The organism is Streptomyces sp. NRRL F-5650, from assembly GCF_000721365.1.
In the GTDB taxonomy this organism is placed as follows: Bacteria; Actinomycetota; Actinomycetes; order Streptomycetales; family Streptomycetaceae; genus Streptomyces; species Streptomyces ardesiacus.
On sequence record NZ_JOGV01000029.1, the window covers coordinates 1 to 94,408 of the forward strand.

Annotated in this window: 72 protein-coding genes, 1 other RNA gene, 3 pseudogenes and 1 riboswitch; of the genes and pseudogenes, 39 read left to right on the forward strand and 37 right to left on the reverse strand. The window is 72.6% G+C overall.

Annotated elements, in window-relative coordinates; all coding sequences use genetic code 11:
* Window positions 1-398, forward strand: a 398-nt coding sequence (locus IG88_RS0123350) for a hypothetical protein (RefSeq protein ID WP_031044480.1), incomplete at its 5' end; no start/stop codon positions are given.
* A 10-nt stretch (window positions 399-408) separates the two neighbouring features.
* On the opposite strand, the gene IG88_RS0123355 is transcribed toward IG88_RS0123350, so the two are convergent.
* Window positions 409-816, reverse strand: coding sequence for a DUF1992 domain-containing protein (locus IG88_RS0123355; RefSeq protein ID WP_031044481.1), 408 nt, complete (start codon window positions 814-816; stop codon window positions 409-411).
* Between the two features lie 81 nt (window positions 817-897).
* On the opposite strand from IG88_RS0123355, the gene IG88_RS0123360 reads away from it, so the two are divergent.
* A complete protein-coding gene (locus tag IG88_RS0123360) occupies window positions 898-1,290 on the forward strand; it encodes an FHA domain-containing protein (RefSeq protein ID WP_031044484.1) in 393 nt (130 codons plus the stop codon).
* A gap of 63 nt (window positions 1,291-1,353) precedes the next feature.
* Here the strand turns inward: IG88_RS0123360 and IG88_RS0123365 are convergent, their stop codons facing one another.
* Window positions 1,354-2,025, reverse strand: a complete 672-nt coding sequence (locus IG88_RS0123365; protein WP_031044497.1) for an O-methyltransferase — start codon at window positions 2,023-2,025, stop codon at window positions 1,354-1,356.
* Window positions 2,026-2,141: 116 nt separating this feature from the next.
* Window positions 2,142-3,548 carry a glycine betaine/L-proline transporter ProP gene (gene proP, locus IG88_RS0123370; protein WP_031044500.1) on the reverse strand — a complete coding sequence of 469 codons (1,407 nt, stop codon included), beginning with the start codon at window positions 3,546-3,548 and terminating at the stop codon, window positions 2,142-2,144.
* A gap of 424 nt (window positions 3,549-3,972) precedes the next feature.
* Between proP and IG88_RS0123375 the strand changes: the two genes are divergently transcribed.
* Entirely contained in the window at window positions 3,973-6,189 is a 2,217-nt protein-coding gene (locus tag IG88_RS0123375) for a bifunctional glycosyltransferase 87/phosphatase PAP2 family protein (RefSeq protein WP_031044502.1), read from the forward strand.
* On the opposite strand, the gene IG88_RS0123380 is transcribed toward IG88_RS0123375, so the two are convergent.
* The 3 genes from IG88_RS0123380 to IG88_RS0123390 form a co-directional block, all read right to left on the reverse strand.
* Complete coding sequence (locus IG88_RS0123380; protein WP_031044505.1) at window positions 6,143-7,798, reverse strand: glycosyltransferase family 87 protein; 1,656 nt, start codon at window positions 7,796-7,798, stop codon at window positions 6,143-6,145. The two genes, IG88_RS0123375 and IG88_RS0123380, sit on opposite strands and share 47 nt — an antisense overlap.
* A gap of 98 nt (window positions 7,799-7,896) precedes the next feature.
* Window positions 7,897-8,160: a DUF397 domain-containing protein gene (locus tag IG88_RS38910; RefSeq protein ID WP_158854007.1), complete on the reverse strand. Its 264-nt coding sequence runs from the start codon at window positions 8,158-8,160 to the stop codon at window positions 7,897-7,899.
* The gene (locus IG88_RS0123390) at window positions 8,135-8,983 is read right to left on the reverse strand and encodes a helix-turn-helix domain-containing protein (RefSeq protein WP_031044511.1); all 849 of its coding nucleotides are present in this window, start codon (window positions 8,981-8,983) and stop codon (window positions 8,135-8,137) included. Before IG88_RS0123390 ends, IG88_RS38910 begins: the two co-directional genes overlap by 26 nt.
* Before the next feature lie 93 nt (window positions 8,984-9,076).
* On the opposite strand from IG88_RS0123390, the gene IG88_RS0123395 reads away from it, so the two are divergent.
* The gene (locus IG88_RS0123395; RefSeq protein ID WP_031044513.1) at window positions 9,077-9,511 is read left to right on the forward strand and encodes an ATP-binding protein; all 435 of its coding nucleotides are present in this window, start codon (window positions 9,077-9,079) and stop codon (window positions 9,509-9,511) included.
* Here the strand turns inward: IG88_RS0123395 and IG88_RS0123400 are convergent.
* Window positions 9,508-10,098 (reverse strand): cysteine hydrolase family protein, encoded by a 591-nt coding sequence (locus tag IG88_RS0123400; RefSeq protein WP_031044516.1) that lies wholly within the window; start codon window positions 10,096-10,098, stop codon window positions 9,508-9,510. The genes IG88_RS0123395 and IG88_RS0123400 overlap by 4 nt on opposite strands.
* Window positions 10,099-10,270: 172 nt before the next feature.
* Here IG88_RS0123400 and IG88_RS0123405 point away from each other — a divergent pair, with 172 nt between their 5' ends.
* A complete protein-coding gene (locus tag IG88_RS0123405) occupies window positions 10,271-11,311 on the forward strand; it encodes a GlxA family transcriptional regulator (protein WP_051852027.1) in 1,041 nt (346 codons plus the stop codon).
* A gap of 23 nt (window positions 11,312-11,334) precedes the next feature.
* Here the strand turns inward: IG88_RS0123405 and IG88_RS0123410 are convergent, their stop codons facing one another.
* The 7 genes from IG88_RS0123410 to IG88_RS0123440 all read right to left on the reverse strand — a co-directional run bounded on the left by IG88_RS0123410 (window position 11,335) and on the right by IG88_RS0123440 (window position 19,081).
* Window positions 11,335-11,799 (reverse strand): transglycosylase SLT domain-containing protein, encoded by a 465-nt coding sequence (locus IG88_RS0123410; protein WP_107452279.1) that lies wholly within the window; start codon window positions 11,797-11,799, stop codon window positions 11,335-11,337.
* 192 nt (window positions 11,800-11,991) lie between these two features.
* Window positions 11,992-12,852: an ECF transporter S component gene (locus IG88_RS0123415; protein ID WP_031044524.1), complete on the reverse strand. Its 861-nt coding sequence runs from the start codon at window positions 12,850-12,852 to the stop codon at window positions 11,992-11,994.
* Window positions 12,849-14,546, reverse strand: coding sequence for an ABC transporter ATP-binding protein (locus IG88_RS0123420; protein ID WP_031044526.1), 1,698 nt, complete (start codon window positions 14,544-14,546; stop codon window positions 12,849-12,851). Before IG88_RS0123420 ends, IG88_RS0123415 begins: the two co-directional genes overlap by 4 nt.
* Window positions 14,543-15,703 (reverse strand): energy-coupling factor transporter transmembrane component T, encoded by a 1,161-nt coding sequence (locus IG88_RS0123425; RefSeq protein ID WP_031044529.1) that lies wholly within the window; start codon window positions 15,701-15,703, stop codon window positions 14,543-14,545. Before IG88_RS0123425 ends, IG88_RS0123420 begins: the two co-directional genes overlap by 4 nt.
* Before the next feature lie 112 nt (window positions 15,704-15,815).
* Window positions 15,816-16,472, reverse strand: coding sequence for an SCO2322 family protein (locus tag IG88_RS0123430; RefSeq protein ID WP_031044531.1), 657 nt, complete (start codon window positions 16,470-16,472; stop codon window positions 15,816-15,818).
* Complete coding sequence (locus IG88_RS0123435) at window positions 16,469-17,725, reverse strand: prenyltransferase/squalene oxidase repeat-containing protein (RefSeq protein ID WP_031044532.1); 1,257 nt, start codon at window positions 17,723-17,725, stop codon at window positions 16,469-16,471. Before IG88_RS0123435 ends, IG88_RS0123430 begins: the two co-directional genes overlap by 4 nt.
* A 128-nt stretch (window positions 17,726-17,853) precedes the next feature.
* Window positions 17,854-17,945, reverse strand: a riboswitch (cobalamin riboswitch).
* Window positions 17,946-18,418: 473 nt separating this feature from the next.
* The gene (locus tag IG88_RS0123440; RefSeq protein WP_031044535.1) at window positions 18,419-19,081 is read right to left on the reverse strand and encodes a TetR family transcriptional regulator; all 663 of its coding nucleotides are present in this window, start codon (window positions 19,079-19,081) and stop codon (window positions 18,419-18,421) included.
* Window positions 19,082-19,325: 244 nt separating this feature from the next.
* Between IG88_RS0123440 and IG88_RS0123445 the strand changes: the two genes are divergently transcribed.
* The 3 genes from IG88_RS0123445 to IG88_RS0123455 are packed head-to-tail and all read left to right on the forward strand — an operon-like array spanning window position 19,326 to window position 22,530.
* Window positions 19,326-20,717 carry a glycosyltransferase family 4 protein gene (locus IG88_RS0123445; protein ID WP_031044538.1) on the forward strand — a complete coding sequence of 464 codons (1,392 nt, stop codon included), beginning with the start codon at window positions 19,326-19,328 and terminating at the stop codon, window positions 20,715-20,717.
* The gene (locus IG88_RS0123450; protein ID WP_031044541.1) at window positions 20,711-21,445 is read left to right on the forward strand and encodes a class I SAM-dependent methyltransferase; all 735 of its coding nucleotides are present in this window, start codon (window positions 20,711-20,713) and stop codon (window positions 21,443-21,445) included. Before IG88_RS0123445 ends, IG88_RS0123450 begins: the two co-directional genes overlap by 7 nt.
* A complete protein-coding gene (locus tag IG88_RS0123455) occupies window positions 21,442-22,530 on the forward strand; it encodes a prenyltransferase (RefSeq protein WP_031044544.1) in 1,089 nt (362 codons plus the stop codon). Before IG88_RS0123450 ends, IG88_RS0123455 begins: the two co-directional genes overlap by 4 nt.
* Before the next feature lie 35 nt (window positions 22,531-22,565).
* On the opposite strand, the gene IG88_RS0123460 is transcribed toward IG88_RS0123455, so the two are convergent.
* From IG88_RS0123460 to IG88_RS0123480, 5 genes are all read right to left on the reverse strand, one after another.
* Window positions 22,566-22,853, reverse strand: a complete 288-nt coding sequence (locus tag IG88_RS0123460) for a hypothetical protein (RefSeq protein ID WP_031044547.1) — start codon at window positions 22,851-22,853, stop codon at window positions 22,566-22,568.
* Between the two features lie 107 nt (window positions 22,854-22,960).
* Window positions 22,961-23,803 carry a DUF5336 domain-containing protein gene (locus tag IG88_RS0123465; RefSeq protein ID WP_031044549.1) on the reverse strand — a complete coding sequence of 281 codons (843 nt, stop codon included), beginning with the start codon at window positions 23,801-23,803 and terminating at the stop codon, window positions 22,961-22,963.
* Between the two features lie 157 nt (window positions 23,804-23,960).
* Window positions 23,961-24,950, reverse strand: coding sequence for an N-acetylmuramoyl-L-alanine amidase (locus IG88_RS0123470; RefSeq protein ID WP_031044551.1), 990 nt, complete (start codon window positions 24,948-24,950; stop codon window positions 23,961-23,963).
* 10 nt (window positions 24,951-24,960) lie between these two features.
* The gene (locus IG88_RS0123475) at window positions 24,961-25,647 is read right to left on the reverse strand and encodes a class I SAM-dependent methyltransferase (RefSeq protein WP_031044553.1); all 687 of its coding nucleotides are present in this window, start codon (window positions 25,645-25,647) and stop codon (window positions 24,961-24,963) included.
* 99 nt (window positions 25,648-25,746) lie between these two features.
* The gene (locus tag IG88_RS0123480) at window positions 25,747-27,504 is read right to left on the reverse strand and encodes an MFS transporter (RefSeq protein ID WP_031044555.1); all 1,758 of its coding nucleotides are present in this window, start codon (window positions 27,502-27,504) and stop codon (window positions 25,747-25,749) included.
* Window positions 27,505-27,752: 248 nt separating this feature from the next.
* On the opposite strand from IG88_RS0123480, the gene IG88_RS0123485 reads away from it, so the two are divergent.
* Window positions 27,753-29,201: an MFS transporter gene (locus tag IG88_RS0123485; RefSeq protein ID WP_031044556.1), complete on the forward strand. Its 1,449-nt coding sequence runs from the start codon at window positions 27,753-27,755 to the stop codon at window positions 29,199-29,201.
* Window positions 29,202-29,476: 275 nt separating this feature from the next.
* Here the strand turns inward: IG88_RS0123485 and IG88_RS0123490 are convergent, their stop codons facing one another.
* The 4 genes from IG88_RS0123490 to IG88_RS0123505 are packed head-to-tail and all read right to left on the reverse strand — an operon-like array spanning window position 29,477 to window position 33,035.
* A complete protein-coding gene (locus IG88_RS0123490; protein WP_031044558.1) occupies window positions 29,477-30,112 on the reverse strand; it encodes a response regulator transcription factor in 636 nt (211 codons plus the stop codon).
* Window positions 30,113-30,130: 18 nt separating this feature from the next.
* A complete protein-coding gene (locus IG88_RS0123495; RefSeq protein WP_031044561.1) occupies window positions 30,131-31,351 on the reverse strand; it encodes a sensor histidine kinase in 1,221 nt (406 codons plus the stop codon).
* A 38-nt stretch (window positions 31,352-31,389) separates the two neighbouring features.
* A complete protein-coding gene (locus tag IG88_RS0123500; protein ID WP_031044564.1) occupies window positions 31,390-32,106 on the reverse strand; it encodes an ABC transporter permease in 717 nt (238 codons plus the stop codon).
* Window positions 32,103-33,035 carry an ABC transporter ATP-binding protein gene (locus tag IG88_RS0123505; protein WP_031044567.1) on the reverse strand — a complete coding sequence of 311 codons (933 nt, stop codon included), beginning with the start codon at window positions 33,033-33,035 and terminating at the stop codon, window positions 32,103-32,105. The genes IG88_RS0123500 and IG88_RS0123505 overlap by 4 nt, the downstream gene beginning before the upstream one ends.
* A gap of 180 nt (window positions 33,036-33,215) precedes the next feature.
* On the opposite strand from IG88_RS0123505, the gene IG88_RS0123510 reads away from it, so the two are divergent.
* Window positions 33,216-34,100: a MaoC/PaaZ C-terminal domain-containing protein gene (locus tag IG88_RS0123510; protein WP_031044571.1), complete on the forward strand. Its 885-nt coding sequence runs from the start codon at window positions 33,216-33,218 to the stop codon at window positions 34,098-34,100.
* 125 nt (window positions 34,101-34,225) lie between these two features.
* On the opposite strand, the gene IG88_RS42770 is transcribed toward IG88_RS0123510, so the two are convergent.
* Both IG88_RS42770 and IG88_RS0123520 read right to left on the reverse strand, forming a co-directional pair.
* Window positions 34,226-34,393, reverse strand: a complete 168-nt coding sequence (locus IG88_RS42770; RefSeq protein WP_037836491.1) for a hypothetical protein — start codon at window positions 34,391-34,393, stop codon at window positions 34,226-34,228.
* Between the two features lie 97 nt (window positions 34,394-34,490).
* Entirely contained in the window at window positions 34,491-35,783 is a 1,293-nt protein-coding gene (locus tag IG88_RS0123520; protein ID WP_031044573.1) for a hypothetical protein, read from the reverse strand.
* A gap of 234 nt (window positions 35,784-36,017) precedes the next feature.
* Between IG88_RS0123520 and IG88_RS0123525 the strand changes: the two genes are divergently transcribed.
* Genes IG88_RS0123525 through IG88_RS0123535 form a run of 3 tightly spaced genes read left to right on the forward strand, consistent with a single transcriptional unit; the run spans window position 36,018 to window position 39,108 of the window.
* Window positions 36,018-36,875, forward strand: a complete 858-nt coding sequence (locus IG88_RS0123525) for a Nif3-like dinuclear metal center hexameric protein (protein WP_031044576.1) — start codon at window positions 36,018-36,020, stop codon at window positions 36,873-36,875.
* Window positions 36,872-37,615 (forward strand): zinc ribbon domain-containing protein, encoded by a 744-nt coding sequence (locus IG88_RS38920; protein WP_037836493.1) that lies wholly within the window; start codon window positions 36,872-36,874, stop codon window positions 37,613-37,615. Before IG88_RS0123525 ends, IG88_RS38920 begins: the two co-directional genes overlap by 4 nt.
* 11 nt (window positions 37,616-37,626) lie before the next feature.
* A complete protein-coding gene (locus tag IG88_RS0123535; protein WP_031044582.1) occupies window positions 37,627-39,108 on the forward strand; it encodes a bifunctional RNase H/acid phosphatase in 1,482 nt (493 codons plus the stop codon).
* On the opposite strand, the gene eda is transcribed toward IG88_RS0123535, so the two are convergent.
* Together eda and yaaA are read right to left on the reverse strand one after the other, a co-directional pair.
* Entirely contained in the window at window positions 39,083-39,742 is a 660-nt protein-coding gene (gene eda, locus IG88_RS0123540; RefSeq protein WP_031044586.1) for a bifunctional 4-hydroxy-2-oxoglutarate aldolase/2-dehydro-3-deoxy-phosphogluconate aldolase, read from the reverse strand. The two genes, IG88_RS0123535 and eda, sit on opposite strands and share 26 nt — an antisense overlap.
* Window positions 39,743-39,812: 70 nt before the next feature.
* The gene (yaaA, locus tag IG88_RS0123545; RefSeq protein ID WP_031044588.1) at window positions 39,813-40,595 is read right to left on the reverse strand and encodes a peroxide stress protein YaaA; all 783 of its coding nucleotides are present in this window, start codon (window positions 40,593-40,595) and stop codon (window positions 39,813-39,815) included.
* A 232-nt stretch (window positions 40,596-40,827) separates the two neighbouring features.
* On the opposite strand from yaaA, the gene IG88_RS0123550 reads away from it, so the two are divergent.
* The 6 genes and pseudogenes from IG88_RS0123550 (at window position 40,828) to IG88_RS0123575 (ending at window position 53,216) form a co-directional block, all read left to right on the forward strand.
* Window positions 40,828-41,664, forward strand: coding sequence for an AraC family transcriptional regulator (locus IG88_RS0123550; protein WP_031044590.1), 837 nt, complete (start codon window positions 40,828-40,830; stop codon window positions 41,662-41,664).
* Between the two features lie 82 nt (window positions 41,665-41,746).
* Window positions 41,747-42,511, forward strand: a pseudogene (locus tag IG88_RS45315) (DMT family transporter); the annotation flags it as partial.
* A 70-nt stretch (window positions 42,512-42,581) separates the two neighbouring features.
* An RNA gene (rnpB, locus tag IG88_RS40300) (RNase P RNA component class A) lies at window positions 42,582-42,983 on the forward strand.
* A 345-nt stretch (window positions 42,984-43,328) separates the two neighbouring features.
* Window positions 43,329-44,546 (forward strand): serine/threonine-protein kinase, encoded by a 1,218-nt coding sequence (locus IG88_RS0123560; protein WP_234332254.1) that lies wholly within the window; start codon window positions 43,329-43,331, stop codon window positions 44,544-44,546.
* 285 nt (window positions 44,547-44,831) lie between these two features.
* Entirely contained in the window at window positions 44,832-47,753 is a 2,922-nt protein-coding gene (locus tag IG88_RS0123570) for an SNF2-related protein (protein WP_031044607.1), read from the forward strand.
* Between the two features lie 51 nt (window positions 47,754-47,804).
* On the forward strand, window positions 47,805-53,216 hold the full coding sequence (locus IG88_RS0123575; RefSeq protein ID WP_031044609.1) for a hypothetical protein: 5,412 nt from the start codon (window positions 47,805-47,807) through the stop codon (window positions 53,214-53,216).
* A gap of 64 nt (window positions 53,217-53,280) precedes the next feature.
* Here IG88_RS0123575 and IG88_RS0123580 read toward each other — a convergent pair whose 3' ends face one another.
* Together IG88_RS0123580 and IG88_RS0123585 are read right to left on the reverse strand one after the other, a co-directional pair.
* On the reverse strand, window positions 53,281-53,487 hold the full coding sequence (locus IG88_RS0123580; RefSeq protein ID WP_031044612.1) for a DUF397 domain-containing protein: 207 nt from the start codon (window positions 53,485-53,487) through the stop codon (window positions 53,281-53,283).
* A complete protein-coding gene (locus IG88_RS0123585; RefSeq protein ID WP_031044614.1) occupies window positions 53,484-54,311 on the reverse strand; it encodes a helix-turn-helix domain-containing protein in 828 nt (275 codons plus the stop codon). Before IG88_RS0123585 ends, IG88_RS0123580 begins: the two co-directional genes overlap by 4 nt.
* A gap of 199 nt (window positions 54,312-54,510) precedes the next feature.
* On the opposite strand from IG88_RS0123585, the gene IG88_RS0123590 reads away from it, so the two are divergent.
* The 5 genes from IG88_RS0123590 to IG88_RS0123610 all read left to right on the forward strand — a co-directional run bounded on the left by IG88_RS0123590 (window position 54,511) and on the right by IG88_RS0123610 (window position 59,616).
* Entirely contained in the window at window positions 54,511-54,987 is a 477-nt protein-coding gene (locus IG88_RS0123590) for an ATP-binding protein (protein ID WP_031044617.1), read from the forward strand.
* A 6-nt stretch (window positions 54,988-54,993) separates the two neighbouring features.
* Window positions 54,994-56,214, forward strand: coding sequence for a hypothetical protein (locus tag IG88_RS0123595; protein WP_031044622.1), 1,221 nt, complete (start codon window positions 54,994-54,996; stop codon window positions 56,212-56,214).
* Window positions 56,215-56,275: 61 nt separating this feature from the next.
* Window positions 56,276-57,526 (forward strand): DUF262 domain-containing protein, encoded by a 1,251-nt coding sequence (locus IG88_RS0123600; protein ID WP_031044626.1) that lies wholly within the window; start codon window positions 56,276-56,278, stop codon window positions 57,524-57,526.
* 18 nt (window positions 57,527-57,544) lie between these two features.
* Complete coding sequence (locus IG88_RS0123605) at window positions 57,545-58,654, forward strand: AAA family ATPase (RefSeq protein ID WP_031044629.1); 1,110 nt, start codon at window positions 57,545-57,547, stop codon at window positions 58,652-58,654.
* Window positions 58,655-58,683: 29 nt separating this feature from the next.
* Window positions 58,684-59,616, forward strand: a complete 933-nt coding sequence (locus IG88_RS0123610; protein WP_031044631.1) for a hypothetical protein — start codon at window positions 58,684-58,686, stop codon at window positions 59,614-59,616.
* A gap of 4 nt (window positions 59,617-59,620) precedes the next feature.
* Here IG88_RS0123610 and IG88_RS38930 read toward each other — a convergent pair whose 3' ends face one another.
* Window positions 59,621-61,171 carry a sigma-70 family RNA polymerase sigma factor gene (locus IG88_RS38930; protein ID WP_078861580.1) on the reverse strand — a complete coding sequence of 517 codons (1,551 nt, stop codon included), beginning with the start codon at window positions 61,169-61,171 and terminating at the stop codon, window positions 59,621-59,623.
* A 182-nt stretch (window positions 61,172-61,353) separates the two neighbouring features.
* Here IG88_RS38930 and IG88_RS0123620 point away from each other — a divergent pair, with 182 nt between their 5' ends.
* The 8 genes from IG88_RS0123620 (at window position 61,354) to IG88_RS0123650 (ending at window position 79,192) form a co-directional block, all read left to right on the forward strand.
* Complete coding sequence (locus IG88_RS0123620) at window positions 61,354-64,485, forward strand: helicase-related protein (RefSeq protein ID WP_031044637.1); 3,132 nt, start codon at window positions 61,354-61,356, stop codon at window positions 64,483-64,485.
* Window positions 64,482-66,335 (forward strand): DUF1998 domain-containing protein, encoded by a 1,854-nt coding sequence (gene drmB / locus IG88_RS0123625; protein WP_031044640.1) that lies wholly within the window; start codon window positions 64,482-64,484, stop codon window positions 66,333-66,335. The genes IG88_RS0123620 and drmB overlap by 4 nt, the downstream gene beginning before the upstream one ends.
* Window positions 66,332-67,408 (forward strand): AAA family ATPase, encoded by a 1,077-nt coding sequence (locus IG88_RS0123630; RefSeq protein WP_031044642.1) that lies wholly within the window; start codon window positions 66,332-66,334, stop codon window positions 67,406-67,408. The genes drmB and IG88_RS0123630 overlap by 4 nt, the downstream gene beginning before the upstream one ends.
* Window positions 67,409-67,468: 60 nt before the next feature.
* A complete protein-coding gene (locus IG88_RS0123635; RefSeq protein ID WP_031044643.1) occupies window positions 67,469-74,131 on the forward strand; it encodes a DEAD/DEAH box helicase in 6,663 nt (2,220 codons plus the stop codon).
* A complete protein-coding gene (locus IG88_RS0123640) occupies window positions 74,128-76,386 on the forward strand; it encodes a UvrD-helicase domain-containing protein (protein ID WP_031044645.1) in 2,259 nt (752 codons plus the stop codon). Before IG88_RS0123635 ends, IG88_RS0123640 begins: the two co-directional genes overlap by 4 nt.
* Before the next feature lie 363 nt (window positions 76,387-76,749).
* Window positions 76,750-77,082, forward strand: coding sequence for a BatC protein (locus IG88_RS41545; RefSeq protein ID WP_078861581.1), 333 nt, complete (start codon window positions 76,750-76,752; stop codon window positions 77,080-77,082).
* On the forward strand, window positions 77,079-78,284 hold the full coding sequence (locus tag IG88_RS0123645) for a cupin domain-containing protein (protein ID WP_031044648.1): 1,206 nt from the start codon (window positions 77,079-77,081) through the stop codon (window positions 78,282-78,284). The genes IG88_RS41545 and IG88_RS0123645 overlap by 4 nt, the downstream gene beginning before the upstream one ends.
* The gene (locus IG88_RS0123650; RefSeq protein ID WP_031044650.1) at window positions 78,284-79,192 is read left to right on the forward strand and encodes a sucrase ferredoxin; all 909 of its coding nucleotides are present in this window, start codon (window positions 78,284-78,286) and stop codon (window positions 79,190-79,192) included. Before IG88_RS0123645 ends, IG88_RS0123650 begins: the two co-directional genes overlap by 1 nt.
* 37 nt (window positions 79,193-79,229) lie before the next feature.
* Here the strand turns inward: IG88_RS0123650 and IG88_RS0123655 are convergent, their stop codons facing one another.
* Window positions 79,230-79,751, reverse strand: a complete 522-nt coding sequence (locus tag IG88_RS0123655; protein WP_031044654.1) for a DUF488 family protein — start codon at window positions 79,749-79,751, stop codon at window positions 79,230-79,232.
* 250 nt (window positions 79,752-80,001) lie between these two features.
* Complete coding sequence (locus tag IG88_RS44390; RefSeq protein ID WP_031044656.1) at window positions 80,002-81,036, reverse strand: hypothetical protein; 1,035 nt, start codon at window positions 81,034-81,036, stop codon at window positions 80,002-80,004.
* A gap of 205 nt (window positions 81,037-81,241) precedes the next feature.
* Between IG88_RS44390 and IG88_RS40295 the strand changes: the two genes are divergently transcribed.
* Window positions 81,242-82,945 (forward strand): serine/threonine-protein kinase, encoded by a 1,704-nt coding sequence (locus IG88_RS40295; protein ID WP_051852024.1) that lies wholly within the window; start codon window positions 81,242-81,244, stop codon window positions 82,943-82,945.
* A 186-nt stretch (window positions 82,946-83,131) separates the two neighbouring features.
* On the opposite strand, the gene IG88_RS0123670 is transcribed toward IG88_RS40295, so the two are convergent.
* Complete coding sequence (locus IG88_RS0123670) at window positions 83,132-84,181, reverse strand: LLM class flavin-dependent oxidoreductase (RefSeq protein ID WP_031044662.1); 1,050 nt, start codon at window positions 84,179-84,181, stop codon at window positions 83,132-83,134.
* 320 nt (window positions 84,182-84,501) lie between these two features.
* Here IG88_RS0123670 and IG88_RS45155 point away from each other — a divergent pair.
* Together IG88_RS45155 and IG88_RS0123685 are read left to right on the forward strand one after the other, a co-directional pair.
* Window positions 84,502-85,344: pseudogene (locus IG88_RS45155) on the forward strand (glycoside hydrolase family 11 protein); the annotation flags it as partial.
* Window positions 85,345-85,396: 52 nt separating this feature from the next.
* On the forward strand, window positions 85,397-86,167 hold the full coding sequence (locus tag IG88_RS0123685; RefSeq protein ID WP_234332256.1) for a polysaccharide deacetylase family protein: 771 nt from the start codon (window positions 85,397-85,399) through the stop codon (window positions 86,165-86,167).
* Between the two features lie 3 nt (window positions 86,168-86,170).
* Here the strand turns inward: IG88_RS0123685 and IG88_RS44400 are convergent.
* Window positions 86,171-86,476: pseudogene (locus tag IG88_RS44400) on the reverse strand (MazG-like family protein); the annotation flags it as partial.
* A gap of 39 nt (window positions 86,477-86,515) precedes the next feature.
* A complete protein-coding gene (locus IG88_RS0123695; RefSeq protein WP_031044670.1) occupies window positions 86,516-87,058 on the reverse strand; it encodes a DoxX family protein in 543 nt (180 codons plus the stop codon).
* Between the two features lie 189 nt (window positions 87,059-87,247).
* Here IG88_RS0123695 and IG88_RS0123700 point away from each other — a divergent pair, with 189 nt between their 5' ends.
* Window positions 87,248-87,574 (forward strand): nuclear transport factor 2 family protein, encoded by a 327-nt coding sequence (locus tag IG88_RS0123700; RefSeq protein WP_031044673.1) that lies wholly within the window; start codon window positions 87,248-87,250, stop codon window positions 87,572-87,574.
* A gap of 224 nt (window positions 87,575-87,798) precedes the next feature.
* Here IG88_RS0123700 and IG88_RS0123705 read toward each other — a convergent pair whose 3' ends face one another.
* Complete coding sequence (locus IG88_RS0123705) at window positions 87,799-88,590, reverse strand: SDR family oxidoreductase (RefSeq protein ID WP_031044677.1); 792 nt, start codon at window positions 88,588-88,590, stop codon at window positions 87,799-87,801.
* A 132-nt stretch (window positions 88,591-88,722) separates the two neighbouring features.
* Here IG88_RS0123705 and IG88_RS0123710 point away from each other — a divergent pair, with 132 nt between their 5' ends.
* A complete protein-coding gene (locus tag IG88_RS0123710; protein WP_031044680.1) occupies window positions 88,723-90,384 on the forward strand; it encodes an alkaline phosphatase D family protein in 1,662 nt (553 codons plus the stop codon).
* Here IG88_RS0123710 and IG88_RS0123715 read toward each other — a convergent pair.
* Complete coding sequence (locus IG88_RS0123715) at window positions 90,371-91,429, reverse strand: Gfo/Idh/MocA family protein (protein WP_031044682.1); 1,059 nt, start codon at window positions 91,427-91,429, stop codon at window positions 90,371-90,373. The genes IG88_RS0123710 and IG88_RS0123715 overlap by 14 nt on opposite strands.
* Before the next feature lie 166 nt (window positions 91,430-91,595).
* Here IG88_RS0123715 and IG88_RS0123720 point away from each other — a divergent pair, with 166 nt between their 5' ends.
* Together IG88_RS0123720 and IG88_RS0123725 are read left to right on the forward strand one after the other, a co-directional pair.
* On the forward strand, window positions 91,596-92,936 hold the full coding sequence (locus IG88_RS0123720; RefSeq protein ID WP_031044686.1) for a multidrug effflux MFS transporter: 1,341 nt from the start codon (window positions 91,596-91,598) through the stop codon (window positions 92,934-92,936).
* A 77-nt stretch (window positions 92,937-93,013) separates the two neighbouring features.
* Window positions 93,014-94,060, forward strand: coding sequence for a serine hydrolase domain-containing protein (locus tag IG88_RS0123725; protein WP_031044688.1), 1,047 nt, complete (start codon window positions 93,014-93,016; stop codon window positions 94,058-94,060).
* Window positions 94,061-94,408 lie beyond the last annotated feature (348 nt).

Here is a 94,408-nt window from a genome sequence, read left to right on the forward strand (position 1 = left end):
CCGCCGACCCGGGCGGTGCCCCCGCCGCCCCCGGCACCGCGGCCGGTGCCCCGGCCGGGCGCCGTACCGGCGGCGGAGGCGCCCAGGCGTCCGCCCCGGGGGCGAAGGACGGCGCCGCCACCCCCGTGTCGTACCGGCCGCTTCTTCCGCCCGGTGAGGGCGCGCGGCTCGGTGAGGGGCTGCGTCAGGCGGTGGCCGGGTTCGTCGACGCGCCTCGGGGTTCCGTCGAGGAGGCCGACCGGGTGCTGGAGGAACTCGGCACCCGCCTCACGGAGGCCCTGGCGCACCGCAGGCGGTCCCTGCTCGGGTCCTGGCAGCAGGCCGGCACGGACACCGAGCAACTCCGCCTGGCCCTGCGGGACTACCGCGAACTGGCGGACCGGCTGATGCGCCTGTGAACGACGGGCGTCAGCGCTCCGCCCGGCCCTCCCGCCACTGCCGTACGACCTCTTCGACGTCGTAGGGCTTCAGACCCAGCGGGGGGCCGGGCGGCGGCTTGAACATGACCTCGCGGATCTTGGCGTTGATCTCCTCGACGATGCGCCGGACCACCCGCTCCGACGGAGCCTTCGCCGCCGCCTCCAGGGCGTCCTCCGCCTCCTTGCGCAGGGCCAGCGTGGGCGGCAGCACGGAGACGCCCTCGCGGGCCATCTTCCGCTTGACCCACCACAGTTCGTCGTAGGTGCTGTCCATCTCGGCCGGCAGGGGCTTGCCCGCGCCGGGCAGCTCGGCGAACTCCCCGCGTGCGTCCGCGTCTCGAATCTGTTTGTCGACCCAGGACTCGAAGTCGACGCCGGGTGGCTTCCGCTCGGTCATGACCCCATTGTGCCGGACACCACACCACGGGTCGATCTATCATGCGGCGGCGACGAACCGACGGACCCCGAAGGAGCGCACGTGCTCGAACTCACCATGGCCGCCGTCACCGCGGCGGACGCGGGTGCCACGGCCGGCCTGCAGATGGCCGACGCGCCCAGCGAGCCCGACGCGGTGCTGCGCGTGGGCAGGGACAGGTCCGTGTGCCGGCTGGCGACGCCGGACGACTGGCTGTTCGTCTCCCGCGTCCACCTGGAGTTCCGCTGCGGAGCCGACGGCACCTGGCACCTGAGCTGGCTGCGCGGCTCGCAGCCGGACCCCTCCAGCGAGGTCCGGCTGACCATCGGCGAACACCTGCAGTCCCTGCCCTACGGCGGCACCGTGCCGCTGCCCAGGGGCGGCAGCGGCGAGGTCGTGGTCCAGGACCGTGCCGAGCCGCGCAGCGTCAACGTCGGCTTCTACCACGAGGTGTAGCCACGCCCCCGCCCCCGCCCCCGCCCCCGCCCCCGCGACGGGCGGTACGGGCGGCACTGCCGTTCAGGCCAGCACGCGGGCCAGCGCGAAGCCGTCGTATCCCTTGGCGCCGACCGTCTGGAGCGCGGTGCCGCTGAGCCGGGGGTGGCTGCCGATCAGTTCGACGGCGGCGCGGGTGCCGCGCACGTCGTCGGCGGTCGCCCCGGCGTCCGCCACCCGGCCGCCGCGGACCACGTTGTCCACGACGATCAGGCTGCCGGTGCTGGTGAGCCGCAGCGCCCACTCGAGGTAGTGCGGGTTGTTGCCCTTGTCCGCGTCGATGAAGACCAGGTCGAAGGGCGGCGGGTTCTCGTCGGCGAGCTTGGGCAGTGACTCCAGGGCCGGGCCCACCCGCACGTCGACGAGGGCGTCGAGCCCGGCGCGGGCGATGTTGCGGGTGGCGACCTCCGCGTGCCGGGCGCTGTACTCCAGGGTGACCAGGCGGCCGTCGGAGGGCAGGGCGCGGGCCAGCCAGATGGTGCTGTAGCCGCCGAGGGTGCCGATCTCCAGGACGGCGCGGGCGCCCTGCACCTGGGCGAGGAGCTGGAGGAACTTGCCCTGGGTGGCGGTGACGCTCACCGGGGGCAGCCCCGCGGCGTCGCTCTCCCTGCGGGCGGCCGCCAGGGCGTCGTCCTCCGTTGCGAGGTGGGCGGTGAAGTAGGTGTCGACGTCGTCCCAGAGCTGCGACTCGCTCATACCGGTGTGCACCCCGTGTCTCTCCGGTCCTGCTCGGCCGTTCCAAGCAGGTGCGCCAACGATCACTGACGAACGATGACGAATATAGACACGGGGTGCGGGCGCCGCAGGCGGTTTCAGGAGGGTGTGCCGGCTCCCGCCTCCACCGCGGGCGCCGAGCCCGGCAGCGGCCGGCCGGCGGACTCCGTCATGAACCACACCGCCACGCCGCCGACCACGGCCGCGGCCATCATGTAGTACGCGGGCATCATCATGTCGCCCGTCGCCCCGATCAGCGCCGTCACCACCAGCGGCGTCGTCCCGCCGAACAGGGACACCGAGACGTTGAAGCCGATCGACAGCGAGCCGTAGCGCACCCGCGTCGGGAACAGCGCCGGCAGCGCCGACGGCATCGACGCCGTGAAGCAGACCAGCAGCAGGCCCAGCGCGCCCATGCCCAGCGCGATCGCGAGCAGGCTGCCCTGGCGGATCAGCAGCAGCGCCGGGACGGACAGCAGCAGGAAGCCCGCGCAGCCCGCCGCGATCACCGGCCGCCGCCCGACCCGGTCGGTCAGCGCGCCGGCGAACGGCTGGACGACCATCATCAGCGCCATCACGCCCAGCACCACGAGCAGCCCGTGCGTCTCGTCGTACTTCAGCTCGCTGGTCAGGTAGCTCGGCATGTACGACAGCAGCATGTAGTCGGTGACGTTGAAGACCAGCACCAGGCCGACGCAGAGCAGCAGCGCCCGCCACTGCCCGGTGACCATCTCCTTCAGCGGCACCTTCGGGCGGTTCGTCTCCGCCTTCTCCAGCTCCGCCGCGAACGCCGGGGTCTCCTCCAGGCGCATCCGCAGGTACAGGCCGACGATGCCCATCGGGCCCGCGATCAGGAACGGGACGCGCCAGCCCCAGGACGTCAGGTCGCCGTCGGACAGCAGCGCCGTCATCAGCGTCACCAGACCGGCACCGCCGATGTACCCGGCGAGCGTGCCGAACTCCAGCCAGCTCCCGAGGAACCCGCGGCGCCGGTCCGGCGCGTACTCGGCGATGAAGGTGGACGCGCCCGCGTACTCGCCGCCGGTCGAGAACCCCTGCACCAGCCGTGCCGCCAGCAGCAGCACCGGCGCCCAGACGCCGATCGTCGCGTACGACGGGATCAGGCCGATGGCGAACGTGCCCGCCGCCATCAGGATCATCGTCAGGGCGAGCACCTTCTGCCGCCCCACCCGGTCCCCGAGCGGGCCGAAGACCATGCCGCCCAGCGGCCGCACCAGGAACGCCGCCGCGAAGGCGCCGAACGTGGAGAGCAACTGCGCGGTCGGGTTGCCCGACGGGAAGAAGACCTTGCCCAGCGTCACGGCGATGTAGCTGTAGACGCCGAAGTCGAACCACTCCATCGCGTTGCCCAGCGCCGCCGCCTTGACGGCACGCCGGACCAGCGCGGGATCGGTGGCGGTGGCGGCGGTGGACGCGCCGGAGGCGCGCGGGACGGAGGCGGAGGTCGTACGGGACCGGGGAACGGCGACGGGGACGGCCGACAAAACTACGCTCGCCTGCTTTCGACGGGGACAGGGACGGGGGCGCGGGAAACGCCACGACCCGTACGGCGGCGCTGTCGCCGGGCCGGAAAAGGCCCGCGGCACTCGGCCACGGGCAGAAAAGCGACCATAGGCGCTGATGCGCCGTTTACGCCCGGTATGCTTTTCGTTGCACTGTGCACCAAAATGGCGTACACGCAGGGGACATGCGCGCGCCGCGTGCCGTTCCCCGGCCCGCGCGCTGTGATCCTTCTCGCTTGCCGGACCGGAAAGCGGGCGGCTGTCAGGCAGAGCGGGGGCCGCCCGCGTCCTCCCCCGGGGGCGGTGCGAGCCTCATAGGGTTCGCAGGGACGACACACCGCGTGCACCAGCGCGGCACGTACGGTACGTACGGACGGGTACGAGCGGGGCGGGAGGCCGACGAGGCGTGGCGAATGCGGAGCACAGTGGGCGACCGGCGGATTCCTTCGGAGCCGCGGCCGTCGACGTGAGCAGAGCACGATGGCGCGTCGCACGTCTCGGTCTGTGGCTGATCGCCGCCGTCCTGGCCGTACGGCAGGTGGCCGCGGTCCTCGGCACCCCGCGCGGGGAGCGCCTCACCGACCTGGAGACCTGGGTCGGCGAGCACGGCGTCCTGCACGTGGAGGGGTCGCTCTACGACTCCACGCAGTTCACCGGCACCCCGTTCGTCGGCCTCGTCCTCAAACCCTTCACCCGCGCCGCCGAGCAGGCCCTCGGCTGGGGCTGGACCTTCGGCTCGCTGCTGCTGGTCGTCGCCCTCGGCCTGGTCGCCGCCCGCGCCCTGCCCCAGCCCGTCGGACGCCGTACGTCGCTGCTGGCGGCGCCGGTCGCCATCAGCCTGCTGATGCTCTCGCTGCCGGTGCGCAACGCGTTCTGGCTCGGCCAGACCAGCATCATCCCGGTCCTCCTGGTCCTGCTCGGCTGCTTCGCCGTGCGCGGGGCCCGGGGCGACCGCGTGGGCGGCGTGCTGATCGGCGTCGCCGCCGCCTTCCAGCCGACCGTCCTGCTCTTCGTCCCCCTGCTGTGGTTCACCGACCGCAGGCGGGCCGCCGTGTCGACGGGCGTCACCTTCGCCGCCTGCACCGCGATCGCCTGGGTGGCGATGGCCCAGGACTCGTACACCTACTGGGTGCACCACATGGCCGGCGTCGGCCTGGGGGGCGCGGCCGACGACCTCGCCAACCAGTCGCTGCACGGCGTCCTGCTCCGCCTCGGCGTCAACGGCCCCCTGGAGATCGCCCTCTTCCTGCTGCTCGGCGCCGCCGTCGCCGTCCTCGCCCTGCGCCGCGCCGTGCGCTACGCCCGCGACGGGCAACTGCTGCTCGCCGTCGCCGTCACCGGCTGCGCGGCCGTGGTCGTCTCCCCGGCCACCTGGCAGCACCAACTGCTGTGGCTGCTGCCCGCGGTCGTCGGCCGGGTCGGCAAGCGGGCCTCCGACCGGTACGTGTGGCCGGTCGCCGTCGTCCTGGTGATGACGCTGCCCGCGAAGATGATGCTGCCGAACATGGCGGCGCTCTACCCGCTGCGGGACAACGTCGTGCTGCTCGCCGCGCTGGCCGCCGCCGTCGCCGTGCCCTTCCTGCCGCGCACGTCGCCGTACTACGACACCCCGGTCCCCACCGCCTACGCGCCGCCGGTGCCCGCCCGCTTCAAGCACGTGCCGCTGCTGCCGTTCCTGCGCCGGGTCCTGACCCGCCCCAACCTCCTCCTGGAGCTGCTCCTCATCCGGGTCACCTACGCCGCCTACTCGCAGGTCCGCCTCGCGGCGACCGGCGGCAGCAACTCGGCGGGCCGGGCGCGTGCCGAGGAGCACGGGTGGCAGATCCTCGACGTCGAGCGCTTCCTGCACCTCGACATCGAGCACACGATCAACCACGCGGTGGTCGGGATCGGCTGGCTGCGGGACTTCTTCGACTTCTACTACACGTCGTTCCACTTCGTCGTCCCGCTGGCCGTCCTCGGCGTCCTGTACTGGCGCCGCCCGGTCGACTACCGCTGGGCCCGCGCCTCCCTGGGCTTCGCCACGCTGCTGGCCCTGGTCGGCTTCTGGCTCTACCCGCTGGCCCCACCGCGGCTGATGCCGGGGCTCGGGATCATCGACACGGTGCACGGCGTGCAGGACTTCTCCAAGCCGGACTACGGCACGCTGACCCACCTCACCAACCAGTACGCGGCGATGCCGTCGCTGCACTTCGGGTGGTCGCTGTGGTGCGGGGTGGTGATCGCGGTGATCGCGCCCCGGGTGTGGATGAAGGCGCTGGGCCTGCTCCACCCGCTGTTCACCGTCTCCGCGATCGTGGCGACCGGCAACCACTGGGTGCTGGACGCCGTGGGCGGCGCGGCGGTGGTCGCGGCGGGCTTCGGGCTGGCGTACGCGTTCCAGGGGCCGCGGGCGAGGACCGTCGCGGCGGTGCCTGCGGCCCGGACGGCGGAGGAACGGGTGGCGGTCGCGGAGGCGGCCGGGGCACCGGCGGAGGCGACCGGGGCATCTGCGGAGGCGGCCAAGGAGCCCGCGGCGGCCAAGGAGCCCGCGGCGGCCAAGGAGCCCGCGGCGGCCGGGGAGTCCGCGTCCGGCGTCAGCAGTGACCCCCCGACCCCGGCGAAGGACCGTAGCGCGAGCTGAGCCGGTACTCGCCCGGCGCGTCCACCGTCAGCCGGGTGAACTCGCCCTCCCGCGCGAGGCACCCGCCGTCGCTGCGCAGCCACGGCGACCAGGCGATGCGCACGGTCACCGCGCCGGGCCGCGCCACCCGCAGCACCAGCTCGGCGGGGCCGGTGGACACGACGGTGCCGGGCGGGGAGACGAGCGGCACGGCCTCCCGCACCCGGTAGACCTGCCAGTGCGCGTCCCGCCAGACGGGCTCCAGCCACTCGGGCCGCAGCTCCGGGTTCCGCACCAGTTCCGCCTCGGCCCGCGCCGGGCCGTCCGGCCTCCCGAGCGGCGCGACGACGAAGCCCACCGCCCACCGGTCCAGCCACTGCCGGTAGGCGGCCGCGGAGAAGGTGCCGTCGTAGAAGAGGCGCCCGCGTTCCACGTCGAGCTGCCGGTTCCAGCCGCGGGCCAGGTTGACGTGCGGGGCGAGGAGGGTGGCCTCGCGGTGGTTGCGGGCCGGCACCACCTCCACCCGCGTCCGGTCGGCGCCGAGCCCCTTCAGCGCGTTGACGACCCCGTCCGTCCCGGCGGCCCAGGCGGGCACGACGGTGGACACCTTCAGGTCGTCGACGGTCTTCTTCCCCACCCACCCGGACGAGTAGACGACCGCCACGGCCAGCAGCCCCGACACCAGCCGCCGGGACCGCGCCGCGGTGAGCGCGGGAGGGGCGGAGAGCAGCGCGGCCAGCAGCACGGCGGGCGCGAACAGCTCCGCGAACCGCTCGACGTTCGTGCCGACCGGCGAGGCGATCAGGTACGTCAGCACGGTCCCGAGCGCGTAGACGGCCCCGCTCCACCGGGCCACCCGCCAGGTGCGCGGGGCCAGCACGGTGACGGCGAGGCCGAGTACGACCGGCGGCCAGATGCGGTCGGCCGGCATGGGCTGCTCCCCGGTGAAGGGGAAGAACAGCGTCGTCAGCCCGACGACGGCGGCCGGGGGTATGAGCAGCACGAGAGCGCGTCCCCAGTCCCGTACGAGCAGGAACCCGGCCCCGACCACGGCGAGGAACAGCCCGGCCACCGGGGAGGCCAGGGTGGCGAGCGCCGCGTACCCGCCCGCGAGCCACAGCCGCCGCTCGCGCACCAGCGGCACGCAGGCGGCCAGCGCGAACGCGACGCCGAGCGCGAAGGTGGTCCGGCCCGAGGCGACGTCGCACCAGAGCGCGAGGGAGGCGAGCAGCGCGGGCCACACCGGGCGGCGCACCCCGCCCCGCACCATCAGCACGGCGGCCAGCCAGGAGGCGGCGAGACCGGAGACGACCGTGACGGTGCGCACGCCGAGCGCCGCCATCAAGTACGGGGATATGACGCTGTAGTTGGCGGTGTGCATCCCGCCGTACCAGAACAGCCCGTACGCCGAACCCCCGTGCCGCGACGCGAAGTCCGCCCACGCCTCCTGCGCGGCCAGGTCCCCGCCACCCGTGGCGAGGAACGCCCACCACACCGCGTACAGCGGGACGGTGGGCAGCGTCGCGAGCAGCGGCACGCGGTACCGACGCCCGAAGGCGCGCAGCGCGTCGCCCGGACGTCCGGACCGAGGCGGTGCGGACCGGGGGACGGTGAGTTCGGCAGGGGCCACGGGGCGGGGTTTCCGTTCGGCGTCGTCGGGGTGCCCGGTCTGGACACACGTGCGAAGACGATAAATCGAACAGAAACGTTGACCCGGGCCGGGTCCGACTACTCGGCGCCGGCCGCCCAGCCGAGGAAGGCGGTGAAGGCGGCGGGGGCGAGGGTGAGGACCGGTCCCGCCGGAGTCTTGGAGTCGCGGACGGCGACGGTGGCGTGACGGGTCACTTCGGCGACCTCCACGCAGTTGCCGCCCTGGTCGCTGCTGTACGACGACTTGCGCCAGGCAAGGCGACCGAGCGGCGCGCACTCCACGCATTCGCCGCCCTGGTCGCTGCTGTAGCTGGACTTACGCCACTGGACAGTCGTCGGCATTGCCCTGCTCGCCATAGCGTTCCTCCATCACCCGGCGGATCAGCGCCGCCGAGTCCTTGAGGGAGAGCGCGGCGGCTCGAAGATGATCGTAACGGAGTGAACAGTCCTTGACGCTCTCCGGGTTGGCGGTCGGATGGCCGCTGCCGTACCTCTCCGTGTAGAGGATGGCCGGGTCGCTCGCGAATCGGAAGATGCTGAATGAGCCTGTAAGTCCGGGGTGTGCTCCCGCCGAGAACGGGAGGACCTGAACGTTGATCCGGGGATTGTCCTCGAAGGACAACAGGTGGGCCAGTTGGCCGCGCATCGTTTCTCGGCCGCCGATCTCCTGGAGCAGTGCCGCTTCGCTGACGATCGACCAGAAGACCGGTGGGGTCTGCTTCTCGAAGATGCGCTGGCGAGCGAGCCGCACGGCGGTCCGGTCGTCAAGATCGGTCGGGTCGAACGTGCCCAGCACGGCCCGGACGTAGGCGTCGGTCTGGAGCAGTCCGTGGACCATGTGCGTCTGGAACGCACAGATCTCGATCGCACGTGTCTCCAACTCGGCCATCTGTTGGAACCAGGCCGGAAGCTGGGCGCGCATCACCAGCGTGATCAACCGGGACAGCAACCCGCCCGTCCCCAGCGCCGCGTCGACCCGTTCGCTGAACTCCGGCGTCGGCAGTTTCCGGGCCGTCTCGATCTGGCCGACCAGCGAGCCGGTGTAGTTGACGATGTCGCCGAGCTGCCGTTGGGTCAGCCCGGCGGCCTCCCGGTGACGGCGCAGCTCGAAACCGTAGTAGTCGAGCGGCGAGGCGCCCGGGTCAAGGGTGTTGATGTGGGTCACGCACAGCCCCCTTCGCGCACAACTCGGTCCACTGGAGCACCGGTTGTATCCGTTCTGTAGCCCACGGTAGTCGTCCGACGTCAGGCTCGTGCCGTGAACGAATACTTTCCCTCGGTCCTCGTGGGCCACCCCGTGGCGGAGCGGTACCGGATGAGCTTCACGGCCGGTGCCCACTCGGCCCGGCACGTCCGCCGCATCGTCCGCTCGTACCTGCGCGAGTGGGACCTGGCCGAACTGACCGACGCGGTGGAACTCGGCGTCACCGAGCTGCTGGCCAACGTCGTACGCCATGTCCCGGACCGGCACTGCACGTTGCTGTTGCGGCGGCAGGCGGACGGGGTCCGCGTGGAGGTGGCCGACGGGAGCCCCCGGCAGCCCGTACCGTCGGCGTGGGTGAGCGACGACGCGGAGGGCGGCCGGGGGCTGGTGCTGCTGGAGGCGGTGGCCGACGAGTGGGGCGTGGGTCCGGGGCCCGGGGGCGGCAAGACCGTGTGGTTCGAGTGCGGGGTCGGCCGCGCACCGGCCTAGGTCAGGGACTCCTGCGTCGGAACGACGACCCCGTACATGTCGGCGACGGTGGCGAGGGCGCCGTAGTGCACCTGGCGGGCGTCGAGTTCGGTGCCCGCGACCGGCAGGGCGCGGGTGGCGCAGGCGTCGGCGACGACCGTGGGGCGGTTGCCGCGCAGGAAGGCGCCCTGGGCGGTGAAGGCCACGCACATGTGCGTCATGAAGCCGATGACGACGAGGTCCTTGTGGCCGGCCGCGTCGACGTGCTCACCGAGGTCGGTGCCGTGGAAGGAGTCCGGCGCCTTCTTGGTGACGACGGGCTCGCCCTCGACCGGCGCGACGCTGGGGTGGATCTGCCCGATCTCGGCCCCGAGGTCGTACGGGGAGCCCTCGCCGCCGTCGTGGACCACGTGGACGACCTTGGCGCCCTCCCGGCGGGCGCGGGCCAGCAGCCGGGCGCCCGCGTCGAGCGCGGCCTGCCAGCCGTCGAGTTCCATGACGCCGGTCGTGTAGGTGTTCTGGTAGTCGACGAGGACCAGCGTGGAGTCGGCGAGCTGGGCGGGGGTGTCGTCGAGTCCGCTGAGGCGGCGCAGGGTGGTTCTGGGCACGGTGGCTCCTTGAAGCGGGGTGGGGGTGACGGTCGTTGGCCTGCTCCCACGACGCTAGGGCCCGCCCGGTGATGTCGGCAATGTCGTCTAACCTGCAGATACCGACATGGCCGTGGAGCCGTGGAGCCGTGGAGGCGTGGAGCCATGTGGCCGTGTGACCGTGGGAGGCGCCGTGAACTCCGTCGGACGACTGATCGTCGTCGTGCTCTTCGAGGGCGTCGACCTGCTGGACGTCACCGGGCCGCCGGAGGTGTTCTCCCTCGCGCGGCGCGAGACGGAGGACGCGGCGGGCTACAAGGTGCTGCTCGCCGCCGCGACCAGCGGCCCGGTCACCACCGCCGCCGGTGTCCGGGTCCTGCCCGACACGACCTTCGACGACCTGTCCGGGCGGCGCATCGACACCCTGATCGTGCCCGGCGCGGTAGAGGTGGACGGCCGGCGCCGGGTCCGGGCGCGCACCGACCCCGCGGTGGTGGCCTCGGTGAGGCGGCTCGCGGAACGCACCCGGCGCGTCACGTCCGTCTGCGTCGGGGCGCACGTCCTGGCCGCCGCCGGGCTGCTCGACGGCCGGCGCGCCACCACGCACTGGTCGACCGCGCGGCAGCTCGCCGACGAGCATCCGGCGGTCGAGGTCGACGCCGACCCGATCTTCGTCCGCGACGGCGACGTGTGGACCGGCGCGGGCATCAGCTCGTGCCTCGACCTCTCCCTGGCCCTCGTCGCCGACGACCTGGGGGAGGAGGTGGCGCTACGGGTGGCCCGGCAGCTCGTGATGTACCTGAAGCGGCCGGGCGGGCAGAGCCAGTTCAGCGTCCCGCTGGAACAGGTGTCGGCGACCCGGCGCGTCGAGGACCTCCGCCACCACGTCCTGCGCAACATCGCCGCCCCGCTGACCGTCGCCGACCTCGCGGCCCACGCCCACGTCAGCGACCGGCAGCTCACCCGCATCTTCAAGACCGAGCTGGGCACGACCCCGTACGCGTATGTCGAGTCGGCGCGCGTGGAAGTGGCCCGCCAGCAGCTCGAGTCTACCGACGCGACCCTGGAGCGCGTCGCCTCCGCCTGCGGTTTCCGCACCGTCGACACCCTGGTCAGGGCCTTCCGCCGCAGACTGGACACCACTCCGACCGAATACCGCCGCCGATTCCGCACGACGGCGAGCACGCGCGAAGACGGCCGCCCGGGGGACCAGGGGCGACCGTCTTCGGTGTGAGGGGGGGGAGCGGGGCGGGGGTGTCAGTACCAGCCGTTGGTCTGCCAGAAGCTCCAGGCGTCGCAGGCGCTGCCGTAGCGGTCCTTCATGTAGTCCAGGCCCCACTTGATCTGGGTGGCCGGGTTGGTCTTCCAGTCCGCGCCCGCCGAGGCCATCTTCGAGCCCGGCAGGGCCTGGACCAGGCCGTAGGCGCCGCTGGAGGCGTTGGTGGCGTTGACGTTCCAGTCGCTCTCGTGGTCGACGATCTTCGAGAAGCACTGGAACTCGGCCGAGTCACCGATCATCTTCTTCGCGGTCGCCTGCGCCGAGGAGGCCGGCGTCGCGGCCTGGGCGGGCCCGGCGGCGATCAGCGAGCCGCAGGCGGCCGCGGCCAGGGCGGCACCCGCGAGGGCCTTCTTCGGGGTGGCGGCGGTACGGAGGAGGGAAGCGGCGGTCAACGGAGGGCCTTTCTTCGGGGACAGGGGCGTCGGCGCACACCGGCCCGGCATGCGTCGGCGCCGCTGCCCGGGAGGGCGTCGGCGCCTGGCGACCGGTTCAGAGAAACAGGCGGGCCGGTCGTCCGCAATCGTCCCTATTGCTAGGCGTGGTCGTAGACCGTGCGGTGGTGCCGCCGCGCGGAGGCCGTACGGCCGGTCCGCCGGCCGCCTTGGGCTACGACCCCGCTTCGTAGGTGAAGCGGCTCACGTGGGGCGGCTCACCTCGTCGGGCTTCCCGAACGTGACCGGCGTCTCGAAGGCCGCCCTGCGGGTCGCGCGGCGCAGCGCCTTCAGGACCGGGGTGCCGAGGGCGAGGGTCAGGACCACCGTCATCGCGGCGCGGCCCCCGTCCCAGCCCAGCGACGTGGCCAGGCAGTAGGAGAGGAAGCGGGCCAGGTTGTCCGGGACCGGCGCGTCCGGGTCGAAGGCGATGTTCGAGGCGAGGGTGTTCATGAACGTCCAGCCCGCGAGGTTCATCACCGTGCCGTAGGCGAAGGCCGCCAGGAAGCCGTACGCCGCCAGCATCAGCAGTTCCGCCCGGCCGCGCAGGCGGTCGGGGCCCGGCAGCAGGCCCGCCCCCATCGTGAACCAGCCCATCGCCAGCATCTGGAACGGCATCCACGGCCCCACCCCGCCCGTGAGCAGCGCGGACGCGAACATCGTGATCGAGCCGAGCACGAAGCCGAAGCCCGGGCCGAGGACGCGGCCGCTGAGGACCATGAGGAAGAACATCGGCTCCAGGCCCGCCGTCCCCGCGCCGATGGGACGCAGCGCCGCCCCCGCCGCCGCCAGCACGCCGAGCATCGCCACGGCCTTCGGACCGAGGCCGGACTCCGAGATCGTCGCCGCCACCACCGCCACCAGCAGCACCAGCACGCCCGCGAACAGCCACGGCGCGTCCTGCGCGTGGGCGTTCAGCGACGCGTCCGGCGGGGCGAGGAAGGGCCAGCCGAAGCCCGCCACGCCCACCGCACTGACCAGGAGCAGGGCCGCCACCGAACGGGGGCCCAGGCGGACCGCGCGGGCCTGGCGGTCGCGGGGGGCGGTGACACGGGGGCCCGTCACGACAGGGCCTCCCGCACCTGCGCCACCGTGAGCCACTTCCTCGGCGCCAGCACCTTCGCCACCTGCGGGGCGTAGGAGGGGGAGGCGACCACCACGTCCGCCGCGGGGCCGTCGGCGATCACCTCGCCCTCGGCGAGCAGGACCACCCGGTGGGCCAGCTCCGCGGCCAGTTCCACGTCGTGCGTGGCCAGTACGATCGCGTGGCCCTCGGCGGCCAGGCCGCGCAGGACGCCGGTCAGCCGGGCCTTGGCCGCGTAGTCCAGCCCGCGCGTCGGCTCGTCCAGGAGGAGGAGGGGAGGGCGGGCGGTCAGGACGACGGAGAGGGCGAGGGTGAGGCGCTGGCCCTCGGAGAGGTCGCGGGGGTGGGTGTCGTCGGTGACACCCGGGAGCAGTTCGGTGAGGAGGGCGCGGCAGGTGCCGGGCGCCGCCTGAGCGTCCCGGTCGGCCGCCGCGCACTCGGCGGCGACCGTGTCGGCGTACAGCAGGTCGCGCGGCTCCTGCGGGACCAGGCCGACCCGGCGTACGAGGTCCCGGGGGGCCGTGCGGTGCGGTACGGCGTCCCCGGCGCGGACCGTACCGGCGGACGGTTCGACGAGGCCCACGAGCGCCGAGAGCAGGGTGGACTTCCCGGCGCCGTTGCGGCCCATCAGGGCGACCGTCTCGCCGGGGGAGACGGTCAGGTCGACGTGGCGCAGGGCCTGGACCCGGTCGCGGCGCACGGCGAGGGAGCGGACCTCGGCGGCGTAGGGGGCGGGGGTCGCGGGCGTCGGCCTCGGGGGTGCTGCGCGGCGGCGCCAGCGGCGACCCGGAGCGGGCCGGAGGGCGGGGGGCTCCGGGAGCACGGCCGCCGTCGGCGGGGTGTGGTCCGGGATCTCGCGGCCTGCCAGCCGGTCGCGCAGCCCGGACGCGCGGCGGCGGGCGTCCCGGACCGTCAGCGGCAGCGGGGACCAGCCCGCCAGCCTGCCCAGGCCCACCACCGGCGGGTACACCGGGGACACCGCCATCACCTCCGCCGGGGCGCCGATCAGCGGTGCCTCGCCGGGGGCCGGGAGCAGGACGACCTGGTCGGCGTACTGGACGACCCGCTCCAGGCGGTGCTCGGCCATCAGGACCGTCGTACCGAGGTCGTGGACCAGGCGCTGGAGGACGGCCAGGACCTCCTCGGCGGCGGCGGGGTCCAGGGCCGAGGTCGGCTCGTCCAGGACCAGGACGTCGGGGTGCGGGGTGAGGACCGAGCCGATGGCGACCCGCTGCTGCTGGCCGCCGGAGAGCGTGGCGATGGGGCGGGAGCGCAGGTCGGCCAGGCCCAGCAGGTCCAGGGTCTCCTCGACGCGGCGGCGCATCACGTCGGGGGCCAGGCCCAACGACTCCATGCCGTAGGCGAGTTCGTCCTCGACCGTGTCCGTCACGAAGTGGGAGAGCGGGTCCTGGCCGACCGTGCCGACCACGTCGGCGAGTTCGCGCGGTTTGTGGGTGCGGGTGTCCCGGCCGGCCACGGTGACCCGGCCGCTCAGCGTGCCGCCGGTGAAGTGCGGGACGAGGCCGCCCACCGCGCCGAGCACGGTGGACTTGCCGACGCCGGAGGGACCGGCGAGCAGGACGAGTTCGCCCTCCGGGACCTCGAAGTCCACGCCGCGGACGGTGGGTTCGGCCGCGCCGTCGTAGGTGACCGACACGTCCTCGAAGCGGATCACGACGGCTCCTTCGCGGGTACGGGGTCGGGGGCGGGGGTGACGAACGCCGGGAGCAGGCCGACGAGTACGGCCGCCGCCGGCCAGAGGGGGAGGGCCGGCGCGACCAGGGGGACCACGCCCGGGTGCAGTGCCGCCGGGTCGCGGGCGGCGGCGAGGAACAGCAGCGCGGCGACCGCCACGCCGGAGGCGGTGACCAGCCAGGCGCGGGCGTCCCAGCGGTCGGGGCGGTAGCGGGTGCGCACCGTCCGCCGTCCGCCCAGCCACAGGCCCGCGACGGCGGCGGCGACACCGGCCAGGAGGACGGGAACGCCGTACGTGCCGCCCGCGGCGGTCAGCAGCCCGTACGTCCCCGCGCAGACGCCGAGCAGACCGCCGAGGGTGAGGGCGGCGGTGGTACGGCGGACCGGGGCCGGTACGTCGGCGGTGCGGCCGTAGCCGCGGGCGTCCATCGCGGCGGCGAGGGCGACGGAGCGTTCCAGGGCGCCCTCCAGCACGGGGAGCCCGACCTGGAGCAGGCCGCGCAGGCCCCGGTCCGGGCGGCCGCGCAGGCGGCGGGCGGCGCGCAGGCGCTGTACGTCGGCGATGAGGTTCGGCGCGAAGGTGAGGGCGACGACGACGGCGACGCCCATCTCGTACAGGGCGCCGGGCAGGGACTTGAGGAGGCGGGAGGGGTTGGCGAGGGCGTTCGCGGCACCGACGCAGATCAGGAGGGTGGCCAGCTTCATCGCGTCGTACAGCGCGAAGGCGAGGCCCTCCGCGGTGACCCGGCCGCCGAGGCGGATGCCCTGCGCCCAGTCGGGGAGGGGGACTTCGGGGAGGGTGAGGAGGGTGTGGGTGCCGGGGACGGGGGAGCCGAGGAGGGTGGTGAACAGGAGGCGGACGAGGAGGACGGCGAGGGCGAGCTTGACGAAGGCGCCGTAGGAACGGGACCAGGGGGCGTGGGGGCGGCGGGTGATGACGACGTAGGCGGAGACCGTGACGAGGAGGGCGAGGAGGAGGGGGTTGGTGGTGCGGGTGGCGGCGGTGCCGAGGGCCAGCGCCCAGAGCCACCAGGCGCCGGGGTGGAGGGATGCGGTGTGCCGGTGGCGGGCGGGGGCGGGGGCGCTTGCCGGCGCTGACAGGGCGCCTCCCCCGGAGGGGGCATCCCCAGCGCCCACCCTCCCCCACGCTCGGCTTCGCCCGCGCGGGGGGACCCCCGTCGCCCCGGCGGTACGACTGCCCGCAGGGACGGCGGCTTCAGCGGCTCGGCTGGGCGTGGTGGGTGCAGGGTCAGCGGGTTGCATTCCTGCGCCGCCTTGCCTGCCAGGTGGCCGCGCCGGCCAGGGCCGCCACGACGGCGATGCCCGCGTAGAGGCCGACCGACGGGCCGTCGTCGCCCTCGTCCTCCGTGGCCTTCGAGGCGGCCGAGGCGCCGGAGTCCTCCTTCTGCGACACCTGCTCCCCGCAGCCCGACTTCGGGTAGCCCGCGATCGCGCACAGCAGGGCGTTGGTGTCGTAGCGCAGGGGGCCCGCGGCGGCGGCCAGGGCGTCGGCCGTCGTCGCGTCGGGGGAGACCCGGGCGCAGGCCGTGCGCGGGGCCGGCGGGGTCTCGCCGGACGGGGCGTCGGGGGCCGTACCGAAGTCGAGGACCAGCGCCACCCGCTTGCTGCCGTCCTTGGCCGGCGTCTTCGCGCAGATCGACGCGAAGTCCGCGGTGCCGCGGGGCTGGGCGGCGTCGCCCGAGTCCTCGCTCACCGCGAAGCGGAAGCCCTGCACGTCGCCGTCGGAGGGGCGGGCCGTGGACGGACCCTGCGTGGCGTAGACCCACGTGGCGCCGTCGCGGTCCCAGAAGGACCAGTAGCGGTATCCGGCGGCCTGCGCCTGGCCGGCCGTACCGACCAGCAGGAAGGCGGCCAGGAGGAGCAGGGCGACGCGGCGGGCGGTCACGGCTGCTGCTTCCTGCCGCGGCCGCTGAGCAGGAAGCCGATGCCGATGCCGAAGACCAGGCAGACACCGACGAACCACCAGACGCCGAACGACGAGCCGTCGTCCTTCTTCTGGTCCTCGTCACTCGCGGTCGCCGTGTCCTTCGCCGTCGCGCCCTGCGGAGCGGGGCCCGTCGCGTTCAGCTTCGCCACCAGGTCCGTGCCGCCGAAGTCGCGCGGGTCGGTGCCCGTGGCGTGGGCGGCGAGGACGAGCTGGGCGTAGGCGGCCGGACCGCTCTGCGAAGCCCACGTCGCGGCGTTCTTCTTCAGCCAGGCCAGCGGCTCGGCGGCCTTGTCCGCGCCGCCCTGCGCGGCCAGGGCGACGACTGCGTCCGCGGTGTTGCCGTAGTCGGGCTGGTCGGCGGAGCCGCCGAGCGCGGAGACGAGGTGGCCGTCCTCGGCGAGCGCGTCGGCGAGGTAGGCGGCGCCGTTGGCGGCGGCCTGCTCGCGGGTCGGCCCGTCCGCGTCGGCGCAGGTGGCCGTCTTGGACTTCGCGCCGGACCCGGCCTCGGCCACCAGGCCCTTGCCGAGCGCGGCGAGGACACCGGCGGCGGTCGCGTCCGCGTTGGGGAGCAGCTTGCCGTCCTTGTCGGGCTGGAAGGCGAAGGCGCCCGCGCCCTTGTCCTTCGCGCAGGGCAGGGCGAAGGACAGCAGGGCGTCGTAGGGGGACTTGCCGTCCTTGACGACCTTCCCGGGGTCCGTCTCCGTGGCGGTCAGGGCGCCGATGACGACGGAGGTGGAGTTGGCGTCGCTGGGGGTGCCGGGGGTGTAGGCCCAGCCGCCGTCCTCGTTCTGCACGGACTTCAGCCAGCCGAGGGCCTTCTCGACGACGTCGCCGTGCCCGCCGACGGCCCACAGGGCCTGGACGGCCGCGGCCGTGCTGTTGGTGTCGACCTGGGTCTTGGCGTCGCAGGCCGCGGCCGGGTCGGCGCGGAAGGGGGCGAAGGCGCCGTTCGCGCACTGCTGGTCCGTGAGCCACTTCACGGCCTTCGACGACGGCACCACGCCCGCCGTGTCCTGCGCGAGCAGCGCGAGGGACTGGCGCCAGACACCGTCGTACCGGGGATCGGCGGTCCCGTACAGCCCGGACGGCGTGGACGGGGAGGAGGCGGGAGCGGACGGCGACGGATCGGCGGCGACCGCGGGTGCGGCCGCGGCGCCGATCACGGCTGTGGCGGCCAGAGCCGCGGCGCTGCCGCGAAGGCGGACGTTCATGATCGGCGGGTGCCTTTCCCTGTGCGGGGCCCGGCAGCACGGGGCACCCCCGGCGGCTCGGCCCCGTATGCCTCGACGGTGCCGTGCACCGGCGGGCGCCGGGCACGTGAGCCGGTCACATCCGCGCGGGGCAGTCCGGCTCACCGACCGGGAAGCCTCGGGCGGGCTCGGCGGGCGGCTCACGGTTGCGGGTCAGCGCCGGAATTGCACCGGCTTCCCCCCGTACGGGTGATGACGACCCCGCCACTTTACCCGCCCGCCGGACCGGGGCCGAGGGCCGGCCGACCCGGGCGCGGGCTCTCGGGCGGGTGCGGGCTTTCGGCCGGGCGCCGTCTGCTTCCGGGCGTGGGCTTTCTGCCGGGCGCCGTCTGCTCCCGGGCGTGGGCTTTCAGCCGGGTGCGGGCTCTCGGCCGGGTGCGGGCTCTCGGTCGGGCGCGGGCTCTCGGTCGGGCGTGGGCCCTTAGCCGGGCGCGGGCTTTCAGCCGGGCGCCGTCTGCTCCCGGGCGTGGGCTTCCGGCGGGGTGCGGGCTTTCGGGCGGGTGCGGGCCCTTAGCCGGGTGCGGGCTCTTGGCCGGGTGCGGGCTCTTGGCCGGGCGTGGGCTTTCGGGCGGGCGTGGGCTCTTGGCCGGGCGTGGGCCCTTAGCCGGGCGTGGGCTCTTGGCCGGGCGTGGGCTTTCGGGCGGGCGTGGGCTTTCAGCCGGGCGCCGTCTGTTCCCGGGCGCCGGTCTCCGTCAGGTCGATCAGCCGGCAGACCGTCTCGATGTCCACCCGCACCTGGGCGAGGGAGGTACGGCCGGCGAGCCAGGTGATGAGGGCCGAGAGCCAGGTGTGCTCGACGACACGGACCGCGGAGAGCTGCTCCGGGGTCGGGTTGTCCAGGCCGCCCATCGCGTCCAGGATGATCGCCGTGGTCTGCCGGGAGACCTGGTCGACCTCCGGGGAGACGCTGCGGTCGGCGAAGGTCAGGGCGCGCGCCATCGCCTCGGCCAGCCGCGGTTCGCGCTGCAGCGCGCCGAAGGCCCGCATCAGGGTCTCGGCCACCCGGTCCGCCGCCGTCTCGCCGGTGGGCGGGCTCTTGCGCAGGGTGCGGTGCAGGCGCTCCAACTGGTCGTGCATCGTGGCGACGAGCAGGTGCACCTTGGAGGGGAAGTAGCGGTACAGCGTGCCGAGCGCGACCTGCGAGGACTCCGCGACCTCCCGCATCTGCACCGCCTCGAAGCCGCCCCGGCAGGCCAGTTGGGCGGTCGCGTGCAGGATGCGGCCCCGGCGCTCCCGCTGCCGCTCGGTCAGGGGCGGGGCGGCGGCGCGGTGCGCCGCGGCCGCCGGCTCCGCCGCCGGTACGTCCGCCTCGGTCACCTTCTCCCCCTGTTCCGCTTGCGCTGACTCCGCTGACTCCGCTGTCTCGCTGTCTCCGCCGTGGTCGCCATGTCCGCCGTGCCCGCGCCGTGACCCGTCGTGGCGCGAATCACCTGATCCACTCGTCACAGCCCGGCTACCTGCCGGTAGATTCGGGGGCCTCCGACGATCAAGTCTGAAACTTGTTCTAGATTATCGTCCCGACGTAGTGTCGCCGGACAGTGCAGTGAGAAGGGGGACCGGAGTGACCGCCGAGGCCAGTCAGACGGGTCCCCGTCCGGAACCCGCAGCCGACGGCTTGCCACCGCTGCGCATCGCACTGCTCACCTACAAGGGGAACCCGTTCTGCGGCGGCCAGGGCGTCTACGTCCGCCACCTCTCCCGCGAACTGGCCCGCCTCGGCCACCGCGTCGAGGTCGTCGGCGCCCAGCCCTACCCCGTGCTCGACGTCCTCGACGGCCGCGAGGACCGGCTGTCCCTCACCGAGCTGCCCAGCCTCGACCTCTACCGCCAGCCCGACCCCTTCCGCACTCCGAAGCGCGACGAGTACCGCGACTGGATCGACGCGCTGGAGGTCGGCACCATGTGGACCGGCGGCTTCCCCGAGCCGCTCACCTTCTCGCTGCGTGCCCGGCGCCATCTGCGCGCCCGCCGCGGGGAGTTCGACGTCGTGCACGACAACCAGACGCTCGGGTACGGGCTGCTGGGTGATGTGGGCGCGCCGCTCGTCACCACCATCCACCACCCCATCACCGTCGACCGGCAGTTGGAGCTGGACGCCGCCGACAGCCGCAAACGCCGCTACTCGGTGCGCCGTTGGTACGCCTTCACCCGGATGCAGAAGCGCGTCGCCCGCCGCCTGCCCTGCGTGCTCACCGTCTCCGGCACCTCCCGCCAGGAGATCGTCGACCACCTCGGCGTCCGGGACGACCGCATCCACGTCGTCCACATCGGCGCCGACACCGACCTGTTCTCGCCCGACCCGTCGGTGCCGAAGGTGCCGGGCCGGATCGTGACGACGTCCAGCGCGGACGTGCCGCTCAAGGGCCTGGTCTTCCTCGTCGAGGCGCTCGCCAAGGCACGCACCGAGCACCCCCGGGCCCACCTCGTCGTCGTCGGCAAGCGGCCCGCCGAGGGGCCCGTCGCCCAGGCGATCGAGCGGTACGGGCTCGAAGGCGCCGTCGAGTTCGTCAAGGGCATCTCCGACGCCGAACTGGTCGACCTCGTGCGGTCGGCCGAGGTCGCGTGCGTGCCCTCGCTGTACGAGGGGTTCTCGCTGCCCGCCGCCGAGGCCATGGCCACCGGCACCGCCCTGCTCGCCACCACCGGCGGAGCCGTCCCGGAGGTCGCCGGACCCGACGGGGAGACCTGCCTCGCCGTGCCGCCGGGCGACGCCGGCGCACTGGCCGCCGGACTCGACCGGCTGCTCGGCGACCGCGACCTGCGGGCCCGCCTCGGCGCCGCCGGACGCGAACGCGTGCTGCGCCACTTCACCTGGGCCCGCGCCGCCGAGGGCACCGTCGCCCGCTACCGCGAGGCCATCGGTCCCGCCCCCACCGGCGCCCCGAGGATCGTGCCCGCGACCCCGACCACCCGTGACACCGGCGTCTACCCCGAAAGCAGGGCCACGTGCTGACCGTCGACTTCTCCCGGTTCCCGCTCGCCCCGGGCGACCGCGTCCTGGACCTCGGCTGCGGCGCCGGCCGGCACGCGTTCGAGTGCTACCGGCGCGGGGCCCGGGTCGTCGCCCTGGACCAGAACGCCGAGGAGATCCGCGAGGTCGCCAAGTGGTTCGCGGCGATGGAGGAGGCAGGGGAGGCCCCGGCCGGCGCCACCGCCACCGCCATGGAGGGCGACGCGCTCGCCCTGCCCTTCCCGGACGAGTCCTTCGACGTCGTCATCATCTCCGAGGTGATGGAGCACATCCACGACGACAAGGGCGTCCTCGCCGAGATGGTCCGCGTCCTCAGGCCCGGCGGGCGCATCGCGATCACGGTGCCGCGCTACGGCCCCGAGAAGGTCTGCTGGACCCTCTCCGACGCCTACCACGAGGTCGAGGGCGGCCACATCCGCATCTACAAGGCCGACCAGCTCCTCGCCCGCATCCGCGAGGCCGGCCTCAAGCCGTACGGCACCCACCACGCGCACGCGCTGCACTCGCCGTACTGGTGGCTCAAGTGCGCGTTCGGCGTCGACAACGACAAGGCGCTGCCGGTGCGCGCGTACCACAAGCTGCTGGTGTGGGACATCATGAAGAAGCCGCTGGCGACCCGGGTCGCCGAGCAGGCCCTGAACCCGCTGATCGGCAAGAGCTTCGTGGCCTACGCCACCAAGCCGCACCTGCCGGCCGTGGACGCCGCGTGACCACCTCGCACACGCCCCGCACCCCCCGTACCGAACACCTCGTCCTGCCGGGCGTCCTCACCGACGCCGAGGCCGCCGCGACCGTCCGCGGCATCCTCGCCGTACAGCGCGAGGACGGGGCGATCCCCTGGTTCCGCGGGCACCACCTCGACCCGTGGGACCACGTCGAGGCCGCCATGGCCCTGGACACCGCCGACGAACACGAGGCCGCCGGGCGGGCCTACGCGTGGCTGGCCCGGCACCAGAACCCGGACGGCTCCTGGTACGCCGCCTACGCCGACGGCGACCACGCCGACGTCACCGACCGCGGCCGGGAGACCAACTTCGTCGCCTACGTCGCCGTCGGCGTCTGGCACCACTACCTCGCCACCGGCGACGACACGTTCCTGGAGCGGATGTGGCCCGTCGTCCACGCGGCGGTCGAGTTCGTGCTCGCCCTCCAGCAGCCCGGCGGGCAGATCGGCTGGCGCCGGGACGCCGACGGCACGGACACCAAGGACGCGCTGCTCACCGGCAGTTCCTCCGTCCACCACGCGCTGCGCTGCGCGCTGGCCATCGCCGAGCTGCGCGAAGAGCCGCAGCCCGACTGGGAGTTGGCGGCGGGCGCGCTGCGGCACGCCATCCGCCGCCACCCGGAACGGTTCCTGGACAAGAGCCGCTACTCGATGGACTGGTACTACCCCGTCCTCGGCGGCGCGCTCACCGGCACCGAGGCCAGGAGCCGCCTCAAGGAGAGCTGGGACCGGTTCGTCGTCCCCGGCCTCGGGGTGCGCTGCGTCGTGCCCAACCCGTGGGTGACCGGCGGCGAGTCCGCCGAACTCGCGCTCGCCCTGTGGGCGGTGGGCGAGTCCGACCACGCCCTGGAGATCCTCCAGTCCATCCAGCACCTGCGGGACGCGGACAGCGGCCTGTACTGGACGGGCTACGTCTTCGAGGACGACGCGGTCTGGCCCCGCGAGCTGACCACCTGGACGGCCGGCTCGCTGCTCCTCGCCGTCGCCGCGCTCGGCGGCCACGAGGCCACCTGCCAGGTCTTCGCGGGCGACCGGCTGCCCAGGGGACTGGACCCGGACTGCTGCGTCTGAGCGGCGGACCGGACGGCCGGTGACGGCCGAGACGGTCAGTGACGGCCGAGACGGTTGGCGACGGCGTGGCCGACGAAGAGGTACACCAGGGCGGCCAGGCCGTATCCGGCGACGACGCGGGCCCATGCCTCGTCGAACGTGAACAGGTCGCGCGACCAGCCCGCCAGCCAGTCGGCCGCGTCATGGACGAACCGCACCAGGTCGTTGGCCCGGTTGGCGTCCAACAGGTACATCAGGATCCACAGGCCGAGAATGAAGGCCATGACGTCCGCGACGATCGCGACGGCCCTGCCTGCGGAGTTGGAACCGCGGTATCTGGACATGCCTTCCGTATGGCCGCGCAGGCGCGGAGGAAACCTGCGCGGACGGCCCCCCGTCCGCAACTCATCGCGGACGAGGGGCCGTTGAGGGGCCTGCGCGGTGCGCGGAATCAGCCGCGCTGGATGCCCGAGGTGTCCTGGAGGACGCCGCGGCGGCCGTCCTGCGTCTGGGCGACCAGGTTGGCGCCGCGCTGCTCGACCGCCAGGTACCAGGTGCCCGGCGCCAGTTCGGCGATCGGCGTGGGCGAGCCGTCCTCCGCGAACAGCGGACGCGGCACCGGCACGGCGAACCAGAACGGAGAGAAGTCACCGGCCGGCTGCGCCTGCGCCTGCTGCGGGGCCTGCGGCTGACCGGGCTGCGGCTGTCCCGGCTGCGGCTGGCCGCCGAAGGACTGACCGGGCTGTCCCGGCTGGCCGCCGTACGGCTGCTGCTGGGCGCCCGGGTAGCCGTAACCGCCCTGGGGCTGGCCGCCGTAGGGCTGCGGCGCGGCCGGACGGGCGGCCGGGACCAGGGAGCCCTTGAGGGCGGGGAGCAGCGGGGTGGCGAGGGCCGCGGCGGCCATGACCAGGGTGGCGATCAGGGCGAGGATCAGGCCCGTGCCGGCGCCCAGGCCGGGCACGCCCCCCATGTTGTCGAAGGGCCCCGACGGGTCGAAGATGTTGCCGAGCGCGCACCAGGCGGCGAAGACCGTGAAGGCGGTGCCGAACTGGCCGAGGTCGAGACCGGCCACCTTCAGGGGCTGCGGCAGCGCCCGGCTCACGACGACGAGCGCCGCGCCGATGAGGCCCGCCAGGACGACACCGAGCACGACCGGCCCACTGCCCCACAGGCTGGGGATTTTGGCGCTGTCCGCACCGTCGATCGAGTAGATGTCGAGGAACGACGCGATGAACAGCAACACCGCTGCTCCGATCACCACGCCGTCGCCTCGAGTGAGGGAGCGGATATTCACTTCAGGTCCTTCGTAGGTCGTCTCGTCGTCGGTAGAGGCGTCGCTGTCACGATGGCGCCGAAAGGTTCCGTGTGAAGCGCGGGGGTGGCCCCTCATCGTACGGACGACACTATCGTCCACGCCCCGGGGCTGTCCGCAGGGACCGGGACGCCACCCGTCACCCGCGCAGGAAACTCACGATTCCCTCAGACATCCCCTCCGCCGCCTTCTGCCGCCAACTGCCGCTGGTCAGCAGTGCCGCGTCCTTGGCGTCCCGCATGTTGCCGCACTCGATGAACACCTTGGGAACCGTTGACAGATTGAGACCGCCCAGGTCCGTACGCGTGACCAGACCGGTGCCGTCGCCGAGGTAGTTGGACGGCGCGGTGCCCGTGACGCGCACGAAACCGCCCGCGACGCGCTCGCCCAGTTCGGCGGAGGGCGCCACGATGGCGCGGGTGTCGGCGGTGCCCTCGTGCACCCGGCCCGGCATGATCACGTGGAAGCCGCGGTTGCCCGCCCCCGATCCGTCGGCGTGGATCGAGATCGCCGCGTCCGCGTGCGCCTCGTTGCCGATCCGGGCCCGCTCGTCCACGCACGGCCCGAAGGAACGGTCGCCGTCCTGCGTCAGCTTGACGGTCGCGCCCTGCTCCTGGAGGAGGGTGCGCAGCCGGTGGGCCACGTCGAGGGTGAACTTCGCCTCGGGCCAGCCCGCGTCGGTGGCCGTGCCCGTCGTGTCGCACTCCTTGCGGTGCGTGCCGACGTCGACCTTGCGGTTGATCTCGGACGCGTGCTGGAAGTTGGCGGGGTTGTGGCCGGGGTCGATGACGACGACCTTCCCCTTGAGGGGACCGGAGGCGGCCGGCCGGGAGGCGGACGGCTGCCGCGAGGCGGGGGCGGGGGAGGAGCCCGTGGGCTTCCCGGCGCCGCCCTCGCCCGGGGACGCCGGAGCACCGGAGGCGGGAGGCGGGGAGGACGGCGCCGCCGACGTCCCCGGGGCGCCCGCGCGGTCGCCGCCGCCCCCGTCGTCCGGGCCACCGACCGCCGCGTACACCCCCCACCCGAGCAGCGCCCCGGGCACGAGCGCGGCGACCGCCACGGTCAGCGTGCGGCGCAGCGGGGACCGGCGGGGCCGGGGAGGTTCGAAGTCCGGGCCTGTGTACGACACGTCAGCGACTCTAACCGCGCCCTCGGACGTCCGTGTCCCTTCGGCGCAGGACGCGCAGCGAGTCCGTCGCCGAGACCTCGGTGAACGCGCCGGACGCCAGCGCCCTGAGGTAGACGCGGTAGGGGGCCTGGCCGGTGAACTCGTCGGCCGGGTCCGGGAAGACGTCGTGGATGACCAGCAGGCCGCCTTCGGCCACGTGCGGGGCCCAGCCCTCGTAGTCGGCGTTGGCGTGCTCGTCGGTGTGGCCGCCGTCGACGAAGACGAGGCCGAGGGGCGTGTTCCAGAGGGCGGCGACCTGGGGGGAGCGGCCGACGAGGGCGACCACGTGCTCCTCCAGCCCGGCGCGGTGCAGGGTGCGGCGGAAGGCGGGCAGGGTGTCCATCACGCCCAGTTCCGGGTCGACCGTCTCCGGGTCGTGGTAGTCCCAGCCCGGCTGCTGCTCCTCGCTGCCCCGGTGGTGGTCGACGGTCAGCGCGGTCACCCCGGCCCGGCGGGCCGCGTCGGCGAGCAGCACGGTGGAGCGCCCGCAGTACGTGCCGACCTCCAGCAGCGGCAGCCCGAGCCCGCCCGCCTCCACCGCGGCGGCGTACAGCGCGCGGCCCTCGTGCGCGGGCATGAACCCCTTCGCGGCCTCGAAGGCGGCCAGGACGTCGGGGGAGGGGGAGGGGGAGGGAGCGGAGGCGGGGGCCGCGGTCATGGGGGCCTTTCGGTGGTCGTGCGGGGGGAGTGCCGGCGCCCCATGCTGCCGTACCCCCCGCCGCGCACCGCGACAGGGGGTACGGGCCGGGCGGGGGCGTCAGGCCGGGACCGTCTCGCCCGGCAGCGACAGGTCCAGGTCGACCGGGCGGTCGCCGCCGTGGGTCGCCGCGTGGGCGAGCGGGGCGTGGCCCGCGGCCCGGGCGGCCAGGACGTACGGGCCCCGGGCCGGCACGGCGAGGGCGTAGCCGCCGTCGCCCCCGGACAGGGTCGCGCCCGCCTGCCGTCCGTGCCGGTCGATCAGCGTCACCTTGGCGCGGGCGACGGGCGTGCCGTCGGCGGCCAGCACCCGGCCGCGGAAGCCGTGCGGCGGCCGACCGGCCCCGGCGAGCGCCTGCTCGGCGCGGGCCAGGTTGGCGTCCTCCTCGCTGCTCGCGCGCAGTTGCGAGACCCCGGCCGGGCTGCGGCGGGGGAGGAAGAAGGCCAGCACCAGGCCGACGGCGACGGCGGCGGCCGCGATCAGGAAGGAGACGCGGAAGCCGTGCATCGTCGGCACGGCGACGCCGCCCGCGTCGGTCGAGGTGTTGGCGAGGACCATGCCGATGACGGCGCTCGACACCGACGTGCCGATGGACCGCATCAGGGTGTTGAGGCCATTGGCCGCGCCGGTCTCCGAGGCCGGGACCGCCCCGATGATCAGCGCGGGCAGGGAGGAGTAGGCGAGGCCGATGCCCGCGCCGATCAGCACCGACGTGACGACGGTCTGCCAGGCGGCGCTCATCAGCCCGAGGCCGCCGGCGTAGCCGGCCCCGATGACCACCAGGCCGATGATCAGGGTGGTGCGGGGGCCGTAGCGGGCGGAGAGCCGGGCGTAGACCGGCGCCGTGAACATCATCGTCAGACCCAGCGGGGCCACGCACAGGCCCGCGACGACCATCGACCGGCCGAGTCCGTATCCGGTCTCGGCGGGCAGTTGGAGGAGCTGCGGCAGGACGAGGGAGATGACGAAGAAGGAGACGCCGACCATGATCGAGGCGAGGTTGGTGAGCAGGACCTCGCGGCGGGCCGTGGTGCGCAGGTCGACCAGCGGGGCCGCGACGCGCAGTTCCATCAGGCCCCACAGGAGCAGCACCACGACGGCGGCGGCGAACAGGCCGAGCGTGGTCGGCGACGACCAGCCCCAGTCGCTGCCCTTGCTGATCGGCAGGAGGAAGAGGATCAGACCGGCGGACAGGCCCAGCGCGCCCGGCAGGTCGAAGGAGCCCTTGGCGCGCAGCGGGGACTCCGGCACGACCAGCAGGGTCAGCACGATGGAGAGGGCGCCGAGGCCGGCCGCGCCGAAGTAGAGGACGTGCCAGTCGGTGTGCTGGGCGACCAGGGCCGCGGCGGGCAGCGCCAGTCCGCCGCCGACGCCGATCGAGGAACTCATCAGCGCCATCGCCGAGGCGAGCCGCTCGCGGGGCAGCATGTCGCGCATCAGGCCGATGCCGAGGGGTATCGCGCCCATCGCGAAGCCCTGGAGCGTACGGCCGACGATCATCGGGACCAGGGCGTCGGTGAGCGCGCTGAGCAGCGCGCCGAAGACCATCACCGACAGGCTGGCGATCAGCATGCGGCGCTTGCCGAACAGGTCGCCGAGCCGGCCCATGATCGGGGTGGCCACGGCTCCGGACAGGAGCGTGGAGGTCAGGACCCAGGTGGCGTTGCTGGGTGAGGTGTCCAGGAGTCGGGGCAGGTCCTTGATGACGGGGACCAGCAGGGTCTGCATCACCGCGACGACGATGCCCGCGAACGCGAGTACCGGGACGGTGGCCCCGCTCGCTTGCCGCACGGGCTCGTCGGTCGTCGTGTGGGACATGGGGTGGGGCCTCCAGGCCGGGAGTCGGTGGATGCGTGGATCGTGGGTGCGTGCAGGCTGAACCTCGTGCGCCGGGGCAACTATTCCGTTGCTTCGAGTCCCTAACTAATTCTTGACCTTCTCTTGGCACCCCGCCCATACGCGGTTCACCGGACGGCCGCCTACGTCCCGGGTCCTAGGACGGTCGGTGGGCGGGCGGGACCAAAAACCGATGCAAGGGGCGCACCCGGCTTGAGACCATGACACCCATGCTCGAAGCCACCGGCTCCACCTCCCCCTCCGCGCCCGCCGACGCCCGCCGCATATCCCCGCGCCGCACGCCGCCGACCTGGCTGGTCGTGGCGCTCGCCTGCGCCGGACAGTTCCTCGTCGTGCTCGACGTGTCCGTCGTCAACGTCGCCCTGCCGTCGATGCGCACCGACCTCGGGCTGAGCGCCCAGGGCCTCCAGTGGGTCGTCAACGCCTACGCCATCGCCTTCGCCGGGTTCATGCTGCTCGGCGGGCGGGCCGGCGACCTGTACGGGCGCAAGCGGATGTTCCTCGTCGGGCTCGGACTCTTCACACTGGCCTCGCTGGGCGGCGGACTCGCCCAGGAGGGCTGGCAGTTGCTGGCCGCGCGGGCCGCGCAGGGTCTCGGCGCGGCCGTGCTCGCCCCCTCGACGCTGACGCTCCTGACCGCCGCGGTGCCGGAGGGTGCGGCCCGGGCCCGCGCGATCGCGACCTGGACCGCCGTGGGCGCGGGCGGCGGTGCCGCGGGCGGTCTGGTGGGCGGCGCCCTGGTGGACGGGCTGTCCTGGCGCTGGGTACTGCTGATCAACGTCCCGGTGGGCGCGGTCGTGCTGGCCGGCGCCGTGCTGTGGCTGACCGAGAGCCGGGGCGGTCCGCGCCGCCGCCTCGACCTGCCGGGCGCCCTGCTGGTGACCGCCGGACTCGCCGCGCTGGCCTACGGCATCTCGCAGACCGAGTCCGAGGGGTGGGCGGCGACGGCGACCCTGGTGCCGCTGGTCGCCGGTCTCGCGCTGCTCGGCCTCTTCCTCCTCGTCGAGGCGCGCACCGCCTCGCCGCTGATGCCGCTCGCCCTGCTGCGGCTGCGGTCGGTGGCGTCGGCGAACGTGGCGATGCTGGTGTCCGGCTCGTCGATGTTCTCGATGTGGTTCTTCATGACCCTGTACGCGCAGAACGTCCTGGGCTACTCCCCGTTGGAGGCCGGCGTCGCCCTGGTGCCCAGCTCCCTCGCGGTCGTCCTCGGCTCCAAGGCGGCCCCGCGGTTCCTGCCGGTGCTCGGCGCCCGGAACGTGGCGGTGCTCGGCACGCTCGTCGCGGCGGTCGGCTTCGGCTGGCAGTCGACGATGACCGCGGACGGCGGCTACCTCACCGCCATCATGATCCCCGGCGTGCTGATGATGCTGGGCGCGGGCATCGCGGCGACCCCGCTGGCCTCACTGGCCATCTCCGGCGCCGCTCCCGGGGACGCCGGCCTGGTCTCCGGGCTCATCAACACCTCGCGGACGATGGGCGGTTCGCTGGGACTCGCGGTGATGTCGACGCTCGCCGCGTCGCGCTCCGGCGGCGAGGACGCGGGGCCGGCGGCACTGACGGACGGCTACGCGCTGGTGTTCCGCACGGCGGCGGGGGTGCTGGTGGCCGCGGCGGTACTGATGTGGGCGTGGCTGCCGAAGGCGCGCGGGAGGGACTGAGCGCGCGGGGGGTCCACCCCGAGGGCGCGCCTCACGGGGCCACGCCGCCGCGTGCGGTGGGCGGTTGCGTCGCGAGGTGCAAGCAGGGCCGCCGGTCTGCGGTTGCATCGGGGGGCGATGCGGGTGTGGCTTCGCTGCGGGGTGTGGCCCGGGTGTGGCTTCGCGGTGGGGCGTGGTTCGGGTGGGGCGTCGCCTGAGGGCGTGTGCTGCCCCGGCGGTCCGCGTACGGGGCGTCAGCTCGGTGCCCCGCCCAGCCCCGCCCAGCCCAGGGCCCGTCAGACCCACCCCCGCTGTCGGGCCGCGCGCAGTGCCTCCGTGCGGTTGCGGGTGCCGGTCTTGCCGATCGCGGCGGACAGGTAGTTCCGGACCGTCGACTCGGACAGATGCAGCGTCCCGGCGATGTCCGCGACCGTCGCACCGTCCGCCGAGGCCCGCAGCACGTCGCACTCCCGCCCGGTGAGCGGGCTGGGCCCCGCACTGAGCGCCGCCGCGGCGAGCGCCGGGTCGACGACCGTCTCACCGGCCAGCACCCGGCGGATCGCCCCGGCCAGCTCCTCCACCGGGCCGTCCTTCACCAGGAAACCGGCGGCGCCCGCCTCCATGGCCCGCCGGAGGTACCCCGGGCGGCCGAACGTGGTCAGGATCAGCACCCGGCAGCCGGGCACCCGCTCGCGCAGTTCGGCGGCGGCGTCCAGGCCGCTCAGGCCCGGCAGTTCGATGTCGAGCAGGGCGACGTCGGGCCGGTGCGCGAGCGCGGCGGCGACGATCTCGTCCCCGGCCCCCACCTGCGCCACCACCTCGATGTCCGCCTCCATCCCGAGCAGCAGCGCGAGCGCGCCCCGCATCATGCCCTGGTCCTCTGCGAGCAGGACGCGGACGGGGTGAGTGCGGGGCGGCGTCTGGTCGGTCACGGGGCAAGGGTAGGGGGCCTACGCCGGTGCGCCCACCGGCCGTTCCTCCTCCCGCACCGGCAGCTCCGCCGTCACCGAGAAGCCGCCCCGCGGCTCCGCCCCCGCGGTGAGCGAACCGCCCGCCGTGGCGAGACGTTCCGTCAGGCCGGTCAGGCCCGTGCCCGGACCCCGGGTAGGACCTGCCACGCCCGTGCCGTCGTCCGTGACCGTCAGCCGGACCCGGTCCGCACCGCCGAGGACCGCGATCTCGCAGCGGCTCGCCCCGCTGTGCCGTACGACGTTGGTGACCGCCTCCCGCACCACCCACCCCAGCAGCGCCTCGGTCTGCGGCGGCAGCGGCGGGCCCGAGCGGCGGACCACCGCCTCCACGTCGGCCGCGTCCAGTGCCGACCGGGCCCGGTCCAACTCGGTGCCCAGGCTGCCCTCCCGGTAGCCGGTGACCGCCTCGCGGACCTCGGTCAGCGCCTGGCGGCCGACCGACTCGATGTCCGTGATCTGGGTCAGTGCCGCGTCCAGGTCGCGGGGCGCCAGCCGCCGCGCGGCCTCCGACTTGACCACGATCACCGACAGCGTGTGCCCCAGCAGGTCGTGCAGGTCCCGCGAGAACCGCAGCCGCTCCTCCGCCACCGCCCGGGTGGCCAGTTCCTCCCGGGCGGCGCGCAGTTGCCGTACGGCGTCGGACAGGCTCAGGATCGCGGCGGTCACCATCGTCGAGAGGAAGGTCCCGTAGGCGATGTTCAGGCCGTTCCAGCCGTCCTTGACGCCGCCCACCGTGCCCGCTACGACCGCCAGCGACCAGCCCCACCGGCCCAGCCACGGGCCGCGCAGCGCCGCCCCCGCGGCCAGGCCGAGCAACGGGAAGAACAGCAGCCAACTGCCGCCGTACGCCAGCGCCAGCGAACAGGTCACCACCGCCATCGCGGCCAGGGCCAGCCGGGTGCTCAGCGACTCGCGCAGCTCCTTGTGGAAGGAGCGGAAGGCGACGTGGATGTAGAGCGAGTTGAAGACGATCAGCCCCGCGCCGCCGACCCAGGGATTTCCGCTGTTGCCCTGGAAGATGTTGGCGAGACTGCCCAGGCCCATCAGCAGCCACGGCAGCAGCGTGAAGCCGCTGGGCGCCGGGCCCGTCCGCCGCGGCCGTTCGCCGGGCCCGTCCGGCTCCGGCTCGGACTGCCGTGCGAGCTGCCACGCGTCCAGGCGGTGCGACGTCCTGTGCAGCCGCTCCCGGATCCCGGTCATGGGTGCCGGCTCCCTTCCGATCGGGCGCCCCGGGGCGCTCAGTTGTTTCCCGCGCAGCGGCGGTAGGACAGGACGGCGTACGTACCGAACGCCAGGAGCCACCCCGTCAGCACGAGGATGGCACCCGCGGTGGGCGCGTGCCCCGTGGCGACCGAAGTCCCCAGCTCTGCGAAGCGGTTGGTCGGGGTGTACGCCGACACGGAGCGCAGCCAGTCCGGGAACAGCGCGAGCGGGAACCACAGGCCGCCGAGCACGGCGAGGCCCAGGTTGGCCACCATGTTCGCCACGCCCGTGGTCTGCCCGGTCAGCCGGTAGCCGTTGCCGAGGCCGAGCAGCGTGAAGGGCACCGATCCGAGCCAGAGCAGCAGCGCCAGCGCCGCCCACTGCCAGGCGTGCAGCCGTACGCCGTTGACCAGGCCGCCCGCGCCGAGTACCGCCGTGATCGCGGGCAGCACCGTGACGGAGGCGGTCAGGGCGCGGCCCACGACCACCTGGTGCGGGGGCATCGGCGTCACCCTGAGCTGCCGCAGCCAGCCGATCCCCCGGTCCTCGGCGACCCCGCCGCCGGTGTTCAGGGCCGAGCCGACCGCACCGTAGGCGGCCATGCCGACCATCGCGCCCGTCTTCCACTCGCCCGGGTCGCCCCCGAGGTTGGTGAACAGCAGGTACATCAGGACCGGCACGGCGACGCCGCCGACGACGAAGCCGGGATCGCGCAGCGTACGGCGCGTCTCCAGCACCAGGTAGTCCCTCATCGCACAGTCTCCTTCCGCGTGGCCGGGGCCGGCACCGCGCTCGTCAGGGCCAGGAACGCGTCGTCCAGGGACGCGGGAGCGACCTCCAGGCCGCGTATCGCGCCGAGTTCGGCGAGGGCGGTCACCGTCGCGTCGGAGTCCTCGGTGCGCAGCAGCGCGCGGTCCCCGCGCACCTCCACCGAACGGACCCCCGGCAGCAGCGTCAGGCCGTCGGTGGACCGGCCTGCCAGGTCGAAGGAGACGCGGCTGCCGCCCGCCGCCCGGCGCAGTTCGTCCCCGGTGCCGTCCGCGACGACGCGCCCCCGGTCGACGACGAGGATCCGGTCGGCGTGCGCGTCGGCCTCCTCCAGGTAGTGCGTGGAGAAGAGGACCGTGCTGCCGCGCCGGGTGTAGGCCCGCATCGACTCCCAGAAGGCGTGCCGCGCCTCCACGTCGAGGGCCGCCGTCGGCTCGTCCAGGACCAGCAGGTCGGGACGGCCGGCCAGCGCGAGGGCGAAGCGCACCCGCTGGACCTGGCCGCCGGAGAGCCGGTCCACGCGCCGCCCGGCCAGCGCGGCGATCCCCGCCAGCTCCAGGGCCTGCCCGACGGGCATCGGCGCCGGGTACCGGCCGGCCACGAAGGCGACCAGCTCGCCCACGGTGACCCGGGGAACCGCCCGTGCCTCCTGGAGCATGGCCCCCACCCGGCCGGCGCGCACGGCGGGTTCCGGAGGGCCGCCGAACAGCTCCACCTTGCCCGCGTCGGGCGGGCACAGGCCGAGCAGCAGGGCGATCGTCGTCGACTTGCCCGCGCCGTTGCGGCCGAGCAGCGCGACGGTCTCCCCGCGCTCGATGCGCAGGTCCACGCCGTCGACGGCGCGGACGTCGCCGTACGCCTTGGCCGCTCCCGTGAAGGAGACGGCGGGAACGGTGCCCTCTGTCGGTGTCATGCCCGTGACGCTACGGAGCCGGCGGGCACCGGCGGCAGATGCGGTTGTCCGGAGTTCGGGAGGACAAATGTCACGGGTGGCGGGCGTCCCGTACGGTGACCTGGACCGGCAGGGACCGACAGGGACCAGCAGGGAAGAGCAAAGACCGGCAGGGAACAGCAGGTACGAGCGGGGAGAGCCATGCCCATCGACGCCGCCGGGGCGCTCACCGCCGCGCCCCGGGTCCGTGAGATCGCCTGGGACCACAAGGACGTCCAGCTCTACCACCTCGGCATCGGCGCCGGCCGGCCCGCCACCGACCCCCGCGAGCTGCGCTACACCCTGGAGTCCCGGCTGCGCGTCCTGCCGAGCTTCGCGACGGTGGCCGGGGGCGGCGTCCCCGGGGTGATCGGCGCGCTGTCGACGCCCGGCGTCGACGTCGACCTCGCCCGCGTCCTGCACGGCGGACAGCGGCTGCGCCTGCACCGGCCCGTTCCGGTGCGGGGCCGGGCGAGCGCGGCCTCGCGCGTGGTCGCCGTGCACGACAAGGGCACCGCCGCCGTCCTCGTCCTGCGCACCGAGGTCACCGACGCGGACGGGCCGCTGTGGACCGAGGAGGCCGAGGCGTTCGTCCGCGGGGAAGGCGGCTGGGGCGGCGAACGGGGCCCCTCCGCCCGCCCCTCGGCCCCGCCCGCCGAGCCGCCGGACCACGTCGTCGAACGGGCCGTGCGCGAGGACCAGGCCCTGCTCTACCGCCTCAGCGGCGACTTCAACCCCCTGCACGCCGACCCGGAGTTCGCCGCGCGCGCCGGTTTCGAGCGGCCCGTCCTGCACGGGCTGTGCACCTACGGCGCCACGCTCAAGGCCGTCGTGGACACGCTGCTGGACGGCGACGTGACCCGGGTGCGCGCGTACGGCACGCGGTTCGCCGGGGTGGTGTACCCGGGGGAGACACTGCGGGTGCGGATGTGGCGGGCGGCCGGTGCCGGGAGCGGGACGGGGAGCGGGGAGGCGCGGGTGGCGGTGAGTGCCGTCGAGCGGGGTGACGCGCCCGTCCTCGCCGACACGGTCGTCCGGTACGGGTGACCGGCGGGCGCACGGGGGTACGACAACGGCCCCGTCCGCCGGATGCGACGAACGGGGCCGGAGCCGCTTGCTCTTGTGTGTGCCTGTGCCCGCGGCCGGTGCCGGGGGCTCGGCCGGTCGTGCCGTCAGGCGGCCGTCTCGGACTCCTCGGCGGGCTTGCGGTGGCGGCCCTGCGGGGTCGCCTCGCCCCCCTGGCTGGAGACCGGTCCGCGGTGCTTGCCGTGGCCGGCGTCGATCTCGGAAACGTCGGCACCGGCGGCCTGGATCGGCTGGGTCGTGCTGGCGTCGTTCATCGGAAGGAATTCACCCCGTCAACATGATCTTTCCTACAGCCGGGCGAGTGTAACCGGCACACCTCGGGACGGATCCAGACGGCCACGCCAACCGGCACTAGTTCGTTACAAGCCGTGCCAGCGGAGCCTGTTGCAGCGGTACGGGACGTGACCGGGCGGGACCGGAAGGGTCCGCTGTGCCGGATGCGCCGGATACGGCGGAGGCGCCCGATGCATTCGATTCAGCAGGTCCGCCCGACTCATCCGGTTCCACCCGGTCGGGAACGCCGTCGCCCTCGGCCTCCGCCCCGGCCCCCGCCCCCGCAAAATCCCCGGACGGCTCGCCGCCCGCCGCCCGCGCGCCGGGTTCCCGCGGCTCCGGCGCGAGCAGCCGCGCCACCCCGCACGGCGACCCGGGTGTGGAGCACGGCAGCCGCAGCTCCCCGTCCGGCGTCCACAGCCCGGCACCCGCCAGCCATCCCTCGGGCGCCGGAAGGTGCCGCACCTGCCGTTCGGCGGGCCGCCACACGCCGACCCATCTGCCGAACGCGCCGTCCACGCGCAGCGCCACCGCGCACCGTTCCGGGGTCAGCACCTGCCCCGGCTGGACGGCGAACGGCGTCACGACGCAGTCCGGCAGCCGCAGGCACTCCGGGAAGCGCACCGGCAGCGTGCTGCCCAGCACGCCCCAGCCGATCCGCTCCCGCCCGGGCGAAGGGGCGTCCGAGCCGATCAGCACCAGCCCGCTGTCCGGGTCGGCCAGCAGGAGCCGGTCGTCGCTGTCCGGGGCGATCTGCAGCAACGGGGACACCTCGCCGTCCCGCTCCAGGTCGACCACGACCGCCTTGGTGCGCCCGCCGGTCTCCCGGTCCACCGCCAGCATCCGGCCCGCCCGGTCCAGCCAGACCCCGCCCGAGCAGCGGCCGGGGATCTCCGCCACCCGCTCCGGCCCGAACGCCCCGCCCACGACCTGCCACAGCACCGTCGAACGCGGACCGGCCGCCAGGGCGTACGCCCGATCGCCGCCCGGAACCGGCGGCAGCAGCCGCAGCCCCGCGCCGTCCGCCGGGCACTCGACCGCGCCGAGCGGCAGTTCGCCGGTGCCGGGCCCGGTCGGGTACAGCAGCGCGAAGACGTGCCGTCCGGCCGCCACGCGGTGGACCAGGACCCGCCCGTCGCCCATCGGGTGCACCCCGGTGCCGGGCTCCTCGGGCTGGTTGCCCGGCAGCGGTACCGCGTACGGCTCGGGGCCGTCCAGGGTCCAGCGCTCCGGGTACCAGGCCGCCTCGCCGTCCTCCCCGCTCCGGGTGAGACGTGCGGCGTAGGCACCCTCCGCGGTGATGCTGCAGCCCGCCTGCGGGGCCCCGCTGTTCCCGGGGTCCGCCGCAGGCTCGATCGCACAGGCCGTCATCGTTCGGTCACCTCCGGCGACGAAGCTAGTTATCGCACGCACGGGCGGGGGACCGGCAGGGGTCCCCATCACACATACGTGTGTCACAGGAACGATTCGCCTGAGGGAAGGGCACGGTGTGTGCTGTGCGGACCGGGCGGCTCGGCCCGCGCCGGGCGGCCGCCGCAGCGGGGTGCGGCCGCGGGGTGCGGCTGCGGGTACAACGGCGCAGAACCTCCAGGTAGCCTTGCAGGCGTGCCCCGTCTGTCAGAAGTCATCGCCGCGCTGGACAACCTGTGGCCCACCGAGCGGGCCGAGTCCTGGGACGCGGTCGGCACCGTCGTGGGCGACCCCGGCCAGGAGGTCTCCCGGGTGCTGTTCGCGGTGGACCCCGTCCAGGAGATCGTCGACGAGGCGGTGAAGCTGGGCGCCGACCTGCTCGTCACCCACCACCCGCTGTACCTGCGCGGGACGACGACGGTCGCGGCCTCCACCTTCAAGGGCCGCGTGGTGCACACGCTCATCAAGAACGACATCGCCCTGCACGTCGCCCACACCAACGCCGACACCGCCGACCCGGGCGTCTCCGACGCGCTGGCCGGCGCCCTCGATCTCAACGTCGTACGGCCCCTGGTGCCGGACCCGGGCGACCCCGCGGGGCGCCGCGGCCTGGGCCGGGTGTGCGAGCTGCCGCATCCGCTGACCGTCCGCGAGCTGGCCGCCCGCGCCGCCGAGCGGCTGCCCGCCACGGCGCAGGGCATCCGCGTCGCCGGGGACCCGGAGGCGACCGTGCGCACGGTCGCCGTCAGCGGCGGCTCCGGCGACAGCCTCTTCGACCACGTACGGGCGGCGGGCGTCGACGCGTTCCTCACCGCGGACCTCCGCCACCACCCGGCCTCCGAGGCCCGCGCCCACAGTCCCCTCGCGCTGCTCGACGCGGCGCACTGGGCCACCGAGTGGCCCTGGTGCGAGCTGGGCGCGGCCCAGCTCGACGAGATCTCCGACCGCAACGGCTGGGACCTCAGGGTCCACGTCTCCAAGACGGTCACCGACCCCTGGACCGCCCACGCGGCGTCCGCCCCGACCTCTAGCGCAATGGGAGCCCCCAACTGAAAGCCGCGCCCGCCGACCAGATCCGACTCCTCGACGTCCAGGGCCTCGACACGCGGCTCCAGCAGCTCGCGCACAAGCGCCGGTCCCTGCCCGAGCACGCCGAGATCGAGTCGCTGACCAAGGACCACACCCAGGTGCGAGACCTGCTCGTGGCCGCGCAGACCGAGGAGAGCGACTGCGCCCGCGAGCAGACCAAGGCCGAGCAGGACGTGGACCAGGTGCGCCAGCGCGCCGTCCGCGACCAGCAGCGCCTGGACTCCGGCGCCGTCACCTCCCCGAAGGACCTGGAGAACCTCCAGCGCGAGATCGCCTCCCTCGCCAAGCGCCAGGGCGACCTCGAGGACGTCGTCCTGGAGGTCATGGAGCGCCGCGAGTCCGCCCAGGAGCGGGTCGCCGAGCTGACCGAGCGGGTCGGGGCGCTCCAGGGCAAGCTCGACGACGCCACCGCGCGCCGTGACGCGGCCGTCGAGGAGCTGGACGCCGAGGCCGCCTCGGTGACCAAGGAGCGCGAGGTCGTCGCGGGTTCGGTCCCCGACGACCTGCTGAAGCTGTACGACAAGCTGCGCGAGCAGCAGGGCGGCGTCGGCGCGGCCAAGCTGTACCAGCGCAGTTGCCAGGGGTGCCGCCAGGAGCTGGCCATCACCGAGCTGGGCGAGATCCGCGCGGCGGCGCCCGACACGGTCGTCCGCTGCGAGAACTGCCGCCGCATCCTGGTGCGTACGGCAGACTCCGGCCTGTAAGGGGCCGGTTCGTGACCGACCAGGCGGCGCGTCCGGCCGCTCGTCCCGCGCGGGAGTTCGTCGTCGAGGCCGACGGCGGGTCACGGGGCAACCCGGGGCCCGCGGGCTACGGCGCGGTGGTGCTGGACGCGGCGACGGGGGAGACCCTGGTGGAGGCCGCCGAGTACCTCGGGGTCGTCACCAACAACGTCGCCGAGTACCGGGGCCTGCTGGCCGGCCTGCGCGCGGCCAGGGACCTGGACCCGGACGCCCTCGTCCACGTCCGGATGGACTCCAAGCTCGTCGTCGAGCAGATGTCGGGCCGCTGGAAGATCAAGCACCCCGACATGAAGCCCCTGGCGACCGAGGCGACCCGCGTCTTCCCGCCCGGCCGCGTGACGTACGAGTGGATCCCGCGCGCCGACAACAAGCACGCCGACCGCCTGGCCAACGAGGCGATGGACGCGGGCGCGCGGGGCGAACAGTGGTCGGCGTCCGGGTCGACGGCGGAACTGGACACGGGCGGCACGAGCGGCCGTGCGGCCGGTGCCGACGGAAGCGGCGTGGTGCCCGCCAGGGCCGCCGAACGCGCCGGTGCGGCGACGGCCGCCGGTGCCGAGGGCGCCGTGGGGCGGGGTGCCGCCGTGGAATCCGCGGAGGGCGGCCGCCGCACCGGGGACGGGCCGGCCGCGACACCTGCGGGCCCGGCGGGCTCCGCCGAACCCGCCGACGCGACGACCGGCGCGGGCCGTGCGGCCGAGGGTGAGCACCTCGGGCGGGCGGCGCGCAGTGGCGCCCGGGGTGCGGCCGCCGTCGGCGCAACCTCGGCCGACGCCGACGTGCGGGCCGCGAAGGCCGTGGCCTCGCCCGGCTGGGGTCCCCCCGACATGGGTGCCCCCGCCACCTTCGTCCTCCTGCGGCACGGGGAGACGCCGCTCACCCCGCAGAAGCGGTTCTCCGGAAGCGGCGGCAGCGATCCGTCCCTGTCGTCCGTCGGCCGGGAGCAGGCCGAGAAGGTCGCCGCGAGCCTCGCCCGGCGCGGCACGATCGAGGCGGTCGTCGCCTCGCCCCTGGCCCGCACCCGCGAGACCGCCGCCATCGTCGCCGCCCGCCTCGGCCTGGAGGTGGCGGTCGAGGAGGGGCTGCGGGAGACCGACTTCGGCGCCTGGGAGGGGCTGACCTTCGGCGAGGTGCGCGACCGCCACCCCGACGACCTGGACGCCTGGCTGGCCTCCCCGGACGCGGAACCCACCGGCGGCGGTGAGAGCTTCGCGGCGACCGGCGCCCGGATCGCCGCCACCCGCGACCGGCTCGTCGCGGCGTACGCGGGCCGCACGGTCCTGCTGGTCTCCCACGTGACGCCGATCAAGACCTTCGTCCAACTCGCCCTGGGTGCCCCGCCCGAGTCGCTCTTCCGGATGGAACTGTCGGCGGCGTCCCTGTCGGCGGTGGCGTACTACGCGGACGGCGGCGCCAGCGTGCGCCTGTTCAACGAGACGTCCCACCTGCGCTGAGCCCGGCCGCCGCACGGGCGAGCCGCTCCACGCGCGCCCAGTCCCGGTCGGCCACGGCGTCCTTGGGCAGCATCCAACTGCCCCCCACGCAGCCGACGTTGGGAAGGGCCAGGTACTCCGGCGCGGAGGCCGGCGTGATGCCGCCGGTCGGGCAGAAGCGCGCCTGCGGCAAGGGCGCGGAGAGTGCCTTGAGATAGGCGGTGCCGCCCGCCGCCTCCGCCGGGAAGAACTTCATCTCCCGCACCCCGCGCTCCAGCAGCGCCACCACCTCCGAGGTGGTCGACACCCCCGGCAGGAACGGCACCCCGGACCCCCGCATCGCCTCCAGCAGGGCGTCCGTCCACCCCGGGCTGACCAGGAACCGCGCCCCGGCCGCCACGACGTCCGCGACCTGCTCCGCCGTGACGACCGTGCCCGCGCCGACCACCGCGTCCGGCACCTCACCGGCGACGGCCCGGATCGCGTCGAGCGCGACCGGCGTCCGCAGCGTCACCTCGATCGCGGGCAGCCCGCCGGCGACCAGCGCCCTGGCGAGCGGCACGGCGTCTGCGAGGTCGTCGACGACCACGACGGGTACGACGGGCGCGAGATCCAGCACCGAGGCGGCGGGGGAGGAGGGCAGCGGAGAACTCATGCCCTCATCGTGCCGCCGAAACGCACGCTGTGCAATCACCGTTGCAGTGGGTGCAACGGTCGGCTGACGGTCAGTGCACCTCGTCCACGAGCACGTCCAGCGACCACGGCTTCCCGGCCTTCGCGGGCGCCTCGGCCTCCACCGCGTACCCCAGGTCCCGCAGCGCGTCCACCAGCTCCGCCGGACCCCCGGGCGCGGTGCCGGACGCCAGCAGACTCCGTACGATCCGCCCCTTGGTCGCCTTGTTGAAGTGGCTGACCACCTTCCGCGTCGGCGCGTGCAGCACCCGCACGGTCGCCGTCCGCGAGGCGACCTCGCCCTTCGGCTTCCACGCCGCCGCGTACGCCGCCGACCGCAGGTCGAGAACCATCCCGTCCCCGGCCGCCTCCGGCAGCACCTCGGCCATCGGCGCCCGCCAGTACGCGCCCAGTGCCCCGAGGCCGGGCAGCTTCACCCCCATCGAGCACCGGTAGGAGGGGATCCGGTCCGTCACCCGCACGGCACCCCACAGCCCTGAGAAGACCAGCAGCGACCTGGCCGCCCGCCGCTTGGCGGCGGCGTCCAGCGAGGCCAGGTCCAGGGCGTCGTACAGCACTCCGGTGTAGATCTCGCCGGCCGGGCGCGCCCCCGCCGTCAGCAGCTCCGTGTTCTTGGCGACCTCGCCGCGCAGCCCCTCGCTCAGCCCGAGCACCTCGCGCGCCTTCTCCTCGTCTCCGGCGCACAGCTCGACCAGCTCGCCGAGCACGGCCTCCCGGGCCGCGGTCAGCCCCGGCAGGGACAGCGATCCGGTCTTCAGCGGGGCACCCCGGCCGGACGCGGCCTTCCCCTCGGACGGCGGCAGCAGGACAAGCACACGTACTCCTTCGCATCGAGCTGGGTCCCCAGCCCCCGGTCAGGGTACGGCGTCCCCCGCCCGCGCCATCTCGACGGCCCGTACCAGCGCCCGAAGAAGGAGACGCGGGCGACGGGCTCCGCATGGCCTCGGTAGAGACGTTGACGCTGCGGCAGGGTCAAGCGGACGGGCTCCGCGCCTCTGGACACCGCGGGCTTCCTCTGATCGTCTGGGAGGAGGGGGGTGTGCAGCGATGGCGGGCGCGCGTGAACAGGCACGGTGGAGCAGGGCCCGGCTGGGAAGGGGCGGCCCGCCCCTCGATCTCCTCACCGCCCGCTTCGACCGGCACGTCTACGCCCCGCACGCCCACGACGAGTACACGGTCGGCGTCACCGTCGGCGGCCTGGAGGTCATCGCCTACCGGGGCGGCCACATCCACTCGGGGCCGGGCTCCATCGTCGTCCTGGAACCGGGCGAGGTGCACACCGGCGGCCCCGCCGCCCCCGAGGGCTACTCCTATCGAGCCCTGTACGCGGCCCCGAACCTCCTCACCGACGGCACCCGGACGGACACCGCCCTGCCGTACTTCCGCGAGCCCGTCCTCGACGATCCCGAACTCGCCGCCGCCCTGCGCGCCGCGCACACCGACCTGGCCCGCTGCCCCGACCCCCTGGAGGCGGAGTCCCGTCTGCCCTGGCTGCTCACGGCGCTGGCCCGCCGCCACTCCACGGCCCGCGCGGCCGACGACACGGTCCTCGGCGCAGACCGCGTCGCCCGCGTCGTACGCGACCGCCTCGCCGACGAACTCCTCGCGCCGCCGTCCCTCGCGGCACTCGCCACCGACCTCGGCCTGTCCCGCTACCAACTCCTGCGGGCCTTCCGTACGTCGACGGGGATGCCGCCGTACGCCTGGCTCGCCCAGCACCGGGTGGCCAGGGCACGCGGACTCCTCGACGCCGGCCTGCGCCCCGCCGAGGTGGCGGCGCTGGTGGGCTTCGCCGACCAGGCGCACCTGACCCGCTGGTTCCGCCGGGTCCTCGGGGTGACCCCTGCGGCGTACCGCAACAGCGTTCAAGACCGCGCGGGGTGAGGCGGCCGAGACTCCCCGCATGACTGCACGCGGCTGGTTCCTGTTCTCCCTGATGGGAGTGGTCTGGGGCGTCCCCTACCTGATGATCAAGGTGGCGGTGGACGAGGTGTCCCCGTCCGGAGTGGTGTTCGCGCGCTGCGCGCTGGGCGCGGCGCTCCTGCTCCCCTTCGCCCTGCGCAGGGGAGACCTCTTCGGCACCGTACGGCGTCACTGGAAGCCGATGCTGGCCTTCGCCGTGATCGAGATCATCGGCCCCTGGTGGACCCTGACGGACGCCGAACGGCACCTGTCCAGCTCCACCGCCGGGTTGCTGATCGCGGGCGTGCCGATCGTCGGCGTGCTCCTGGCCCGCTTCTTCGGCGCCGGGGAACGGGTCGGTGCCCGCCGGATCACCGGACTCGGCCTCGGCCTCGGGGGCGTCGCCGTCCTCACCGTGCCGCACCTCACCGGCGGCGACGCCCGCTCGCTGGCCGAGGTGCTGGTGACCGTCGTCGGGTACGCCACCGCCCCTCTGATCGCCGCCCGCCACCTCAAGGACGTCCCCACCCTCCAGCTCATCACCCCCTGCCTGACCCTGGCCGCCGTCGTCTACGCCCCCGCGGCCTTCCTGACCCGACCCACCACCCTCCCCTCCGGCGAGGCCCTGGCGGCCCTGTCCGGACTCGGTGTCGTCTGCACCGCGATCGCCTTCGTGGCCTTCCTGGAGCTGATCAAGGAGGTCGGCCCGGTCCGCGCCGGCGTCATCACCTACGTCAACCCGGCGGTCGCCGTCGCCGCGGGCGCCCTGCTCCTGGACGAGGACCTGACTCTCGGCGTCGGCGTCGCCTTCACCCTGATCCTGGCCGGCTCGGTCCTCGCGACGGCCGCCGCCGGTCCGGGGCGGGAGGTCCGCCGGGTACCATGGTCGGCACGGCAGACGAGCCGGGCGGGCGGCCGCGTGGAGTCCCTCACGGGACTCCCCGAGGAACGTCCGGGCTCCACAGGGCAGGGTGATGGCTAACGGCCACCCGGGGTGACCCGCGGGACAGTGCCACAGAAAGCAGACCGCCGGAGGCTTCGGCCCCCGGTAAGGGTGAAACGGTGGTGTAAGAGACCACCAGTGCCCAGGGCGACCTGGGCAGCTAGGTAAACCCCACCCGGAGCAAGGTCAAGAGGGGGCACTCCGGTGCCCCTGCGCGGACGATCGAGGGCTGCCCGCCCGAGTCCGCGGGTAGACCGCTGGAGGCCGGTGGCAACGCCGGTCCTAGATGGATGGCCGTCGCCGGAAGGCCCGCGAGGACCTCCCGGAACAGAACCCGGCGTACAGCCCGACTCGTCTGCCGCTTAGGGCTTCTGACCAGTAGAAACGGAGGCAGAGGCCTTTTCTCCGTGTAGGTGGGTCTCGCTGGACCCTGGTCCGCACTGGTTCAAACGGGATCGTGCGTCGACGTACGTAGCCACGAAGGTAGCCATGCCTTGCGGCGTTGGCGAGTCCGGGAACCGTGGAGGGCGCCTGCCTGCCCCAGGGCCTTCTACGGCGGAGCGAACGGCGTGTTGACTCCTTCCAGCTACCCAGGTGTTCTCCAGGTTCTGGAGGCGTCCTCGGATTGGACGTCGCCTCATTGGGATCGTTGGGTAGTCTGCACCGCGTGGCGTGATGTACCGGCGGGGAGAGCTACGGCCGCATGAACAATGCGCGGGTCGCGCGCCAGACGTTGAGGGGGAGCGAGGACGCCGTGGAACCGCTGAGGAGTGACGACCCCACTCACATCGGGGGCTTTACGCTGCGCGGCCATATCGGCTCCGGCGGTATGGGCCGGGTGTACCTCGGTGAGTCACCCGCCGGACAGCAGGTCGCCGTCAAGGTCATCAAGGCGTCCGTTCTGGACACCGAGACCCGCAGCAGGTTCGTCCTCGAGGTGGAGAACCTCAGGAAGGTCTTCGGTCCCCGGGTCGCCGCCTTCGCAGGTGCCGACCCGCTCGCCGACCAGCCCTGGCTCGCCGTCGACTACGTCCCGGGCCCCGACCTCCTGCACCACGTCCGTGACCACGGCACGCTCCCGCTCGTCGAGACCGCGAGCCTCGGCGCGCTGCTCGCCGAGGGACTCACCTCCGTCCACCAGGCGCAGCTCCTGCACCGGGACCTCAAGCCGCAGAACATCCTGCTCGGCCCCGACGGCCCCAAGGTGATCGACTTCGGACTCGCGGTGCTCGCGGAACGCCGTACGACACTGACCGCGACGGGTGTCGTGGTGGGTAGCGTTCTGTGCATGCCGCCCGAGCAGGCGGAGGGCACTCACCAACTGACCCCAGCGGCGGACGTGTACGCCCTCGGCGTGGTGCTGCTCTTCGCCGCCACCGGCCACTACCCGTACGACGGTGACAACTGGCTCGCGGTCGCGGCCCGGATCGGCGATCCGCAGCAGGCCCCGGACCTGACAGGGCTGCCTACGGAACTGACGCCCGTCGTGTCCTCGATGCTCGCCTTCGACCCGACCGACCGACCTTCCCTCACGGACGTCACGGGCGCACTGGTGGCCGTCCTCAACGGTTCCGGCGTCTCCGCCCGGCAGGCCCGGCAACGGCTGATCGCACGGACGGCACCGCATGCCGACGGCCGACTGGTGCCGCCTCCGGGACCGATCGCCGAGTATGTGTCCACGGTCGTCGACCCGGTCGCGCCGCCCGCGGAGCAACAGCCGGGCACCGACGACGCAGACGTTCCGGCGAAGGCCAATGTCCACCTCCCGCCACCGCCGACCCCGCGCCCCGTCGTGGCGCGGCCCCGGACGCCCCGCGGCCGGACCCCGGACGCCGCCACGGCCCACGACGTCGCCGAGGCCCTGCGCTCCGCCTATGCCAAGGAGGCCGCCTTCGTTCCGGCCCGTGGTGGAGGCCGCTGACCACCGGTCACCCAAGGCCGGGCGGAGCCGCTGCGGCTCGGCAGTAGCCGTGAAGGGGAGCGGGGGCGGCGTCGGTATGTGGCTGCGCCACGCGGGCACGACCAGCCCCGACGGCGCCGCCGACGAGCGACGACACACCACGGCCCCGCGGCACAGCCGAGTGTTGGCGGTCGGCCGGGCGCCCGGTTCCCGCAGCGACCTGCACGGTCAGCTTCCGCCGTGGAAGACTTGCGCGGTATTCGACCACTTCCCGTACGACAGTGCGCAGGACGCGGAGGCAGCAGCGTGACCCACCAGCCGGACGTCTCGGAGTCCAGGTTCCCGCCGGGGGCCCAGATCCTCGTACGGGACGAGGAGTGGCTGGTGAAGAACGTCACCCCGAGCCGGGACGGCGCCAAGATCGAGGCGGTTGGGGTCTCGGAGTTCGTCCGCGACGAGACGGCCGTTTTCTTCACCGAGATCGAGCGTCTGGCCGGTGACGAGGTCCGGCTTCTCGACCCGGAGGACACCGAGCTGGTCGAGGACCCCACCGACCACTTCCGCCGCAGCCGACTCTTCCTCGAAGCCCTGCTGCGTAAGACGCCGCTCCCACAGACCGAGCGCGGCCTGGCGCTCGCCGACCGCTTCCTCGTCGACCCACTCAGCTACCAGCAGCGCCCCGCCGAACTGGCTCTCTCCCTCGCCAACCTGCGCCCCCGTCTGCTCATCGCCGACGTCGTCGGCCTCGGCAAGACCCTGGAGATCGGTCTCACCCTGGCCGAGCTGATCCGCCGCGGCCGGGGCGAGCGCATCCTCGTCGTCACCCCGCAGCATGTCCTGGAGCAGTTCCAGCACGAGCTGTGGACCCGTTTCTCCATCCCGCTGATCCGCCTCGACTCGGTCGGTATCCAGCGCATCCAGCGGGAGATCCCGGCCGGCCGCAACCCCTTCACCCACTACAAGCGGGTCATCGTCTCCGTCGACACCCTCAAGAACATCGGCCAGTACCGCCACCACCTGGAGAAGATCCACTGGGACGCGGTGGTCATCGACGAGTCCCACAACCTCATCAACCGCGGCAGCCAGCGCAACGCCCTCGCCCGCGTCCTCGCCCCCAACACCGACGCCCTGCTGCTGGCCAGCGCCACCCCGCACAACGGCGACGGGAAGTCCTTCGCCGAGCTGATCAGCCTCCTCGACCCGGCGGCGATCGCCGACCCGAACGACTACGACGCCGAGAACGACCTCGGTCACCTCTTCATCCGCCGTACGAAGGTCCACCCCGAGGTGCGCGACCAGATCGGCAAGGAGTGGGCCGACCGCGATCCCACCGTCTCCGTGCCCTGCACCGCGACCGACGCCGAGGAGCGGATCTTCGCGGAGCTCACCGAGCACTGGATCCCGGCGCCGGACACCTCCACCGAGTTCGGCACCGCGACGTCCGGCCGTACGGCGCTCACGGAGGACCGCCTCTTCCCGTACACGCTCCTGAAGGCCTTCCTCTCCTCCCACCGCGCGCTCGCCAAGACCGTCACCACCCGCAGGAACACCCTGACCGACAAGGCGGCGAAGACGGCCCCCGGCACCCCGGCGGCCGCCCGCATCGCCACCGAACTCCAAGCCCTGGAGCGCCTGTTCGCGCTGACGTCGGCGATCGGGGAGTCCGGCGCGCCAGGCGACTCCGCCAAGCTCGACGCGCTCGTGGAGCAGCTCACCGACATCGGTGTCCGGCCCGGCTCGGCCACCCGGGTCGTCGTCTTCTCCGAACGCGTCGAGACGCTGAAGTGGCTCGCCAAGGTCGTCCCCGGCCGCCTCGGCTTCACCGAGCAGCAGGCGCGGCAGGCGGTGAAGGTCATGCACGGCGGCCTGTCGGACAAGGAGCAGATGGCCGTCGTGGAGGCCTTCGGTCTCGCCCACGACCCCGTCCGCATCCTGTTCACCGGCGATGTGGCCTCCGAAGGCGTCAACCTGCACCGCCAGTGCCACGACCTCGTGCACTACGACATCCCCTGGTCGCTGATCCGCATCGAGCAGCGCAACGGCCGCATCGACCGCTACGGCCAGAAGCACAACCCCCGTTTCCGCGCGCTGATCCTGCACTCCGAGACCGAGGGCGCCAAGGACGACCGTACGGTCGCCGAGAAGCTGCTCAAGCGCGAGGAGGAGGCCTACCGCCTCGACGGCACCGCGGAGGCGGTCACCGGCCTCTACCGGGCCGAGGAGGAGGAACGACGCCTGATCAAGGATCTCCTCGCCGGCCGCACGGTCGAGGAGTCCCTCGCCGCCTCACCCACCCCCGGCGACCCGCTGACCGCGCTCTTCACCCAGCCGTCCGTCCTGCCCGAGCACCGCCCCGTGCCCAAGGCGCAGGTCCCGTCGCTGTTCGGCGGCGACACGGAGGCGTTCGTACGGGCGGCCCTCGACGAGGTCTACGACGAGCACCCGCACGACGCCCTCGACCTCTCCGAGCACCGTCACACCGGACCGCGCGGCGAACCGGCCCCGTACCTGAGCCTCGCCACCGCCAAGGCCCCCGACCTCCTCCACCGCCTCGACATCCTGCCCCCCGACTACCTGCGGGAGCAGAAGCTGAAGGAGCGCCTCCTCGTCACCTTCGACCGCGGTCTCGGACAGCACAGCCTGGACGAGGCCCGCGGCAAGTCCGGATCCAGCTGGCCCGCCATCGGCTACCTCACCGACATCCATCCCTTGGTGGAGTGGCTGGTGGACAAGGTCCTCGTCCAGCTCGGCCGCCAGCAGGCACCGGTCCTCCTCACGCCCGGAGCGCCCGGCCCGACCTTCCTCGTCCAGGGCATCTACTCCAACAAACTGGGCCGTCCCACGGTCGTGGAGTGGATGGCCGTCCGCGGCCTGCCCGACGCCCCCGAGGTGGTGCCGATGCCGGACGCCCTGGCGGAGGCGGGCGTGGGCCCCGACATGGCCAACCCGGCCCCGCCCCGCGACCTCCCCGCCCTCCAGGCCCTGGTCCCGGCCGCCGTAGCGGCGGCCCGGGAGCACCTGGAGGAGCGCAAGGACGCCTGGACCCAGCAGATCAGCGCCCAGCTCGACGACTACCGCGCCCGCCTCGGCCGCTGGCAGCAGCAGTCCCTCCTGCCCGGCCGGATCGTCGCGGACACCATCCGCCACCAGACGGAACTGGCGGACAAGCTCTCCGCCACCGGCCGCCCCCTGCTGCGGGTCCTGGCCGTCCTCGACCGCGACGCCTGACCGGCACCAGCCCCACTCCCTTCGAAGCCACCCGCAGAAACGGTCCTCGACGTGACGTACGACTCGCTGGTCAACCACGGCGACTACTTCTCCGCCCACTACCTCGCCGAGGTCCTCCCGAAGGACCTCAAAGCGAAGGACGGACTGCTCGCCCGCTGGGCCGAACACGAGGCCGAGGAGAACAAGAAGCCGGCGGACGAGCCCCGCACCCTCACTCCCCGCCAGGGCCTACGGGCCCTGCGCACCCCGTACTTCGCCGACCGCGCCTTCCTCGCCGACCGCGCCCAGGCCGAGATCGACGCCCCCGAGGACGAGTCGGGCTGGCGCACGCACGACGACCCGCGCTGGATCAAGACCGTCGCCGAACTTCACGACCGCGTTCTGCGGGCACTCGGTTACACCCCCACTCCGGCGACCCTCACCGTCGAACGAGCGGGCCGCACCTACGACATCGAGGTCGCCCACGCCGAACCCGGCCTGGTCGCGATCGCCTGCGGCTGGGCCGCCGAACCGGACGCCGCCCGCGACCCGGCGGGCCCCGGCCGTCTCCTGCACCCGGTCGACATCCCGCAGGGTGAGCCGCTGACCGACGCCGACACCCTGGTCCGCTTCCTCTTCGCCGCCGACGAACCGCCCCGCTACGTCCTGATCCTGGTCGGCGGTGTCGTCGTCCTCGCCGACCGCACCGCTTGGAGCGAGGGCCGCTACCTCGCCGTCAGCCTTGACTCCGCGCTGGAACGCCGGGACGACCGCCCCGGCGGCGAACTCGACACCATCGCCGCCCTGTTCGGCGCGGACTCGCTCCGCGTCCCGGAGACCGGCGGCACGAACCCGCTCGACGACCTCGTCTCCAAGTCGGGCAAACACGCCGTCGGCGTCTCCACGGAGCTCCGCGAGGGCCTCAAGGACTCGGTCGAACTCATCGCCCAGGCCGTCCTGGACCGACTGGCCGAGCCCGGACAGGGAGTGACGGCGGCCGACCTCGACGACCCGCAGCGCCTCGCCCGCCGCCTGACCCGCGAGTCCCTGCGCTACCTGTACCGGATCCTGTTCCTGCTGTACGCCGAGGCCCGCCCGGAGCTGGGCATCCTCCCCTCGGACTACCCCGAGTACGGCGCGGGTTACGGCCTCCAGCGCCTCGGCGACCTGGCCGTCCGCGACCTCGTCGGCCCCACGGCCCGCGACGGCTTCCACCTCTACCAGTCGATCGACCTGCTCACCCGCATGGTCAACAAGGGCCACCGCCCGTACGGCACCGAGGAGGAGGACCGGGCGGCGGACGCGGCGGACCGCGAGGCGGAGGCGGCGGAGGCAGCCGAACTCGCTGCGCCGGGCGGCGATCTGACGGAGGCGCAACTCGCCCTGCGCGCTCGCCGATTCGAGCGGGAACGGCGGGCCCGGCGCAGCGAGGACGTGGGCCTGCGCTTCGAGCCGTTGCGGTCGGACCTGTTCGAGCCGGGCGCGATCCGGCTGATCGGCCCGAAGGTCCCCAACCCCCTGTACGACGAGGACGACCCGTCCGCCGGACCGGAGTTCTTCGACACCCGGCTGCGCAACGCCACCCTCCACAAGGTGCTGCGCCGACTGATGCTCACCAAGGGCCGCAAGGGTGAGCGGGGCGGCTTCATCTCCTACGCCCAGCTCGGCATCAACCAGCTCGGTGCCGTGTACGAGGGCCTGATGTCCTACACCGGCTTCATCGCACGCGAGACGCTGTTCGAGGTCGCCAAGGGCGGCGACGCGTCGAAGGGCAGCTGGATGATCCCGGAGTCCCGGGCCAACGACTACCCGAACGAGGTGTTCGTCCAGCGGGTGAACGACGACACGGGCTTGACGGAGCGGGCCGAGTACCCGCCGGGTTCGTTCGTCTACCGGCTGGCGGGCCGCGACCGCGAGAACACGGCCTCTTACTACACCCCGGAGTCCCTCACCCAGGTCACGGTCGAGCTGGCCCTGAAACACCGCCTCGACCAGAACGGCGAGGTGACGTCGGCGCGCGAGCTGTTGGGCTGGAAGATCTGCGAGCCCGCCCTCGGCTCGGGCGCGTTCCTCAACGAGGCCATCAACCAGGTCGCCGCCGAGTACCTGAAACGGCGCCAGGACGAGACCGGCGTGCAGATCCAGCCCGACCAGAGGCTGGCCGAACTGCAGAAGGTCAAGGCCTACGTCGCCCTGCACAACGCGTACGGCGTCGACCTCAACGCGACGGCGGTGGAGCTGGCCGAGGTCTCGCTCTGGCTCAACACCATGCACCCCGGGATGCAGGCGCCGTGGTTCGGTCTGCATCTGCGGCGCGGTAACTCGCTGGTCGGCGCGGGGCGGAAGATCTACGACAAGGACGCACTGGGCAAGGGCAAGTGGCTGTCGAAGAAGGACACGCTCGCTCCCAAGGAACTCCCGTTCAGGAACGGCGAGTTGCCCGAAGGTGCGGTCCATCACTTCCTGCTGCCCGCGCTGGGATGGGGCGCGGTGGTCGGGGACGCCAAGTCCAAGAAGATCGCCGAGGAACTGGACAAGGCGGCCGTCCAGCGGATGGAGAAGTGGCGGTCGGGCATCCAGCGCGCGCCGAAGACAGTGACGCAGCGGCGACGGCTCCAAGGGGTCGCGCGGCGGGCTGAGTTCCTGTGGAAGCTGGTGGTCGAGCGGCTGAACCAGTCCGAGCGGGAGATCTCGCGCGAGATCGACGTCTGGGGCGCGGACTGGCTGGACCATCCCGAGCACGCGGTACCGAAGGAGGTTGTGTACGGCGACCTCACGCGGCCGGGGACGCCGTACTGGCGGCTCAAGACGGTCATGGACGTGTGGTGTGCGCTGTGGTTCTGGCCGTTGGACCGGGTGGGAGAGCTGGTCGGTCCGGAGGTCGTGCCCTACGACGGTGGTGGCGACGCCGAGGGTGAGGAGCGGGCGTCGGAGTCGGAGGAGGCGCCGGTGGTGGAGGCGAGCACCGGACCGGCGCCCGGGGATCAGCTCTGGGTGAAGGACAGCCTCTTCGACGACGGGCTTCCTCAGCAGCTGGATATGGGGGAGGCCGCTTCCGGGACCGACGCGGAGGACAAGAAGCCTGCGCGGAAGAAGACGCCCGCCAAGCCGAAGGGGCGGCGTGAGGTCATTCCCCTCGCGACGCTGGACGACTGGATCGACTTCCTGGAGTGCGCGCTCGGGGTGAAGGACGTGCCGGCGGATTCCCTGGTGGCCGACTTCGGGGATCTGGAGGCGCTGCGGGAGTACGAGGTGAAGCTCGACGGATTCATGGGGATGGACTCGCCGTTCCGGTTGAAGGCGCGGTTCCCGTGGTTGGACACGGTGGAGGACGTGGCCGGGAGTGAGGACCGGGATGACGTCGGTGCGGACGGGGGGATGGGGTTCTTCCACTGGGAGTTGCAGTTCGCGCATGTCTTCGCCGGGGAGGCCGGTGGGTTTGATGTGCAGGTGGGGAATCCGCCGTGGGTGCGGCCGGAGTGGAAGGAGGATCCCGTTCTCGCCGAGCGTGATCCGTGGTTCATGCTCACGGAGAAGCCGAGTGCGGCCGTTCGGAGGGCACGGGTTGCTGAGCTGTTCAAGGGCCCCGGGGCGCGGGCCTACTTCCTGAACGAACTCGTCGCCACTATCGGCGTGTCGAGCCAGCTCGCATCACCGGTCGTCTACCCCGTGCTCGCTGGAACCCGCCCTGACCTGTACCGCGCGTTCATGTGCCAGACCTGGACCCATGCCGGACGTAACGGGACGATCGGTCTCATCCACCCGGACACACACTTCAGCGGCGACAGGGACGGGCTACTGCGGGCTGCTGCCTACAAGCGCCTGCGCGTGCACGGCGACTTCGTGAACGCGGGAAACCGCTTCTTTCCGCCGCCGGTCGGCCGGTCCAGCCACTTTGGCGTGCACGTGTACGGGCCTGAGGGGGAGATCGGGTTCGATCATCTGTCGTGGCTGTTCTCCGTGGATGCGTTGAGGCTGTCCGCGCAGCATGATGGTTCTGGGCCCGATCCGGGTGTTCGGTATGGGGACACATGGGACGAGCGGGCGCACAGGAAGCGGCTCATTCGGGTGCACCGGGAGACGTTGGCGCAGTGGCAGCGATTGACTGGGGATGAAGAGCAACCAGTTGAGCAGGGGAGGCTGTTGTCGCCGGTGAGTGTGGCGGAGGGGGAGGCCATTCGAGCGCTTGCGGACTATCCGCTGCGGTTGGGTTCGCTGAAGCCGATGATCTCCTCGGGCTACAACGAGACGTTCGCCAAGAGGGACGGCTTGATCGACTACAACCTCCCGACGGAGAATGGCTCGGTTTTCCTGCCAGAGAAGTGGGACGACGTCATCCTCAGGGGACCACAACTCGGTCTCGCCAACCCGCTGTTCAAACAGCCCAGTCAGGGTGGAGGCAATTGGCTCGGCCTCAACCACGTAGTGATTCCCGACGATGCAGTCCCAGAGACGGAGTACGTGCGCGTCACGACGCGAGAGAAGTACGCTGAAGAGCAGGACCAGTGGCTCGACAGGCATGGGTTGGCGCAGCTGCGGGCGTCGGATACGGCGGCTGCCGAGGCAAGGCGTGTGTTGGCCGAGGCGCGCAGGGTGCCGGAGGACGAGATCGATGCTGATGATGTCGATCGGTACTTTGTGCGGGAGGCCACTCGGGCGTACACCAAGTTCTACCGGGTCGCGTGGCGCCGTCAGATCGCGCCTGACACAGAGCGTGCGTTGTATGCGGCGCTGATTCCGCCAGGGGCCGCACACATCCACATGGTGCACAGTCTCGCAATGGGAGACAACCGGTTGACCGTCCTGGTCGCGGGTTTCTGGTCAGGGCTCCCCGTGGACTACTTCGTGCGTACGACAGGCAGGGGCGATCTCCAAGTCGTCGGTGCGCGACTACTACCTGCTCCGGAGCCGAACCATCCGCTGGCGTCGGCCCTGCTGCTGCGCACGCTACGGCTCAACTGCCTGACTTCCGCCTACGCGTCGCTTTGGTCTGAGCTCTATGACCCGACTTGGACCGCGTATGAGCCGTGGGCCCGCACGTGGCCCATGCTCCAGCCTTTGCACGAGGTTGGTCCGCAGTGGACGCGTGCGACCCCCTTGCGCACCGAACGAGCCCGCCGTGCAGCGTTGGTGGAGTTGGACGCCTTGGTGGCCGTATGGCTCGGGGTGGATGCCGACTCCCTCGTCGCTATGTACAAGGCCCGCTTCCCGATCATGCAGGACTTTGACGCAGTGACCTGGTTCGACGCCAGCGAGCGCCGCATTGCAGGCCACCGTTACACCTACGGCCACGGCCAGACCAAGGAGCACTACGTACAACTTCGCGCCCACCTCGACGGCGAACGCAAGGACCCGCCGGACGGCTACACGGCGCCCTTCTACAAGGCGAACCGCGAGGCCGAGATGCGAGAGGCGCACGCCTACTTCTCGGCGCGGCTTCAGGAGGCTATCGACCTGGGCAAGTGGACCCCGCCGTCCACTTGACCGGGATACGCCGACGCCCCGCGCCCGGTACGGAACCGGATGCGGGGCGTCAGCATGTCGTACGTCAGTGATCGGCGGCGTACGAAACGAAGGCGGCCCACTGTTGCGCGCCGAAGGCGAGCTGAGGGCTCTGTGCACACTTGGAGTCCCGTACGTGGAAGGTCCCCGGAGTGCAAGCGACCTCGACGCAGGCAGCTCCGTCGGGATTGCTGTGGCTGCTCTTGAACCACTCCAGGTCGGTGCCGTCACCGGCCAAGGGCTTGAGGCTCATGTCTCTCCAAGCAGTTTCTCGATGTAGGCCAGCGACTGTCGTGGGGTGAGGGCCTGCGCTCGGATGATCCCATAGCGCAGTTCGAGGACCTGGACCTCCCTGCGGTCCGAGATCAGTCGGCTGACGAGCTGGATGTCGCTGTGCCCCACGGTGGTGCCCTCCTTCAGCCGCAGCAGATGGAAGGGGCCGTCGAGACCGGCGTTGTCCTCGCTGTCCATGGGCAGCACCTGGATCTCCACGTTCCGCATCTGCCCGACCTCCAACAGCCGTTCGAGCTGTCGGCGCAATACCATCTTGCCTCCGACCGGCCGACGCAGGGCAGCCTCATCATGGACGAAGTTGAAGGCGGGAGCCATCCCGTTTCCGTCGATGATCCCTTGCCGAGCCAGCCGCGCAGCGACAAGCCGCTCCACCTCCTCCTCCGAGAACGCCGGCCGCCGCGACCCGAACACCGCCTTCAGATACTCCTCGGTCTGCAAGAGCCCGTTGACGACGGAGTTGTCGTAGGCGCAGATCTCAACCGCCTCCCCCTCCAACTTCGCTAGATCCCGAACCTTCTTCGGATGCCGAGCCTCCTCCACCTCCTTCTTCAACCCGGCGATCAACCCACCCGCGTCCAACACCCGATCCGCCGCGTCCAGGAACTTCGCACTCGGCGCCCGCCGCCCCCGCTCCACCGAGGACACCTGCTCCTCGCTGTACCCGATGGCCGCCCCCAACTCGGCCTGCGTGAGCCCCTTCCGCTCCCGGCACGTCTTGAGCATCTTGCCCACCGTCCGCAGTACCGCCGCCGACTCCTCGTCGTCGGCGCCGTACGGCTCCATCCCGTCACCGTTCTGCTGCGACCCCTGCCCCGTCACACCCACGCCCGGACACCTCCACGTGCCGCCCGTACCCAACTCCCCGCCGGCGCGCCGCGTAACGCCACACCGCCCGGACAGAGCCGGACAGCTCCCGGACAGTGACGCTGCGTACCGTCGTCGTTGCTGTTCAGAGTAGGGTCGGCCGACCACGCTGAGTGACATGAACGCCGATATTGCACCCACGAGAGCACCTCATCCCGACCCCGCTCAACCCACCACCCCCACCCGTCACTTCACCATCCGCCTCTCCGCCACCCCGAGAGGCGCCCGCCTCGCCCGTCACCTGGCAGCCGGGCAACTCCACACCTGGGGCTGGCCGTACGACACCGAGGGCAACCACATCGCCACCCTCCTCGTGTCCGAACTCGCCACGGACGCAACCCTGCACGGCCGCGTCAGAGGCCGCGACTTCCGCCTCCGCCTCACCCTCCACCCCGAGGACGCCACGCTCCGTATCGAACTCACCGACGCACGCCCCGCCCACCGCCCGCCCACGCCCGGCACTCTCCCGCCGCCTTCCCCGGACGACGACTCCGGCCGGGGTCTCCTCCTCGTCGAAACCCTGTCCACCCACTGGGGAACGACCTGTGGCGACCCGTACACCAAGACCGTCTGGTGCGAAGTCGCCCTGGAGTGACTGTCAGTGGCGCCTGCGAGCCTGATGGTCATGACGCGCACCGTATTCGAGAACCTCGCGTTCTTCTGGGGCTACTGGACCCTCTTCGAGACGGCGATGATCGCCCTGCTGTGGCAGAGCCGCTCCCGTGTGCTGGGCGATCGGCTGTACCGGATTCCGGTTGTGCGACGGATCAGGCGCGGCGCCTGTGAACGTCGCGTGGAGGTGCTGTTGGCGGAGCTGGAACGGAGAGGGGTACCGGCGGAAGCTTGGCCAGGGAAAGACGCACTCGTCGAGCGATGGCACCGTATCGTCGTCGGCCGGTGCGTCTCCGTACTCCTCCAGGCCGTGCCCCTGCTGATCGTCGTGCTCCCCTTCTGGTGGGCGACGTCGTGGGCCCGTACGTCTGCCACGCCGTTCTGGATGTTCGCCGCCGTCACCGGCTTCGGCGTCGTCTCCATCGCGCTCATGGCCGCCGACGAACGGGCCGCTGCGGTCTCCGACGCGGCCGGGGCCCTCACGGTGGAAGCCGTCCGCTTCCTTGAGACGCTGCTCATCACGGATGACCGCCGCCCACAGGACTCGGCGCTCGACATCCACGGGAGAGCGTTCGGCCGCCTGTGCCAAGCCTTGCGCGTCCAGGCACGGCATACCACTCGCCGTATGCCGCCTGCCGCCCGCACGCGCGTGCGTGAGACCACGGAACGCCTGATCGGGGCCCTCGCCGAGGCCAACCAACGCTACCTCTTCGGCGAGGGCCCGGATCGCGACACCGCCGTACGCGACCTGTCCCGGCTGGTTGCCGGCGCCCTTCGTCACAGTTGCCTTCCGCGCGCACAGCGCGACAGCCTGGTGATCATCGACGCCACGCTCCTCACGGACGCGCCGGAACTGGACGCGGCGGCCACCGCGGCCGAGCCACTCCGGAGCCGCCTGCTGGCGGGGGCGGGCAAGGTGGCGGTGGCCGTGGGCCTGCTCGCCGGGGCGGTGCTCTTTCCCGGCGGGGGAGCAGTCTCGGAGCTACTGGCGGCCGCGGGGCTGGCGAGCGTCGCCCTGGTCTGCCCGCCGCTCCGGGAAGCCCTGCACCGTGCTCGGGAACTTCTCGTCGGCGGTCTGTCCACCGGCGACAGCGAGCCGGCGGTGACGGACGAGGAGCCGAGCCGCCGTCCGGTGCCCGTTCCACCCGCTCCCTGTTCGCAGTGCGCCGAGCACTCACCCGTCACCGCGGGATCACGGCCGGTAGGGTGAGAGACGACCAGGACCGAGCGATGATCCGGGCACGACACGAGGGCGAGGGCGACGAGACGACATGGCCGGGCTGGAGGACAGCAGCCAGGGGCGTACACGGGACCGGCGGTCGGTGTACGAGCGGTACCAGGAGGCGGCGGGAGAGGACGGCTTCCCCACCCTGGATGACCTCATGCTCACGGCTAGGGAGACCACCTCCGACGGCCAGCCCACCGATGTCGAGCGGGAGGACACCGACGAGGGCGTCGACCAGATCACCTCGCCCTTCGACCCCGAACGCATCGACATCGAGACCCGCACGTCCACGGTCGACCTGCTGCTCTCCCGGCTCCGAAGCGAGATGATCGACCTCGCCCCCGACTTCCAGCGCCGGGCCGGCATCTGGACGGACGAGAAGCAGAGCCGCCTGATCGAGTCGCTGCTCCTGCGCATCCCCATCCCGTCCTTCTACGCCGCCGAGCAGAAGGACGGCAGCTGGACCATCGTGGACGGTATCCAGCGCCTGACCTCGATCGCGCGCTTCATGGACGCCACGACGGTGGGTGCTCCGCCGTTGAAACTGAAGGGACTGGAGTATCTCCGTAACTTCGCGGGGGCGGACTTCGGTGATCTCTCCGGCAAGCTCCAGATCCGACTGAGGGAGACCGAGGTCGTCGTCCATGTCATCCGGCGCGGCACGCCCGAGCCCGTCATGTTCAATGTCTTCGCTCGCATTAACACCGGCGGTGAGCCTTTGGCCCGGCAGGAGATCCGGCACGCGCTGATCCCTGGCCGCGCCAGGAGCTTCCTCGCCGAGCTGGCTGAGTCCGACGAGTTCCGCTACGCCACCGGCGGCAGCGTGGTCGGGGACCGGATGGCCGACCGTGAGATGGCTCTGCGCTTCCTGGCCTTCCGTCTGACCTCGCCGGACGACTACCGGCTCGGCGACTTCGACGCCTTTCTGGCGGACGCCATGCACCGCATCAACCGCCTCCCCGCTGAGGAAGAAGAGCGCCTGCGGGTGGAGTTCCGTACCGCGATGTCAGCGGCCGAGCGCATCTTCGGGCAACACGCCTTCCGTAAGTACCGGGCAGGGCAGCAGCGCAAGTCGCCGATCAACAAGGCCCTGTTCGAGACCGTCGCGGTGAACCTGGCCTGGCTCGACTCCTATGACCACGCCAAGCTGGTACAGCTGGACGTGTTGGAGGCGTTCGCGGACCTCATGGAGGACTCGGAGTTCGAACGGTCCATCTCCGTGGCCACCGGTGACCCCAAGAAGGTACGGAAGCGATTCGACGCCGTACAGGAACTCTTCGAAGACCTCCTCTCCTGAACCTGGAGACAGCCGACAGTGATCACCCGTCTCACCCTGGTCAACTTCAAGGCGTTTCGCCGCCTGGAACTCCCGCTGGGCCCGCTGACCCTGCTCACTGGCCTGAACTCGTCCGGAAAGAGCAGCGTTCTGCAGGCCCTCGCGCTGCTCCGTCAGTCGGTCGACAACGGAGGGCAGGGACTGCTGCTCAACGGTGAGCTGGTGGAGCTGGGCAGTGCGCGGGACGTCCTGCACGACGACTTCGGCCTCGCGGACGAACTCGCGGACGTCGGGGGTCCCGCGGTCGGATTCCTGGTCGACGCAGGTGAGTCGTTCCAGTTCGTCGGTCTCTACGATCCGGAAGAACCCGACGAGGATGTGATGCAGATGCGGGTGAGAGGGGGGACCCTGCCGTTCGTCTCCGCTCCGTTCCAATACCTGCACGCTGATCGCATCACCCCGGCCGTCACCTATCCGCGCTCCCGCCAGGTTGCCATCGACCGAGGCTTCCTCGGCGTACGCGGCGAACACACTGTCAACTTCCTCCGCCACTACGGCGAGAGGGAGGTTCCCGACGGTCCACTGCGCCACCCCGACGCCTCCTCACCTCAGCTCCGCGACCAGACCGTCGCCTGGATGCAGGAGCTCTGCCCCGGCGTCAACCTCCAGGCCGACGCCATCGAGGGCACCGACTACGTCCGCCTCTCCTACGGCTTCGGCGGCACGGCGGGCATCAACGCGACCCGCCGCCGCCGCCCCACCAACGTCGGCTTCGGGCTCACGTATGCTCTGCCGATCGTGGTGGCCTGTCTCACCGCCCCCCCCGGCAGCTTGATCCTCCTGGAGAACCCCGAGGCTCACCTGCACCCCAAGGGCCAGAGCAGGATGGCGGCCTTGATCTCCGCGGCTGCCGCCACCGGGGCGCAGATGGTCGTCGAGACCCACAGCGACCATGTCCTGAACGGTGTGCGCATCGCCGTCAAACAGGGCGCCCTTCAGCCGGAGGACGCCGTCGTCCACTTCTTCCGGGGCAACGGCTCAGGCGCTGAGGTCATCAGCCCCAGCATCGACAAGGACGGCATGCTCGCCCAGTGGCCCGAGGGGTTCTTCGACGAGTGGGAGAACTCGCTCGACCAGCTGCTGGACTGACGACGAACCGACGGGGAGGGGGGAAGAGTATGCCGTTGCTGTTCCTGAACGAGAAGTCGTGGGCCACGACCTGTGACCACACGCGCGCCGACGCGGCCATGGCCGACTTCGTCGACGTGGTGCGCGCCGTAGCCAAGGAGGACCCGGCGGAGACCTCGCTGGTCAGCGAGGACGGCCTCACATCGTTGGAGATTGCCAAGGATTACCCGATCGGCAAATGGATCGGCGCCAGCCCGAAGAACCACGCCCGCTGGCTGCGGCTGAGGGCGCTCCAGAACAGGTCCCCCGTGCGCAGCGTCTATCCGGCGCCGGATGCCGACGGCCATCTTGAGTACCGTCACGAGGGCGAGAAGGTTCTGGGACTGGGCGCCGCGCACTTCATGGACGGCATCGCCGTGAGTCTTCCGGTGGCGCCTGAATGGGAGGCCTCCTCGGTCAGCCTCGAACGTAGCGAACTCGTCGAACTCGACGACGAATCCCTGGAGTTCGATCACGGGACGGTCGACGTCCGGCACGTCTCTTCCCTGCCGCACGTCGACGAGTACCGGGCCTGGATCCGCGAGTTGAGCCTGGCCAGAGCGGCCACAGGCCGTCAGATCTGGGAACGCCGGGCCGACCTCTACCCGCACCTCCAGTTCTTGCCCCGCGCAGAAGGCCACCTCACCGGCCTGGACCCTAGCTGGGTCGTGCCCGCACGGAACTGCCTGGAGCGGCTGGAGGCGGCGGTGGCCCTCTGGGACCCGGCGACGCGGCACGAACCGGAATGGCAGACCAAAGTCACTCCGGAGAGCCAGACGCGCAGAGAGGTCTGCTGGTTCACCGACCTCGACGGCGAGCGGCGCCTCTTCGAGCTGCACGCCCGCTTCACCCCGGGCATGGGCCGCATCTACTTCCGCTTGGTCCCGGAGGAGCGGGCAATCCGGCTCGCGCACATCGGCAGCAAGATCCGCCCCGACCTCTGACCCATCAGAACAGCGTTCCCTGCCCCTCCGATATCTGCGCCCTCTTGACCGAGGGCGTCGGCCGAGGAGCCTCTTCGACCGGTGCGGATGCGGGCGGGGCCGCCTCCTGTACAGGTGCCTTGCGCTTGCGTCCCCGCTTCCCGCGAGGCGCTGGCACCCCACCCGCCAGCACCTCCTTCAGCCGGTCACGGGCCCGGGTCTCCAGCTGCCGGATCCGCTCCCGCGAGACGCCGTACTCCTCGCCGATCTCCTCCAGCGTCTGTCGCTCTCCACCAACCAGCCCACAGCGTCGCCGCATCACATCGGCCTCGCGCTCGCTGAGGCAGGCGCGGGCCAGCAGCTCCTCCACCCGCTGCCGGGAGTACTTCGGCGCGAGCACCTCCTCCGGTGTCGGCGCCAGATGCAGCGTCGCCACCAGCTCGCCCAGATGCGTCCCGTCACCGATCTCGCGGTCCAGGGAGTCCGTCGGCCGGCTGATCCGGCGTACCGCGTCGACCTCGGCCACGGTGAGGTTCGCAGTCACGGCCACCGCGGCCGCCGAGAGGGACTGTCCCTGAGACGCCAGCCGTGCCTCGACCATCGCGACCTTGCGCACCTTCTCATGCACGTGCACCGGGATGCGGATCAGCCGGCTCTCGTTGCCCAGCGCCCGCTCCAGTGCCTGCCGGGCCCACCAGGTCGCGTAGGTCGAGAACTTGAACCCCTTGCTCGGGTCGAACAGGCAGGCCGCGTGCATCACCCCGGTCACGCCGTGCTGCACCAGGTCCTCGTAGTCGAGGCCCTGGCCCTGCAAGCGCTGGGCCAGTTTGTGCACCAGCCGGACGTTGTGCATGACCAGCGTGTCGTAGGCGCGGCGGCGGATGTCGGTGACGGGGAGGGCTGCGAGTTCGGCCTCCTCCGGTTTGTGGTCGATGTGCTCCGGCCCGCCCTTGAGGAGGACACTCAGCCCGACCTCCTCCTCGGCGGTCAGCAGCGTCTTCCACGCGGTGTGCCGGAACCGGTCCTCGTTCATACGGGCCCGCGCGGCGGCCATCGCGGCGTCCAGGTCCGTGAGGACCTCCCCCTTGCCGCCGAGTTCGTCCGCCTGCGGCTCTTCGTCGGTCTCGGCTTCCTCCTCCGGAGCCTCCTCCGCCTGCGCCCGCCGGGGAGTCGGGATCGCGCCGATCACCACTCCCTCGTCTCGCAGGGCCGTGGTCAGCGACTCCCGTTCCGCGGCGTCCAGCCCGCACAGCGACACCAGCCCGGCGAACGCGGGCGCCGGGACCATGCCCGCCGCGACGTACTTGCGCGCGAGTCCGAGGACCCGGACGACACGCACCCTATCCCGGGCGGGGGCAGCGGCCCGCTCCACGACCAATCCCTGCTGCGCCAGAGCCACTTCCAGCCGTTTCAGGCCCTCTGAATCCAGCCCCAGAGGAGCTGTCACCGCTCTGTACTCGTTCTCCGTCACCCGGCCGCCGCGTGCGCGGCCGTGCAGGTCGGCCAGCAACGTCGTCATCGCGCCGCGCAGTTCACGCACCCTGTTACCCCGGGTGCCCGGTGCGTCCGCCGTCATGAGGAGACTGTGGCACAGGCCACTGACAATCGGCCCTGTGATGCGGGAACGCTGTGTTCATCGCCTGTGGCTGGATGTGAGCGATTTCCCGATCCGGTGGGCGCCGCGCGGCATATGCCGGATACGATCTTGCGGACCGGTACGTTCGGTCAGCAGGGGGCGGCATGGGGGACACGGTGGTCATGGGACCCAGAGAAGAACTTGTCGCGTTCGTACGCACTCAGCTCGTCGGGCCGGCCCAGGGCGAGCACGAGACGGTGACCTCCCCGCCCGACCGGTTGTACCTGATGGGCACCCTGTATCCCCAGGACGCCGACCTGCACCGGCAGTTGACGCTCTCCGCCGAGGTGCTCGACGCACCGGGAGCGGAGGAGCAGCGGGAGGACACCGCCCAACGGGACGACCCCGTGCCGGAAGCGAACTCCTGGCTGCCCTCTTCTCTCGGACTGTCCCTGTTCACCACGGCCGCCGAACTCCGTGTCACGGCCGAGGGTGCCCGCTATCTCACTGAGCGGGACGAGCGCGGTCGGCGCCGCTGGCAGCGCATCCCGCTGCCCGCCGAGCCGCGCTCCTTCAAGCCGGGGGAGCCGGGCGCCCTCGTTTTCGACGGACGCGGTGAGATCCGGGTGACCTGGCGGACGTTCGGACACGGACGACTGGTCACGGTGGCCCTCGTCAACACGGCCCGCGCGCCCCGCCAGTCCCTCAGCGCCGCCGAGCGCGAACGGCAGTGGGACAGCATGCTGTTCCAGGTGGGGCTCGGCGTCGAGCCGGTCGACGGGGAGATACTTCCCTACCCCGGTGTCCGGCTCGCCAGCCGCGACGAGGAGGAGCAGGAACTCCGCCTCCAATACCGGCACGTCGAGACCCACGCGGTCGGCCATGGTTGCGCCGTGCGGGAGGAGCGCACGGGCGACGGGCGGGTGACCCGTGTCCACGCCGAGGTGATGCCGCAGACCGAGGTCCCCGCCGTGCGGGCGGCGGGGCCGAGGACGCCCGTGCTGCTGCTGGAGCGGCTCGCCGACGCAACCCTCCCCGTCGATCAACTGCGTCGGGAACTGGACGAGTTCGTGGGCGGCTACCGTGACTGGTGCGACAACCAGTGGGCCACGGACGTCCCCTCCTCGGCCCGGCCTGCCGCCCGGCGCATCCTGGAGCGGATCACCACCGCCGTACAGCGCATGGAAGCCGGTGTACAGGCCCTGTGCGCCGACGAGAACGAGGATCTGCGGCGGGCCTTCCGTACCGCGAACGCCGCCATGGCGCTCCAGATGCGGCACAGCGAACCCGACCAGGCCGGACAACGGCACGCCCGCGGTGCCGCCGTACAACTGGACCCGGCGCCCGACCCGGCAGCCTCCTGGCGGCCCTTCCAGCTCGCCTTCTTCCTCATGGCGGTGGAAGGCGCGGCCGACCCGTCCCATCCCGACCGGGAGACGGTCGACCTGATCTGGTTCCCGACCGGTGGTGGCAAGACGGAGGCGTATCTGCTGCTCGCCGCCTTCGTGATGGTCCTGCGCAGGCTCCGGCCGCGCGGCACCTCGGGCGGCGGGACCGCCGTACTGAGCCGGTACACGCTGTCGCTGCTGACCACACAGCAGTTCCAACGTGCCGCGACCACCGTGTGTGCCCTGGAACGCCTCAGGCGGGCCGACCCGGTGGCGCTCGGGTGCGAGCCCTTCTCCATCGGCCTGTGGGTCGGCGAGGCGACGACCCCGAACTCGTACCAGTCGGCCGTGGAAGCCTTCGACGAGGTGCGTGCCGCCGCCACCCCGGACGACCGCTTCATCCTCGACCGCTGCCCCTGGTGCGGCACCCGCATCGTGCCCGAACGCAAGTCCCCGGACCGGGCCGACTACGGCATCGACGCGCGCGCCTCGTCCTTCCGCTTCTTCTGCCCCCGCGACGACTGCGCCTTCCACGACGAGCTCCCCGTCGCCGTCGTCGACGCCCACCTCTACGACAAACCCCCGACGTTCGTCCTCGGTACGGTCGACAAGTTCGCCCGGCTCGCCTGGGAACGGGATGCCGGACGGCTGTTCGGGCGCGGCGGCATCCTGCCGCCCGATCTCGTCATCCAGGACGAGCTGCACCTGCTGACCGGTCCGCTCGGCACCACTGTCGGCCTGTACGAGGCGGCCATCCTGCAACTGTGCTCGCCCGCCCAGCAGGGGCCGAAGATCGTCGCCTCCACGGCGACCATCCGCCGTTCCGGTGAACAGGTCCGCAGACTGTACGGGCGGCCCGTGCAGCTCTTCCCGCCCGCCGGCCTGGACGCGCGCTCCTCGTACTTCGCGGAGCCCGACACCGAACGGCCCGGCCGCCTGTACGTCGGGGTCATGGCACAGGGACACACCGCCGGTCGCGCCACCGTCGCCACCGCCGCCACCCTCCTCCAGGGGCCGCTGCAACTGTCCGAGGAGCGCCGCGACGACTACTGGACCCTCGTCGCCTACCACCACAGCCTCCGCGAGCTGGGCCGCACCGTCACCGCCGCGGCCGACGACATCCCCGCGCAGCTCGGTGGCATGGGCCCGGTCGCCGAGCGGCGGGTGCTCACCGAGGGACAGGTGCAGGAGCTCACCAGCAGCCTGGACCGCAGCGAACAGCCCCTTGTGCTCGACCGGCTGGAGAAGCCCTGGGACGACCCGGCGGCGATCTCCCTGCTGCCCTGCACCAACATGCTGTCCGTGGGCGTGGACGTGAAGCGCCTCGCCCTGATGCTGATGCTCGGCCAGCCCAAGGCCACCGCCGAGTACATCCAGGCCACCAGCCGAGTGGGACGGCACGGCGTGCCCGGACTCGTCGTGACCTTCCTCAACGCCACGAAGCCGCGCGACCGTTCGCACTACGAGACCTTCGGCACGTACCACGCCGCCCTGTACCGGCACGTCGAGCCGACCACCGTCACGCCCTGGTCCGTGCCCTCCCGCAGACGTGCCCTGCACGCGGCCCTCGTGGTGCTCGTCCGGCACGGCCTCGGGCTCAGTGCAGAGGACGCGGCCGGTGACGTCCTCGACCGGGTCGCCGACGTGAGCACCCAGGCGGAACGGCTGGTGGAGTGGGTCTGGCGCAGCGACCCGGAGGCGGCGCCCGGGGTCCGCGACGACCTCTTCCGGCTGTTCCAGGACTGGCAGGAGGCGGCGCGGGAGGCGCAGAGCGACGGCAAGCGCCTGCACTACCGCACCCAGGGCAAGGGCCAGCACAATTTGCTGCGCGACTTCGACCGCGGCGGGGGCCTGTGGGAGACCCCGCACTCCATGCGCAACGTCGACCGGGAATGCCAGGTCGTGGTGAAGGGAGCCGACGCATGAGCCGCCGCCGGGTGCGCCAGGCACAGACCGTGGTGCCCTTCGGTACCGGAGCCGTCCTCGACGTCCAGGGCGAGTCCTTCGTCGCCGCGGGCATCGGCGACTGGCCCCGAGCCCATCAGCCCGTCTCCTCGCCCCGGCTCGCCGCGCGTCTCGGCGTCAGCGGATTCCGGGCGGCACCGCCCGCCCCGCACGACGCCTGGGACATCCCGGACGCCGCCGGACCGCCGTACATCCGCTTCCCCGCCTGGCTGTTCTGTCCGGCGTGCCGACGGATGACGCACTGGAGGGTGGCCGACGAGCGGCCGGGACAGCCACCGCGCTGCCGCAACTGCTCGCCACAGCGGCAGCTCACCCCGATGCGGTTCGTCCAGATCTGCCCGTCCGGCCATCTCGGTGACGTCGACTGGTGGTACTGGGCGCACTCTGAACTCACCCCGGAACAGCGGGAGTCCTGCCCGGACCGGGACCACTTGCGGTTCCGTTTCGAGGAACGGGCGACCGGCCTGGAAGCCCTGTCGGTGGCGTGCACGGCCGACGGCTGCCGTGCCGCGTCCCGGGACCTGCTCGACGTCCTCGGGGCCAAGCGGATGCGGTGCACCGGCCGTAACCCGTGGCAGCGGCGGAGCGAAGCGGCCAAGGACTGCCCAGGGCCCGTACAGATCGTCCAGCGCACCGCCGGAAACCTCTACTACCCCGTCGTCCACTCGGCCCTCGACATCCCCGAGAGCGAAGAGTCCGCCACGGACGGCGAACTCGCCGAACAAGTACGCCTCCACGACATGTGGCTCGCCCTGTGCAAGACGCCCGACGGCCCGCGCGCCCCCATCATCCGATCGATGATCACGGAGGACACCGGAGCCGATGACGCCCTCCTCGACGCCCTGCTCGCGGAGGAGACCGGCGCCCCGGCCCACGGGCCCGGCGAACGCCCCCACCAGGTGGTGTACCCGGACCTGAGCAGCGATGAATGGGCCGCCTTCATCGCTCCCGCGCCGGAACCCACCCGAGACTTCGTCATCCGGGACGCCGGGCTCGGGCTGGAGGACGAGACCGAGGCGCCATGGGTCGACCTGCGGGACAAGGCCGCGCGCGTGGTCGTGGCCGACCGGCTCCGGGAGGTGCGCGCCATCCAGGGCTTCAGCCGGGTCACCCCGACCGCCAGGTTCGTCCCGGTGGACACCGGTAGGCGGGCCCGCTGGCTGCCCGCCGTCGAAGTGTTCGGCGAGGGAGTCTTCCTCGCCCTGGACGAGCGCCGGCTGGCCGACTGGGAGCGGGACAGCGACGTACGCAACCGGGTGCGCGGGATGCGGGACGACCTCGACAGGGCCTTCCAGAAGGACCGGCTCGAAGCCCTCACCGGGCCCGAACTGCTGCCCCGGTTCGTACTGTTGCACACCCTCGCCCACCTGCTGGTCCGACAGCTCTCCTTCGAGTCCGGGTACTCCACCGCCTCCCTGCGCGAGCGCGTATATGCCCGGTCCGGCGGCGGCACACAGGCGGGCGTTCTCGTCTACACCGCCGCCGGGGATGCCGAGGGCACCCTCGGCGGCCTCGTCCGCCAGGGCGAGCCGCCCCGGCTCGCCGAGACCCTGCTGCGGCTGACCGAGGCCGCCGCCTGGTGCTCGGCCGACCCGCTGTGTGCGGAGCACACCGGACAGGGCTACGCGAATCTCAACCGCGCGGCCTGCCACGCCTGTTGTCTGCTGCCCGAGACCAGCTGCGAGACCGGCAACGCGCTGCTCGACCGTGTGCTGCTCGTCGGCGGGGCGGGCGTACCCGGCTACTTCGAGGACGTCATCACGGCGGCCCGGGAGCTCGCCGTCCGGGAGATCGAGGACGATGACCGGTGACGCTGACCTACCTGGACCTCAGTGAGGAACAGCAGGACCTGCTGCGTGACCTGCCGTTCGAGGGGCACCACCTCGTCACCGGGCCGCCGGGGTCCGGCAAGAGCGTGCTCGCCGCCCAGCGCGCCGGCCTGCTCGCCCTCACCGGCGTACGGGTCCATCTGCTCACCCGGTCCAACCTGCTGCGCCAGACGCTGGCGGCCCACGGGAACGTCGAGATCTCCACCGTGCACGCGTGGATCCAGGCCTGGCACCGGGCCCGTACCGGCGAAGGAGCCCCGCAGGCGGCCGAGGACTGGTTCGACTGGTCCCAGCTGTTCGCCCTCGCCGCGGTGGAGGAGCCTGCCGAGCCGTTCGCCGTCGTCGTGGACGAAGGCCAGGACCTGCCCCGTTCCTTCTACCGGCTGTGCCATCTGCTCGGTGTTCCCGTCACCGTCTTCGCCGACGAGTGCCAACGCATCACCGACACCCAGTCCACCCTCGACGAGATCAGCACGGCGTTGCGGGACTGCGCACGCCACGAGCTCACGACCGGGCACCGCACGACCCGGCCGGTCGCGGCCCTCGCCGTCCGCTTCCACACCGGAGCCACCCCGCCGCCTCTGCCGTCCCGTGCCGGACCCGTTCCCCGGTTGTGGCGATACGCCGACCAGCGCGCCCTGGCGGCCCAGCTCGTCGCGCACGCCGAACGGCATCCGCAGCGCACCATCGGCGTGATCCTGCGCACGACACGGCAGCAACTCGCCCTGCACGAACACCTGGAGCGCGCCGCACCCCGGCTGCGCTCCCAGGTGTACGTCGGCGCCGCCGCCGAGGGCCGCCACCGCACGCTCGACCTGAGGCGGCCCGGCATCCGTGTCATCAACCGGGCCAGCGCCAAGGGCCTGGAGTTCGACAGCGTCTTCGTTCCCGACATCCACACCGACAGCGGCGACCCAGGAGCGGCCGCGCTGCGGATGACGTACTACGTACTCCTCACCCGCGCGCGGGAAGAGGTCCACCTCGGGTACGAGGGGCACCGGGAACCCCAGCCGGTCGCGAGTATCCCGGCCGACCTGCTGGTTCGCGCCGTATGAGATGTCGTAGCCATGTAGGAGACTTCGTACCAGCCGTCGTTCAGGACAAGGAGCCACCGGGTGCGCCCCACTCTCGCCGCCGAACAGGTCGGGGACAGCCTCACGCAGTACCTGACCACAACGTTCGCCCTCGCGGACGAAGGTGAACGGCGTGCGCTGGAGGACTTCCTGCGCGATGAGCAGGACGGCATCTTCCGCGGCCCTTACCTGCGGATCCGCACGCCCTTCAAGCCGGCCGGAAACGGCTGGAAGTCGGCTCTGCAATGGGTGCCCGAAGGCTTCGAGCCCTACCGGCACCAGGCGCGGGCCTGGCAGCGGCTGTCCACACTGCGCGGGCCGGCCCGGCCGACCCTGATCACCACCGGCACCGGATCGGGCAAGACCGAGTCCTTCCTGGTGCCCGTGCTCGACCACTGCCGCCGCGCGCGGGCGGCCGGTCAGGACGGCGTCAAGGCGATCCTGCTGTACCCGATGAACGCGCTCGCCACCGACCAGGCGCAACGGCTCAACGAGCAGCTCAAGGACCCGCGCCTGGCCCAGGTGTCAGCCGCCCTCTATATCGGCGACGAGCCCGCCACCGGCTACACACGCGTGCAGACGGACCGGGCACGCATCCGCGGCGGGCGCCCCGACATCATCATCACCAACTACAAGATGCTGGACATGCTGCTCCAGCGCGCCGAGGACATCCCGCTCTGGCAGGACGAAGCCCTCGCCTACGTCGTGGTCGACGAGTTCCACACCTACGACGGAGCCCAGGGCACGGACGTCGCCATGCTGATGCGACGGCTCGGTGCCGCCACCGGCAAGGCACGGCCCGGCCGCCCGCTCGGCGACGTGTGCCCCGTCGCCACCTCTGCGACCCTCGGGGAGAGCGCTCCAGCAGTGACGGGGGCCCTGCACCTCCCGGCGGCCGAGGGCGGCGGCACCATCCTCGACGTGGCGGCCCAGGTCTTCGGCACACCGTTCGGCCCGGACTCGGTGATCGGCGAGGACCGGATGACCGTCCAGCAGTTCGCCGGGAAGTCGGACTTCACACTGCCCTTCCCGGCCCCGCAGGACGTCATCACCCTCGGCGACCCCCTGCGCGATCCCGACGCCATGGACCGCCTCGTGGACGTTTTCACCAGGCGGCCCGACGAGCACCGCGACCGCCCGCCGACCCCCGTCGAACTCGGCGAGATCCTGCGTACCCACCGGCTCACCGCGGCCGTCCTCGAAATCCTCGACGGGCGGCCCAAGACCCGCGTCGAGATCATGGACGCGCTGCCGCGCTACGCCTACCACTGGGGCATGGCCGTCCAGCAGCAGCCCGAGGAGGCCGCGCAGGCCCTGTCCCGGTTCATCGCCCTCCTGTCCGTCGCGCAGGGCTCCGACAGCACGGAGGAACGACCACGGCCGCTGCTGACGGTGGAGGTCCACCAGTGGGTGCGGTCGGTCTCGCGCGTACTGCGCGGCATCGGACCCAGGCCGGAGTTCCGCTGGGACGAGGACCGGCCCCGGGAGGAACAGACGGCGGCCCCCGGCGCAGGCGACGGACCGGTGGCCGACGAGCCCGAGCCAGCGGTGGCCCTCGACTCCGCCGTACCACCGGCGAACGTCTTCCTGCCCGCCGTCCACTGCCGACAGTGCGGGCGGTCGGGCTGGGCCGCTCTCTCCCGCGAGCACGACCGTGCCGAACTGGAGATGAGCCCGGCGAAGATCCGCCAGGCATCGCTCAGCCGGGACAAACGGCTGGTGCGCACCCTGATCGCCGCCACGGTTGCCGAGGCCCACCGGTCCGCCTTCGACCCCGCCGAGGACACGGGGCGGCGCGGCTCCGTTTTCGTTCTCGACGGAGAACAGGGCCGTATCCGGCCCATCGACCCCGACAAGGACTTCGAACGGCCTGACGCATACGGCGTCCATGCGGCCAAGGGGCTCAGGGACGCCGCGTTCGTCCGTGTCGACCTGATGAACGACCAGGCCGCCGCCGACGACCGCTGCCCCAACTGTGCCACCGGCAACGCCATCCGCTTCCTCGGCCGCGGACTCGCCCCCCTGGCCGCCGCCTCTATCACCCAGCTGTTCACCGGCGGCGAGCTGGCGCCCGGCCCGGAGCGGCGCACGCTGCTGTTCAACGACTCCGTGCAGGACGCCGCGCACCGCGCGGGCTTCGTCGCCAATCGCGCCTACGACTTCTCCCTGCGCGCCCTGCTGGCGGACCAGCTGGACGAGGACACCGCGCGGCCGCTCAACGACATCGTGGCGGACTGTCTGGCCGAGGTCGTGGACCGTGACGTCCTCGCCGCCGTCGCGCCCCCGGCCCTGCACGACATCCACGGCGTAGACCTGCTGCTGTCCGGCCGCAGCAAGGGCAGCCGTGCCACCTGGGAGCTGGTCGGCGAGCGGCTGTCCTTCGCCGCCGTACTCGAATTCGGCCTGCGCTCCCGGCAGGGCCGCACCCTGGAACTGACCCGTACCGCCGCGGCCGAGGTCGACCTCCCCGACCCCGGGCAGGCCACCGAGATCGTCCGGGACCTGCTCCAGCGGACCCCGGCCCTGGTGGCCCTGGCGGACGGGACCGTGCCGGACGAGGAACGCTTCCGCGGCTACGTCCGCGGCCTCCTGGAGCGGCTGCGCATCCGGGGCGCCGTACGCCACCGCTGGCTCGATCCCTGGCTCGACGAGGCCGGAGTGCGACGCTGGCTGGTATGGGGCGGACGGCCGTCCGGCATGCCCGCCTTCCCGCCCGGTATCTCGGCACCCGCCTTCCTCCTCGACCGGGCCAAGGAAAGGACACAGTTCGACACCCTCGGCTCGGCCCAGAACTGGTACCAGGACTGGACCACGCGCTGTCTGGGCCTGCCCCGCGACGCGGCCGCCGAGTTCGTCCGTGCCCTACTGCCCCGCCTGGCCGAGGCCGGCATCCTCTGCGTCCACACCGCCAAGGACGGCGCGACCCGGGTCTACGGCCTCCAGCCCGGCCACATCCGGGTCCGCAAACTCGCCGACGACATCGTGGGCGACGCCTATGCGCGCTGCCCCGTCTGCTCCTGGCAGCAGACGGTCCACCCCGACCACCTGGACGCCTGGCACCGCCAGCCCTGCCCGCGCTACCAGTGCTCCGGAGAACTGCTGGCAGGCGCGGCCGAGCCCGGCAGCGAGTCGGTGGCCCGCCTGCGCGACTACACCAAGGACTACTACCGGCGCCTGTACCGGGAGACCGGCGCCTACACCGTGGTGACCGCCGAGCACACTGGCGCCCTCACCCGGAAGGAACGGGAGAGCGTCGAGGCCGAGTTCCGACGCGGCACCCACTACACCGACCCCAATGTGCTGTCCTGCACGCCCACGCTGGAACTCGGCATCGACATCGGCGCCCTGTCGGCCGTGGTGCTCGCCTCCCTGCCCAAGGGCCCCGCGAACTACGTGCAGCGGGTCGGCCGGGCCGGACGCTCCAGCGGCAACGCCTACCTCCTCACCCTCGTCGACCGCGGCCCGCGCGACCTCTACTACCTGCAGGAGCCCCGGCAGATGATCGCGGGGGAGATCCACCCGCCGGGCTGCTACCTGTCGGCCGCCGAGATCCTGCGCCGCCAGTACGTGGCCCGCCTCGTCGACCTCGCGGCCCGCGGCCTCCTGCGCGGCCCCGACGAGGACGGCGCGCCCGAGGTGCTCCCGCTACCCCGACTCGCTTCCGCCCTCTTCGGAGACACCGGCTGGCTGCACGACTTCACGGACGCCGCGCTTGCCCGGGGCGCGCATCTCGTGGAGGAGTTCCTGGCCCTCTTCGTGAACGAGGACGACGTGCCCGCCGTGGACGAGGAGACGGCTCAGGCCCTGCGCTCTTTCGCCACCGAAGGACTGCGCCCGGCCGTCGAACGAGCCGTCGCCACCTGGGAAGAACGCCTGACCGACCTGCGCGGCCGCCTCACCGCCATCGACGAGGCCCGCGCCCAGCTCATCGCCGGCGACCCCGAACACGTCCGGCAGGACCGCGAACTGCGCGCCGAACGGGCCGCCGTCGCCCGCCGGTTCGCCGAGATCGGCAGGGAGAGCGCTCACACCACCCTGGTCGATCTCGGCCTGCTGCCCAACTACAGCCTGGTGGACGGTGGTACGGAACTGGAGGCGACCCTCACCTGGACCGAGGAGGGCGAGGACGGGACCACCATCTACGACAGCAAGGTCGTCAGCCACGAGCGGGCGGCCCGGCTCGCGCTCACGGACTACGCTCCCGGGAACCTCTTCTACTTCAAGGGGTACAAGCACCGGGTCTCCGGCCTGGACATAGGCAGTGCCGAACGCCCCAAGTGGCTGGTGTGGCGGGTGTGCCCCAGCTGCGGCTACGTCCGTACACACCGGGCCGAGGACGACACGACCGCCTGCCCGCGCTGTCACGGCAGCGCCATCGGCGACCGCGGCTGTCTGCACCGGGTGCTCCAGCCCACCCGCGTCACCTCCCGGGACCGGCGCGACGATGCCCGGGTCAGGGACGAGTCCGACGACCGCGAGAGGCTCACGTACACCGTCGTCACAGCCGTGGACATCCCCACCGAGGACATCGAGTCCGCGTGGCGGCACCAACAGGCCACCTTCGGATGGGACTTCAGTCGACGAGCCGCGGTCCGTGCCTTCAACCTCGGGCAGACCCGCTTCGACGTCCCCGCCACCGACTCCTTCGCGGGCGAGGACGTCCGGCTCAATCCCTTCTACGTGTGCACCCAGTGCGGCGGCGCCACGGCGAAGGGGCGGCCCGCGCCCGAGCAGGCCCCGGACGCCCTGAGCCCATCCCTCGCCCGCCGCCCGGACCGGTCCCACCACCGGCCCTGGTGCCCACGCTTCCGAGGCCGAGGCCGCCCGGACGGCGACGTCTCCCTGCTGCTCGCCCACGAACTGCACACCGAGGCCCTGCGCATCCTGCTGCCCGCTGCCACGACCCACGTGGAGGAGCGGCTGTCCTCCTTCAAGGCGCTGCTGCGGGCGGGTATCGCCGAGACCTACGGCGGCAACCCCGACCACCTGGAGGCCGTCGTCGCCTCCATGCCCGACCAGTCGGGCGGCGGCGAGATTCGGCGTCGTTTCCTCGTGGTGTACGACACCCTCCCCGGCGGAACCGGCTATCTGCACCGCCTGGCCGACCCGGCCACCTTCCGGGACGTGCTCGTAGCGGCACGCCACCGCATCGACACCTGCCCCTGCAAGGAGGAAGGCAAGGCGGCCTGCCACCGCTGCCTGCTGCGCCACGTCTCGGGCACGGAGTACGCGCACGTCAGCCGGGCGGCGGCGCTCGGCATGCTGCGCGAGGTCCTGGGTGACGCGGTCGAGGGCTGGCAGATCGCCCCCGTCGCCGCCACCCATGAGATCCCCCTGGGGCGCCAGGTGGAGAGCGAACTCGAAGCCCGGTTCCTGGAAGGCCTCGTGGCCTGGGCCCGCCGCAAGGACACCCAGGCGAGTGTCCGGCACGCCCAGGACCCGTCCGGCACCATTGCCACGGACCTCAGGCTCACCGCACCGGACGGGCGCACTGTCGTCCACTGGCAGATCAAGCCCCAGGAGGACCTCGGCTGGACCCGCCCGGACTTCGTGGTCCGCAGGCTGGATGCCGAACCCCTGCGTGTCGCGGTTTATCTCGACGGCTTCCAGTACCACGCCTCGGCTGACCACAACCGCATCGCTGAGGACGCGGCCCGCCGGGCCCGCCTCCGCGCCGAGGGCTGGGTCGTGTTCCAGCTGACCTGGACCGACCTGGCCCGCTGGGACGGTGAAGGCGCCGCCTCCGACCGGCCGGCCTGGGAGCCGTACCAGAACAACGCCATGCGGATAGCGGGGCAGGTTCTCCAGGGGCAGTACGGCGGCGATCCCCGCGAGCTGCGCGACACGGTCTGGCAGAACCCTGTGGTCACGCTGCTGAAGTTCCTCGCCGATCCCGATCTGCGGCGGTGGCGACTGCGTACCCAGGCGGCCCTGTCCGGTCTGATCGCGCTGCCGGAAGCGGTTCGGACGGCCACGACCGTGCAGGACGCGGCCACCCGGGTCGACAAGTACCTTCGCGGGGAGGACGCGCCGGGTGTTCAAGGGCCTGTCCAGGTGGTACGCGTGGCCGACGCGAGCGGATGCCCGCTCGTCCTTGCGGTCGACATGACGCCGGGCCCCGTGGCCGCGGCCTGGACCGCGCTCGCCGTCCTGGACGACAGTCCCGAAGCCGTCACCAAGGACCTGACGGCTCACCAGCACCGCTGGCAGGCCTGGCTGTACTGGGGCAACCTCGTGCAGTTCCTCGCCGAAGGCGAGGGCGACGCCCGGCAATTGGCCGCGAGTGAGCTGCCGCTCTTCGACGCCGCGCAGCTCTCGGTCGCCGCAGGCGTGGGAGGACAGGCAGGTGGGCAGCACCGGGTGGCCAGGGATCCTGCCTGGGACGAAGTGCTGCCCCTTCTCGACGAAGAGGAGCCGGGGCTGCGAGACCTCGCTCGTCGTCTCGCCGACATGGGTGTACCAGCGGCCGAGGCAGGCCACGAGTTGAACGACTCCGGGTGGCAGGCCGAACTGGCCTGGCCCGCCGCGAAGGCAGCCGTCGTCCTGGCCGCGAGGGAGGACGACGGCCCCGACTACGAGGCGGCCGACCGCGACGCGGCCTTCGCCGCGGCGGCCTGGGACGCCCGGACCGCCGTCCAATGGAACCCCGCCGACCTCGCACGACGTATCGCCGGAACGGACCGTACGGGAGCAGACGAACGATGACCACGCCCACCTCCGCCGCACCGACCAAGGTCACGCTGCGCCTGCTGGAGAAGACCGATCGGGAGATCGTCAAGCTCGACCGCGCGATCGTCGGTGCCGTCTACAAGTTCCAGCACGACTTCAGGGCGAACCCCCGCCACCCGGGCCTGCGGCTGAAGCAGCTTGAAGGCCACGACCGCCTGTACTCCGCGCGCGTCAACGCCGACTACCGGGCCCTCCTGCTGCACCTGAGCGAGTCCGAGTGGCTGCTGGTCGCGGTCAAGCACCGGGGGCAGGTGTACGAGAACCTTGACCGTCTCTCGTACGGGATCAACCAGATCACCGGCAGCATCGACTACGTCGACCTGGAGATCGTGGAGTCTGGTGTGCTGCGCAAGGGACGCCCGTCGGTGTCCCACCCGGCTCCTGCGACGCCCCAGCCGGTGCAGGAGCGTCCGCTGTTCGCCGAGGTCACGCCGGAGCAGCTCGTGGAGCTTGGTGTGGCGGAGCCTCTGATCCCAGTCGTCGCCCGGCTGACCTCCGACGAGGAACTGCTCGGTCTCGTCGAGTACGCCCCGCGGCACACCGGCGAGGTGCTGTTGCGGCTGCGCGACACCCCGTATCAGCAGGTCCTCGAAGAGGTCACCAAACCGGTCGAGGTCAAGGACGTCGACCCGGAGGACTACCAGGCGGCGGCCGAGCGCACCGACACCACGGTGATCACGACCGACAAGGACCTCGAAAGCATCATCGAGGAGGGCGACTTCGGGCGCTGGAAGGTCTTCCTCCACCCCACCCAGAAGCGTCTCGTGACGCGCCGGTACTCCGGTCCGGCCCGGGTCGGCGGGGGTCCTGGCACCGGCAAGACGATTGTCGCTCTGCATCGAGTGAAGCACCTCGTGGACCGGCTGGGCCCCGGCAACAGCAAGCAGATCCTGCTGACCACCTTCAACAAGAACCTGGCCGCGGACCTGCGCGCGCGGCTGCTGGCCCTCGGTGGCCCCGAGACCGTGGCCCGGGTGGAGATCGCGCACGTCGACCAGCTGGCGACCCGGGTGGTTCGGGAGGCGGACCCAGGCAGAGTCAAGAGCCGTATCGACGACACACGCGCTCTGAACGAGTGGCGGCAGATACTGCTCGAAACCGGCGAGACCAAGTGGGACGCCGAATTCCTGATGGACGAGTGGACCCAGGTCATCCTCGGCCAGGCGGTCAACTCCCGGGCCGGATACTTCAAGGCGCGCCGAGCCGGACGGGGCAGGAGCATCACCCGCGCGGATCGGGCCGACATCTGGCAGCTGACCGAAAGGTTCACCCAGAGGCTCGACGAGAAGAACCTGGAGACCCACCGTCAGGTCGCCGAACGGGCCGCTCGTCTGGAGATAGAACGCACGGCACGGATCGAGGCAGCGGCGCGGGACAAGGAGGAGCGCGGCGGTCTCGGCAACGTGCACGCCGAGTCGGCAACCGGAGCCTGGCAGCGGTACCGGTACCGGCACATCGTCGTGGACGAGGCCCAGGACCTGGCCGCTGCCCACTGGAAGATGCTGCGGGCCATGGTGGCCGCCGGGCCGGATGACATCTTCCTGGTCGGCGACACTCACCAGCGCATCTATGACAATCGCGTCACCCTGGGCAGCCTTGGTGTACACATCCGCGGCCGCTCCGCCAAGCTCACCCTGAGCTACCGGACGACCCGCGAAATCCTCAAGTCCGCCCTCGGTGTGCTTGGCGACGAGCGCTACGACGATCTGGACGGCGACGAGGAGACCCTGGCCGGCTACCGCTCGGTGCTGTACGGGAGCGAGCCGGTGGTGCGACGCACCGACTCCGCCGAGGATGAACTGGACGCGATCACCGAGCAGATCAAGGCCTGGCACGACATCCGTCGTGAGGACATCGCGGTGTGCGTCCCGACGAACGACATGGTCACCCAAGTGGCGGCCCGGCTGGCGAAGAACGGCATCGTGTCCACCGAGATCACGGCTGACGGCCCTCGGGGTGACGAGGGTGTGCACATCGGCACGATGTACCGGTTCAAGGGGCTTGAGTACCAGCGGATGGTCATCGCGGGCGTGCAACGGGGTCTTGTCCCAAGGGCTTCCGTGGAGGCATTGCGCCGCACCGACCAGGCCCGGTACCAGGCGGAGTGCAAGCGGGCCCGATCACTTCTCTTCGTCGCCGCGACACGGGCCAGGGACGCGCTCACCATCGTCTGGCACGGCGAACCCAGCCCGCTGGTGGGCGGCCTGGCAGCCACTGCCGCTACCCACTGAGGAGAGTGATCTCGGGTGGATCCTGCACAACGGACACAGTGCGAGGCCAGCTGCCGCGGGGCAACCGCCCCAGGGCGGGGGCGTCGCCTTACGTAGCCGTCAAGGTAGCCACGGAAGCAGCCTCCCTGCCTGTTTGCGCTGGTCATAGCGACGTGACTGCTTTCCCCGGCGTACAGCCCGACTCGTCTGCCGCTTCCGGTTCTGCGCCCCGGACGTCAGGGCCGCCGCTCCCGCTCGAGTCGAGGCTTTCGGCGGGCCGGGCTACGGTGGCCGAGGGGGTGCCCATGGGAGACCGTGCTGTCCGGTGACCGGCACGTCCGGGACGGGAGACGGTCCCCGCCTGCCCGACCTGCAGGAGGAACCATGACGAACCCGCAGCGTGACCCCAATGAGCAGGAAGGCCCCGCGGACGGTGGTGCGGCGGGGACGCCTGGTGTGCACGACGGTGGGGCGGACGGTGGTGCCGAGGGCCCCGCGGACGGTGGTGCGGCCGGGACGCCCGGTGTGCGCGACGGTGGGGCGGACGGTGGTGCCGAGGGGCCCGCGGACGGTGGTGCGGCGGGGACGCCCGGTGTGCGCGACGGTGGGGCGGACGGTGGTGCCGAGGGCCCCGCGGACGGTGGTGCGGCCGGGACGCCCGGTGTGCGCGACGGCGGGGCCGACGGCGGTGCGGACGAGACCTCCAGCGGCAGTTGAGCACCTCCCCGGACGGATCCCGGCGCCGTGGCCCCGCGACGGCGGGCGCCGGGGCGCTGGACCGCCTGATCGGCATCGGCCGGGACACGTTCGCCCGTGACGTGTGGGCGCGGACGGCGCTGCGGACCCGGGCGGCGGACGACTTCTCCGACCTCTTCTCCGCGGACGCCGTGGACGAACTGGTCTCCCGCCGTGGACTGCGCACCCCGTTCCTCCGCGTGGCCAAGGACGGGGCCGCGCTCCCCGACACGTCGTTCACCTCGTCCGGCGGCGTCGGAGCGACCATCTCCGACCAGGTCGACGACACCGCCGTGTGGCGCGAGTTCGCCGACGGCGCCACCCTGGTGCTCCAGGCACTGCACCGCACCTGGGAGCCGATCGGCGGCTTCGTCGCCGCGCTGGGCGCGGAACTCGGACACCCCGTGCAGGCCAACGCCTACGTCACCCCGCCGCAGAACCGCGGGTTCGACGACCACTACGACGTGCACGACGTCTTCGTCCTGCAGATCCGGGGCACCAAGCGCTGGCTGGTCCGCGAGCCCGTCCACCCCGACCCGCTGCGCGACCAGCCCTGGACCGACCGGCGCGCCGCCGTCGCCGAGGCCGCGAAGGGCGACGCCCGCATCGACACCGTCCTCGAACCCGGCGACACCCTCTACCTGCCCCGCGGGTGGCTGCACTCCGCCCGGGCACAGGGCGCCGTGTCCATCCACCTGACCCTGGGCGTGCACACCTGGACGCGGTACGCGCTGGCCGAACAGCTCGCCCACGCCGCCCTCGCGGCGCTGCGCGAGGACCCCCGCATGCGCGCCACCCTCCCCCTGGGCGTCCAGGAGCCGTACGACGAGATCGACGCCGTCCGCGGCCTCCTCGCCGCCGCCGTCGAAACGGCCGACCCCGCGCCCCTGTTCCGGCGCGCCCGGCGCGGGCAGGGACGGCCGGCGCCCCTGGGGCCGCTGGCCCAGTTCGAAGCCGTCGACGGACTCGGCCCCGACACCGGCGTACGGCTGCGCGACGGGCTTGGGGCGCGTCAGGAGGGCCGCTTCCTCCACACCCGTGTGGGCCGGTTCGAGTTCTCCGGGGACGACCTGGAGCCCGTCACCCTCCTGCTCGACGGGACGCCCCGCAGGGCGGGAGACCTCGGCCTCGGGCTCGTCGGCAGACTGCTGCGCGCGGGCGTCGTCGTGCCCGCCGCACCGTGATGCCCGCCGTGAACGCGGCAGACCCCTTCTTCTGCTCCGACGCCGCTCGGGAGCGCGGCGACCCCCTCGCGGGCACGGCACCGTACGGCGGCGTCTGGGTCCTCGTCGAACACCGAGGGGGCTGGCCGGCCAACGGGTTCGACGGACTCGGCCTCCGGCCCGACGTCAAGGCACGCGTGTACCGCGCCGCCCAGGCCGTGCGGGCGCGGGTCCTGCTGGTGCGGCGGCACGGCCGTCGCCCGGCCTCGGATGCCGCGCCGCGCTGGGCCGTACTGCGCCACGAGCGTTCCGGCGCCCATCGGCAGCTCTGGGGGACGTGGCGCTCGGACGCCGACCTGGCCCAGGTCGCGGCGGCCCTCGACGCCCCGGGAGACGTCGGGCTTCCGCCCGTCGTCCTCGTCTGCGCACACGGTCAGCACGACCCCTGCTGCGCGGTGCGCGGACGCCCCGTGGCCCGTGCGCTGAGCGAGCGGTGGCCGGACCTGGTCTGGGAGTGCGCGCACGTCGGCGGCGACAGGTACGCCGCGAACGTCGTCGTCGCGCCCGACGGCGTCTACTACGGCGGCCTCGACGGTCCCTCGTCCGTCGCGGTGATCGAAGAGCACCTGGCCGGCCGGATCCGGCCGGAACACCTGCGCGGGTACACGGACCTCTTCCCGCCGCAGCAGGCCGCCGTCGAGGCCGTGCTCCGGCACGCCGGTCCGGCCGGCCGGCACGACTACGCGGTCACCGGGACGGTCCGCGAGGGCGACCGCTGGCAGATCCGTGTCACGGGCGGCCCGGCACAGCAGTCCGACTTCGACGTCGAGGTACGGGCCCACCGCGTCCCGCCGACCCGGCTGACGTGCCGCGGCGCGGCGCGGAGCGCGTCCGTGGTCTACGAGGTCGCCTCCGTCCGGAGGCGGTGAGCCGGGGCGCGACCGCCGTGGGCGTCGAGGAGGAAGGTCACCGCGGCTCCTGCCCGGCCGGCGGCGGGTAGACCAGGTGGCCGTCGCGGACGCGGGCGTGCTCGTTCAGCACCGCCGGCCTCGTGGCCGTCCTCGACATGATGTGCACCACCTCCACCCCGGCGACCAGCAGCGCGTCGGTGATCAGGCGGCGGTGGCAGCGCCACGGCACCGCCTCACTGCACATGATCGCGGGCCGCCCGCGACGCGCGAGCCCGATCAACTCTTCCAGTCCCCGGGCGAATTCGTCCCCCGCCATGTAGTCGGCGTAGTCGCGGAACGCCTTCACGCGCCACGCGCCGTTGGGGCTGGGCACTCCCTTGGGGGTGTGGCGCCGGCCTCCGAGCTGCGGGATCCAGCGGTACCCGATGCCGGACGGAAGACGCTCGACGACGGCCGACCGGTTCCACTGGGGATGCTTCCGCGACGAAGGGAAGGAACGGACGTCGACCAGACAGGTGATGCCGTGACCGAGCAGCATCTCCAGCACCTCGTCGAAGCCGCGCGTCGAATGCCCGATCGTGTACACGCGGCCGTTCGTCGCCTCCCGCGCCTTCGTCAGCGCCGCGCCCTCGTGCCGGGCGCCGCGGCCGGCCCTGCCGCGGACATTTCGCTCGCCATGCGCGTGGCTCCGTTCCGTTCCGTTCTGCGGCGGTACGCCTTCCAGAGTCCCACGCGACCGCGGCGGCGCCACCCGGCCCCTGGCCTCTTCGGCCACGCGGAAGGGCCGCGCCGGTCGCGCGGCGCGGCCCTTGCGGCGGCGTGGTGCGTCAGGCGGTGGCGCCGGAGCCGGAGCCGGTGGTCCTGCGGCGGCGTACGACGAACATCGTGCCGACGCCGAGGGCGACGGCGGCGCCGCCCGCGAGGGCGATGGTGGGGAGGGCGGAGCTGGAGCCGGTCGCGGCGAGGCGGCCCTGCGGGTCGATCCGGGTGTCGCCCACGGGCTTGACGGGCAGCGGCTTGCTGCCGCCCTGCGGCTTGGCGTCACCGCCCCCGGCGGGGGTGGTGCCGGCGGCGAGGATGTCGAACTCGTAGTAGCCGTCGTCGCCGGAGAAGACGCAGTTGCCCTCGTCGTCGGCGTACACGCCGATGCTGATGGCGAAGCCGAGGCCGGACGGTGCCTTCTCGTCCACGGCCAGGCGCAGGTCGACGGAGAACGACTCCTTGGCGCGGACGTCGGTGTAGCCGAGGTAGCCGGCGCCCTCGTCGCCCTGGGCGAGGGAGATGCCGGTCCACGTGCCGGTGGCCGGGTCCTTGTACTGGAGGGTGAGGTGGCCGGTGTCGACGAAGAAGTCGTCCTCGTTGATCTGGGCGGCGAACACGCCGAGGTCGACGCGGTGGTAGGCCCGGCCGCCCCTGTTGTCGACGGTCAGCTTGAAGTTGTGGAAGCCGCTGCCCGCGACGATCTTCGAGGGCAGACCGGACAGGCCGGTGCGCAGGTCGTCGTCGAACGTCGCGTCCTCCTCGCCGCACTCGGCCGGGCCGGACGCCGGGGCGGAGGCGGAGGCCGAGGGGGACGCGGACACGGTTGCCGAGGGCGAGGTGCCGGGCGCCGCCGGGTCGTTGGTGGCCGGGGTCGACTCGTCGGCGGCGGGGGTCGACTCCTCGGTGGCCGGGGTCGTGTCGTCGGCGGCGGGGGAGCTGCCGTCCGCCGCGGGCGTGGACTCCTCCTGGGAGGGAGCCGTCTCGGAGACGGTGGGCGAAGGGCTGTCATCCGTCGCGTGGGCGGCCGGGGCCACGAGCAGAGCGACCGGGGCCGTCACGGCTGCCGCGGTGGCGACAGTCAGGAAGCGGCGAATTCTCATGTGTACCTCGGAGGAGGAAGTGAGCGATGTGTCACCCTGCTTGACCAGCGGAACGTGCGAACGGTTGCACTATTTTCACAACTTCTTCACCGCGTCGGTCGGCCCGCGCCGGGGTCGCGCCGGGGCCGCGCCGGCGTCGGTATTGTTGCCACCGTCTCGCGGGGGCGCGGGTGCCGTGAGCGGTAGCGAGGGATGTGAGAGACCGGTGCGGACCGGCGTACCTGATCAGCTTGCCGACGGGGGCTCGGGGCGGCTGGTCGCCGACCGTTACCTGCTGTTCGACGTCCTCGGCAGGGGCGGCATGGGCGTCGTGTGGCGGGCCCACGACCAGCTCCTCGACCGTCCCGTCGCCGCCAAGGAGTTACGGGTCGCGGTCGAGGGCGACGAGGACCACGGGACCCGTATGCGGCGTGCGGTGCGGGAGGCGCGGGCCGTCGCCCGGGTGCCGCACCCCCACGTGGTGGGTGTGCACGACCTGGTCGAGTCCGAGGACCGGCTGTGGATCGTCATGGAGTTGGTGCGGGGCCCCTCCCTCGCCGCCCGGGTGCGCAGGTCCGGGCCGCTCACCCCGGCGCACACCGCCCGCCTCGGACTCCAACTGCTCGACGCCCTCGGGGCGGTGCACCGCGCGGGCACCCTGCACCGTGACGTGAAACCGGCCAACGTGCTGCTGCGGCCCGACGGCAGCGCCGTCCTCACCGACTTCGGCATCGCGGCCCTCGACGACGGGGAGTTGTCCACGTCCAACGGCCAACTCGTCGGTTCCATCGAGTACATGGCACCCGAGCGGGCCACGGCCCAGGAGGCGGGGCCGGAGTCCGACCTGTGGTCGCTCGGCGCCACGCTGGTCACCGTCTGTGGCGGGGCGTCGCCCTTCCGCAGATCCGCGTACGCCGCGACCCTGCACGCCGTCGTGTACGGGGAACCGGCTCTCCCGGAACGGCTCGGCCCGCTCCGTCCGGTCGTCGAGGCCCTGCTGCGCAAGGCGCCGGGCGAGCGGCCCGCCGCCGACGAGGTGGCCGCGGCCCTGCGGGACGTCGCGGCGGGGGAGGCGCCGGAGGCCGCCGCGCCCTCCCCGTTCGTGCCCGCGTCCCCACCCGTGCCCGCCTCCCCGTCCGCGTCCGCGCTTTCGTCCGCGTCCGGGGGCGGTGGGGTCGCGTCCGACGCCGTCACCCTGGTCGTCGGCACCGATTCCGCGGCTTCGCCGGCCGGGGAGGAGGACACGCGGATCGCGCCCCCGGGCGAATTCGGGGATACGGCCGTGTCCACCGCCGAGCCCCCGCCCGCCCCGCTCCCGGCCCGCCGGGCCGGCCCCGGGCAGTGGCTGGCGGCGACACTCGCCGGGGCCGCCGCGCTCGTCACCGTCGTGGGCGCCGGGCTGGCCCTCGCGGGCGTCGTGCCGTTCCAGGGCGACGAGCAGGAACCGGCCCGGGTCGAGGTCGCCGAGCCCGCCCCGGTGGCGATACCGCCGAGCCCGGCCGCCGCCACGCCCCAGGTCGCCTCCTACACCCTGGTCGTGCGGGCCGACGAGAGCTGGCAGCCGGTCGAGGACGCGGTGGTCCGGGCGGGCGACACCGTCACCGTGAGGTTCCAGCAGGGCGAGTGGACGGTCGACCGGCAGACCATGCCGATGACCGGCCCGGCCGGCTACGACACGGAGACCGACCGGACGCTGGACTTCGCGGCCCGGTGCAAGGTGGACCCCGAGGCGCCGTTCGGCACGCTGATGACCCGCCTGGCGGACACGGCGGACGCACCGGTCCTGGCCATCGGGGAGGCGAAGACCTTCAAGGCGGGCGGGGCCGGCCGGGTCCAGCTCCGCATCAACGACGGCGAGGGCTGCCTCGACGACAACACGGGGGAGATCAGCGTGGTCGTGGAGGTGACCCGGGCCGGCTCCGGAGGGTGACCCGGCGGTCGGCCGCACGACCCGCGTCGGCACCCGTGCGCCGCACCGCTCACCCGCACGCCGGGCATCTCCCGCCCGCCCGCATCACCTGCACCCAGGTGTCACTCGACCTCGGGTGTCACTCGACCTCAGGTGTCACTCGGCCCCCGGTGTCACTCGAACCCGGGCATCACTCCAACCCCGGCATCACCCGAACCCCGGCATCACCCGCTCCGCGACGAGCCGCAGTTGCGTGTTCACGTCGGCGGCCCCCGGCAGGTCCCGGCCCGTGAACGCCCTCACCAGGGCGCGGTCGGTGATGGCGCAGATCATGTGGTTGACGCCGCTGGGCGCGATGTCCCGTTCGATCTTCTCCCGGCACTCCTCGGGCGTGCCCGCGACGGAGAGGCGCTCGGCGATCTCCGGGGTGGTCAGTTCGATGCCGCGGGCCAGGTCACCGGCGCCGATCGCCTCGACGACCGGCTTCAGCTCCGCCGGGTCGACGCCGTTGCGGCGCAACTGCTCCTCCGGCATCGAGGAGGCGTAGATGCCGACCATGCTGCGCGCCGCCTCCTTGGCGGTCGCCGAGTCCGGGCCGGTGGCGAAGACCACCCAGGCCCCGATGTCCAGCGAGCGCCAGTCCTTCCCGGCCCGCTCCGCCCCCGCCCTGATGTGCCGCACCGCGTAGTCGTAGGCCTCGCGGGTGTAGCTCAGGGCGTGGTGGCAGCCGTCCGACAACTCCCCGGCCGCCTCGAAGGACTTCGGGCCCCGCATCGCCCCGAGCTTCAGCGGCAGGCGGTCCTGGACCGGGCGGGCGAACGTGAACAGGCCGTCGTACGAGAAGAACTCGCCCTCGTACGTGATCGCGCCCTCGTCCAGGAACGTGCGCATCACGTGCAGGGCCTCCTTCACCCGGGAGAGGGGCCGGGTGCCGGTCCAGTCGATGCGGTACTGGGCGAGCAGGCCGAAGTTGCCACTGGACAGGACGCCTTCGGCGCGGCCGCCGGAGAGTTCGTCGAGCGTGGCGAGGGCCTGGGCGATCAGGGTCGGTTCGCGCAGCGTCACGGGGGAGACGCTCGGTCCGAGGCGGATGCGCTCGGTCCGGCCGGCCGCCGCGGCGAAGAGCAGCCAGAGATCCTTGTGCCAGGTCTCGTCGGCGGCGTAACACGCGTGGAACCCGAGTTCGTCGGCGAGCCGGATCGACTCCAGGGACTCGGCCAGCGGGTAGTCGGGGAGCATCGCGTAGCTGAACTTCACGAGCGCCAACCTCCGTTGTGGGGAACGGTGATGCCCTGCCTCTCCCGAGGATGTGAGGTCGCGGGGTGGCTGTCCAGAGCACGCGGGGCTTCGAAAATTTCGAGCTTCGTCATCGGGCTTTCCGGCCCGCCCCGACAGGGGTGACGGGTGTTGGTTTGTCGGCGGGGGTCGCAGGTGGGCTCATCTGCGATTCCCTGTTCGTGCGGTACCAGGTCTCACCGACGAAGGTTTCGAAACTTTTACCGAAAGTGTTGACGCTTGACGGGTGCAGGCCAACACTGGCGCCGTTGTCCGAACCGGCAGGAGAGGAAGCACCCCCCATGAACCTGCTCGTCGCACCGCAGGGCCGCAGACGAGGCCCCGTCACCTTGCTCGTCCGCAGTGCCTGGGCCATCGCCCTGGCCGCGCTCGCCGCGCTGATGCTGCCGGGCACCGCCCAGGCCGACACGGTCGTCACGACCAACCAGGAGGGCACCAACAACGGCTACTACTACTCGTTCTGGACCGACAGCCAGGGCACCGTGTCCATGAGCATGGGCTCCGGCGGTCAGTACAGCACCTCGTGGAGCAACACCGGCAACTTCGTGGCCGGCAAGGGCTGGGCCAACGGCGGTCGCCGGACCGTGCAGTACTCGGGCAGCTTCAACCCGTCCGGCAACGCGTACCTGGCGCTCTACGGGTGGACGTCCAACCCGCTCGTCGAGTACTACATCGTCGACAACTGGGGCACCTACCGTCCCACCGGCGAGTTCAAGGGCACCGTCACCAGTGACGGCGGCACGTACGACATCTACAAGACGACTCGGTACAACGCCCCCTCCGTCGAGGGCACCCGCACCTTCGACCAGTACTGGAGCGTCAGGCAGTCCAAGCGGACCGGCGGCACCATCACCACCGGCAACCACTTCGACGCGTGGGCGCGAGCCGGGATGCCGCTGGGCAACTTCAGCTACTACATGATCCTGGCCACCGAGGGCTACCAGAGCAGCGGCAGCTCCAACATCAACGTCGGCGGGACCGGTTCCGGTGGCGGCGACAACGGGGGCGGGGGCGGGGGTTCCTGTACCGCCACGTTGTCGGCGGGGCAGAAGTGGGGGGACCGGTACAACCTCGACGTCTCGGTGAGCGGGGCCAGTGACTGGACGGTGACGATGAACGTGCCGTACGCTGGTCACCGGCGTCGCCGTCACCGCGCTCGCCGCCGCGGGCACCGTCGTGGCCGGCGGGGCTCCGGCCCAGGCCGCCGCCTGCAACGGCTACGTCGGGCTCACCTTCGACGACGGGCCCTCCGGCAGCACGCAGTCCCTGCTCAACGCGCTCAGGCAGAACGGGCTGCGGGCCACCATGTTCAACCAGGGCCAGAACGCCGCCCAGAACCCGGCCCTGGTGCGGGCCCAGGTCGACGCCGGCATGTGGGTCGCCAACCACAGCTACACCCACCCGCACATGACCCAGCTCGGCCAGGCCCAGATGGACTCGGAGATCTCCCGGACCCAGCAGGCGATCGCCGGAGCCGGCGGCGGGACGCCCAAGCTGTTCCGGCCGCCGTACGGCGAGACCAACGCGACGCTCCGGTCGGTCGAGGCCAAGTACGGGCTGACCGAGGTGATCTGGGACGTCGACTCGCAGGACTGGAACAACGCCAGTACCGACGCGATCGTGCAGGCCGTCTCCCGCCTCGGCAACGGCCAGGTGATCCTCATGCACGACTGGCCCGCCAACACCCTCGCCGCCGTCGCGCGCATCGCGCAGACCCTGGCCGCCAAGGGGCTGTGCTCCGGCATGATCTCGCCGCAGACCGGCCGCGCGGTCGCCCCCGACGGAAGCGGAGGCGGTGGCGGCGACAACGGGGGCGGGGGCGGGGGTTCCTGTGCCGCCACGTTGTCGGCGGGGCAGAAGTGGGGGGACCGGTACAACCTCGACGTCTCGGTGAGCGGGGCCAGTGACTGGACGGTGACGATGAACGTGCCGTGCAGCGCGGGCTGACCCCAGGTGACGGGCGAAGACCTCCCGGGCCTCGGGAGTGAGGGTCCGCAGCGCCACCATCGCCGTGATGACGACGTCGCACAGCTCCGCCTCCACGTCGTCCCAGGTGTGTGTGACGCCCTTGCGCGGGTTCTGGCCGGTCGCGCCGATCACCGCCTCGGCGACCTCGCCGACCTCCTCCGACAGCTTCAGCATGCGCAGCAGCAGGCCCTCCCTGCCGCCGACGGGCTGGTCCGACTCCAGCCACGTCCACAGGTCCTCCACCGTGTTCCAGGGGTCGGTCGGCGTGCCATCCGGGTTGTCGCTCATGGGGAGCAGCGTGCCACGGCCCCCGCGTCCCCGCGGGCGTCACTCGAACAGCGGCTCCTGCCGCCCCTCCGCCGCCTTGCGCAGCCGCCTGTTCCGCGTCCCCACGACCACCGTCGTGGCCGCGGCCGTCGCCGCGAGGGCGGCGGGGACCATCCAGTTCCGGTTGACCGCGTGGCCCAGGGCGTGGTCGAGGGAGAGGCGGCCGGGGCCCGAGACCGCGAGGCCCGCCGCCGTCAGGCCGAGCGAGGCGGCGTACTCGTAACCGCCGGCCTGGGCGAAGAAGCCGTTCGGGGCGTGCACCGCCGCGGCGCCCGCCATCGCGCCGGCCGCTGCCGCGCCCGCCGCCGGGGTGGCCAGGCCGAGCGCCAGCAGCGTCCCGCCGCCCGCCTCGGCCAGGCCCGCCGCGACGGCGCTGGCCCGGCCCGGCGTGTAGCCCATGGCCTCCATGGCCTGGCCGGTGCCCGCGAGCCCGCCCCCGCCGAACCAGCCGAGCAGCTTCTGCGCGCCGTGGGCCGCCAGGACGCCGCCGGTACCCAGGCGGAGCAGCAGCAGTCCGAGATCACGCCGGTCACAGCACTTCACGTCGACTCCTTCGCGCACGGGCCTCGCGGACGGCGACGGCTCCTCTTCCCACCGTGACCCGACCCCGGGGGCGCGGCCCGGCCACGGGCGCCGTTCGAGTGGCGGAGTGGAGGGGGACGGGTGAGGTGCCCGGTGGCGGGGGCGAGGTGCCCGGTGGCGGGGGTGCGGGCCCGGTGTGACGCTGCCGCCATGACGATTCAGACCACGCGACTGCGCGACCCGGCCGTCCGCGCCTTCGTCACCGCAGTCAACGCCCACGACCGCGAGGCCTTCCTCGCGCTGCTCGCACCCGACGCCACCATGGCCGACGACGGAGACGACCGGAACCTGGACCAGTGGATCGACCAGGAGATCTTCTCCTCCAACGGCCACCTGGAGGTCGACAACGAGTCGAACGGCGGCCGCGCCCTCATCGCCCGCTACCGCAACGACACCTGGGGCGAGATGCGCACCCGGTGGGACTTCACCGTGGACGAGGAGGGGCGGATCACCCGCTTCGAGACCGGGCAGGCGTGACCGGGAAACGGTGCGGCAGCCGTTCCGCCCACCGGTGCGACCGGTGCGGTGGAACGGCTGCCGCTCCCCCCCTCGATGCGGCTTCGTGGAGCGTTGTGGGAGACCAACGCTTCAAGTGTGAAGTTCCGGTGAAGGAGATTTGAGCATACGTCCTCCACCGGCCGCAATACCGCGGATGTTGGAATTCCGATTGTGTGAATCGGCGGGCGTCCGAGGCCGCGTGCTCAGCCCCGGCCCACGTACGGCATCGCCGTCGCCATGACCGTCGCGAACTGCACGTTGGCCTCCAGGGGCAGTTCGGCCATGTGCCGTACCGTGCGCGCCACGTCGGCGACGTCCATCACGGGCTCGGGTGCCGTCTCCCCGTTGGCCTGGAGCGCGCCGGTCTGCATGCCGGCCGTCATCTCGGTCGCCGCGTTGCCGATGTCGATCTGGCCGACCGCGATGCCGTACTGACGCCCGTCCAGCGACAGCGACTTGGTCAGGCCCGTCAGCGCGTGCTTGGTCGCGGTGTACACCACCGAGTGCGGGCGCGGCGTGTGCGCCGAGATCGAGCCGTTGTTGATGATCCGGCCGCCCCGCGGGTCCTGCTCCTTCATCTGCCGGTACGCCGCCTGCGCGCACAGGAACGCTCCGTTGAGGTTGGTGTCCACGACGTGCCGCCAGGCCTCGTAGGGCAGTTCCTCGACCGGCACGCCGCCGGGGCCGAACGTCCCGGCGTTGTTGAACAGCAGGTCCAGCCGCCCGAACCGGTCGCGCACGGCGCCGAAGAGGGCGGCCACGTCCTCCGGGCGTGAGACGTCGGCGCGCACGGTGAGCGGTGTGCCGCCACCCGCCGGGGCCGCCGCGGCCGTCTGCGCCAGCGGCTCGGGTCGGCGGCCGGCCAGGGCCACCGACCAGCCGGCGGTGAGCAGTTCGACGGCGACCGCCCGGCCGATGCCGGATCCGGCACCCGTGACGACGGCGACCTTCCGTGCGCCGGTGCTTTCCTCGTCGGTGGTTTTCACGGTGTTCATGCCTCGGCAGCGTACGGGCCGCCGAACATGCGGAACTCATCCGTCCGACATGCGATCGCCATGTCCGCGCCAAGTCGGGGCCGTCCCGGCCGCTTCGAATGCCCCTTGCAACCACCGCAAGGGGAGGAACGGATGACACCCGCGAACCACCAGGACCCGTCCCGGGCCGCACACGCGCCCGAACTCCGCGCCGCCGCCCGGAACCTGGGCCGCCGCCGCTTCCTGACCGTCACCGGCGCCGCCGCCGCGCTCGCCTTCTCCGTGAACCTGCCGTCCGCCGGCGCCGCGAGCGCCGCCGAGCTGGACGCCGCGCGGCTGACCGCCGACCCCTTCACGCTCGGCGTCGCCTCGGGCGACCCCCAGCCCGACTCCGTACTGCTGTGGACGCGCCTGGCCCCCGCCCCGTACCAGGCCGACGGCGGACTGCCCGACCGGCGCGTCGAGGTGAGCTGGGAGGTGGCCCTGGACGAACGGTTCCGCCGCGTCGTCAGACGAGGCCGGGCCACCGCCCACCCCGAGTTCCAGCACACCGTGCACGTCGAGGTCGGCCACCTCGCGCCCGGTCACGTCTACCACTACCGCTTCCGCGCCGGCAGCTACGTCAGCCCGGCCGGGCGCACCCGCACCGCACCCGCCCGCGCCGCCGGGGCCGCCGGGGCCGCCGGCCTCACCTTCGGCCTCGTCTCCTGCCAGCGGTACGACCAGGGGTACTACACCGCGTACCGGCACCTGGCGCGCGAGGACGTGGACTTCGTCTTCCACCTCGGCGACTACCTCTACGAGTACGCCGTGAACGCCACCGGCGGCTCCCGCTCCTACCCCGCGGGCACCCTGCCCGCCCACTTCAACCACGAGACGGTGACGCTGGAGGACTACCGCCTGCGGTACGCCCTCTACAAGTCCGACCCCGACCTGCGGGCCGCGCACGCCGCGCACCCGTTCGTCGTCACCTGGGACGACCACGAGACCGAGAACAACTACGCCGGCGACACCCCGGAGAACGACGTCCCGCCCGAGGAGTTCCTCATCCGCCGGGCCGCCGCCTACCGCGCCTACTGGGAGAACATGCCGCTGCGCCGGCCCCAACTGCCCGACGGACCCGACCTGAAGCTCTACCGCCGCCTGCACTGGGGGAGGCTGGCCCAGTTCGACGTCCTCGACACCCGCCAGTACCGCTCCAACCAGGCGTACGGCGACGGCTGGCAGTTCCCCGGGCCCGAGTCCGAGGACCCGCAGCGCACCCTCACCGGCGACGCCCAGGAGCGCTGGCTGATCAACGGCTGGCACCGGTCGGACGCCCTGTGGAACGTGGTGCCGCAGCAGGTCACCTTCTCCCGGCGGTACAACTCCACCAGCACGCCGTCCAAGGTCTCCATGGACTCCTGGGACGGCTACCCGGCCTCCCGCGAGCGGGTCCTGGCCGGCGCGCAGGCCGCCGGGATCGAGAACCTCATGGTCCTCACCGGCGACGTGCACGTCTCCTACGGCTTCGACATCAAGCGCGACTTCGACGACCCGGACTCCCGGACCCTGGGCACCGAGATCGTCACCACCTCGATCACCAGCGGCGGCGACGGTTCCGAGAAGCCGTCCAACTGGAACACCCTCATGACCGCCAACCCGCACCTGAAGTTCTTCAACGGGCTGCGCGGCTACGCGACCGTCTCGCTGGACCGCCGGTCCGCGCGGGCCGACTTCAAGACGGTGTCCCACGTCAGCAGCGAAGGTGCGCCGCTCACGACCGCCGGGTCCTTCGTGACGGAGGCGGGGGAGCCGGGGCTCAAGCCGGCGTGACGGCCGACTCCGACGCCGCCTCCCGGTCTCCCCGGTCTCCCCGGTCTTCCTGTTCCCCCGGGTAGCGGACGCCGACGCGGTCCCGGATCGCGTCGAGCGTCCGCATCACGGCCAGCGTGCCGTCCAGGGGCACCAGCGGTGACTCGGTCTCCCCGGCGCGCAGGGCCCGCATCACCTCCTCCGCCTCGTGCCGCAGGCTCTCGCGGGGGCCGTCGGCCGGGTCGGCGCGGAACTCCTGCGGGTCCCGGCCGGTGCGGTGCAGCACGAAGTGGTCCGGGAAGAAGAAGCCGTTCGGGACGTCGATGCGGCCCTCGGAGCCGGTGACCGACGCGGAGTGGGGTGTGCCGCCGGTGATCGAGCAGTGGACCGAGGCGAGGGCGCCGCTCTCGTAGGAGAGCAGCGCGCCCGTCTGGAGATCGACGCCCTCCTCCGAGAGCACCGCGCGCGCCGCCACGTCCGACGGCTCACCGAGCAGCAACTGCGCGAACGACACCGGGTAGACACCCAGGTCGAGCAGTGCGCCGCCGCCCTGTGCGGGGTCCCGCAGCCGGTGCGCGGGCGGGAAGGGGCCCGCGAGGCCGAAGTCCGCCTGGAGGCTGCGGACCTCGCCGATCGCGCCGTCCTCCATCAGCGCCTTCAGGCGTCGCACCAGGGGGTTGCAGTACATCCACATCGCTTCCATGAGGAAGACGTTCTTCTCGCGGGCCAGCGCGACCAACTCGGCCGCCTCGCGCGCGTTCAGCGTGAACGGCTTCTCGCACAGCACGTTCCGGCCCGCCTCCAGACACAGGCCGGCCGCCGTGCGGTGCGCCGAGTGCGGGGTCGCGACGTACACCACGTCGACGTCCTCGTCCCGCGCCAGCGCCTCCCAGTCGCCGTACGCCCGCGGTATCCCGAACCGCTCGGCGAACGCCTTCGCCGACGCCTCGGTCCGCGAGGCCACCGCCACGACCTCCGCGTCCGGCAGATCGACCAGATCCGCCGTGAACCGCGCCGCCATCCCGCCGGTCGCGAGAATTCCCCAGCGCACCTTCTGCCCGGTCACCGCTGACACCCTGTCCCACCCTCGCTCAGGTTCGTTCGTCGTTCGTCGTTCGTCGTGCGTTGTTCGTTGTCTGTCGTGCGTGTGCGTCGTTCGAGTCTGTTCGTTCAAGTGCGTACGAGCTGAGAGCATAGGTGGCGGATCTGTAGAAGAGGGAGGGGCACATCACATGCCCGAGCGCGGGCCGTCCATACCGCACCAGTCACCGGACACGACCACCACACCCGCGGTGCCCGAGCCGCGAACGCCGTCTCGTTCTGCGCAGACACCGCCCACACCGCCCGCCGCCCGACGGATCAGCCTGCTCGTCACGCTCATCCTCGGCAGCCTCACCGCCACGCCGCCGCTGGCGATGGACATGTACCTCCCCGCGCTCCCGGAGGTCACCCGGTCCCTGAGCGCGCCCGCCGCCACCGTCCAGCTCACGCTCACCGCCTGCCTGGCGGGCATGGCCCTCGGGCAGATCGTGGTCGGTCCCATGAGCGACAAGTGGGGCCGCCGCCGGCCGCTGCTGGCCGGGCTCGCCGTCTACGTCGTCGCCACCGCCCTGTGCGCCGTCGCGCCGAACGTCGAACTCCTCGTCGCCTTCCGGCTGGTGCAGGGACTCGCCGGTGCCGCGGGGATCGTCATCGCCCGTGCCGTCGTACGCGACCTGTACGACGGCGTGGCCATGGCCCGCTTCTTCTCCACCCTCATGCTGATCTCCGGCGTCGCGCCGGTCGTCGCGCCGCTCATCGGCGGGCAGATCCTGCGGGTGACGGACTGGCGGGGCGTGTTCGTCGTCCTCGTCGTGGTCGGCGTGGTGCTCGGGGCGGCCGTCTGGGCCAAACTGCCGGAGACGCTGCCCGTCGAGGAACGGCACGCGGGCGGCGTCGGCGACACCCTGCGCGCGATGCGCTCGCTGCTCGCCGACCGTGCCTTCACCGGGTACATGCTCGCCGGCGGCTTCGCCTTCGCCTCGCTGTTCGCCTACGTCGCCGCCTCGCCGTTCGTCATGCAGGAGATCTACGGGGCCTCCGCGCAGACGTTCAGCCTGCTGTTCGGGCTCAACTCCATCGGGCTCGTCGTGGTCGGGCAGATCAACGGCAAGATCCTGGTCGGACGGGTCAGGCTGGACCGGGTGCTGGGGCTCGGGCTCCTCGTCGTGATCGCCGCCGCGACGGTGCTGCTGCTGATGTCCCTGGGCGTCTTCGGCGAGGTCGGGCTCGGGCCGGTCGCCGCCGCGCTGTTCGTGCTGATGTCCGCGATGGGCCTCAGCCTGCCCAACACCCAGGCGCTCGCCCTGATGCGGGTCAGGCAGTCCGCCGGTTCCGCCTCCGCGCTGCTGGGCACGTCGTCCTTCCTCATCGGCGCGGTCGCCTCCCCGCTGGTCGGGATCGCGGGGGAGGACACCGCGGTGCCCATGGCCGTGGTCCAGTTGGTGGCGGCGGTGGTGGCGCTCGGCGTCCTCGTGACCATGTGCCGGGGGCGGGGAGCGGGTGTGGCCACGGGCGAGGGAGTGGACAACTGAGCCCTCCGAGACTGCGCGCCGACACCCCGGAACGGGCCGGGCTCGATCCCGACGCGCTCCGCCGTGCCGTCGGCCGGGTGCGCGACCTCACGGCCGGCGAACGCCCCTGGGCGGCGGGCGCCGTCGTGGCCGTCGGGCGCGGTCCCGTGCTCGCCGTCGAGGAGGCGGCGGGGTGGGCCGTGCGCTACGGCTCCTACGACCCGGTGGCCGACGCGGGCGTCGAACTGCCGGCGGGCGCGCGGGTGCGGATGACCGTCGACACGCCCTTCGACCTGGCCTCCCTGACGAAGCTGTTCACGGCGGTCGCCGCCGTGCAGCAGATCGAGCGGGGCACGCTCGGCATCGACGCGGAGGTCGGCGCCTACCTGCCGGACTTCCGGGCCGCGGCCCGGCACCGCGTCACCGTACGGCAGTTGCTCACCCACACCTCCGGGCTGCGGCCCGAACTCCCGCTGTACGACTGTGCCGACGACGAGGAACGGCTGCGGCGGCTGCGGGCGGAGCCGCCGGTGGGGGTGCCGGGCACGTACTGCTACTCCGACCTGAACATGCTGCTCCTGCAGCACGTGCTGGAACGCATCACCGGGCGGGGGCTCGACGTCCTCGTCCGGGACGGGATCACGCGGCCGCTGGGCATGACGGCGACGGGCTTCGGGCCGTGCCCCGGCGCGGCCGCCACCGAGGACCAGCGGCGGCCGTGGGCCAAGGCGGACCGGGGGATGCTGCGCGGGGTCGTCCACGACGAGAACGCGTGGGCGCTGGGCGGGGTCGCGGGTCACGCCGGGCTGTTCTCGACGGGGCGGGACCTCGCCGTGTTCAGCCGGGCGCTGCTCGCGGGGGGTTCCCACGGGCCGGCGCGCATCCTGGGGCCGGACTTCGTGGAGCTGCTCTTCACCGAGCCGGGGCTCGGGTTCCTCCTCGACCAGCCGTGGTTCATGGGCGAGCTGGCGGGACGCGGGGCGGCCGGGCACACCGGGTTCACGGGGACGATGCTGGTCCTCGACCGGGCGACGGAGACCTTCGTGATCCTCCTCACCAACGCCGTCCACCCACGCCGCCGGGCCCCGTCCAACGGACCCCGGGCGGAGCTGTGCACGGGGGTGGCACGAGCGGTGCGCACCTGATCTCCGGGCGGGTGCCTGCGGCGCCTGTGCGGGGTGCCTGCGGCGCTTGTGCGGGGTGCCTGCGGCGCCTGTGCGGGTTGGGTGGGGGTGCGCGGTGCGCGGTGGGGTGCGTTGTGGGTCGGGGCCGCGCCGGGGGGTGTCCGTCCTCGGAACGGCGCGGAATCGGTTACTTGAAGAGGCTCGGGGCGTTGACGCGCCAACCGCTGCGGGCGGACACCCCCCGACACGACCCCTTCGCGCCGTACGCGACTGCCGGCCGTCGCCCTTCCCGCCGCGGCTGCGGGTGGTCGCCAGCCGCCCCTAGCTGCGGGCAGTCGTGCCGCTGGGGCGGCACGGGTGGGCGCAGCG

Excerpts from the sequence above, each read along its gene's own strand:
- IG88_RS0123355 (WP_031044481.1), bottom strand. The coding sequence starts at position 816 with ATGACCGAGCGGAAGCCACCCGGCGTCGACTTCGAGTCCTGGGTCGAC.
- IG88_RS0123365 (WP_031044497.1), bottom strand. The coding sequence starts at position 2,025 with ATGAGCGAGTCGCAGCTCTGGGACGACGTCGACACCTACTTCACCGCC.
- IG88_RS38910 (WP_158854007.1), bottom strand. The coding sequence starts at position 8,160 with ATGCCGACGACTGTCCAGTGGCGTAAGTCCAGCTACAGCAGCGACCAG.
- IG88_RS0123410 (WP_107452279.1), bottom strand. The coding sequence starts at position 11,799 with ATGCCGGGCCGGTGTGCGCCGACGCCCCTGTCCCCGAAGAAAGGCCCT.
- IG88_RS0123435 (WP_031044532.1), bottom strand. The coding sequence starts at position 17,725 with ATGAACGTCCGCCTTCGCGGCAGCGCCGCGGCTCTGGCCGCCACAGCC.
- IG88_RS0123460 (WP_031044547.1), bottom strand. The coding sequence starts at position 22,853 with ATGTCCAGATACCGCGGTTCCAACTCCGCAGGCAGGGCCGTCGCGATC.
- IG88_RS0123475 (WP_031044553.1), bottom strand. The coding sequence starts at position 25,647 with ATGACCGCGGCCCCCGCCTCCGCTCCCTCCCCCTCCCCCTCCCCCGAC.
- IG88_RS0123480 (WP_031044555.1), bottom strand. The coding sequence starts at position 27,504 with ATGTCCCACACGACGACCGACGAGCCCGTGCGGCAAGCGAGCGGGGCC.
- IG88_RS0123485 (WP_031044556.1), top strand. The coding sequence starts at position 27,753 with ATGCTCGAAGCCACCGGCTCCACCTCCCCCTCCGCGCCCGCCGACGCC.
- IG88_RS0123495 (WP_031044561.1), bottom strand. The coding sequence starts at position 31,351 with ATGACCGGGATCCGGGAGCGGCTGCACAGGACGTCGCACCGCCTGGAC.
- IG88_RS0123500 (WP_031044564.1), bottom strand. The coding sequence starts at position 32,106 with ATGAGGGACTACCTGGTGCTGGAGACGCGCCGTACGCTGCGCGATCCC.
- IG88_RS0123505 (WP_031044567.1), bottom strand. The coding sequence starts at position 33,035 with ATGACACCGACAGAGGGCACCGTTCCCGCCGTCTCCTTCACGGGAGCG.
- IG88_RS0123510 (WP_031044571.1), top strand. The coding sequence starts at position 33,216 with ATGCCCATCGACGCCGCCGGGGCGCTCACCGCCGCGCCCCGGGTCCGT.
- IG88_RS42770 (WP_037836491.1), bottom strand. The coding sequence starts at position 34,393 with ATGAACGACGCCAGCACGACCCAGCCGATCCAGGCCGCCGGTGCCGAC.
- IG88_RS0123520 (WP_031044573.1), bottom strand. The coding sequence starts at position 35,783 with ATGACGGCCTGTGCGATCGAGCCTGCGGCGGACCCCGGGAACAGCGGG.
- eda (WP_031044586.1), bottom strand. The coding sequence starts at position 39,742 with ATGAGTTCTCCGCTGCCCTCCTCCCCCGCCGCCTCGGTGCTGGATCTC.
- IG88_RS0123550 (WP_031044590.1), top strand. The coding sequence starts at position 40,828 with ATGGCGGGCGCGCGTGAACAGGCACGGTGGAGCAGGGCCCGGCTGGGA.
- IG88_RS0123560 (WP_234332254.1), top strand. The coding sequence starts at position 43,329 with ATGAACAATGCGCGGGTCGCGCGCCAGACGTTGAGGGGGAGCGAGGAC.
- IG88_RS0123580 (WP_031044612.1), bottom strand. The coding sequence starts at position 53,487 with ATGAGCCTCAAGCCCTTGGCCGGTGACGGCACCGACCTGGAGTGGTTC.
- IG88_RS0123585 (WP_031044614.1), bottom strand. The coding sequence starts at position 54,311 with ATGGAGCCGTACGGCGCCGACGACGAGGAGTCGGCGGCGGTACTGCGG.
- IG88_RS0123590 (WP_031044617.1), top strand. The coding sequence starts at position 54,511 with ATGAACGCCGATATTGCACCCACGAGAGCACCTCATCCCGACCCCGCT.
- IG88_RS0123600 (WP_031044626.1), top strand. The coding sequence starts at position 56,276 with ATGGCCGGGCTGGAGGACAGCAGCCAGGGGCGTACACGGGACCGGCGG.
- IG88_RS0123610 (WP_031044631.1), top strand. The coding sequence starts at position 58,684 with ATGCCGTTGCTGTTCCTGAACGAGAAGTCGTGGGCCACGACCTGTGAC.
- IG88_RS38930 (WP_078861580.1), bottom strand. The coding sequence starts at position 61,171 with ATGACGGCGGACGCACCGGGCACCCGGGGTAACAGGGTGCGTGAACTG.
- IG88_RS0123620 (WP_031044637.1), top strand. The coding sequence starts at position 61,354 with ATGGGACCCAGAGAAGAACTTGTCGCGTTCGTACGCACTCAGCTCGTC.
- drmB (WP_031044640.1), top strand. The coding sequence starts at position 64,482 with ATGAGCCGCCGCCGGGTGCGCCAGGCACAGACCGTGGTGCCCTTCGGT.
- IG88_RS0123640 (WP_031044645.1), top strand. The coding sequence starts at position 74,128 with ATGACCACGCCCACCTCCGCCGCACCGACCAAGGTCACGCTGCGCCTG.
- IG88_RS41545 (WP_078861581.1), top strand. The coding sequence starts at position 76,750 with ATGACGAACCCGCAGCGTGACCCCAATGAGCAGGAAGGCCCCGCGGAC.
- IG88_RS0123650 (WP_031044650.1), top strand. The coding sequence starts at position 78,284 with ATGCCCGCCGTGAACGCGGCAGACCCCTTCTTCTGCTCCGACGCCGCT.
- IG88_RS44390 (WP_031044656.1), bottom strand. The coding sequence starts at position 81,036 with ATGAGAATTCGCCGCTTCCTGACTGTCGCCACCGCGGCAGCCGTGACG.
- IG88_RS0123700 (WP_031044673.1), top strand. The coding sequence starts at position 87,248 with ATGACGATTCAGACCACGCGACTGCGCGACCCGGCCGTCCGCGCCTTC.
- IG88_RS0123705 (WP_031044677.1), bottom strand. The coding sequence starts at position 88,590 with ATGAACACCGTGAAAACCACCGACGAGGAAAGCACCGGCGCACGGAAG.
- IG88_RS0123710 (WP_031044680.1), top strand. The coding sequence starts at position 88,723 with ATGACACCCGCGAACCACCAGGACCCGTCCCGGGCCGCACACGCGCCC.
- IG88_RS0123720 (WP_031044686.1), top strand. The coding sequence starts at position 91,596 with ATGCCCGAGCGCGGGCCGTCCATACCGCACCAGTCACCGGACACGACC.